The sequence below is a fragment of the Angustibacter sp. Root456 genome, assembly GCF_001426435.1.
Lineage (GTDB): Bacteria > Actinomycetota > Actinomycetes > Actinomycetales > Angustibacteraceae > Angustibacter.
In genome coordinates this window covers 64,378-176,928 of the sequence record NZ_LMER01000016.1, presented here as the reverse complement: position 1 = coordinate 176,928, position 112,551 = coordinate 64,378, and the positions used below count along the sequence as shown (strand labels likewise).

Below are 112,551 nucleotides of genomic sequence, written 5' to 3'. Positions count from 1 at the left end.
CGCGGGCCGGGGATCGCTGCAGCGCGCCCGCGAGCGGGGCGGGCGCGCTGCAGCGACATCTCCTGCGGCGGGTGGAGTGCCCGGCGGGGCGTCCAGTCAGGCGACGCTGCACCGACGCCGCCTGGAGGAACGGATCGAGGCCGGGCTCGCTCGCGGGCTCGTCGTCGTCAGCGCCCCCGCGGGCTCGGGTAAGACCCAGCTGCTGACCTCGTGGGCGCAGACCCACGGCAGTCCGGTCGTCTGGGTGACTCTCGGGCCGGACGACCGCGATCCCATGCACCTGTGGGCTCGCGTGCTGACCGCGTTGCAGCGGCGCGGTCAGGCACCTTTCGACAGCGTGCTGGCGCGCCTGCAGCCCACGCCGGTGCTGGACGAGCGCTTCGTCACGCGGCTGCTGGACGCCTGGGACGACCTGCCGAGCCCCGTGGTGCTCCTGCTCGAGGACGTCCAGGTGCTCGACGGCTCCGACGGCGCCCGCAGCCTCTCGGACGCCGTCCGGCGCGGCCCCGGCCCCCTGCGCCTGGTCGTGTCGTCGCGCACCGAGCCCGACCTGCAGATGCTCCGGCTCCGGCTCGCCGATGCCGTCACCGAGATCGACGTCGCCGACCTCGCCTTCACCCTCGACGAGGCGGCCGAGCTGTTCGAGCGCTCGGGAGTGCCCCTCGACGACGGCCAGCTGCTGCAGGTGCTCGAGCGCACCGAGGGGTGGGCTGCGGGTCTGCGGCTCGCCGCCCTGCTGCTGCACGGCCAGCCGGATCTCGACGCGGCCCTGGCGCGGCTCACCGGCGACCACCGCCCGATCGCGGACTACTTCGCGCGCGAGGTGCTCGACCAGCTGGCGCCCGACGTCCTCGACTTCATGGTGCGCACCAGCGTGACGTCGCCGCTCGACGCCGATCTGGCGGCCGCGTTGAGCGGGCGCGACGACGCCGCCGCGGTGCTGGAGCACCTGCACCGCGAGCGCCTGTTCGTGGTGCCCCTGGACGAGCAGCGGCAGTGGTACCGCTACCACCACCTGCTGGTGGACGTGCTGCGGCAGCGGCTGGCGGCGCTGCCGCCCGGCCAAGAGCGTGAGCTGCACCGCTGCGCCGCCGCCTGGTGGCGCGAGCAGGGCGACGACCTGCAGGCGGCTCGCCAGCTCGCCACGGCCGGCGACTGGCACGAGCTGGCTGTGCTGACCTGCACGAGCGCGGGGGCGCTGGCGTTCGACGTCAGCCGCACGGCCTTGGCGGGTACCGTCGGCGGCCTTCCTCCCGAGCTGCGCACCCGCGACCCCTGGGCCGCCGCGGCAGCCGCGTTCGGCTCGTACAGCGTCTACGACGCCGCAGGCGTGCGGGACCACCTGGCCGAGGCCCGCGAGGTGCTGTCGGCGGTCTCGCACGACGAGCGCGTCGTGCTCGAGGCGCTGCTGCTGGTCCTCGACACCGTAGCGGCCTGGCTCGAGGACGACCTGGAGCGTCAGCTGTCGACGGCGCCCGTCGCGCTCGCCCGGCTCGCGGTGCTCGGCTCGGCAGCGGTGCCTGCCCTCGTCACCTACCGCACCGCCGCGCGGTCAGTGCTCGGCATGGGGCAGCTGTGGAGCGGCCAGCTCGCGCAGGCCGAGGCGACGCTCGGCGCGGTGGCCACGGCCCTGGCTGCCGACCCCGAGCCCAACGCCCTGCGCAGCGTCCACATCCACGGCGCGCTCGGCGTCATCGCCGCGATCCAGGGCCGGCTGCGCCAGGGCGAGGAGCACGGACGGGAGGCTCTGCGGATCGCCGAGGAGTCGGGCTGGCTCTACCTGCCCCAGGCCGCGCGCGGCCACCTGGCGCTGGCGATGGTGCAGCTCTCACGCAGCGAGTGCACCCCGTGCCGGGAGACCCTCGATCGGGCCCACGCCTGCCTGCACGCCCTGCCCAACCGGTTCATCGCGACGGCGCTGGCCATCACCGACGCGCGGTTGCGCGTCTCGGAGGGGGACCTGGCCGGAGCCGAGACGACGATGGCCCGGCTGCGGGCCACGTTGGCGACCTGGCAGCCGTCGGCGTACCTGCTGCACGCGTGCGACGCCGTCGAGTCCGAGATCGCGGTGGCCCGCGGTGACGCCGGCCTCGTCGTGGCCCGCCTCGCCTCGCGCGGCCGGCCGCCGAGCGTCTACGAGGTCACGGTGCTGGCGCGCGCCGAGCTGCTCATCGGCGAGCCGGTGCGGGCGCTCGAGCTCCTCGCCCCGCTGCACGCCGACCCTCCGGCCGAGCTGGCTCGGGCCGTCGACCTGTGGCTGCTGACTGCTGTCGCGCGGGAGGCCTTGGGCGACGCCGCTGACGCGCGGGCGGCGGTGCGCGAGGCGGTCGAGCTGGCCGCCGACGAGGGGCTGACGCGCCCGTTCCTGCTGCAGCGCTCGCACGCGTTGCCACTGCTGCAGGCCGACCAGGACGCCCCTCGACGCCACCCGGACTTCGTGCGGCACCTGCTCGAGCTGATGCAGCAGACAGCCGCTTCCCGGTCGGACCTGCCGCCCCTCACCGAGCGCGAGCTGAGCACCCTGCGCCTGCTGCCGACCATGATGACGAACGCCGAGATCGCCGACGAGCAGTACGTGTCGGTCAACACGGTGAAGTCGCACCTGAAGTCGTTGTACCGCAAGCTCGGCGTGGCCGGACGGCGCGAAGCCGTCGTCATCGCCCGCGAGCTGGGGCTGGTGCAGCGCTGACGCTCGTCCGTCACCACCGGCTGAGGTCGGCGTCGAGCAGGTCGGTGACGTAGGCCGCGCGCTCGAACGCCGAGGCATCAGCGGTCATGGGCACCGAGAGCAGACCGCGACAGTCGTCGACCGTCGCAAGACCCTTGCGCCGCAGCCACTGCGAGAGATCCTCGAGGAGCACCGCTGCGTAGCTGGGCCCGTGACGCAGCAAGGCTGACGTCGTCATGACCACGTCAGCTCCCGCCAGGAGGTGCCGGGCGACGTCATCGCCGGTCTCGACTCCGCTCGTCGCCGCGAGCGACGCCCGCACCCGGCCGCGCAGCAAGGCGACCCACGTGCGCACCAGCCGGCCGTCGGCCGGCGACGACAGGCCGACACCGGACGTCACGCGCAGCGTCTCGGGGTCGATGTCCGGCTGCAGCCAGCGGTTGAACAGCACCAGGCCGTCGGCGCCCGCCGCGTCCAGCCTGGTCGCCATCTCCCCCATCGAGCTGAAGTGCGGCGCGATCTTGACGGCGACCGGCACGCTGACCACCGCGCGCACCCGCGCCAGGGCGTCGAGGTGGCGTTGCTCGACGTCGCGGCCCGAGACAGTCGGCTCACCCGGCAGGTAGTACACGTTCAGCTCGATCGCCGCGGCTCCGGCGTCCTGCATGGCGCGGGCGTAGCCCTCCCAACCCCCCGGCGTGGCGCCGTTGAGGCTCGCCATCACCGGGACGTCGACCGCTGCCACCGCCCGCTCGAGGAGGCTGAGGTAGCGGCGCGGTCCGGTCTCGTCGTCCGTGGTGGACGGGAAGTACGAGAGTGCCTCGGCGAAGCTGTCGGCTCCCGCGTCAGCCAGCACACCGTCCTGCGCGGCCCGACGGCGCACCTGCTCCTCGAACAACGAGTGCAGCACCACCGCGCCGACACCTGCGCCCGCGAGCCGACGCACACCGTCGACCGTGCGCGAGAGCGGTGAGGGTGAGGCGACGAGCGGGTTTCGAAGCTCCAGCCCGAGGTAGGTCGTGGTGAGGTCCATCAGGTACGCCTCCTGCCGTCGGCCGCGAAGTGCTGCGGCCCCTGGGTCGCCAGCTGCTCGTAGGCGTCCCACCGCCGGTCGACGGACTCCTGCGCCAGCTCGAGCAGACGGTCACCCTCAGGCGGGTCGGCGTCGCCGACCGCCCGGTACCGCAGCTCGCGCTCGGCGTAGTCGCGGAACGCCAGTCGCGGCCGCGGGGAGTCGAGCAGGAACGGGTTGCGCCCGACCGACCGCGCCACCGGGTCGTAGCGCACGAGCGGCCAGTACCCGCTCGCGACCGCTCGGTACTGCTGGTCGAGGCCCGTGCGCATCTCGATCCCGTGGGCGATGCAGTGGCTGTAGGCGATCACGAGCGACGGACCGTCGTACGCCTCCGCCTCGCGCAGCGCCGTGAGCGTCTGCTGGGGATCGGCACCCATCGCGACGCGGGCGACGTAGACGTTGCCGTAGGCGATCGCCTGCATCGCGAGATCCTTCTTCGGCACCGTCTTGCCGGCCGTCGCGAACTTGGCCGCGGCACCGAGCGGCGTCGCCTTCGACATCTGCCCGCCGGTGTTGGAGTACACCTCGGTGTCGAGCACCAGCACGTTGACGTCGCGCCCGCTCGCCAGCACGTGGTCGAGGCCGCCGGACCCGATGTCGTAGGCCCAGCCGTCACCCCCGACGATCCACACACTGCGCCGCACCAGGTGATCGAGCACGCTGCGCAGGTCGTCGACCTCCGGCCCCTCGAGCTCGCCGAGCCGTCGCTCGAGCTCGGCCACCCGCAGGCGCTGGGCACGGAACTCGGACTCGCGCACCTGAGGTGCGTTCAGCAGCTCGTCGACGAGGCGGTCGTCGATGCGGCCGCGCAAGCGCGCCACGAGCCCTCGCGCCAGCCGCGTGTGCTGGTCGACGGCGAGCCGGAAGCCCAGCCCGAACTCGGCGTTGTCCTCGAACAGCGAGTTCGACCACGCCGGCCCGCGCCCGTCGGCGTCGACGGTCCACGGCGTCGTCGGCAGGTTGCCACCGTAGATCGACGAGCAACCGGTGGCGTTGGCGATCATCAGCCGGTCGCCGAACAGCTGCGAGAGCACCTTGAGGTACGGCGTCTCACCGCACCCAGCGCAAGCGCCGGAGAACTCGAACAGCGGCTCGAGGAACTGGGTGCCGCGCACGGTGCCGAAGTCGACGCGCGAGCGGTCAGCGGCGGGCAGCGTCTCGAAGAACGCGATGTTCTCGCGCTCTCGGGCGACGACCGGCTCCCGCGGCGCCAGGTTGATGGCCTTGACCACGGGGTGGTCGGGAGTCACGACCGGGCACGCCTCGACGCACAAGCCGCATCCGGTGCAGTCCTCGACGTACACCTGCAACGTGTAGCGGGTGTCGGGCAGGCCGACCGCCGACAGCGGCGCGGAAGCGAAGCCGTCCGGTGCGTCGTCCAGCTGCGCGCCGGGGTAGATCCGCGAGCGGATCACGCTGTGCGGGCAGACGAACGAGCAGTTGCCGCACTGGATGCAGCTGTCGGCGTCCCACACCGCCACGAGGTCGGAGACGTTGCGCTTCTCGTAGGCAGCAGTGCCGCTCGGGTAGGTGCCGTCGACGGGGAGCCGGCTGACCGGCAGGTCATCACCTCGCCCGGCCATCATCTCGGCCGTCACGGTGCGGACGAACTCCGGAGCGTCGTCCGGCACCACCGGTGGCAGCTCACGACCCGAGGCGACACCAGTGGGCACCTCGACCCGATGCAGTCTCTGCAGCGCGAGATCGACGGCGGAGTCGTTGCGCCGCACCACGTCGGCGCCCCTCTTGCCGTAGGTCTTGCTGATCGACGCCTTGACCTGCGCGACGGCTTCCTCCTGCGGCAGCACACCGGTGATGGCGAAGAAGCAGGTCTGGAGCACGACGTTGACGCGACCGGCCATCCCCACCTCGCGGGCGATGCCGGCGGCGTCCAGGGCGTAGACCTCGATGCCCTTGTCGATCACCTGCTGCTGCACCGGACGCGGCAGCGCGTCCCACACCGCGTCGGGGGCGCGCGAGGTGTTCAGCAGCAGACGTGCTCCGTGGGCAGCACGGCCCAGCACGTCGACCTGCTCGAGCTGGCGCATCTGGTGGCAGCCCACGAACCCAGCACGGGTCACGAGGTACGGCGCCCGGATCGGTCGAGTGCCGAACCGCAGGTGCGACACCGTCTGCGACCCCGACTTCTTGGAGTCGTAGACGAAGTACCCCTGCGCGAACAGGCCGGGCCGCGAACCCAGGATCTTGATGGTGTTCTTGTTCGCCCCGACCGTGCCGTCCGAGCCCAGGCCGAAGAACACGGCGCTCACCGTGTCAGGAGGCTCGATGTCGAAATCACCGCCGTACTCGAGGCTCGTCCCCGACACGTCGTCGTCGATGCCGATGGTGAACCGCTTGCGCGGCCGGGGCCGCTCCAGCTCGGCGAGGACGGCCACCACCATCGCGGGCGTGAACTCCTTGGACGACAGGCCGTACCGCCCTCCGATGACCGTCGGAGTCGCGGCGATGTCACCATCGGCCACGGCGTCCGACAGCGCGCTGACGACGTCCAGGAACAGGGGTTCACCCACCGAGCCCGGCTCCTTGGTGCGGTCGAGCACGGCCACCCGGCGCACGGACGGCGGCAGCGCGCTCACCAGCGCCGCGGCCGGGAACGGTCGGTAGAGCCGCACGTGCAGCATGCCGACCCGCTCCCCCGCCTCGGCCAGCACCCGCACCGTCTCGGCCACCGTCTGCGCCGCCGAGCCCATCACGACCACCACACGCTCGGCGTCCGGGTGCCCGTGGTACTCCACCAGGTGCATGGGCCGGCCGGTGCGCTCGGCCAGCTCGCCCAGCACCTGCTCGACCACCTCAGGAACCCTGGCGTAGAACGGGTTCACGGTCTCGCGAGCCTGGAAGTACACGTCCGGGTTCTGTGCCGTGCCGCGGATGAACGGCCGCTCCGGCGACAGCGCGCGTTCACGGTGCGCCCGCACGAGCTCCTCGGGGACGAGCGCCCGCAGATCGTCGTCCGTGAGCAGGTCGATCGTGTTGAGCTCGTGCGAGGTGCGAAAGCCGTCGAAGAAGTGCACGAACGGCACCCGGGTGCGCAGTGTCGCGGCGTGAGCCACCAGCGCGAGGTCGTGCGCCTCCTGCACCGACGCCGCCGACAGCAGGGCGAACCCCGTCTGCCGCACCGCCATGACGTCCGAGTGATCCCCGAAGATCGACAGACCCTGCGCCGCGATCGACCGCGCCGCAACGTGGATGACGGCGCAGGTCAGCTCGCCGGCGATCTTGTACATGTTGGGCACCATCAGCAGCAGGCCCTGCGACGCCGTGAACGTCGTGGCCAGCGCGCCGCTCTGCAACGCACCGTGCAGGGCTCCCGCCGCACCCCCCTCGCTCTGCATCTCGACGACGCCGGGCACGGAGCCGAAGACGTTCGGCCGCCCGCGGCTCGACCACTCGTCCGCGAGCTCAGCCATCGCGGACGACGGCGTGATCGGGTAGATGCAGCACAGCTCGCTCAGCCGGTAGGCCACCGACACGGCAGCCTCGTTGCCGTCGATCGTCGCGCGCGTCACGTCGGCTCCGCCCGCATGTCGATCGCGTGCACCGGGCACTGCTCGTAGCAGGTCGCACAGCCGGTGCAGCGGTCGTAGTCGAAGCGGTAGCGGTGGCCGGCGCCCAGCTTGATGACGGCGTCCTCCGGGCAGGCGCCCAAGCAGCCGTCGCACTCGAAGCAGTTGCCGCACGACAGGCAGCGGCCCGCTTCGAACGTCGCACTCGGCCCATCGAGGCCCCCGACGACCTCGGCGAAGTCGCTGACGCGCTGCTGCGGCGCCACCTCGGGCTGGGCACGTCGGGCGGCGTCGCCGAAGTACCACAGGTGCAGGTCGTCGAAGCCCACCTCAGGGTGCTTCACCGGCTCCTCGGACGACGTCGACCGCAACCAGGCGTCGATCTGCTGGGCCGCCTTCTTGCCGTGGCCCACCCCCACCGTGACCGTGCGCTCACTGGGCACCATGTCACCCCCGGCGAACACGCCCGGAAAGCCCGTCATCATGGTCGCCGACACGCGCACCGAGCCGTCGCGCTCGAACTCGACGCCGGGCAGGGCCGCCATGAACGCCGACTCGGTCTCCTGGCCCAGCGCCAGGATCACGGTGTCAGCCGACAGCGTCTCGAACCGACCCGTGGGCTGCGGGAAGCCCGTGTCGTCGAGCTCCATGACCTCTACCTGCAGCTGCGGACCCTCGAAGGCCGTGATGGTGCGCAACCAGTTCAGGCGCACACCCTCCTGCTCCGCGTCCGCCGCCTCGTCCTCGTGGGCCGGCATCTGCGCGCGGGTGCGCCGGTAGACGACGACGGCATCCTGGGCGCCCAGGCGCCGAGCCACCCGGGCGGCGTCCATCGCGGTGTTGCCGCCGCCGTAGACCGCGACGCGCCGGCCGATCACCGGCCGCTCCCCCTCCGAGACGCTGCGCAGGAAGGAGACGGCGTCGATGATGTGCCCCGCGTCACCCGCGGGGATGTCGACCCGCTTGGCCAGGTGGGCCCCGACCGCGACGAAGACGGCGTCGAAACCACCGGCCGCGCGCTCGGCGGCGAGATCCTCGACCCGGTGCTCCGTGGTGAAGCGCACGCCCAGGCCCGCGATCCGCGCGATCTCGGCGTCCAGCACGTCTCGCGGGAGGCGGTAGGCCGGGATGCCGTAGCGCATCATGCCTCCGGGGGCGGCACCGACGTCGCGGACCTCGACGTCATGCCCCCTGCGCGCCAGGTGGTAGGCGGCGGACAGGCCGCTCGGGCCGGCCCCGACGACGAGGACGCGACGGCCCGAGCGGTCGGGTGGCGGGTCGAACGCCCAGCCGCGCTCGAGTGCGAGGTCCCCCAGAAAGCGCTCGACGGAGTGGATCGACACCGAGCTGTCGAGCCGCGCTCGGTTGCAGACGTTCTCGCACGGGTGGTAGCAGGCGCGGCCGTGCACCGCCGGCAACGGGTTGTCAGCCACGAGCGCTCGCCACGCCTGCTCGTGACGCCCTGCACTGACGTGCGCCAGCCAGGACTGGATGTTCTCCCCGGCGGGGCACCCGGCGTTGCACGGTGGCAGCAGGTCGACGTACACCGGACGCCGGTCGCGCACCGGGCCGGCCCGGCCCCGGCCGTGCACGAGGTCGGGCAGCGGTGTGAGGTCGGCCGGCGCCGCGCCCGAGCCACCGCCCTCCGGTGCCCCCGTCAACGGCTGACCCGCAGTCGCGCCAGGCGTTCGTCGTACTCCGCCTGGTCGATCTCGCCGCGCGCGAACCGCTCGCGCAGGAGCGCCTCCGCCGGGTCGGTCGTCGGCGAGCCGTGGGCGGTCGGCGGCACGGGCGGGGCCGCCGGGGGCGTCGTCCGTGGGCGGGTGCTGAGCACGACGAGCGCCACCACCGCGACGACGACGAGCATCAGCAGCACCCACCACAGCGGCCACCACGACGCACCGCCCATGTGCCGGCCGTCCATCATGTCGTCCATGTGGTCCCACCAGCGGTCCTCGCCCATGGCTACCTTCCTCGGTCTCTGGTTCTCGTCTCGTCGGTCTCGTCAGCTGCCCGTCAGGGTGCCGGTCGCCAGCCGGGCGGCGATGCCCTCGGCCCACGCGTCGATCTGGTGCCAGTCGCGGAAGTCCCCGAACTGGCCGCCGAGCAGGCGGTAGAGCCAGCGCTGCGCCGGTGGCGTCTCGTGCGCCCGCAGCACGCCGGCGAACGCGTGGTAGTCGAGCGGGTGCAGGGCCAGGCGCAGCTGCGGCACGTCCTGCGGCGGCGAGCTCGCGATGAGCCGGGCGAACGCACGCCGGTGGTGGCCGGCCGACGGCTGCAGACCGACGCTGAACAGCCACAGCGGGCGACTCGTGAGCGCACGCTCGTTGCGCCGGGCGTACGCGACCGCCTCCGGCAGCAGCGCGGCACCTTGCACGGCGCTGCCCAGCACCACGGCGTCGAAGGACTCCGGGCGCGGGTCGTGATCGACGCCGCGCACCGTGCACTCCATTCCGTGCTCGCGCAGGCGAGCCGCGAGGTGCTCGGCGATCTCCGCCGTCGAGCCCCGCTGGCTGGCGTAGGCGACCAGCACGTGCATCGACACCTCGCGCCTCCCTCGTACACCAGCGCCGTGCTGCTGACGCTAGGTCGGCCCTCCCGCCCAGGTCAGGGGCGAAGGTCCCTCGGCGAGTCCCGCCGCGCGTCGCCCGGCGATCGGGTCAAGGCCGGGGCAAGATGTGCCGATACGGGGGTGATGGTCCGGCTCGCCCGGACCCCACGGCACAGGGGAGCAGCCATGCAGGACAGCCACGACACCGTCGACCAGCCGGACGACGTCACCAACGGCACGACGAGCACGACCGACGCCGAGGCCGCCGAGCAGACCAAGGAGCTGCTCGAGGAGCACGTGCCCCTCTCGCTGATCATGGACCTCACCGCGCCCGACGGGCCGCACAGCAAGGAGATCCTCGACGCCGAGGGAGCGCCCGAGCAGGCGTGGTGGGAGCAGCCCTGACGGCCGATTTCGTGTGCGCCCGCTGGGGCTGATAACCTCATCCAGCGTTCGCGCCATTAGCTCAATTGGCAGAGCAGCTGACTCTTAATCAGCGGGTTCGGGGTTCGAGTCCCTGATGGCGCACCACCCTCAGCGTGAGAACCAGCGGCTTCGTCCCTCGGGACGGAGCCGCTGAGTCGTTCTGGCGTCAGGTCGCCGGCTCGCGCCCCTCCGACTCCACCAGCGCGGCGGCCAGGTCGCGCAGCTTGCGGTTGTGGTTCTGCGACGCCTTCGACAGCAGGGCGAACGCCTCGTCCGCCGTGCAGTGGTGCCGGGCGACCAGGACGCCGAGGGCCATGTCGATCACCTTGCGCGAGTCCAGGGCCGCCCGCATCTGCTCCGCTCCCGCGGTCGCGCCCGCGTGCGCGTCGGCGTTCATCACCGCGGTGCCGATGTAGCTGGTGATGTGGTCAGCGGCCCGCATGTCGTCGTCCGTGAAGGCGCCCGCCGAGCTCGCGTAGTTGTTGAGCGCGCCGATGGTGCGGCCCTGGAAGGGCAACGGCACCGACAGCGAGCTGAGCACCCCCCGCTCGACGGCGCGGGGCGCGTACGTCGGCCACCGGTCGTCGGCGCGCAGGTCGGGGACGTGCATGGTGAGGCCCGTGCGTCCGGCGTCCATGCACGGGCCGTGGCCGCCCTCGTACTGCAGCTCGTCGGCGTCCAGGGCGAGCTGGTCGGTGTGGGCCGCCGTCCAGGCGCGGTCGCCGCGCACGAGCGTGATCGACGACGCCTCCGCCCCCGCGAGCGCCCGGTTGGCGATCGAGGCGATCTCACGGAGCACGTCGTCGAGCGCTCGGTCGACGAGCACCACCGCGGCCAGGTCCTTGAAGGTGTCCGTCGTCATGACGTCGAGTAAGTCACGACCCCCCGCGAGCCGCCACCGCTCAGCCTCGGGCGCCCGTGGACCGACCACCGTGCGAAGTCAGTGGCGGCCGTCGCCGACCGACGGCGGTGTCGCCTCGGGCGACGCGTGACGACCCGGTCCGGGGGCCGACGTCGGCTGGCCGGTGCTCGCGGGCTCGGCCGTGCTCTGGCCGGTGCTCTGGCCGGTGCTCTGGCCGGTGCTCTGGCCGGTGCTCTGGCCGGGCCCGCGCCCCGGCGGGGTCGGCTGCTGCTCCGGCCGACCGTGCCCGGCCGCAGGCCCCTGCGGGGTCGCTGCGGCGTGCCCCTGCTTCGAGGCTCGTGTCGGCCGGGAGGTCGACGCATCGGCCGGCCCCGACCTCGGGCGGCCCGTCGGCGCGGGCGTCGGCGCGGACGTCGGTGCGGACGTCGGTGCGGACGTCGGTGCGGACGTCGCACCGGACGTCGGCTCCCCCGTCGGCACGCTGCCCGTCCCGACGCGCTCGCTCGCCCCGCCGCCCGCGTGGTCTGAGACGGTCACGGCAGCCGGCCGCTGAACAGGCGGGGCCGGTGGCACGGGGGTTGCCGCCGACGGCAGCGCGCCCGTGGCGACGACCGCAGCCGTCACGCCCGCCGCGTTGGCGGCGGTCGTCGCGGTGGTCGAGGCGGCCTGGGCGAACCGCACTCCCCCGTCGCCGATCCACCGCAGGAACGGGACGTTGAGGCAGAAGGCGAGCGGGCCCACCGACCACAGCAGCCGCGGCAGGGCGATCGACAGGAAGGCGCGCACCACCGCGGGGTCGAAGTGCGAGCCCGCGCAGCGCGTGAGCTCGGCCCGCGCCGCGACGGCGGTGACGGCCGCCCGGTACGACCGCGCGGCCGTCATGGTCTCGAACGCGTCGACCACGGCCACCGCACGCCCCGCGAGCGAGATCTGCGAACCGGCGAGCCCCTGCGGGTAGCCACCGCCGTCGTAGCGCTCGTGGTGCTCGACGATGCCGGCGAACCACGGCCCCAGCCAGACGGCCAGCGGCCGGGCCAGCCGCGCACCGGCCTGCGGGTGCATCCGCACCAGCGACCACTCGCTCGCGTCGAGGCGTCCGGGCTTGTTGAGGACGGTCGCGCTGATCTCGAGCTTGCCGATGTCGTGGATCAGGGCCGCCCACCGCAACCGGCCGGCGTCCGCCTCGGACAGCCCGAGCTCGCGGGCGAGCAGGTCGCAGAACAGCCGCACCCGTTCACTGTGACCGCGCGTGTGCCGGTCGTGCTGGCCGAGGGCGGTCACGAGCGCGAGCATCGTGACCGCGGCCTCCTGCTCGTCGGGCGCGTCGCTCAGCAGCTGGCGGCGGATCTCGTCGGCGCTCGTCGAGCGGCGGGCCACCTTCAGCCGGCTCGGCGCGTGGTCGGGGAAGATCATCGTCATCTGCAGCATCACCGCGAGCGGGGCCAGCCGCATGGTCAACCGCGACACGACCAGGCTCACCACGACGGCAGCCAGCACGGCCAGCCCGCTGGCTGCCACGACCGGCAGGCGGCCGGCGAGCACCGGCGCGAGGGTCCACGTCGCGGCCGTCCCGGCGATCAGCGGGACGCCGTACTGCCCCACGCGGACCCCGAGGGCCAGCGCCGGCCGCGGCGCCCACGCCGGATCAGCGTGCGACGGGGCGATCATCGGGTGGGTTCCCTCTTCACAGGTGGGCTGGCGGGTGCGGCACCCACATCATCGGGCGTCCGGGGTGATCGATGCAGCACGGCACGCGACACTCACCCGAGCGGGGGAACCCCGTGGCCCGCACGGTGCACCAGCCTGAGGGGCAGTCCACCGTGCGGCCGCAGCGTCACCAGGGCGTCGACGCGCGGCCGCGCCGCCGCTTCGGCCGGCTCGACCCGGACGCCGGCCAGCACCGTCGCGAGCGCGAGCACCGACTCGACGAGCGCGAAGTCGCGCCCGATGCACAGCCGCGGGCCGGCGCCGAACGGCAGGTAGTCGCCCCGGGGGGCGCTGTCTCGGGGGGTGGCGAAGCGGTCGGGGTCGAAACGCAGAGGATCCGGCCACGCCTGCGGACGTCGGTGCAGCAGCCACGGACTGAGGATCACCAGGGTGCCGGCCGGCACCGCGACACCCGCGACGACGTCGGCCTCCCGCGCCCGGCGGGTGACGACCCACGCCGGGGGGAACAGGCGCAGCGACTCGTCGACCACCTGCCGGGTGCGCACCAGCCGCGGGACGTCCGACCAGGCGAGCGCCCGGCCCCCCGCGACCGCGTCGACCTCGGCCTGCACCTGCGCCTGGACGTCGGGGTGCTCGGCCAGCAGCTGCAGCGTCCAGGCCATCGCCGACGCCACCGTCTCGTGGCCGGCGATCACCAGCGTGACCAGCTCGTCGCGCACCTGCCGGTCGGTGAGCCCGCCGTGCTCGTCGGCCGAGCGCAGCAGCAGGCCCAGCAGGTCGTCGTCCTGGCCGAGACCGCGCGCGCGCCGCACCCGGACGACCCGGGCGCAGGTCTCGTCGAGCGTCGCGACGGCGCGGGCCAGCCGGCGCCGCGAGGGCAGCGGGAGCCACGCGGGCCGCGGCGTGCGCGCCCGCTGCACCACCACCTCGAGCGCGTCGTGCACGGCCGCCACGACCCGCTCGCCGTCGGCCGCCAGGTCGGCGTCGAACAGCGTGCGGCCCACCACCTCGAGCGTGGCGCGCATGCAGGCGGCGTCGACGTCGACGACGCTGCCGTCCGGCTGGCCCGCCCACCCGGCCAGCACGCGCGCCCCGGCGGCCACGGACTGCTCGGCGACGGCGTCCAGGCTCGCGTGGTGGAAGGCCGGCTGCACGATGCGCCGGCGCTGGCGCCACTCCTCGCCGTCGGCGGTGAGCAGGCCGGCACCGGTCACGGCCGACAGCGCGCCGTACTGGATCGTCGCCTTGCTGTAGTTCCGGGCGTTCTCGACCAGCACCCGGCGGGCCCCCGCGGGGTCGTTGACGAGCAGGACGGCGCTGCGCGGCATCGGGAACGCCACGAGGTCGCCGTAGCGCCCCACCAGCCGCTCGAGGTAATCGAGCGGATCCCGACGGATCGCCGGGACGGCGCGCACCATGTCGAGCGGCAGCGGCCCGTCGACCGCGAGGGGGGTGTACCGCGCGTTCGCTCTCGGGCCGGTGCTGCGGCCGGGTGCGCTCAGAGGTACAGCCCGGTCTGGCCGTCGTCGACGCGTGGGGCGGCGACGGCGTGGATGTCGCGCTCGCGCAGCAGCTGGTACTGCGAGCCGTGCAGCTCGACCTCCGCGCTCTCCTCGGGGTCGAAGAGCACCCGGTCGCCGGTCTGCACCTGGCGCACGTGCTGCCCGATGGCCACGACCTCGGCCCACCCGAGCCGCTTGCCGACGGCCGCCGTCGCAGGGATCAGGATGCCGCCCCCGCTGCGCCGCTCACCCGACTCCGGGTCGACCGCCACGAGCACGCGGTCGTGCAGCATGCGGATCGGCAGGCGGCTCTCGGGATCGGTCGGGCTCACGTGCCGAGGCTACCGGCACCCCCGAAGGTCAGTGCCGACGTCCCCGGTGCGCGACCCGCCGCCGGTTGGCGACGATCAGCCCGACCAGGGCGACGGCGGCGGCCGCCACAGCGGCGATGCGCTCGACCCGCAGGGCGCCGTCCGGCGTGTGCGTCGCGGCGTAGAGCTTGCCCTTCGCCTCCGCCACCGAGCGCTTGCCGATCTCCTTGGGGTGCAGGCGCACCGCCAGCTCGTCGACGGTGCCGGCCAGGCGGGCGCGCGTCGCCTCGATCTCGGACTCGATCGCTGCGGGGTCGGTCTGGCTCACGGTGGCTCCTGCTCTGCCTCGCGGACGGGCGGTGGGCACCTGCGAACTTACCCGCCCGACGCTCTCACTGCGCGCCGTCAGCGCTCGCCGACCAACGCTGCTCGATGCGGCCGTACCGCCACACGGCGAGGGCCACGAGCCAGGTCACCACGAACAGCGCGACGATCGCGTAGCCGACGTGGTTGAGGTCGAGGCTGCCGATGGCGGCGAGCGGGCCGGTGGTGATGTCGAGCTTCTCGGTGAGGATTGACAAAAGCTCGACGACGCCGATGATCAGGGCCACCGCCACCGAGAGCCCGGTGATCGTGATGTTGTAGTAGACCTTGCGCACCGGGCGCGAGAAGGCCCAGCCGTAGGCGAAGTTCATGAAGCAGCCGTCGATGGTGTCGAGCAGGCTCATGCCGGCGGCGAAGAGCACCGGCAGCGTGAGGATCGCGTACCAAGGCAGGCTGAACGCCGCCGCGCCACCGGCGAGCACGAGCAGGCTCACCTCGGTGGCGGTGTCGAAGCCGAGGCCGAACAGCAGGCCCACGGGGTACATGTGCCAGCCCTTGCGCACCGCCTTGGTGACGCCGCGCAGGATGCGGTTGATCAGGCCGCGGTTGTTCAGGTGGTGCTCGAGCTCGGCCTCGTCGTAGTCGCCCGTGCGCATCTGGCGGAAGACCCGCACGATGCCGCGCAGCACCACGAGGTTGACGACGCCGATGAGCAGCAGGAAGACGCCGGAGACCGCCGTGCCGATGAGGCCGGTGGTCTGCTGCAGCGTCGAGCCGTCGTCCTCGACCTGGCCCGCGAGCGCGCGGACGCCGAGCGAGAGCAGCAGCACGAGGCCGAACACGACGGAGGAGTGGCCGAGGGAGAACCAGAAGCCCACCGACAGCGGGCGCTTGCCGTCCTCCATGAGCTTGCGCGTCGTGTTGTCGATCGCCGCGATGTGGTCGGCGTCGAACGCGTGGCGCATGCCGAGCACGTACGCCGTCACGCCGAGCCCCAGGCCGAACGCCTGGCCACCCGCTGACAGGTGCTGCGGCGCGACGATGCCGCCCAGCGTCCCCCAGCCCACGACGTGCAGCAGGACGACGAAGCCGCCCATCGCGATGAGGCTGCGCCACTCCGGCCGGGTCAGCTTGAGGTGACCGCGCACCGAGCCGTCGGCAGCGGTCTCGGCGGTCTGGGTGGTGCTGGTACCCGTCGAAGACATCGGGACCCTTCCGTGTCGATCGCTCGGAGGTCTGGCCGCGGTCGCGACCTCGTCAATCTAATGCGATCCGTTCGCAGTAATCCAACGACTACCGTGGTTGGCGCGATTCCCCGACCCGACAAGAGGTGCCCCGTGCCCCAGCTCACGCCCGGCCAGCCCGCGCCCGACTTCACGCTCACCGACCACACCGGTCGCGACGTGGCCCTGCACGACCTGCGCGGTCGCAAGGTCATCGTCTTCTTCTACCCCGCGGCCATGACGCCGGGCTGCACGAAGGAGGCCTGCGACTTCCGCGACAGCCTGGCGCCCCTGCAGCAGGCCGGGTACGAGGTGCTGGGCGTCAGCCCCGACTCCCCCGACAAGCTCGCCAGGTTCGTCGAGCAGGAGGCGCTCACCTACCCGTTGCTGTCCGACCCCGACAAGTCCGTGCTGACCGAGTGGGGCGCCTACGGCGAGAAGAAGCTCTACGGCAAGACCGTGACCGGCGTCATCCGCTCGACCGTCGTCGTCGGCGAGGACGGCACCATCGAGCTCGCCCGCTACAACGTCAAGGCCACCGGCCACGTCGCTTCCCTGCGCAAGGCGCTCGAGGTCTGAGCCCTGAAGCGGCCGGTCTCGTAGGCTGGCCCGCACGCGGGAGTGGTGTAACTGGCAGCCACGCAGGATTTAGGTTCCTGTGCCTTCGGGCGTGAGGGTTCGAGTCCCTTCTCCCGCACTCGCTGGCGCGGTCACGTCGGTGGCCCTGCCTCGGCGCCGTGGGCGGGTCGCGCGGTCACGGCACCCAGCCCGCGTTCCTCAACGTGGTGCGCACCAGCGTGCGCTCGCTGAGCCCGGGGGCGTACCGCCGCACCGCACGCACCTCCCACGCCAGGATCGCGGCGGCGGTGACCAGGCCGATGAGCGGCCCGNCCCCCGCCGTGGCCGCTGTCGCCAGGACGGCGAACCACGTCGCCGCCAGTCCGCTGCCCGCCAGCGCCACCACGGCCACCACGCATCCCAAGAGGAAGGGCACGATCGCGAGCAGCACGGTGACCCGCGAGTGCGGCTGCGGGAGAGCACGTCGCAGGCCGGACGACGAGACCCACGTGCGGAGTCCGGCCGCGACGTAGGCGGTCGTGAGGTAGGTGACCGTCACCGCAGCGGTGATCCAGACGGAGGTTCCGAACAACGTTCCGAGGGTCCAGACCACGACCACCGCCGCACCGCGCGCCGCCGGAGACTAGCGCGGGGCCGACGAGGCTCACACCGTCGCCGAATCGGCTGGTGGTGACGCCCGTGGATGCAGCGGTTCTGGGGTGATCACCCCAGAACCGCTGCATCCACGGCTGTCGCGTCAGGGCGTCGGGCTGGCCGTGCNCGGGCTGGCCGTGCGGGGCCTCGAAACCCACGAACCGCCTCCGTCGTCCGGCTCGTGCGAGCCGGACGACGGAGGCGGTGTGGTGACGGGCCCTGGGAGGAGTCGACCCGTCAGGCCTGGTGCAGCACTGGGTGGGTCACTTCGCGGGCGGCATCAGCACCGAGTCGATGAGGTACACGGTGGCGTTGGCGGTCTTGACGCCGCCGCAGATCACGTTGGCGTCGTTGACCATCAGGTTGTCGCCCGAGCCGGTCACCTTGAGCTCGGCGCCGTTGACGGTCTTGTGGGTGCCGACGACCTCGCTCGGCGACAGCTGCCCGGCCACCACGTGGTAGGTCAGGATCGAGGAGAGCGTCTTGCCGCCCTTCTCCTTGGCGAGGGTGTCGATCGTGCCGGCGGGGAGCTTCTTGAACGCGTCGTCGACGGGCGCGAACACCGTGAACTCGCCGTTGTTGAGCGTGTTGACGAGGTCGACCGAGGGGTTGACCTTGCCCGACACGGCCTTCGTGAGCGTCGTGAGGAGCGGGTTGTTGGAGGCTGCGGTGGCCACCGGGTCCTGGGCCATGCCCTCGACCGAACCGGCGCCGCTCGGGACGGCCTTGGCGTAGTCGGCGCAGCCCGGGCCGACGAGGTTCGCCGGCATCGCGTCGGTGGTGGGGGTGTCGGCCATGCTCGAGGAGCTCGACGAGCTCGTGGTCGAGCTGGACGAGCCGGCGGCCGCGTCGTCCGTGCTGCTGCCGCAGGCGCTGGCGGCGAGGGCGACACCGGCGAAGGCGACGACGAGGGCGAGACGAGGCTTCATGTCAGCGATCTCCTTGAGGTGGTGAGCCGAGCCGAAGGGCCCGGTCTGTGCGGTCACGGGGTCTTCGGGGCGGATCGGTTCGTGGATTGGTCAACTTCCGAAGTTTTTTCCGGCCACCGCCGACGGACTACGAGACGGTGACGTTCTTGGAGTCCAGGCCCGTGCTGCCGTCGGGGCGCACACCCGTGCGCTGGGCGATCTGCGGGGTGCCGTCGGAGTCGATGAGCCGGCACTCGATGGTGTGGTTGCCGGGCGTGGCGTCCCACTCGTAGACCCACTGCACCCACGTGGTGTCGGTGGGGACGTCGGCCAGGCGCGCCTGATGCCACGGCCCCTGGTCGACGCGCACCTGCACCTCGCGCACGCCGGTTCCCTGCGCCCACGCGACGCCGGCCACGGGCTGGCGTCCTGCCTTCAGCTGCGCGAACGAGCGCGGCACGTCGATGCGCGACGACGCCTTGATCGGCGCCTTGGCGGCGTAACCGCGCGACGTCCAGTAGGCCTCGTCGTCGGCGAAGCGGGTGACCTTCAGATCCGTGACCCACTTGGTCGCGGAGACGTACCCGTAGAGGCCGGGCACCACGAGCCGCGCCGGGAAGCCGTGCTCGGGCGGCAGCGGCACGCCGTTCATCGCCACAGCCACCAGCGCCTCGCGGTCACCGGTCAGGTGATGGAGCGGTGTCGAGATGGTCATGCCGTCGACCGACGTCGAGAGCACCATGTCGGCCCAGCCGTCGACGCCGAGGCCCTTGAGCAGATCGGCGACCGGGTAGCCGAGCCACACGGCGTTGCCGGCGAGCTTCCCGCCAACCTCGTTCGACACGCAGGTCAGCGTGATCGCTCTCTCTACCAACGGTTTGGAGAGCAGGTCGTCGTAGCTCAACGTCAGCTCGCGGTCGACCAGCCCGTGCACGCGCAGCGACCACTCCCCCGTCGTCACCTGCGGCACGCTCAGCGCCGTGTCGACCCGGTAGAAGCTCTGCGGATCGGTGCGCCACGGTGTGATGCCGTCGACCGGCAGCTGCACACCCGACGGGATCGTCACTCGCTCAACGGGTTCGGGAAGGCGCACGGCCGCACGCGAGGCGGCGGCGCTCTTCGACGACCCGCCGACCGCGCGGCTAGCGACGCCCGAGACCACCGCGACGGCGCCGGCCGCACCAGCTCCCTGCAGGAACGCGCGCCGCGAGACGGCACCGTCCGTGGGGAGCGCGCGCAGCATCAGCGCGCGCAGCGTCGCGATGCCGGCAGCCGTGCCCAGCACCGTAGGCAGCACGTCGAGCGCGGACGCCGACGGCCGGGTGACGACCGCGACGGCGGCCACAGCGCCGAGCACCAGCACGAGGGCCGCGCCAACCGTCCACCGCCGCCGCGCGAGGACGCCGGCCACGACCGCCAGCACCGCGAGCACCACGCCGATGCTGGCGAGCAGCACCTGCTTGTCGTGGCTGCCGAACGTGCTGATCGCGAAGTCCTTGAGCCACGCCGGTGTCCGGTCGACGAACGCGTCGCCGACGGCGAGCACCGGGCTGCCGTGCCCGGAGCCGATCCCCACGGCGTCCAGGACGGCGGCCAGCAGCTCGGCCACGCCGATCGTGACGGCCCCCGCCAGCAAGCCGGCGAAGGCAGCGGTCGGGACGGGAGGTCGCGTGGGGGTGGCCATGCGGCTGGTTCGCAGCCGGTCGGCGTCCGGATGGGTCTCGGTGTGGTCGCGTCTCCGGACGGGTCAGCGCACCGTGACCTGCACGGTGTGCCAGCCGGTGGCGCCGTCGGGCGCCGGCGGCGCCTGCTCCGCCGTCTGCGTCACCCCGGTGCTGTCGGTCGCGCGCACCTGCAGCGTGTGGTCGCCGCCAGTGGCATCCCACGCGAAGGTCCACTGCCTCCACGTGTCGACCGTGCCCCCGCCCGCGAGCTGCGCCGGGCGCCACGGGCCGCCGTCCACCCGCACCTCGACGCGCTCGATGCCGCGGTGCTGGGCCCACGCCACGCCCGCGACGGTGACGCGGCCGGCCTTCACCGTGCGCCCGGCGCGCGGCACGTCGATGCGCGACTGCGTCTTGATCGGGCCGCGCGCCGACCACCCGCGCGGCGTCCAGTAGCCCTCGGCCTGGTCGAACCGCGTGACCTCGAGGTCGACGACCCACTTGGTGGCCGACACGTAGCCGTACAGGCCCGGCACGACCATTCGCACTGGGAAGCCGTGCTCCACCGGCAGCGGCTGGCCGCCCATCGCGATCGCCAGCAGTGCGTCCCGGCCGGGATCGGTGAGGGCGTCCAGCGGCGTGCCCGCCGTCCAGCCGTCGGCGCTGGTCGAGAGCACCATGTCGGCGCCCGGCAGCGGGCGTGCCCGGGCGAGCAGCTCGCGGATGGGGTGGCCGAGCCACACCTGGTTGCCCACGAGGTCACCGCCGACGTCGTTCGACACGCACGTGAGGGTGACCATCCGCTCGACCATCGGCAGCGCCAGCAGGTCGTCGAACGACAGGTCGAGCGGCTCGGCCACCAAGCCGTGCACGCGCAGGTGCCAGTCGCCGGGCGACACCTGCGGCACCGACAGCGCCGTGTCGACGCGGTAGAAGACGTCGGGTGGCGTCACGAGCGCCGAGATGCCGGGCACGTCGAGGCTCGCGAGCTCGCTGGGCGTCGGCCCGGGGCCCGTCGGGGCGGGCAGCCGCAGCGCCGCGCGGCCGGCCTGCACGGCCCGCGAGGCGCGGGCGACGACGAGAGAGCCGGCTCCCGCGAGCACCGCCACCGCGCCCGATCCCGCCAGCCCCGTGAGAAACGCCCGCCGCGCCGGGCCCTCAGCAGCGCGCACGTCGGCGGCCGCCGACGTCCACCCCGTCTCGCGGTCGAGCAGGCGCGAGAGGGCGAACAGGCCGCACACCGCGCCCACGAGCGTCGGCAGCACGCCCGACAGTGACGCGTTCGGGCGGCTCAGCACCGCGAGCGCCGCGACGGCTGCCAGAGCGACGACCACGAGGAGCCCGGCGACGCGGTGGCGGGCCGCGAGCAGGCCGGCCGCGGCGGCCATCGCGGTGACGACGAGGGCGATGCCGGTCAGCAGAGCCGTCTTGTCGTGGGTGCCGAACGTCGAGATCGCCAGGTCCTTGAGCCAGGGCGGCGTGCGGTCGATGAACGCCTCCCCGAGCGCCACGACCGGCGACGGGGTGCCGCTCACCCCGAGGCGCACGGCGACGGCAGCCAGCAGCTCGGCCACGCCCACCGTCAGCGCCCCGGCCGCCACTCCGGCCAGCGCACTCCACCGCCACCGCATCATGGCCTCAGGATCACACGCAGGGCGGTGGCCCGTCGTCGCTGACCCGTTCCGGGCGACGACCCGGGGTCAGTCCTTCGCGAGCAGGTCGACGACGTGCGGGGCGATGGCCCGCAACGCCTTCCCGCGGTGGCTGATCGCGTGCTTCTCGGCGTTCGTGTACTCCGCCAGCGTGCGCGTCTCGTCGACCCGCAGGATCGGGTCGTAGCCGAAGCCGTTCTGGCCGCGCGGGGAGCGCTCGAGCGTGCCTCGCACCTCGCCGTGCTCGACCAGCTCGGTGCCGTCCGGGGTCACGAGCGCTGCGGCGCAGACGAACCCGGCGCCCCGGTGCTCGTCGAGGACGTCGCTCAGCTGGGCCAGCAGGAGCTCGACGTTGGCGCGGTCCTTGGCTTGCCGGTCGAGATCGGTTCGGCCGCTCCAGCGGGCCGAGAAGATGCCGGGCGAGCCGCCGAGGATGTCGACGGCCAGGCCGGAGTCGTCCGCCAGGGCGGGCAGGCCCGTCACGGTGCAGACCGAGTGCGCCTTCAGCAGCGCGTTGGCCGCGAACGTCGCGCCGTTCTCGACGACGTCCTCGATGCCCTCGAACGCGTCGACACCGACGACGGCGCGGTCGAGGTCGATCGACAGCCCCCGTTCGGCGACCACGTCGGCGAGGATCTCGCGCAGCTCGACGACCTTGTGCGGGTTGTGGGTGGCCAGGACCAGGCGCGCGCCGTCGGGGGCGCTCACTTGCTCTCCTCCAGGGCGGCGCGCTGCAGGCGGGTCAGCTCGGCGCAGCCGGCCGCGCCGAGGTCGAGCAGCGAGTCGAGCAGCGCGCGGTCGAACGCCTTCCCCTCGGCGGTGCCCTGCACCTCGACGTAGCGGCCGTCGCCGGTCATCACGATGTTCATGTCAGTGCCCGCGCTGACGTCCTCGTCGTAGCAGAGGTCGAGCACCGGGCGGTCGCGCACGATGCCGACGCTCACCGCCGCCACCGAGCCCGTGAGCGGCTGCGCCGTCGCCGCCACGAGGCCGCGGGCCCGAGCGTGCTCGACGGCGTCGGCGAGGGCCACGTAGGCGCCCGTGATGGCGGCGGTGCGCGTGCCGCCGTCCGCCTGCAGCACATCGCAGTCGAGCACGATCGTGTTCTCGCCCAACGCCTTCGTGTCGATCACGGCGCGCAGGCTGCGCCCGATGAGGCGGCTGATCTCGTGCGTGCGGCCGCCGATGCGGCCCTTGACCGACTCGCGGTCGCCGCGGGTGTTCGTGGCCCGTGGCAGCATCGCGTACTCGGCCGTCACCCAGCCCTGGCCGCTCCCCTTGCGCCAGCGCGGGACGCCGGCCGTGAACGACGCCGCGCACAGCACGCGGGTGCGGCCGAACTCCACGAGCACGCTGCCCTCGGCGTGGTCGAGCCACCCGCGGGTCAGCTTCACCGGTCGCAGCTCGTCGACGCCGCGCCCGTCCGGGCGCGCGTCAGTGGTCAAGGGTTCGGTGGACATGCCACCAGGCTAGAGGTCGTACGTCGCACCCGGCTCGGCGACGTCGAGCGGGCCGTCCCAGACCTCGCGGGCCTGCTCGACCACCTGCGCTGCGTCGTTCCACGGGGGCAGGTGAGTGAGCACCAGTCGCTGCACACCCCCGGCGTCGAGCGCGGCCTGCGCGGCCCGGCGTCCGGACAGGTGGATGCCCTTCGACTCGTCGCGTCCGTCGATGAACGCCGCGTCGGCCAGCATCAGCGAGGCGTTGCAGCACAACGACTCCAGCGCCTCGCAGGCGTCGGTGTCACCGGTGTAGGCGAGCACCGCGCCGCCGGCCTCGACTCGCACGCCGTACGCCTCGACCGGGTGGTTGACGCGCATCGGCGTCACGGTGAACGGGCCGATCTCCACCGGCTGGGCGTCAGCCCACTCGGCGAACTCGTACTCGCGGTTCATCCCCGGCTCGGGCGACAGGTCGTAGGCCCGAGCGAGTCGCGCGGCTGTGCCCGTCGGCCCCCACACCGGCACGCGGGGACGCGGCTGCGGGCCGACCGGCGAGTGCTTGAGCATCACGTACAGGCCGCACAGGTCGAGGCAGTGGTCGGCGTGCAGGTGCGACAGCAGCACCGCGTCCAGCGTCATGGGATCGAGGTGGCGCTGCAGCGCGCCGAGGGCCCCGCTGCCGAGGTCGAGAGCGATGCGCCAGGTGCGCGGCGCGCCGTCCGCGCCCACGCCGTCGGCCTCGACGAGGTAGCACGACGCCGGTGACTGCGGGCCGGGCACCGAGCCCGAGCAGCCCACCACGGTGAGCCTCATCGCGCCGCCACGAGCAGCTGGGCGCGCGAGATCTCGGGGCCGAGGAACCGGCGTCCGAGCTCGGCGAACGTCTCGGGGTCGCCGGTGGTGACGAACCGGTGCTGCGGCGCGGGCAGGTGGGCGGCCCGCAGCAGGTCGTGCTGCACCAGCTGGCGGTAGACGTCCTTCGCGGTCTCCTCCGCGCTGCTCACCAAGGTGACGAGGTCACCGACGACGTAGGAGATGACGCCGGTGAGCAGCGGATAGTGCGTGCAGCCGAGGATCAGGGTGTCGACGCCCGCGGCCACCACGGGGTCGAGGTACTCGTGCGCCGCCTCCAGCAGCTCGGGGCCGGAGGTGACGCCGGCCTCGACGAACTGCACGAACCGCGGGCAGGCCTGCGTCGTCACCTGCAGGTGCGGCGCGGCGGCGAAGGCGTCCTCGTAGGCGCCGGAGGTCTTGGTGGCCTGCGTGCAGATCACCCCGACGTGCCCGACCCGGCTGGCGGCCGCGGCGCGGCGCACGGCCGGCCGGATCACCTCCACCACCGGGACGTCGTACCGCTCGCGCGCGTCGCTGAGCACGGCCGCGCTGGCCGAGTTGCACGCGATCACCAGCAGCTTCACGCCCTGGTCGACGAGGTCGTCGAGGCACTCGAGGGCGAACTCGCGCACCTGGGCGATGGGGCGCGGCCCGTACGGCTGGCGCGCGGTGTCGCCCAGGTAGAGCACCGGCTCGTGCGGCAGCTGGTCGAGCACCGCGCGCGCCACGGTCAGCCCGCCGTAGCCGCTGTCGAAGATGCCGATGGGTGCGTCTGCCACGCGTCCGAGCCTACGGTCGCCGCGGCGTCCCGCTGCTCATCGGGGGCGTGACCCTCACCACGCGCCGCCCCGCCCGCCCCCGCCGCAGCACCGTGGTGGCTGAGCATCACCGATGATGCGCTCGCACCACGATGGTGGCCCTGTGGACGACGCAGCACCGGCGGGCGACTGACCCGGCAGAGTTCTCGGGTGTCTCGCGACCTCCCTGACCCCGCCCGAGCGCTGCTCGCCGGCCAGTCGGGCGTGCTCAGTCGTCAACAGCTCCTCCACGCAGGCTGCTCGCGGGGGTGGGTGGCCCAACGACTACGACGGCGGGAGTGGCGGGCGCTGCACCCGGGCGTGTACCTCTGCCACAACGGCCCGGACGACTTCGCCGCCCGCCTCAGGGCAGCGCTGCTGCACGGAGGCGACCACGCGCTGGCCGACCGCCGCACCGCCGGCTTCCTGCAGGGACTCGTGGACGACGAACCCCGCCACCTCGAGATCGTCGTCCCCGCCACGCACCACGTCACCGCTCCGCCGGGCGTCAGCCTGCGCCGCAGCCGGCTGCACGACCTGCTGAAGCACCCGGCCGCGGCGGTTCCCCAGGTGCGGCTCGAGCACACCGTCCTGGAACTCGCATCGGCCGAGCGGACACCGGACGACGTGATCGGCTGGCTCACCCGTGCGTGCGGGCGCCGCTTGACGACGCCGGCGCGGCTGCGAGAGGCCCTCGAGCAGCGCTCGCGCGTGAGGCACCGCAGGCTCATGCAGGACGTGCTGACCGACGTCGCAGCAGGTGTCGTCTCTCCGTTGGAGCGCAGGTACCTGCGCGACGTCGAGCGGCGGCACGGATTGCCCGCGGCCACGCGCCAACGGCGGCGCGTCGTCGATGGCGCATGCCGGTACAGCGACGTCGAGTACGAGCGGTACCGCGTCCGCGTCGAGCTCGACGGCCTGGCCTACCACCCCGCCCACGAGGCGGAGCGCGACGGCCGCCGAGACAACGCCGCACTGCTCGTCGGTGACGTCACGCTGCGCTACGGCTGGGGCCCCGTGGCGGGGGCGGCGTGCCACGTCGCCGTCGACGTGGCCTCACTCCTGCGTGACCGTGGCTGGCTCGGAGCACCCCGTGCGTGCTCACCTACCTGCCCCATCCCGTCAACGTGGTGGTCGCGCATCACGGGCGATGCTCAGCGACCACGATGAGGCGGCGGGTCAGGAGCCGTCGGGCAGGGGCTCCAGGAGCGCCTCGACGAGCGTCTCCTGCAGCCAGGTGAGGAAGTCGTAGACGGCGAGCAGGAAGCCCAGGCCCCCGGGCTCGTCGGAGTCCTGCTCGTCGGCCAGCGCCTCGAGCCGTTCGTGGTCCTCGTCGACCTCCAGGCCCATCCGCGAGGCGAGCACGAGCCGGACGTCGGTCAGCGCCACCACCCACGCGCGCGCCTCGTCGTCATCGAGCAGCAGCGCGCCGTCGCGGCCCAGTGTGCGGCGGGCCACCTCCAGCCCGGCGCGCTTGCGCTCACGCAGGCCGCTCTCGGTGTAGCGGCGGAACTCCGCGGCGGCCTCGGGGTCGTCGCGGTGGGCGTCCGGCAGCAGCCGGGCGAGTGCGGGGTCGGACGGCGGCTCGACCGCCGTGCCGATGCCGACGAGCTGGGCCAGCGGGTCGTCGTCGCCCGGGCCCGCGTCGTCGTCCAGCAGCTCGTGCACCTCGACGAGCAGATGCGCGAGCAGCCCGCGCTCGTTGTCGTCGAGCCGCGCCCGAATGCCACGCCGCGTGCGGCGGAAGCCCTTGGCCACCAGTCTCCCTCAGTCGTCCTTCTGCATCGTGGCCCACAGACCGTAGCCCTGCAGCGCCTCGACGTGGCGCTCCTGCTCCTCACGGTCACCGGTGGCGACGACGGCCCGGCCCTTCTGGTGGACGTCGAGCATGAGCTTCTCGGCCTTGGCCCGCGAGTACCCGAAGTACGACTGGAACACGTACGTCACGTACGACATGAGGTTGACCGGGTCGTTCCAGACGAGGGTGATCCACGGGCGCGCGACGTCGGCGTCTTCCGCCGACCGCGGCTCGTCCAGCTCGACCGGCGACGTCACCACGGCCCCCACTGTAGGTGGCCGGGCGCGCACGCAGCACCTCGACGACACCCGCTCTAGGCTCAGGAGCGTGACGACGCCCGCCTGCCCACCGGCGCAGCCGCCGAGCACCGCGCTGCTCACCGACCACTACGAGCTGACCATGCTGCAGGCCGCCCTGCGCAGCGACACGGCCGGACGCCGGTGCGTGTTCGAGGTGTTCGCCCGCCGGCTGCCCGAGGGTCGGCGGTACGGCGTGGTGGCGGGCACCGGCCGGCTGCTCGACGCCATCGAGGCGTTCTGCTTCGGCCCGGCCGAGCTCGAGCAGCTCGCGGGCGTGGTGGACGACGCGACCCTCGACGTGCTGCGCGGCTGGCGGTTCACCGGCTCGATCTGGGGCTACGCCGAGGGCGAGTGCTTCTTCCCCGGCTCGCCGCTGCTGCGCGTCGAGAGTTCGTTCGCCGAGGCCGTGGTGCTCGAGACCCTGCTGCTGAGCATCCTCAACCACGACTGCGCGGTGGCGGCGGCGGCCAGCCGGATGACGGCGGCCGCCGGCGACCGCCCGTGCATCGAGATGGGATCGCGCCGCACCCACGAGCGGGCGGCCGTCGCGGCGGCCCGCGCCGCCTACGTCGCGGGGTTCGCCACCACGAGCAACCTCGAGGCGGGCCGCAGCTACGGCGTCCCCACGGCCGGCACGGCGGCCCACGCCTTCACCCTGCTGCACGACGACGAGCGCGCCGCGTTCGCGGCGCAGGTCGACAGCCTGGGCGCCGGCACGACACTGCTCGTCGACACCTACGACGTCGCGGCCGCCGTCCGCACAGCGGTCGAGGTGGCGGGCACCGACCTGGGTGCCGTGCGCCTGGACTCCGGCGACCTGGTGGTGCAGGCCTTCCAGGTGCGCCGTCAGCTCGACGAGCTCGGCGCCACGAAGACGCGGATCATCGTCACCAGCGATCTCGACGAGCACGCCATCGCGGCGCTGGCCGCAGCGCCCGTCGACGGCTACGGCGTCGGCACGTCGCTGGTCACCGGCTCGGGCGCACCGACGGCGGGCCTGGTCTACAAGCTCGTCGCGCGTGAGGGCGCCGACGGCGAGCTCATCGGCGTCGCGAAGCACAGCAAGGACAAGGTGAGCGTCGCCGGCCGCAAGTGGGCGCTGCGCCGTCGCGGGCCGGACGGCATCGACCAGGCCGAGGTGGTCGGCATCGGCCACCAGCCCTCGGACGACGGCGACGACCGGCCGCTGCTCGTCGAGCTCGTGTGCGACGGCGAGGTCGTCGGCCGCGAGCCGCTGGCCGCGGCCCGTGAGCGCCACTTCGCTTCTCGCGCAGCGCTTCCAGCGTCCGCCCTGCAGCTGTCGAAGGGCGAGCCCGCCATCCCGACCGTCTACGAGCAGGAGCACCCATGACCGCCGAGGCACTCGTCGTCGTCGACGTGCAGAACGACTTCTGCGAAGGCGGCTCGCTGGCCGTGGCGGGTGGCAGCGACGTCGCCGCCGCCATCGCCGACCTGATGCGTTCGGGCGGCTACCGGCACGTCGTCGCCACCCAGGACTGGCACGTCGACCCGGGCGAGCACTTCAGTGACCAACCCGACTTCGTCGACACCTGGCCGAGGCACTGCACGGCCGACACCCACGGTGCCGACCTGCACGCCGCCGTGCCCCACGAGCTGCTGGACGCCGTGTTCCGCAAGGGCGCCCACGCTGCGGCCTACTCCGGCTTCGAGGGCACCACCGTCCAGACCACCGCCGACGAGCCCGACGGACGTCGCACCGGCCTGGCCGAGTGGCTGCGCGAGCGCGGGATCGAGTCGGTCGACGTCGTGGGCATCGCCACCGACCACTGCGTCCGGGCCACGGCGCTCGACGCGGTGACCGCCGGGTTCACCACCCGCGTGCTGCTCGACCGCACGGCGGGCGTGGCCGAGCAGACCACCGGCCGCGCGCTCGACGAGCTGCGCGCGGCCGGTGTGCTGCTCGAGGGCGAGCCCGTCGTCAGGACGTGATCTGCAGCGGGGTGGACCCGTAGTACAGCGCCCAGTCGACCGTCGAGAAGGTCGACGAGTCGATGGTGCCCTTGGCCGACGCCCAGTCGATGAGCAGCTGGCGGATCTCGAGCTGGCGGTTGTAGACGACGGGCGCGGTCGTGACGTTCGGGAAGTTGCCGCCCCCGGACTGCCGGTAGTTGTTGATCGCGATGACGAACGTCTGCGCCGGGTCGATCGCCGAGCCGCCGTACGCCAGGTCGACGATTCGCGAGCCCACCGCCTGGCCGAGGTCGATCTTGTACGTCAGCCGCGCGTCGATGCCGCCCATGATGTCGTAGTTGTAGTCGGGCGTGCCGTTCGGCGCGTTCGGCGTCACGGCGCCCGTGACGTCGGCCGCCGCCACCGGGCCGGCGCTGGTCTGCGGCTTGAAGTACCGCGCCGAGTACTCGAGGTACTCCTTGACCTGCGCACCGGTGAGGGTGATGCCGAGCAGCGTGTTGTCGTAGATGTACATGCCAGCGACGTCGCGGATCGTCACGTCACCGGCCGGGATGGACGCCGCCGGGTTGAACGGCGCCGCGATCGACAGCACCGGCAGCCCCTCCTGCGGCGTGCCCGCGAGCGCGGCCTTGACGGTCTCACCCTGCACCTGGTTGATGAAGTCCATCGCCGCGGTGTCCTCGTAGCGCGAGGTGGCCGCCGACATCGCGGTGGCGTTCTGCGCCACCACGGAGTTCACGTACGTGCGCACCGTCTCGTGGTCCTTCTGGATCAGCGACACGATCGCCGGGTCGGCGTTGACCTCGTTGCTCTTGAGCACCTGCGAGTGGCGGCCCACGACGCGCCAGCGGTTGCCGTGCCGCTTGAGGTCGATCTCGATGACACTGAGCCGCATGCCCCACTTGATGGGCTCGGTGAGCACCACCTGCTGTCCGGTCCTGTCGTTCGTGACGAACCGCTCGACGATCTCCTGGTGGGCGTGGCCGACGAGGATCGCGTCGATGCCGGGCACCTGCTGGGCCACGAGCGTCGAGGCGTTCTCCGGGTAGGGCAGCGCGTCGCCGTAGGACGAGGAGGTGTCGGCTCCCGAGTGCGCCGCGACGACGAGGACGTCGACACCCATCTTGCGGATCTTCGGCACCCAGTACGACGCCTGTTCGACGAGGCCGGGGAACTTCAGCTTGCCCTCGACGTTCGCCTTGTCCCAGATGGCGATGCCGGGGTTGGTGAGACCCAGGATGCCGACCTTGACGTACTCGTCGTCGCCCACGCGGACGCGCTTGATGGCGAACGGCGGGAACGCCGGGTGACCGGTGGTGGCGTCGACCGCGTTCGCGCCGAGCAGCGGGAACTTCAGCTGGTCCTGGAAGGCGCGCAGGAGCGGGATGCCGTAGTTGAACTCGTGGTTGCCCAGGGCGGCGGCGTCGTAGCCGATGCGGTTCATCGCCGCGGCCATCGGGTGCACGTGGCCCTGCGTGATGGGGTCGATCTTCGCGTAGTAGTACGCGAGCGGGGTGCCCTGGATGGTGTCGCCCGCGTCGAGCAGCAGCGGGTGGTGGTCGGCGGTCGCCCGCACGGCCTGCACGAGCGTCGAGATCTTGGCCAGGCCGATGTCCTCGTGCTTGCCGTCGTCGTACTCGGCGTCCTTGAAGTAGTCCCAGTTCAGGGCGCTGCCGTGCAGGTCGGTGGTGCCCATGATGGTGACGCGCACCGTCTCGGGCTTGCCGTGGCCGCTGCGGCGCTCGGCCGCCGACGCGGGGGCTGCCGCGTAGCCGGCAGCGGCGAGCACGCTGGCCGCCGCACCACCGCTGAGGACGGTCCGACGGCGAAGAGCTGAGGGGCCGGTGGGCCCCTCGGAAGGTCCGGCCGGCGAGGGTAGCGACGGCGGGACGGGGGGCTGAGACGACACGAGGCCTCCACACGTGTGAGCAGAACGGGTTCCCGAGCGGCTCGCACGCTACGCCCCGTGGGTGACAACGAACCAGGCAATACCTGACCAAACATGGGCCGCGAGATGTCGAGCATCGGGCCCGCCCGGGCGGCTCCGGAGATCATCTCGAGATGCGGGGTGCTCCTCAGTCCACTAGACCTGTGGTGCCGCGTCGGGGAGTCCTCCGCGGCGTAAACCACCATGGGAGGTCCTCACATGTCGCTCTGGCTGATCCTCATCATCCTCGGCGTGATCCTGGCCATCATCGGGTTCGCCGGCGTGGGTCAGGCGCTGATCTGGATCGGTGTGATCATCCTGGTCGTCGGCCTGATCCTCAGCTTCACGGGTCGCCGCGGCAGGGTCTAACGACCGCCCTCGGGGGCCGCACGGCCTCCGGACCAGCTCCAGGCGTAGGCGCCGTCGTCACTGGCGACGGCGCCTTCGCCCATCTCCAGGGGCTTGAAGGTGTCGACCATCACCGCGAGCTCGTCGAAGTAGTCCTTGCCCAGCGCGGCCTCGACGGCGCCCGGCTGCGGGCCGTGGCTGTGGCCACCGGGGTGCAGCGACACCGAGCCCTTGCCGATGCCGCTGCCCTTGCGGGCCTCGTAGTCGCCGTCGACGTAGAACATGACCTCGTCGCTGTCGACGTTGGAGTGGTAGTACGGCACCGGCACGGCGAGCGGGTGGTAGTCGACCTTGCGCGGCACGAAGGCGCAGATGACGAAGTTCCAGCCCTCGAACACCTGGTGCACGGGCGGTGGCTGGTGCACGCGGCCGGTGATCGGCTCGAAGTCGGACACGTTGAAGGTGTAGGGGTACAGGCAGCCGTCCCAGCCGACCACGTCGAACGGGTGCTGGGTCTGGACGACGACGCTGCCGACGATGCCGGACGGTCCGTTGCCGCGGTGCTTGGTGTAGACCTCGACGTCCGGCCCCTCGACGAGCAGCGGTTCGGTGGGGCCGTGCAGGTCGCGCTCGCAGTAGGGGCTGTGCTCGAGCAGCTGGCCGTACTTCGACAGGTAGCGCTTGGGGGGCCCGATGTGGCTGCTGGCCTCGATGCAGTAGGCGCGCAGCGGACCGGCGTCCGGCTGAGGCACCCAGCGGTGCACCGTGGCGCGCGGGATCACCACGAAATCACCCTGCCGCGCCTCGAGCGCGCCGAACACCGTCTCGACCGTCGCCGCCCCAGACTCGACGTAGACGCACTCGTCACCGATCGCGTTGCGGTAGTAGGGGGACGGGGTGTCGCTCACTGCGTACGAGATGCGGACGTCGCCGTTGCCGAGCACGAGCCTGCGGTGTCGCACGACGTCGAGGCCCTGGCCGGGCGCCTCGCCAGGGAAGAGGTCATGGAGCTTGAAGTGGAACGGCCGCAGCGGGTGGTTGGGCGTCGTTGACAGGTCGGGCAGATCCCAGACCCGGGCGTCACTCATGGCCGACGGGATGTGGCGGTGGTAGAGCAGCGAGGAGTCGGACGAGAAGCCCTCCTCACCCATGAGCTCCTCGCTGTAGAGGCCACCGTCGGGCCGCCGGAACTGGGTGTGCCGCTTGGGCGGGATCTCACCGACGCTGCGGTAGTAGGCCACGGGTCCTCCAGTGCTCGCGCTTCACCCGACGCAGTGCGTCCGATTATCGGACGCAGCTGTCCTGTCAACGACGCTACGGTGCGCTACCGTGCCAGGCATGTCAACCACCGCCCTGCTGCACGCGTTGATCGACGACGCGGCCGTCTTCCCGCCGGGCAACGCGCCGGTGCGCGAGGCGGTCGAGGCCCACCGCGGCTACCGCCGCTCGCCCTTCGCCGACGCCGTCGGGCCGCTGCTCGTGCGGGCGGGGGAGTCCTCGACGCTCGCGCCCCTGCTGGAGCCGGCTGAGTGCCTGCGCGTCGCGCTCGTGGTGCGCCCCGGCGCGGAGGACCCGGGCATCCTGCCCACCATGGTCGGTCAGCTGCAGCGCGACGACCGGGCCGAGGTCGTGAGCCTCGAGCTGCCGGTGTCGGACCCGCTCACGCTCAAGCCCGCCACCGAGCTCGGCCTGCCGGTGTGGCTCGAGGTGTCACGCCACGAGGTCGACCGCGACCTCGACGCGGTGGCCGCGATCGGCACCCACGCCAAGTTCCGCACCGGCGGCCTGGAGCCCGACGACCACCCGAGCGAGGCCGAGCTCGCGCACTTCATCGCCGCCGCGAAGCAGCGGTCCCTGCGGTTCAAGCTCACGGCCGGCCTGCACCACGCCGTGCGCACCACCGACCCCGACCACGGCTTCGAGCAGCACGGCGTCGCCAACGTCCTGCTGGCCGCGAGTCTCGACGACGAGGCCGCCATGGCCGAGGTGCTCGCCGAGCGCGACGGTCGGGCCCTGGCCGAGCGGCTGCAGGCGCTCGACACCGAGGCCGTCTCGCGGCTGCGTGCGTCGTTCGCGTCATTCGGGTGCTGCGGCGTCACCGACCCCATCACCGAGCTGGCCCGGCTGGGCCTGACGACCGCACCGACGACCGCACCGGAGCAGCAATGACCGCGATCGACCTGCCCGCCGACTCCCCCTACGGCCTCGACCACCTGCCCTACGGCGTCTTCTCCACCGCCGAGGAGGCACCGCGCGTGGGTGTCAGGGTCGGCGACCACGTGCTCGACGCCGCGCCCGTGGCCGCGGCCGACGGGCTCGCGATCTCCGGCGCCCTCGCCCAGCCCACACTGAACGCCTTCCTGGCCGCCGGCCGCGCCCAGTGGGACGCCACACGCGAGTGGCTGGTCGACCTGCTCACCCAGGACGCCAACGCCGAGCTCGTCGCGCCGCACCTGCTGCCGCTCGACGCCGTCACGCTGCACCTGCCGTTCGAGGTCGCCGACTACGTCGACTTCTACGCCAGTGAGCACCACGCCACCAACGTGGGGCGCATCTTCCGGCCTGACGGCGAGGCCCTCACGCCGAACTGGAAGCACCTGCCGATCGGCTACCACGGCCGCGCCGGCACGGTGGTGGTGAGCGGCACAGACGTCGTCCGGCCCACCGGTCAGCGCAAGACCCCCGCCGATACCCACCCGGCGTTCGGCCCGAGCATCCGGCTCGACATCGAGGCCGAGGTCGGCTTCGTCGTCGGCACGCCGTCCGCGTTGGCGTCGCGGGTCGACGTCGACGACTTCGACGAGCACGTGTTCGGCGTGGTGCTGCTCAACGACTGGAGCGCGCGCGACATCCAGGCCTGGGAGTACGTGCCGCTCGGCCCGTTCCTCGGCAAGTCGTTCGCCACGAGCGTGTCGGCGTGGGTCACGCCGATGGCCGCGCTGTCCGCCGCCCGCATCCCGCTGCCCGAGCAGCACCCAGAACCTCTGGACTACCTGCGCGGCAACGACTCCAGCGCCCTCTTCGGCTTCGACCTCGCCATCGAGATCGAGCTCAACGGCCAGGTGGTCGCGCGGCCGCCGTACCGCACGCTCTACTGGTCACCGGCTCAGATGCTCGCGCACCTGACCGTCAACGGCGCCAGCCTGCGCACCGGCGACCTGTTCGCCAGCGGCACCGTGTCAGGCACCGAGCGCGACGAGCGCGGCTCGCTGCTCGAGCTCACCTGGAACGGCAGCGAGCCGATCGAGCTGGCCGACGGCACGACTCGCGGGTTCCTCGAGGACGGCGACACCGTCGTCCTGCGCGCGACGGCGCCCGCCACCGGTGGGGGCCGTCTGGCGCTCGGCGAGGTGCGCGGCACCATCCAACCCGCCCGCTGACCGGCCGCGCCGCCCCTGCGACCTACCTCGCCGCTCGACCGGGCTGCGAGCGGCGCACGACCACCGTGCCGGCGAGCTTGTCGTGCAACGCCTGGCGCCTCGGGTCGCGCACGGGCCACACGATGTCGACGAACAGGTACGCCGTGCCCACGTAGGGCAGGGACGACGCGGCCTCGAAGCCGAGCCAGCGCCGCAGCACGACGTCGACCGTGAGCTTCTGGTCGGCGACCAGCCGTCGCACGCGCAGCCCGAGCGCGAGCTTGCCGGGGGTCGCGGCCTTCCAGAGCAGGAACGCCATCTCGTAGGCCAAGGTGACACCGAGGCTGACGAGCGAGATCACCGCGAGCGCCTGCAGCATCTCGGCGTCGTAGACGAAGGCCGGCGCTGGGTCGCCCGCCTCAGCCGCGCGCATGGCCGCGCTGAACTGGTCGACGAACGACGCCGTCGCCACCCGCGCCTGCGGGAAGGCCACCAGCCACGAGAGCGCCGAGGTGATCACCAGGTCGATCAGCCGGGCCCCGGCTCGGGCCCACCAGCTCGCGAGCGCGGCGCCGTCGTCCGTGGTGGCGACGGGTCGCGCGCCGACGGTGGCCGCCGGGGTGGCGGGCCGGGTCCAGTCCTCGATCGGCTCCGCGCGCTCGTAGGTGTCGTCGGTCCACGCCGAGCCATCCCACCAGCGCATCTGCTGCGCCACGTGGGGATCGGGGTACCAGCCGGGCCGAGGTGAGGTCACCCGCGCCATTGTTCCAGCACTCGGCCCCCGGACCCTGAGGGGTCCGGGGGCCGGCTGCTCGGCTGGATCTCAGAGGTTGCCGCGGCGCTCCTGCTCGCGCTCGATCGCCTCGAAGAGGGCCTTGAAGTTGCCCTTGCCGAAGCCGAGCGAGCCGTGCCGCTCGATGAGCTCGAAGAACACCGTCGGGCGGTCGCCCACGGGCTTGGTGAAGATCTGCAGCAGGTAGCCGTCCTCGTCGCGGTCGACGAGGATGCCCCGCTTCTGCAGCTCCTCGATGGGCGCGCGGACCTCGCCGATGCGAGCGCGCAGCTCGGGGTCCTCGTAGTAGGAGTCCGGGGTGTCGAGGAACTCCACGCCCTCGGTGCGCATGGCGTCGACCGTGGCGATGATGTCGTTCGTCGCCAGTGCCAGGTGCTGGGCGCCCGGGCCGCGGTAGAACTCGAGGTACTCGTCGATCTGGCTCTTCTTCTTCGCGATCGCCGGCTCGTTGAGCGGGAACTTCACGCGGTGGTTGCCGTTGGCGACGACCTTGCTCATGAGCGCCGAGTAGTCGGTGGCGATGTCGTCACCGATGAACTCGGCCATGTTCACGAAGCCCATGACCTTGTTGTAGAAGGTGACCCAGTCGTTCATCTTGCCGAGCTCGACGTTGCCGACGACGTGGTCGAGGGCCTGGAACATGCGCTTCGGGGAGCCGGGACGCTTGACGTAGCTGCCCTTCCGCTCGACGTAGCCGGGCAGGTAGACGCCGTGGTAGTCCTTGCGCTGCACCAGGCTGTGGCGCGTGTCGCCGTACGCCGCGATCGCCGCCAGGCGCACGGTGCCGTGCTCGTCGTTGACGTCGTGCGGCTCCTCGACGATCGTGGCGCCCATGGCCCGCGCGTGCTCGATGCACTTGTCGACGTTCGGCACCTCGAGCGCGATGTCGACCACGCCGTCGCCGTGCGCGCGGTGGTGGTCGTGCAGCGGGCTGTCAGGGGCGACACCACCCTTGAGCACGAACTTGATCGAGCCGCTCTTCAGCACGTAGGCGTGGTGGTCGCGGTTGCCGGTCTCGGGGCCGCTGTAGGCGATGAGCTCCATGCCGTAGGCCGACTGGTAGTAGTGCGCCGCCTGCGTGGCGTTGCCGACGACGAACACCACGGCGTCCCAGCCGGTGACGGGGAACGGGTCCTTGGTCTCGTCGTACTCGACCAGGCCGACGAGCTGCTTCAGCTGGTCGAGGTCGAGCTCGGCCGCGCGCTCGTCGGGCGTCAGGGTGATCGGGTCGGGCGTCTGCGTGGACATGGCGCTCCTCGGTGAGACTGCGGGGTGTGCCACCGAGGGTGGCCTGGGCGGGCAGCGTGGGCAACAGGGCGCCGATCGGCTGGGCAGATTGCGCACACTGACCAGGTGCTATGCCGCCATACTGGGCACTATGACCACTCCAGAGCCGCAGCCCGCGGTCGACGACCTCGACGTCCGGCTCATCGCGCTGCTCACCGAGTCGCCCCGCATCCCCGTGCTCGAAGCAGCCCGGCGGCTCGCCGTCGCGCGCGGCACGGTGCAAGCGCGCCTCGACCGCCTGGTCGACCGCGGCGTGATCCGCTCGTTCGCGCCCGCCCTCGACCCGGCGGCCCTGGGCTACCGGGTCACCGCGTTCGCCAACCTCGAGATCCGCCAGGGCCGCCGCGACCGCGTCACCGCTCACCTGGCGGCGATCCCGGAGATCCTCGAGGTGCACACCATCACCGGCCAGGGCGACCTCATGTGCCGGCTCGTCGCCCGTGACAACGACGACCTGCAGCGGGTGATCGACGACCTCGTCGCCGACGAGGACATCGTGCGCACCTCGACCGTCGTGGCCCTGGCCACCGTGGTCGAGCACCGAGTCCTCCCCCTCGTGCGCGCCGGCTCGCGCTAGGACGCCAGGCGGGCCGTGAGCGCGGTAGCTGCGCGGCGGACGGCGGCCCCGACCTCGCCCGGGTCCAGCGGGGTCAGCGAGACGACGCCCACCGATCCCTCGAGCGTGCCGACCCGCCACCCCACCGAGACACCGTGCGCGCCCTCCTGCAGCTCGCCGTCGCTGAACGCGAGGTCGCCGCTCCCCTCGCGGATCGCGAGGACCGCCCGGCCCGCGGCGCCGCGCTCCAGCGGGTGGCGGCTGCCGACCCGGTAGGCCACGTGGAACTGCGTCCACTGCGGCTCGACCACCACCACCGCCAGACCCTCGTCGCCGTCGGCCAGCGTGAGGTGCGCGGTGGCGCCCACCTGGTCGGCGAGCGAGCGCAGCAGCGGCGTGGCCACCTCGCGCAGCATCGGCTGCACGCGTGTCGCGAGCGCCAGCACGCCCAACCCCAGCCGCACGCGGCCGTCGTCCGTGCGGGTGACGAAGTGCCGCTCCTCCAGCGTGGCGAGCAGCCGGTAGACGACGGGCCGCGCCACCCCGAGGGCCGCCGCCAGCTCGGTGACGGTGCGGCCACCGTCGTGCTCGGCCAGGAGCAGCAGCAGCTGCAGCCCGCGGTCGAGCGTCTGCGACGTCTCGGGACGGCCGGTGGTCATCGCGGCGAGGGCTTCAGGCGAGGCTCAGCGCGGCGAGGGCGGCGTTGACCACGCTTCCCGGCGTGAGGTCGTGCAGCTCGTAGAGCTGGCCGACGTCGCCGGACTGGCCGAACTCGTCGACGCCGAGCGGCACGCACGGCACGCCGAGGGCGGAGCCGAGCCAGGCCATCGTGTGGCTGGCGGCGTCGTGCACCGTGACCAGCGGCGTGCGCTCGGTGCCGAACGCCGTCCGCAGCGCGCCGGGCAGGCTCGGTGCGGTGGCGGTGCGCACGCCCTGGCGCAGCGTGCGCTGCCAGGCGGAGTAGAGGCGGCCCAGGCTCGTGACGTCGACGACGTGCGCCGCGATGCCCTCGTCGGCCAGCTCGGCCGAGGCCTGCAGCACCTCGGGCAGCACCGCGCCGGACGCGACGAGCTGCACCACCGGCGCACCCTGCTCGGCGAGCTCGGGGTGCTCGACGTGGGCGTCGAGCAGCCGGTAGGCACCGGCGAGCACCTGGCGGCGCAGCACCGCGTCGCCGAGTCGCCGGCGGGCCGCCTCGAAGGGACCCTGCTCGATGGGTCGGGTCGACAGCCGCAGGTAGTAGGCGCCGTCCTCGACCGGCGCCGCGCTCGTGGTGGGCGCCGCGCCCGCGGCCATGCGGCCCACCGCGTGGCACATCAGCCAGTCGAGGGCGGTGGCGTACGCCGGCTCGATGAACGTCACGCCGGGCAGCTCGACACCGATCGACGCCGTGATGGTCGACTGGTGCGCGCCACCCTCCGGGGCCAGGGTGATGCCGCTCGGGGTGCCGGCGACCAGGAAGCGCGCGCCGGAGTAGGTGCCGTAGATGAAGGCGTCGAGGCCGCGGCAGACGAAGGGGTCGTACACCGTGCCGACGGGCAGCAGCGGCTGGTCGGACAGGTCCCACGACAGGCCCAGCTGCCCGAGCAGCAGGAACAGGTTCATCTCCGAGATGCCCAGCTCGATGTGCTGGCCCGTCGGCCCCTGCGCCCACTTCAGCAGCGGGTCCTCGTTCCACGACCGCACCTGCTCGGGGGCGAAGACGCCGGTGCGGTTGATGAAGCCGGCGAGGTTGGTGCTGGTGGCGACGTCGGGCGCCGTGGTCACGAGGTACGGCGCCACCGCGGTGTCGCGCGACAGGTCGACGAGCACGCGCCCGAAGACCTCCTGCGTCGACACCGCCTTGGTGGCGCGCACGCCGGTGGCGTCGGGCACGGCGACGTCGAGGCTCGCCGAGCGCGGCGGACGGCGCAGCTGCTGGGCCCGGCGTCCAGCCCACTGCCCCTCCGGGCTGGCGGGGTCGAGCTGGTCCCACTCGGTGCCGGCGTCCAGGCCCATCTCGGCCCGCAGCGCATCGACCTGCTCACCGGTCAGCAGCGCCGAGTGGTTGCGCGGGTTGCCGGCGATCGGCAGGCCCCACCCCTTGACGGTGTAGGCGAACACCACGCTGGGCCGGGTCGTCTCGGCGTCGCAGGCGGTGAAGGCCTCGAGCAGGGCGCCGAGGTCGTGGCCACCCAGGTCGGTCACCAGCACGCCCAGGTCGTCGTCGGGCACGTCCGCCACGAGCGGCGCCACGTCGTCGGGAGCGCCGTCGAGAAAGCGCTCGCGCAGCGCGGGCCCGTTGAGGCCGAACAGCGACTGGTACTGCTCGTTGGGCATGGCGTCGATCCACCGCCGCAGCGCCCCACCGCCCGGGCGGTCGAAGAACTGCTGCAGCCGCCGGCCGTACTTGACCTCCAGCACGTGCCAGCCGGCGGCCTCGAACGCCGAGCGCCACTGGTCGATGCGGATGCCGGGCACGACGCGGTCGAGTGACTGGCGGTTGAAGTCCACGACCCACATGACGTTGCCCAGGCCCGCCGTCGCCGAGTCGGCCACGGCCTCCCAGATGTTGCCCTCGTCGAGCTCGGCGTCACCCAGCAGCGCGACGAACCGCGAGCGCGGTCGCTCGCCGAAGTGCGCGTCGACGTAGCGGCGCACGGCCGCGGCGAACAGCGGCGCCGCTGCGCCGAGCCCCACCGAGCCGGTCGAGAAGTCGACCTCGTCGGGGTCCTTGGTGCGGCTCGGGTACGACTGCAGGCCGCCGCGGTCGCGCAGGCGGGTGAGGTACGAGCCGTCGAGGTTGCCGAGCAGGTACTGGATCGCGTGGAACACCGGGCTCGCGTGCGGCTTGACGCTCACCCGGTCGGCGGCGTCGAGGTGCGAGAAGTACAGCGCGGTCATCGCGCTCACCATCGAGGCACTCGATGCCTGGTGACCGCCGACCTTGACGCCGTCGGTGTGCGGCCGCTCACGGTTCGCGCTGTCGACGATGCGCGTGCTGAGCCACAGCACGCGCCGCTGGACCTCCTCGAGGACGGCGAGATCGACGTCCGGGCGGGCGCGGTCGGTGATCGGTCGGGGCTCGACGGTCTGGGTCACGGCGCGAGCCTAACGCCCGCTGTTCGCAGCCATTGCGGACGGCGATGGCAACGACCGGCGGCGCATTGTCGGGTTTGTCACTTGTCACCTAGCGTCCCGGCCCTCGGCGTCGCGACACACGCGCTCGCCGCTCACGAAGGGGCAACGATGAGGTTGAGGACGACGACCAGGCTCATGGCCTGGAGAGGGCTGACCGCCGCCGCGGTGGCCACCGCTGTGGCCGCCACCGTCGCGCTGCCGGCGCAGGCGCGGCCGGCCACGCAGCCACGCCCGGACGCGCTCGCGACGGCAACGCGCGTGGCCGAGACGGTCACCGGGGACGGCGTGCGGGCGTTGACCGCACCCGAGACCACGGCCGGGCTGGCCGTGCGACCAGCCACGGCACAGGGCCGCCCCGTGCCGACGCTCGTGCACCGCTCGTCGCGCCACGTGTCGGTGATCGCCGTGCTCGACGCGGCGCACGGCGGCGCCGCGGCCACGATCGACTTCGCGAACGCGCTGCCGAAGGGGCACCAGCTCGAGCCCGCGGACGACGGGAGCCTGATCGTCGTCGACGGCCGCACCGTGGTCGGCACCGTGGCGGCGCCGTGGGCACGCGACGCGCGCGGGCGCAGCCTGCCGACGCACTACCGCCTGCAGGCCGACGGCACGCTGCGCCAGGTCGTCGACACGCGGGGCGCCACCTTCCCCGTGGTGGCTGACCCCAAGTACAGCATCGGCTTCTACCGGGTGCCGGTCTGGTACGTCGAGTACTACTGGTCGGAGATGTGGCGCAACAAGCTCATCATGGACCGCTACGGTGCACCGGTGTCCGCGGTGGTCGGCGCCCTGTGCGGCAAGATCCCCAACGCTGTCGCCAAGGCCGTGTGCGGTTACCTGATGAAGCGGCGGTACTCCACGATGAAGAGCCAGCTCGACTACGGCATCGCGCACAAGCGGTGCGTGAAGGTGCGTGGCGCGTACGGCATCGCCGACTTCTTCGTGTTCTCCGTGTGGACCAAGAAGTGCATCAAGTGACCTGGCGTCGCTGGGCCGGGCAGCAGCTGGCCGGGCTCGTCGCCGTCGTCGTCGGCCTGGTGGTCGCCACGCTCGTGCTGGACGATGACTGGGGCCTGTCGGCCTGGCTGGTGTTCCTGGGTGCCTGGCTCGCGGTCACGGCCGTCCAGGCCGCCCTGCGCGCGCGTCGTGCAGGCGGCTCGGACGAGCGCTGAGCGGCCACCGCACGCGACGAGGGCCCCGCCGGTCACCGGCGGGGCCCTCGCTCGTGCAGGAGAGGGTCAGAACGACGTCGGGTCGGTGCTCGCCTTGCGGTCGCTGCCGCCGGCCTGCGCCGAGGCCAGCTGCTGCTCGTAGGCGACCTTGACCTGGTCCATGTCCAGCTCGCGCACCTGGCGCAGCAGGTCCTCCAGGGCGGGCTGGGGCAGCGCGCCCGGCTGGCCGAACACGGGGATGCCGTCGCGGTAGATCACCAGCATGGGGATCGACGTCACGCCGTAGCGGGCGGCGAGCTCGGGCTCAGCCTCGGTGTCGACCTTCACGAACCGCGCGTCCGGGTTCTCCTCGCTCACGCGCTCGAAGACGGGACCGAACTGGCGGCACGGGCCGCACCACTCCGCCCAGAAGTCGATGAGGACGATGCCGTCCTGGACGGTCTCGTCGTGGGTCTCAGGGGTCAGTGCCGTCGTAGCCATACGGAGGTCAACGACGACCGGCCGCGACGTGTTCCACTGGTGGGGTGCTGGTCCGCGCCGGGCGGCGTCAGGTGGTGCTCCTGTGGCTGGTGGGAGCGCTGGGACTCGCGCTGCTCAGCGCGTGCTCGGCGGCCCCCCACCGGACGGCGGCGCCGGGCCCGAGACCCGCGGCGTCCGGTGCCGTCGTGCACGACGTGCTCGGCCTCGGTGACTCGGTCACCGCAGGCAGCGCGTGCGGGTGCGTCGACTTCGTCCGGCTGCTGGCCCATGACCTCAGCACGGCGAGCGGACAGCCGGTGAGCTCCACCAACCGCGGACGACCCGGCCAGACCAGCGCTCAGCTGCTCGACCTGGTGCGGCACGACCCCGGCGTGCGGGCCGACGTGCGCCGCGCCGACGCCGACGTGATCACCGTGGGCGCCAACGACCTCGCACCGGCCCTGCAGGCGTGGGACGCCGGCACCTGCGACGACGCCTGCGCACAGCGCGACGTCGCGGCGGTGACGTCGCGGGTCGCGGACGTCGTGCGCGAGGTGCGGGCGCTGCGAGTCGGTCACCCCACCCGCGTGATCGTCACCGACTACTGGAACGTGTTCGAGGACGGCGACGTCGGCCGCGACGACCGCGGCACCGCCTACCTGGCCTGGAGCGACCGGCTGACCCGCGCGTTCAACGCGGCCTTGTGCCCCGAGGTGACCGCGGCCGCAGCCACGTGCCTCGACCTCTACGCACCCTTCAAGGGCGCCGAAGGCCGCAGCGACCCGACAGGCCTGCTGGCCGACGACGGCGACCATCCCAACGCCGCGGGGCACGCGCTCATCGCCCGGCTCGTGCTGGCGGCCCTGACGTCGTCACCGCGGTGACCGAGCCCCCGAGCCGCGCCGAGAGCCAGTCGATCGCCGGACCCATCTCGCGGCCCCACGACCCGAAGTTGTGGCCGCCGGACGCCAGCACCATCGTCGTCACCTGCAACGGCCTGTGCACCAGCGCCAGGAAGCGTCGGGTGTCGGCGTAGCCGTTCGGCCCCCGTTCGTCCCGCGAGATCGCGATGAACAGCGACGTCGGCGGCGGCGGCTGGTGCCGCAGCCGCCACTCGAGGTCGTTGAGGTGGCGCAAGGTGCTCGACCCGCCCCACAGGTCACCCGTCGTGCGGTCGTGCAGCGCCGTGAAGTAGCCCGACAGCGCGACGCCCGCCCGGAACCGGTCGAAGTGGTCCATCGTGATCTTGGTGGCGCAGTAGCCGCCGGTGGAGTCGCCCATGACACCCCAGGCGGTCGGGCGCACGCGCAGGCCGGCGTCGATCGCGGCGGGCAGGTCCTGAGCGAGGAAGGTCTCGACCTGCGGTCCGGCCGGCACGTTGGTGCACTCGGTGTCGCGCGGGTAGACCACGGCAGGGCGCAGCATCACCAGCACCACCGGTGCCGCGCGGTGGGCGCCAACCTCGGCCAGCACCGCGCCGGGGTAGTCCATGTGACGTACGAGCCCGAGGGCGCTGCCGGGGTAGCCGCCGAGCACCTCGACGGCGGGGAAGGCCCGGGCGCGGCCCGGGGCGAAGTACTGCGGTGGCAACCAGACGTAGGCGGGCGAGGCGAGCTGTGACGCCGCGCCGAAGATCCGCACCGCGAGGGTCCGCCCGACGCGAGCCCACTGGGCCGGCGTCCGCGCGCCGACGTCGGCCACGATCCGGATCCCGGACGTCGACACGACCGCAGGGCCGCCGGCGGCCGCCGTGCGCGACGGCCCGCCGCTCGTGCGGACCGGCGCCGACGACGCACCCGCGGCGAACAGCTCCGACCACGACCCGTAGAAGTAGCCGTAGTCGTTGAGTGCGGCGCCGGCGACCAGCACCGCGCTCAGCTGGGTGACCACCAGGAGCGCGGTGCGCGCCGACCACCGCACGACCCGGCGCCGCCCCAGGCGGTTCCACACCAGCGCGGTGGCCACGGGCAGACCCACGGCGAGCAGCGTGAGCAGCACGAGCAGCGGACGTCCGAGCAGCGACATGGTGGCTCCCCTCGACGGGACCTCACCACGATCGTGCGCCGCGCAACCTGTCAAGAACCTGGGTGCCCGCCGGGCCACGGCTGGGAGTCAGCGCTTGCCGACGAACCAGCGCCGCAGCGTCTCGATACGTTCGCGCACCTGCTCCGCGCCTGCCTGGGGCACCGCCGGGCCACCGCAGGTGCGCCGCAGCTCGGCGTGCACGGTGGCGTGCGGCTGCCCCGTGCGCTTGGCCCAGGCGCCGACGAGCGTGTGCAGCTCCTTGCGCAGCGCCGCGACCTCGCGGTGGGTCGCCCGCTCGGGCTCCGGCTCGCCGCGCCGCGCGCGGCCCTTCTGCTGCGCGGCCTGCCGCTGCCGCAGCAGCACGGCCACCTGGTCGGGCTCGAGCAGCCCGGGCAGGCCGAGGTAGTCCTGCTCCTCCTCGCTGCCGACGAGCGCCGCGGTGCCGAACTCGCCGCCGTCGAAGAGCACGCGGTCGAACTCCGCCTGGGCCTCCAGCGCCTCGAACGGCAGCAGGTCCTGCTCGCCGGACGCCTTCTCGGGCCGGTTCGCCTCGGCGACGAGCGCGTCCTCGGGCGACCACAGACCGTCGTCGTCGGCGGCACGGGGGCGGTCGAGGGCGTGGTCGCGCTCGAGCTCCAGCTCACCGGCGTGCTGCATCAGCGTCGGCACGCTCGGCAGGAACACCGACGCCGTCTCACCACGCCGCCGGGCCCGCACGAAGCGGCCGACCGCCTGGGCGAAGAACAGCGGCGTCGCCGTCGAGGTGGCGTAGACGCCGACGGCCAGGCGCGGGACGTCCACGCCCTCCGACACCATGCGCACGGCCACCATCCAGCGCTGCTCACCGGTGCTGAACTGCTCGATCCGCTCGGAGGCACCGGTGTCGTCGGACAGGACGACGACCGGCGGCTCGCCGGTGATGCCCCGCAGCAGCGAGGCGTAGGCGCGGGCCTGGGTCTGGTCGGTGGCGATCACCAGCCCGCCGGCGTCCGGCACGCCGCGACGCACCTCTGACAGGCGGGTGTCGGCGGCGCGCAGCACCGACCCCATCCACTCGCCCTTGGGGTCCAGCGCGGTGCGCCACGCGTGGGCGGTCATGTCGTTCGTCAGCGGCTCACCGAGTCGGGCGCTCACCTCGTCACCGGCGCGCGTGCGCCAGCGCATCTGGCCGGAGTACGCGAGGAAGATCACCGGACGCACCACGCCGTCGCGCAGCGCGTCGCCGTAGTTGTAGGAGTAGTCCGCCTTCGAGCGGCGCACGCCGTCGGCGTCCTCGGCGTAGGTGACGAACGGGATCGCGGCCGTGTCGGAGCGGAACGGCGTGCCCGTGAGGCTCAGCCGGCGGGTGGCGGGCTCGAACGCCTCGCGGACGGCGTCGCCCCATGACAGCGCGTCGCCGCCGTGGTGCACCTCGTCGAGGATCACGAGCGTGCGTGCGGCCTCGGTGCGCGCACGGTGCAGCAGCGGGCGGCTCGCGACCTGCGCGTAGGTGAGCGCCACGCCGTCGAAGTCGCGCCCGTGGGTGCCGTGGGCGTTGCGGAACTCCGGGTCGATCCGGATGCCCACCCGGTGCGCGGCGTCGGCCCACTGGCGCTTGAGGTGCTCGGTGGGAGCCACCACGGCGACGCGGGTGATCTCGCCGCGGTCGAGCAGCTCGGTGGCCACCCGCAGCGCGAAGGTCGTCTTGCCCGCGCCGGGGGTGGCGACGGCCAGGAAGTCGCGGGGTCGCTCGGCGAGGTACTGCTCGAGGGCAGCCGCCTGCCAGGCGCGCAGCTTGGCGGCGGTACCCCACGGAGCCCGCCCGGGAAACGCGGGAGGCAGGTGGGAGGCGGCTGAGGTACTCATCGGTTCAGCGAGGGTAACCGTTGGGGCGGAACAACATGCCGGGCCCCCGCGATGCTTCGCGGGGGCCCGGCAGCGTGCTATGGCGTGTCGCCGACGTGCTCACTCAGGAGCGGTACGCCGTCCACTGCGCCTGCATGCGCGACACCTGCCCCGAGGTGAACGTGTTCATGCAGGAGTCGTACGTGTAGTCCATGAAGTTGTGGATCGGGTCGGTGCCCGGCGCGGAGCACGTGTCGCGACCGGTGGGGCACTGGTAGGCCGGCGACGCCTCGGCGGGCGTGTCGCTCACGTAGTCGCCGTTGCCCGAGCAGCCGCCCTGGAACGTGTGGTACAGCCCGACCCAGTGACCGACCTCGTGGGTCGCTGTGTCGCCCTGGTTGTAGTTCGTGGCCGTGCCGCCCGGCACCGACTCGTCGAGCATGACCACGCCGTCCATCGACGGCTGGCTGCGGTACGACGAGGGGAAGGTCGCCCAGCCGAGCAGGCCGCCGCCGAGGTTCGCGGTGTAGAGGTTGAGCGCGTTCGCCCCGCCCTGGCGCAGCGCCGTCTTCATCGCCTTCTCGGCCGAGCTGCCCTGGCTGACGTTGTACCAGGACGAGTTGACCGTGGTGTCGACGGAGACGAGCGAGAACGACAGGCCCGTGCCGGCGTACGCGTTGTTGAGCACGGAGATCTGCTGGCTGATCTGGCTGCTGGTGATGTAGCCGTTCGTGCCGTCGGTGATGCGGTGGAAGTACACCGGCACCGTGGTGGCTGAGAACGTGCCGCCCGGCTTCTTGCCGCCACGCAGTGCGGCGGAGCTGTCGACGCCCTTGGCCGCGAGGGTCTTGGCGAGGTCACGCTCCATCGCCGCCGCCTGGCGGACGCTCAGCTCGTTGCCGTCGGCGCGCCCGTGCGTGCCGCGCGCTCCGACCGCATCGGTGTGCGTCTCACAGGCCGACGCCTTCAGGGGCACGGGCGCGGCGCTCGCCGACGCCGCGGTGAGCGGTACGGCGGCCAGGCCGGCAGCCATGGCGATGGCGACCAGGGGACGGGACATGGGCCTCATGGGACTCCCTGCGACTCGGTGCCACCAGTCGGGTGCGGCGGCGGTGGGCCGAAACTACTGCCGCGCAGGTAGATCGCGGTCCGTCAACGAGTCAAGTTCTGGCAAAGGATCGGACGGGTCACTCGTCGCCGTCCCCGCCGTCCGGGCGGGGCAGTCCCTCGTAGATCGCCTTGCAGGCCGGGCAGACCGGGAAGCGCTGGGGGTCGCGACCGGGCACCCAGACCTTGCCGCACAGTGCCCTGACCGGCTCGCCCGACAGCGCGCTCTCGAGGATCTTCTCCTTGCGCACGTAGTGCGCGAAGCGCTCGTGGTCGCCCGGCTCGATCTGCTCCTGCTCGACGAGCTCGCGCTCGAGCACGGCGGTGCGCTGCGGGGACGCCGCGGGCTCGGACGGCGCCGCGGGGCTGCCGGGGTCGGCGTACGGGTCGTCGTGGCTCATGGGCGCCAGTCTAGGTCTCAGCAGCGAGCGTGCGATGCCCCGAGGTTGCCTGTCGAACCGGGCGGCGCCCGTTCGTGGTGCAGTAGCGGGTGGGCAACCGGCCCACCGCCGAGCCGGGAGAGCAGGGAGAGACCGTGAGCGAGTTCCTCATCGCGTTCAACGACGAGTGGGTGCCCGACGACACCGAGGAGCAGATGACCGAGAGGTTCACCGCGGTCAAGGCGCTGCGGTCAGAGATGAAGGATGCCGGGGTCCTGATCTACACCGGTGGTGTGGACGACTCCCCCGGGTTCAGCGTCGACCCGTCGAGTGGCACGCCGCTGTTCACCGATGGCCCCTTCGTCGAGACCAAGGAGCATCTTGGCGGCCTCGCCGTCATCGATGTCGCCGACGAGGAGGAAGCGCGGTACTGGGCGGCCAAGATCGCCGTGGCGTGCGGTTGGCCGCAGGAGGTGCGACGGCTGCGCGGGGAGACGGGGCGTCCGCAGAGCTAGCGCCCGCCTCGGGGCCCGATCTGGGTCGGGGTGCGCGCTCGGGGTGCGCTTCAGTTCAGGTCGGGGTCGTCGGGGAACGTCGCCACGAACGCGAGCTCGCCGACCTGGCGCCGCAGCACCGTGCGCCACAGCAGCTCGGGCTCGTCGACGAAGGGGTCGCGGGGCTCGGCGTCGACGACGTACCAGGAGCCCTCCTCGATCTCACGCTCGAGCTGGCCGGCCGACCAGCCGGCGTACCCGGCGAAGACCCGCACGCCCGACAGCACCGAGACGATGTCGACGGGGTCGGTGTCGAGGTCGACCAGACCGAGCGAGCCGTTGATGCGCCGCACACCGGTGGGTTCGGGACCGTCACCGGGCACTCCGACCAGGCCGAGGGCGGAGTCGAGCGACACCGGGCCGCCCTGGAACAACCGACCCGGGGCCGTCACCCAGGGCTGCCACGGCGGCAGCACGGCCTCGACGTCGACCTCGAGCGGGCGGTTGAGCACGACACCGAGGCCGCCGTCGGCGCCGTGGTCGAGCAGCAGCACGACCGCACGATGGAACGTCGGGTCGCGCAGCGACGGCGTCGCCACCAGCAGCTGACCCGTCAGGTTCATGGCGTCTTCATGGCGTCGTCACGGCGTCATCGCCTCGGGAAGGTTCTCGCGCTCGGCGGCCGCCACCACGTCGGGCGCCACCTCGTGCAGCACGTGGTGGGGGCTGTCGGGCGACTCGGGGATCGCCGGCGCGACGCCCGGGGTCGCGACCCGGAGCACCGCCGCGGCGACGACGCGCGTGACGTCCGGGTGAAAGACGCTCGGCACGATGTAGGTCGCGTTGAGCTCCTCGTCGGTGACCACCCCGGCCAGCGCCTGCGCGGCAGCCAGCAGGACGTCGTCCGTGATGGTGCGCGAGTGAGCGTCGAGCAGGCCGCGGAAGACGCCGGGGAACGCGAGCACGTTGTTGATCTGGTTGGCGAAGTCGCTGCGTCCGGTGGCGACGACGGCGGCGTGGGGGGCGGCGTCGACGGGGTCGACCTCGGGGTCGGGGTTGGCCATCGCGAAGACGACGGCGTCGTCGGCCATCGTGGCGATGTCGTCGCCAGTGAGGATGCCGGGCGCGGAGACGCCGATGAAGACGTCGGCGTCGCGCAGGGCGTCGCGCAGGGTGCCGGTGACGCCACGAGGGTTGGTGCGCTCGGCGACCTGAGCGAGCGCGGAGTTCGGCGCGGAGGCGACGTCGGCGCGCTCGCGCGTGACCACGCCCTCGATGTCGCACACCACGACGTCGCGGGCGCCGGCGTGCAGCAGCAGGTTGAGGATCGCCGTCCCCGCCGCCCCGGCGCCCGACATGACGATGCGGACGTCGGGCAGCGACTTGCGGACCACGCGCAGCGCGTTGGTGAGCGCGGCCAGGGTGACGATCGCGGTGCCGTGCTGGTCGTCGTGGAACACCGGGATGTCGAGCTCCTCGCGCAGGCGGCGCTCGATCTCGAAGCAGCGGGGGGCGCTGATGTCCTCGAGGTTGATGCCCGCGAAGCCGGGCGCGATGGCCTTGACGGCCGCCACGATGGCGTCGGTGTCCTGCGTGTCGAGGCAGATGGGGAACGCGTCGATGCCCGCGAAGCGCTTGAACAGCGCGGCCTTGCCTTCCATCACCGGCAGGGCGGCGAGCGGGCCGATGTTGCCCAGTCCGAGCACCGCCGAGCCGTCCGTGACCACCGCGACGGTGTTGCGCTTGATGGTGAGGCGGCGGGCGTCGGCCGGGTCCTTCGCGATGGCGAGGCAGACGCGCGCGACGCCGGGCGTGTACACCAGCGAGAGGTCGTCGCGGTTGCGGATCGGCACCTTCGACTCGATGCGCAGCTTGCCGCCGAGGTGGGCGAGGAACGTGCGGTCGCTGACCTTGCCGATCTCGACGCCGGGCACCTCGCGCATCGTCTCTACGAGGGCCGTCGCGTGGTCGGCGTCGCGCGCCGCGCAGGTGACGTCGACCCGCACGCGGGCGGCCCCGGACGCCGTCACGTCCAGGGCGGTGACGATCCCGCCGCCGCGTTCGATCACCGTGGTGAGCTCGCTGACGGCGGTGGGCCGCGCGGGCAGCTCCAGCCGGACGGTGATCGAGTAGGACACGCTCGGTGCGGACGCCATGGTTGCCTCTCCCTCGGGAACGACACCATTCAAGCGCAGCCTCGGCTCAGCCGTTCCCCCGGCGGGCGCGCTTGTCCTGGTACATCGCGACGTCGGCCTGCCGCGCGGCGTCCTCGATCGAGCCACCGGGCTCGCACCGGGCGGCGCCCACGGACGTGCGCAGGGGCAGGCCGCTCGCGGTGGTGGTGCTCTCGAGCGAGAGCCGTAGACGGTCCGCGATGTCGACGGCGTCGACCTCGTCGCCGCGGATCAGCAGCGCGAACTCGTCGCCACCGATGCGGGCGATGACGTCGGGCTCGCCACGCACGCAACGGCGCAACGCCTCGGCGCACTCGATGATGAGCCGGTCGCCCGCCTCGTGGCCGTGGGTGTCGTTGACGTGCTTCAGCTCGTCGAGGTCGACCGTGACCACCGTGACCGCTCCCCCGGCCGCGACGTGCTCACGGGCTCGGGCGACGGCTTCGTCCCAGCCGCGGCGGTTGGCCGCCCCGGTCAGGGGGTCGAGCAAGGCGTGCTCGCGGGACGACTTCAGCTCTCGCACCAGGTCGTCGCGCTGGCCGGCGCGCTCCACGAGCCGGGCGCCCGCCTCGCTCAGCTGCAGGGCGAGGCTCTGGCAGAGGCTGGTGAAGCCGCGCGCCGCCTGGGTGGCGTGCACGAGCAGCAGGCAGCCGTGCGCACCGTCGACCGCCATGGGCACCGCGAGGTACGACGCGACGTCCGGGTCGGCGCCGACCGGCATCGGCAGCGGCTGCTGGGTGGCGTCCTGCACGACGAGCCACTCGGGTCGGCCGGTGGCGGTGGGCAGGGTGGCGGCGAGCTGTCGGGCGGTGACGACGGCCCGTTGCGCGCCGCCCGGAGGGCACCACGAGGGGGTGGCGACGGCGTGGCGGCCGTCGTCGAGCCAGACGGCGGCGAGATCGCAGCTGAGGGCGTCGGCAGCGGTGGCGACGAGGTGGTCGAGCAGGGAGGCGACGCTGGGCGGGGCACCGAGGGTCAGGCGGCGCAGCGCGGTGAGCACCTCGACCTCGTCAGCGAGGTGCTTGGCCGGCGAGACGGTCGTGATCGCGTCGGCGGCCTTCGCGCAGGCGTCGACGAGGTGGTCGTCGGCGAGACGCAGCAGGTCGGGCTCGGCGTGCGCGGAGCCGAGGACGACGGCGTGGTCGCCGTCCACGCGCACGACGGCCGACGTACAGGCCCAGTACGGCCCGATCACGTGGTGGGGGCGCTGGCTGTGCCGGCGGACGGGCCGTCCGGTCTGCAGGGCCCGTTCGAGGCGCGCGTCCCCGAGATCGGCGAGCTCGAACGACCCGGCCCAGGCGGCGCCGCGCCCCTCCCCTCCGAGATGGGTCCAGCGGCGGCCGACGCGACGGAACACGAGGACGTCGAGGGCAGCGGGCAGCGCCCCCTGCGACACCTCGCTCATGCGCGTCCCCTCGAGTCGACCCTGGCACCTGCCTGCGCCACCAGGGATCTTCAGCGCAGGCGGGCTTCGGTGTCAGGAGTTTGGCCCAAGTGCGCCCGTTCGGCGCTCTGGGCGACCCATTCGGGTGTGTACCGGCACGATCTGGTGGTCCACAGGTGCTGAGAGTTGTCGGTTTGTCCACAGATGCGTTGCGGCGCAACCCGACTGTCGGTGGCGTCGGGCAGAGTTGTCGCATGACGGACACAGTGGGCACTTCGGGCGGCGCGGGCGACGCGCGCGCTGCGGTGTCCGCGCTGGCCGAGGGGCTCGAGCGGCTGGCCGGGGCCGCCCTGTGGCCGCTCGGCGACGGCGAGCTGGCCGAGGTGGCGGGCCTGCTCGACCAGGTGCGCCGGCTTGCCGACGGGCAGACGGTGCGCCTGCTCGGCGAGGTCGACTCGCGCGGGCTGCCGGGCCAGGACGGCACCGGGTCGCCTGGGGCATGGCTGCGCAAGGTGAGCCCGACGCTGCGCCCGGCCGAGGCTGCAGGCCTGGGCAAGCAGGCCCAGACCCTCTACCGCTCCGCGCTCTCACCCGAGCTGGCACCGACCCGCGGGGCGCCGGAGGCCGGCGCCCTGCGGGTGTGCCAGGCCCGCGTGGTCACCGACACGATCGAGAAGCTCTCCCCACCCCACGTCCCGGCCGACGGCCCGGAAGCCATCGACGCCGACCAGGTCACGACCGCCCAGGTGATGCTCCTGGACGACGCCACGCGCCTTCCTGCCGCCGACCTGGCCAAGTGCGCCACCGCGATCCGCCACCACCTCGACCCGAGCGCCGACGACCGCCTCGCCCGCGACGAGAAGGCCCAGCACCGCCAGCGCTGCCTCATCCTGTCGACCGAGGCCTCAGGCATGACGTTCCTGCAGGGCCTGCTCACGAAGGAGGCCGGCGCGGCGCTGCGTACCGCCATCGACGCGTGGTCCGCCCCTCAACCCGCCGACGACGGCACCCCCGACCCGCGCACCGCCGGCCAGCGTCGTCACGACGCCCTGCAGCGGCTCGCCGAGACCACCCTGGCCCGAGACGAAGTACCCACGAGCCACGGCAGCCACGTCAAGGTCATCGTCCGCGTCACCGGCGAGACCCTCGCCGCCGCCATCGCCCCCAGTGGGCCGGACCAGATCAAGCCGACCGGGCTGCCCCCGGCCGAGCTCGACGACGGCACCCCCATCTCCCGGCAGCTGCTGGCCCGCCTGTCCTGCGGAGCCGCCCTCGTGCCGGTGCTGCTCGACGACCTCGGCAACCCCCTGGAGGTCGGCCGCACCCTGCGCGACTACACCGCACGCCAACGCACTGCCTTGATCGAACGCGACCGGCACTGCACCTGGCCCGGCTGCACGGCGCCCGTCTCCTGGTGCGACGCCCACCATGTCGACTACTGGGAGCACGGCGGGCGCACCGACCTGACTCGCGGCGCCCTGCTCTGTGGCCGCCACCACCGCTACGTCCACGCCACCGGGGCCACCGCCCGCCTCGTCGACGGCCAGATCATCTGGACCGAGCCCGGAAGCCCACCGGAGTCCCCGCCACCAGACCCCCAACGCTGGCAGCGCCAGTACCTGCAACGGCTCACCCGCCAGTGGCTCGTGCCGCGCCGAGAGTGAGGACAGTCCGACGTGCCTTTTGGCACGGCTCGCTAGTCTGACCTCTTGTGACGACGGTGAAGGCGGCGGCCATTTACGCGCGCATCAGCAGCGACGCCGAGGGTGCGGGTCTGGGTGTGGGTCGCCAGGTCGCGGACTGTGAGGCCCTGGCCGAGCGGCTTGGCTGGTCGGTGGCCGAGGTCTACTCCGACAACGACATCTCGGCGTACTCGGGTAAGCGGCGTCCGGCATATGAGCGGATGCTGGAGGACCTGCGCGACGGTCACCGGGACGCGGTGATCGTCTATCACGTGGACCGGCTCACGCGGCGTCCGATCGAGCTGGAGCAGTTCGTCGCGGCGATGGACGCGGCGAAGGTGCGGCACGTGCGGTTTGTGGTGGGAGACAGCGACATCATGACCGGCGACGGCCTGATGGCGGTGCGGATGATGGGCGCGGTGGCCGCGCACGAGTCCGCCACGAAGTCGCGGCGCATCCTGCGCAAGCACGCCGAGCTGGCCGAGCAGGGACGCCCGAACGGCGGCCCGTTGCGCCCGTTCGGGTTCGAGAAGGACCGGGTGACCGTCCGCCAGGACGAGGCCGCCGTCATCCGCACGCTGGTCGAGCGGTTCCTGGCCGGGGAGTCGCTGCGCTCACTGTGCGTCTGGTTGGACGCGGAGGGAATCACGACCGTCGCAGGTGGCCCGTGGCGGACGCCGACGCTGCGAAACCTCCTGCGCTCTGGGCGGATCGCGGGGCTGCGCGAGCACCGTGGCGAGGTCGTCGGCAAGGCGGTGTGGCCGCAGATCATCACCCCGCAGACGCGCCAGCGGACCCTCACGCGGATGGAGAGCCAGACGGCGTCAGGTCGTCGTGCACCACGGCGCTACCTGCTGTCGGGCCTACTGCGGTGTGGGAAGTGCGGCACTCGGCTGTTCTCGGCAGCCCGGCAGGCCTCCCGCCGGTACGTGTGCAGCTCCGGCCCGGACCACGGCGGCTGCGGGCGGCTGACCGTGGTCGCGGAGCCGGTCGAGCAGTTGATCGCCGACGCGGTGCTCATGCGCCTGTCCAACCCGGCGCTCATGCAGCAGCTTGCAGGCGGCACCAGCGACGAGGAATCAGCGGCCCTGGCCGAGCAGCTCAGCGACGAGCGGGGCCGAGCCGACGAACTGGCCGCCGCCTACGCGACCAAGGCGATCACCATGGCCGAGTGGCTGACCGCGCGCGATCCGATCCAGGCGCGCATCACCGACCTCGAGCGCAGGTTGGCCCGCGTCACCAACACCGCCGCCCTCGACGGCCTGACCGGCCCCTTAGAGGTCGTTCAGCAGCGGTGGGCAGATCTGAACCTCGACCGGCAAGCCGCAGTGGTGCGGACGCTGCTGGACCACGCAGTCATCCAGCCCGTCGGGCCTGGCCAGCGAACGCTGGACCCGAACCGGGTGCAGGCTCACTGGCGGGTATAGCCACAGGCAGCGGGTTCACGCCGCCGGTCGGGGGTCGGCGCACCCGGCGCGCTGCGCTTGCCGCCGGGGTCCCCCGCCGTCCCCCCACCCAGCAGGGCGCTCACACGCCGCAGCGCCACCACGTCCTCAACCACCACAGGGACGCCCTGCGCGGTGCACGAGGCCTCCAGCCAGGCACGCACCACGTCAGCGTCCAGCCGTTGCGGCTGTCGCGGTGGCGGTCGTCGGTTCGAGGACACGAGGTCACACCCACTGCGCCCAGATGGCCGGCGCACCCCGCCATTCCTCGGCATCGGCTGAGTTCCACCGAAGCGCCGGCGCAGCCCCCATCACCTCACACGCCCGAGCCAGCACACCGTCAGCCGTGGTCGCCGTCAACCGGGTGACCGTGGGAGCGAATCCCTCCCCGACGTCGAAGCGGTGCAAGCCCTTGGGACGCTTCACGCCAGCCGCGTCATCAGCGAACGACTTCGCGACGTACTTCGACAGGTAGCCCGCCGCCTTACGGGCCTCACCCAGCGCACCGGACCCGACCGGCAGGTCACCGAGCAGCTTGATGCCCACGTACCCGCGGCCCCACGCCGACACGATGCGGTGCCGGGGGATGAACTTGCCGACCGCAAAGTGGACGTGGAAGTGCACCCCATCCTTGTGCAGCTCTGGCACCCACACGTAGGGAAACGGCTGGCCACCGAGCTCGGAACGCAGCTCACGAAAGAACATGCCAACGTGCTGGCGAACCTCCCGAGGATCGGTGCTTCGCGGTGGCCCGTACGTCAACGTGCCAAGGCGGTTTAGGCGGTTCGCCGCGCAATACCTGCGCAGCCGACCCTTCGCCCGACGCCCCGCCTCGACACGCGCACGCTCGGGGTCAGCCGTGGGACCGCCACGGATCACCGGCTTTCGCGGCAGCGAAGACACGAAGCAGCCGCCAGCCTCAGCGGCCCCGGGATACAGCGACAGCGACCAACCGGCGAACGCTGGACGGGCCAACCGCTCGACCGCGTCCCCCCGCTCAACAACCATGACGACTCCAACCCCGACACCAATGGACAGCGGTGCACGGAGTCGTCGCCGTGACGGCGACGGGAAGTCATGGACGGCCCACAGACCTCGCACACCTGGTCGCATCGCAAGAAGCGAAGTCCGACGGCGGCGACCTGGAGGGCCGTCAGACGCTGAGTATCAGCGGCGCGCGATATCGGTGTGTGAAGGTGGCGACCGAGCTAGAGCCGAGAGGTTCTGGCCGCCGATGAGTTGGCTGTAGGTGCGCGTCAATCAAGTGGCAGCAGTAAACGACACGTCTGTCATTCCCGTCAAGACGCGTCGTGCAGCTCGTGGCCCCTCGCCCACATGCCCCGCCCGCACGCGCGCAACCCGGTCGCCGTGGACGGCCGAGCCAACCACACGCTCGGCCGACCACCGCGACCAGCGCACGAGCGCTCGGGGACCCCATGTGGACGACGGGACCCAGCGCCGCCTGTCAGCGTTCGGGGCCGCCAGGGAGCCGTACGAGTTGTGTTGCTACTTCAAGTCAAGTCGCGGGGCCGCTGCCCTCAGCGTCCCAGAGCCCCACGGCCCACCGCAGGCCCGCACCTGACCCTGGGGTCACGAGACCCAAGCCGTGGAACTCCAGCAGAGCCACGGCAAGCGCACGCACACGTTCCACGTGCTCGACGTCGACCTCTCGCGCAGTTCCGTGAACGAGTCGATTGCGGATGGAATAGATGCGGCCGATCGGCACGGACACGGTATCCCGGGCCACCTTCAACAACTCAGCGACCCGATTTTTGATCGGCGCGATATTCGAATTCTCCTCCAACTCCAGCGCCTCAATGCAAAGCCAGTACCCGATGTACTGCTGAACCCGTTCAGGCTCAGCCTCAGCGCGCCAATACCACTGCGACGCAATCTTGATTCGGTTGCGAATCTTGTCTGGCCGATGCAGGTGGCCGTCGACGACCTCAGACAACCTCTCGACGAACTTGTTTCCATCGATCTGCTCCAAGCGCGCCTGACTCTCCATGCCAACGGAGCGCCCACCCAAGAGCCGGTTCCAGTGCCAGTCCTCGAAGACCTCACCGACCTCTTCCGTGATCACAGGGCCAAGCACGCGTTCCCCGTAGATCCGGTCGATCATCATGGTCAGGGTCGCGACACCAGCTCGGCCGCCCGCGATCATGTCTTCGTACTGGTCCCCGGCCTCCTGGGGCAAGGCGTACAGGATCTCAATATGGTTGACACTCGGGGTGTCTTCTTGGTGAGCAGTCATATTGATTTGCACGTTCGGCTGCCACTTATAGGAGACTTTATTGTTTGCGAGAACTTCTAACTCACCCGATTCCGGCAACAGAAAGGTGCCGGGCGTGCGGCCATTGAGGGCGCCCTGAAATCTGGGCTCTCCCCATGTGATTGGTCCCGTTCCAAATTTCAGTTGCAGATTGCTGAACGTCATGGAGACTTGCGGAAACACAAAGGTGCGGATGGTCTTGTGAACAACACGGTACCCGGGAGTCCCCGTCCCAGCTGGGTGCGCCTCGTCGGCCATCTGCCAGCCAGAGAACCGCAAGGAATGCGGCAGGTAGGTGTTGTGCTCCCACCCCTCAATGAACTTGTCCAAGCCCTCCACGGCATCGCGGCGGACTGGTTTCACCTCACCAGTCTCCGCATTACGAATGCTTACCCGTGGATCGAATTCGTCCGCCGTCTCTGCGGCAGGTCCGTTCCCCTCAGCCATCGCTCGAGCATGACAGACACCTTCCTGAGAGGGCGGGTTTAGAACTCGCGCCCTTTGCCAGGCTGCTCTGCCCACCTGGTCTGCCCACAGGGACCAACGCCTCTGCCCGCCGGCGTTGAGGCGCGCCACTGTGGGGATGCCGAGAGGAGCAGGCCATGTCGACCTCAGGCATCAACTCACCCAGGCCGAGCCCGCCGCCACCGGCGCCCACCTACTCGCCCGAGGCAGACCGGGCGTATCGGCGGGCGTGGTGGTCGCTGGCGCTGTACCCGGTCTCGTTCGTCGCCGCCTTCGTCATCGGGGAGGGGTTGGCCTCCGTGCTCGGTGGAGACAGCGGTTCTCTCGTGTGGTGGGAGGCGCTGCTCGCGGCCGCGCCCGCCATCCTGGTGTTCGTGCTGCCCGGCGTCCTGGCGGTGCACTTCGGGCGCCGCGCGGTGCGCCTGGGCCGAGCCGACGGCCGCACCCCGGCGATCATCGGCGCCGTGATCGGCCTGGGGTTCGTCGCGCTCAACCTGGCGTCCGGCGTCCTCATGCTGCTCTTCGGCTGACGAGCGCTCAGACCTGCGCGGCCTCTTCGCGCGCGTCGAGGTAGCGCTCGACGCGCCGGTCCGGGACCAGCCACATGATGGCGACGAGCGAGAACACGAGGACCCCCAGCCACGGCGCCACGAAGGCGAGCCCGATGCCGGTGAGGTACAGGAACGGCGACGCCTTGCCCTTGCCGTCGCGACCCAACGCCTCGCGCAACCCCGCACCTCCACGCACCCGGAAGATGGCCAGCTGCAACGAGTAGTAGGCGATGGCCGCCAGCAGCAGGTTGACGCCGTAGACCACCACCGGCGTCCGGGCGAACGACGACTCGTCGACCCACGCGGTGGTGAAGGGGAACAGCGACAGCCAGAACAGCAGGTGCAGGTTGCCCCACAGCACGCCACCGTTGACCCGCTCGACCACCTGGAACATGTGGTGGTGGTTGCTCCAGTAGATCCCGACGTACACGAAGCTCAGCAGGTACGTCAGGAACCCCGTCGCCGAGCCAGCCAGAGCGTGCAACGTCGGCTCCTCAGGAACCCTCAGCTCCAGCACCATGATCGTGATGATGATGGCGAGGACGCCGTCGCTGAACGCTTCCAGCCGGCTCGTGCGCATGGGGCGCCTACACGCCCCAGTCGGGACGCATCGGCAGGTGCGGGTCGCCACCCTCCTCGGTGCGCGTGCCGAGCACCTGGTGCAGCTCGATCTGCCGCCGCTCGAACGCCAGCCGCGAGCCCGCCATGTACAGGCCCCACACCTTCGCGGTGCGCAGGTCGGTCTCAGCGACGCACTCGTCCCAGTTCTCGACGAGGTTGCGGCACCAGCCGGCCAGCGTGCGCGCGTAGTGGCGGCGCAGGTTCTCCTCGTGCTGCAGCTCGAACCCGGCGTTCTGCATCGCCACGATGATGGTGCCGGCGCCCGCCAGCTCGCCGTCCGGGAACACGTACCGGTCGATGAAGCCGCGGCGCTTGATGCCGGGGTGCAGGTTGTCGGCGCGGGTGATGCAGTGGTTGAGCAGCCGGCCGCCCGGCACGAGCTTGGAGTACAGGAACTCGAAGTACGACGGGTAGTTCTTGATCCCGATGTGCTCGGTGAGGCCGATCGAGCTCACGGCGTCGAAGCCGGACTCGGTGACCTCGCGGTAGTCCTGGTAGCGCACCGTCGCGCGGTCGCTCATGCCGTCGGCCTCGATGGCCTGCTGCGCCCATGCGGCCTGCTGCGCTGAGAGCGTGACGCCGATCGCGGTGACGCCGTACTCGCGCACCGCGTGGCGCACCATGCCGCCCCAGCCGCAGCCGACGTCGAGCAGGCGCATGCCCGGCTTGAGGCCGAGCTTGCGGCACACCAGGTCGAACTTGTTGGCCTGCGCCTCCTCGAGCGTCGCGTCGTCACTGGGGTAGCAGGCGCAGGTGTAGGCCATCGACGGGCCGAGCACCATCTCGTAGAAGCGGTTGCTCACGTCGTAGTGATGGTGGATCGCCTCGGCATCGCGACGGCGCGAGTGCCGCAACCCGTGCAGCGCACGGTGCACGCCGCTCGGCACCTCGTTCGGCGGGGGCGCCGGCAGGGTCAGCGCCGCGCGACCGAACGCGCGCAACGCGCGCACGGCCTCGGCTGCCGGTGGGCGGCGGGGCTCCAGCAGGGTGTCGAGGATCGCGAGCAGGTCGTACGGGTCACCAGGGTGGAAGCCGTCGACCTCCAGGTCGTCCATGAGGTAGGCCCTTGCGAACCCCAAGGACGACGGCGCGCCGGCGACGTACGCCAGGCCCCGCGGGTTCTTGAGCCGCACCTGGTAGCGCGCGTCCGCAGGCCCGGACGACGACCCGTCGTAGGCCTCGAAGTGCACCTGGTCGCTCGCTCCCACGAGCAGGTCGTACGCCTCGGCGATCGTCATGTCCCCTCGACGGCCCTGGTCCTGCTTCCACTGGCCGAGCACGCTCATCGCCCTCTCACCGCCTTGTCGTAAAGATCGAGCAACCGCGAGTCCGGGTCGTACCGGCGCTTCGCCTGCTCGTACTGGTCTCGTCCGTACAGCTTCCAGAACTCCTCCGGCCCGTAGTAGGCGTCGGAGTACAACGACTTGTGTCCGTCGAGCTCGGCGACCTTGGCCTCGATCCGCCGGTTGACGTCACCTTCGACGTCCCCCTCGGCGATCGGCACGGTCGACCAGAAGCCCACGTTGACGTACAGCTCGTCCGGGGCGAGCGGGTACAACGGCCACTGCCCGTTCGCGGTCGGTGCCGGACGGCGCAACCGCAGCGGGCACAACCAGATCGGCTCGATCGGCACCGTGTCGACGAACCACCGCAAGAACTCGGCGAGCCGCTCCACCGGGATCTCGACGTCCTGCACGACCCGCTCGCGCGCGGGCAGACCGCGGCGCGCGTCGATCCGCGCCTTGACGTGGTAGCGGTTCTCCAGCCCGATCACCCGCTGGTAGTTGTCGCTGCGCAACAGGCGCTTCGGCACCCACCGGCGGATCTTCGGGTTCTGCACGCCCAGCGCGCGCGAGCACCAGAACCAGTCGGTGTCCCAGCGCCACAGGTAGTCGCGCACCGTCAGCCAGTCCTCGTGCCGACTGCGCACCGAGCGGTAGTAGACGCCCATCCCCGTGTAGTCAGAGGTGTACGGCGCCTCGTCGGCCCACGTGCCGAGGGTCAGGAACGCCTCGAGCCGCGCGGGGCCGTCGTCGTCGCGGGGCGGGAAGACGCTGGCGTCGATGAAGTCGACGGGCTCACCGTCCCAGGTGGTGCGCTCGCCGTCGCCCGCCCCGACGAGCTTGTCGATCGCGGCGCTCAGCTCGTCGAGGTCCTCGAAGCGGACGTGCCGCAGGTGCACGTACGGGTGCACGGCCACGAGCTCGATCGTGGCCGCGGCGGCGTAGCCGAGGGTGCCGTAGGAGTTCGGGAACGTCGTGAAGAGCTCGGCGTCCGGGCCGTCCGGCGTCGCGCGCACGATGTCACCCGCCCCCGTGAGGACGTCGATCGACAGCGCCGACTCGTGCGGGAGGCCCGCGCGCCAGGACGACGACTCGATACCAAGGCCCGTGAGCGCCCCGCCGATGGTGATGGTCTTCAGCTGCGGCACCACCAGCGGCATCAGCCCGTGGGCCAGCGTCGCGTCGACCAGGTGCTCGTACGTCGTCATGCCCCCGACGTAGGCGGTGCGCGCCACGGGGTCGACGGAGAACACCTCGTCGAGACCCGACACGTCGAGCCCCGCTCGCGCACCACGTTCGCGTGGCCGGAACAGGTTGCTCGTCGTCTTCGCCAACCGCACCGGCTGCCCCGAGGGCAAGGCGCGGTACTGCGCGCGAAGGCGCTCGACGGCAGCGGGCAGGTGCATCTCAGGGTGCGGCTCGGAGTCGGTCATCGTCTCGGATCGTAGCCCCGCGCAAACCGCGTCCGCAGGTCCTATCTCACCAGGACGTGCGGTAGACCTGAGTGGTGTCCGTCATCTCGGTCGAGCGCCGCCACGGCGCCGAGGCGTTCGACCTGCGAGCCGTCGTGGACGACGACGCGGCCGCCCACGGGACGGCCCTCCTGCTGCACGGCTTCCCGCAGAACGCTTCGCTGTGGGACGGCGTCCTGCCCGGTGTCCGCGAGCTCGGCCTGCGCTGCGTCACCGTCGACCAGCGCGGCTACTCCCCGCTCCCCCAGCCCACCGCGATCGACGCGTACCGCCTCGACCAGCTGGTGGCTGACGCGGTCGCGGTGCTCGACGCGACGACCGCGGGTGAGGCGGTGCTCGTCGTCGGGCACGACTGGGGCGCAGCGGTGGCCTGGGCTTTGGCCGCCTACCACCCACAGCGCGTGCGCGGCCTCGTCGCGGCGTCGGTGCCGCACCCAGGCGCGTTCGGCGCTGCGCTGCGGTCGGACGCCGAGCAGAAGGAGCGTTCGGCGTACATGCGGTTGCTGAGCGACGTCGAGCGCGCCGAACGCGTCCTGCTCGACGACGACGGCCGCCGGCTGAGGGCGTTCTTCTCCGGCTCGACGCTGAGCAAGGACGTGGTCGACGGCTACGTCGCTCCGATGCTCGAGCCAGGTCGGCTGCGCGGCCCCCTCGCCTGGTACGCCGCGATGGACGCCCAGTTCGCCGCCGTCCCGCCGGTGCGCGTGCCGACCGTCTACCTCTCGGCCGACCACGACCTCGCCGTCGGACGGCGAGCCGTCGAGGAGTGTGCGGAGTGGGTCGACGCGCCGTACGAGCACGTGGCCTTGCCTGGTTCGCACTGGATCCCGGACGAGCGGCCCGACGCCGTCGTCGAGGCTGTGCGCGGTCTGCTTTGACCGGTGCATCGCGCTGTGCTCTGATCCGCGAGTGCACACGGTGGTGGTGGTCGGCGCCTTGGTCCGGGACGGTCAGGTGCTGCTCGTGCACCGTCGCCCGGACAAGCACGCCTACCCCGACCTCTGGGACCTGCCGGGTGGCGCCATGGAGGCGGGTGAGTCAGAGCTCGACGCGCTCAGCCGAGAGCTGCACGAGGAGCTCGGGGTGCAGGTGGCGACGGCCTCGGCGACGCACCTCACCCGGCTGAGCGTCGGCCCCGCCGCTGACCCAGCGGTGCTCAGCGCCTGGCTCGTGCGCGAGTGGCAGGGCACCCCCGCGAACACCGCCCCCGAGGAGCACGACGGCCTGAAGTGGTGCGATCTCGCGCACCTGCCACCTCCTCCGCACGTCCTCGCGCGCACCGCTTTGCTGGCGGCGCTGCGCATCGGGCGCGACTGACGTCGACCCCCGACCCGACGGCGCTCAGCCGCCGCAGGGCGAGGAGCCGGCCGCTGACGGCGCAACCCACTCCGGCAGCGGCCGGACGTCGCACACCGGCTGCCAGCGCCCGTCGACGAGCGCGTACTCGGCGCCGGTTCCCCGCCGCACCAGGGCCGCGACCCCCGCGACGAGGCGGTCGACGTCCTCAGCCCGCGAGCCGACGCCAACGCTCGCCCGTACGGCCGCATCCAGCCCGAGCCGGGCGAGCAGCGGGTGGGCGCAGAAGCGCCCGTCGCGCACGCCGATGCCGTGCTCGGCCGACAGGTACGCCGCGACCAGGCCGGGGTCGTGGCCGTCGACCGTGAAGGTGACGACCCCGATCGACGAGGGCGCGTCGTCGAACACCCGGTGCAGCCCGACGCCGGGCACCGCGCTCAGCCCGTCGACGAGCCGACCGCGCAGCGCCGCCTCGTGCACCTCGAGCGCCCCCTCGGGCAGCGCCCGCAGCTCGCGGCACGCGCGGGCCAGCGCCACCGCGCCGAGGACGTTCGGGGTCCCGCCCTCGTGCCGGGCCGGAACGGGCGCCCAGCGGGTCGAGTCGACCGTCACCTCGCGCACGGCTCCCCCGCCTGCGAGGTACGGCTGCGCCAGGTCGAGCCAGTCGCGTCGTCCGACGAGCACCCCGCAGCCGTACGGCGCGTACAGCTTGTGGCCGCTGAAGGCGACGTAGTCGACGCCGGTCGCTTCGAGGTCGATCGCGCGATGCGGCGCCAGCTGGGCGGCGTCCACGACCACGCGAGCCCCGCGGCGATGAGCGAGGCGCACGATGCGCTCGACCGGCAGCTCCTCACCAGTGACGTTCGACGCGCCGGTGATGGCGAGCAGCGCCGCCGGCTGCGCCGCCAAGGCGTCGTCGAGTGCGGCCAGCGTGGCGTCGACGGTCCGCTCGACGGCGACGCAGCGGTGCGGCAACCGCTGCCACGGCAGCAGGTTCGCGTGGTGCTCGAGGTCGAGGAACACCACGTCACCCCAGGCCGGCACGCAGCCCGCCAGCAGGTTGAGCGCGTCCGTGGTGTTGCGCGTGAACACGACGACGTCGCCCGGTCGGGCACCCACGAACTCCCCCACGGCAGCGCGAGCGTCCTCGAGCAGCGCCGTCGACACCTGCGAGGCGTACCCGGCCCCCCGGTGGACGCTGGCGTAGTAGGGCAGCACCTGCTCCACGTGCTCGGCCACGGCCGCCAGGGCCGGAGCGCTGGCGGCGTAGTCGAGGTTCGCGTAGCGCCTCCACGAGCCGTCGAGCAGCGGCACCGGCAGGTCACCGCCGACGACGGTGAGCAGGGGCTGGTCGCAGGACGCCGAAACCGTTGCGGCCCGGGGGTCTTCGATGACGATGGGACTGGACATCAGGTACTCCAGAGGGTCTGGGACCCCTGCCGTCGCCGGAGCCCGCGCTTGCGCCGACACCTCGCCGACGCCAGGTCGTCACCCGGGGCACCCCACCGCGGTGGAGGGTTGCCGGCCAGCGAGCCGGGGCTTCGCGCTGGCGCTCATGACCTCTGCCGACCGTATCGGCAGGCCGCGCCGACGCCCAAGCGTCGAGACCCCGCGTCTCGCAGTGCGAGATCTGCTCACGTCAGACCCATCGCCTCGTGCACGCGCGCCAGCGTCGCAGCGGCCAGGGGACGCGCCCGCTCCAGGCCGGCAGCGAGCACGGCGTCGACGACGTCCGGCTGGCGTTCGAGCTCACGCCGCCGGGCCCTGATCGGCCGCAGGTGCTCGTTCACCGCCTCGGCCACCACGGCTTTCAACCGCGCCGCGCCGCTGCCGACCTCGGACGCGACGTCCTGCGGCGTGCGGCCGGAGCACAGCGCGGCCATCAGCACCAGGCTCGACACCTCGGGACGGCGCTGCGGCTCGTAGGTGATCTCCCGCTCGGAGTCGGTGACCGCCGACCGCACGAGGCGCGCCGTGTCGTCCTCACTGGCGCCCAGCGCGATCGCGTTGCCCCGGCTCTTGGACATCTTCTGCCCGTCCGTGCCGAGCAGCCGCGGCGCCTCGGTGAGCAGCGCCTGCGGTGGCGTCAGGACGCTCGCGCCGCGGCCGTAGCGCTCGTTGACCCGACGGGCCGCGACCCGCGTCTGCTCCAGGTGCGGCAGCTGGTCGTCGCCCACCGGCACGAGCGTGCCGCCCACCGCGAGGATGTCGGCGGCCTGGTGCACCGGGTAGGTGAGCATCAGCGCGCTGAGGGGCCCGGCGTGCCCGGCCTCGGCCTTCACCGTGGGGTTGCGCTGCAGCTCGGCCAGGGTCGCCGTCGACAGCAGCGGCAGCATCAGCTGACCGATCTCGGGCACGGCGCTGTGCCGGAAGACGCTGGTGCGCAAGGGGTCCAGGCCAACCGCGAGGTAGTCGAGCACCAGCTCGCGGACGTTCGCCGCCACCTCGCTGGTGTCGCTGCGGTCGGTGACGACCTGGTAGTCGGCGATGACGACGAACGTCTGCACTCCGGCGTCCTGCAGGCGCACGCGCTCGCGCAGCGTGCCGAGGTAGTGACCGAGGTGCAGCGGGCCGGTGGGCCGGTCGCCGGTGAGCACGCGGTAGCGGTCGGGCGCCTCGAGGACGTCCGCGCGGTCCGCGAGCAGCGAGGTGGTGGAAGGCGTCGTGAGGGTCGAGGCAGCGAAGGTGGTCATGTCGGGCTCCAGTCGTCGAGTGGGACGACCGCCGCCGCAGCGAGCGAGATGAGCGCGAGATGCCGAGCTGACCTGGCCGCCGGACGGCGGCCATGAGGGAATGCGTCAGCGGCCGCCGATTACGGCAGCCACCACTGGCGCGTCAGGGTGCAGCTCACGCGTCGATGGTAGCGGCAAAGGCGAGGTCCGTGGCCGTCCCGATCACGCGGTACCCCAACCGCTCGTACACCGCGTTGGACGTCGGGTTGGCCGCGTCGGTGTAGAGCATGCACGTGCGCCCGGGCTCGGCCAGCTGCTCGCGAGTGACGGCGGCGACGCACGCCGCTGCGTACCCCCGGCCGCGCTCCTGCGGTGGCGTGTAGACCAGCTGCACGCGCGCGACCCCGGCCTCCGGCAGGGTCACCGCGGCCATCGACACGGGACGACCGTCGACCTCCCAGACGTGCAGCAGACCGGCCGCGACGCGCGCAGTGACGTGGTCGATACGGGCGCCCCCGGGCGTCGCCTCGTCGGTGAACGCCTCCCCCCAGCCCCGCAGCAACGGGACGTCGGCAGGCCCAGCGAGGCGGTGTCGCCCAGGCGGGGCGGGTGGCTCGACGAGCTCGTCGACCTGCAGCAGCCGCTGGCGCATGACGACCTCGGCGGACGGCCCGCCGCGCCGCACCCACTCGTCGGCGAAGACCTGGCCGCTGGGGTCCGGTCCACCCACCGAGCGCAGGTCGGGACGAGCCACCCACGCGGCGCGGGCCAGCGCGCGCACGACAGCGTCGTCGTCCGCGGTGAGGTAGGCGCCATGGGGCGGCGTCTGCATGAGCGCGCCCACCACCTCACCGTCCGGCTGCTCGACCCACCACCACAGCTCGCTCTGCGGCGGCTCCGCCCGCTCACCGGCCAGGGCCCGCGCGAGGCGGGTGAGGATGACGCTGTGCCGCGCCGGCCGTTCAGCCAGGAAGCCCCGCACCCGCTCGGCGAAGCGGCGCGGGTCGTGGCCGGTGACGACGTCCACGGCTCAGCCGACGACCTGGAAGTCGCCCTGCTCCAGCCGCCGCACCAGCTCACCGACGCTGCGCGCCTGCACCACCGTGTCGTCCCAGCCGGTGCTGGAGTCCTCGACGAGGTGCACCGGCGGGTCGGGCTCGCGCAGGTCGATCACGAGATGGCGGTGCTGGCCGTCCGCACCGATCACCAGCGCGCCGGGGTGGAACACCATCTCCTGCATCCACGCCTGGGTGACCTGGATCGCCACGTGCGGTGGGTGCAGGTCGACGTAGGTGCCGGTGGCCATCCACCCGCGGCGCAGCCACGTCGGCGCCGTCACCATGGCCCGCCAGGTGTCGGGCACCAGCTCGCCGAAGGCGTCGCGCACCGCGTCGACCTCCACGTGCGGCACACCGCGCTGGTACTGCGCCTCCTCGCAGATGTCACCGACGATCGCCTTGGTGAGCCGCCGGCCCTTGGGGATGCTCAGGCGCCCGTCGTGGGCGGCGACACCCGACCACGAGGTGACCTCGGCCGGGACGTCGAAGACGACCAGCGACCCCTCGCCGCGCGCCGGCACGACCTCCTCGCGCAGGACGCGCACCGCGTCGGTGCGCAGGGTGAAGGCGTCGACCGTGACGTCGTCCGCACCGCGCTGCGGCCACGTGCTCCAGCCGGTGGCCGCGAGGGCCTCGAGCTCGGCCGCGCCGACGACGCACCACAGCGACATCGTGGCGGCGGGCTTGCGGCGCAAGAACACGGGCATGACTGTGCCACCGGTTTCTGGGAACGGCCACCGCCCCTAGGGTGGGTTCGCCCGCATCGCCGACGAAGGATCCGATGAGCAGCCACACCGCACCCTCCACGAGCGCGGCCGACCCTGCGCCGTCCGAGCCGCCCGCCGCCGCACCACCGAAGGTGCGTCAGACGTGGGTCGACCAGACCCGGTGGGTGGCGATCGCGCTCGTGCTCGCGGGGCACTTCGTCGGGCTCGTGCGCGGGCGCAGCGGTGTCGCCGTGGCGATCTCGGACTACCTGTACGTCTTCCACATCCCTGCGCTCGTGCTCTTGGCCGGCTGGGGTGCGCGCCGCCTGCAGGCCAGGGGTCAGGGGCTGACCCGCATCGTGTGGCAGCTGCTCGTGCCGTACGTGCTGTTCCAGCTCATCGCGTTCGCGGTCAATCACGTGTTCGAGGGGTCGCACCCGTCGTGGTCGTTCACCAGCCAGACCTTCGGACTGTGGTTCCTCGTCGCGCTGGCGGGCTGGCGGCTGCTGATGCCGTGGTTCCAGGGCCTGCGTGCGCCCGTCGCCGCTGCGCTGGCGGTCGCTTTGCTGGCGGGTCTGAGCTCGAAGATCGGCGGCCTGCTGTCGCTGTCGCGCATCGCGTTCTTCCTGCCGCTCTTCGTCGCAGGCCCGTGGCTCGTCGACCGCGTGGCGCTCTGGCGGCAGCGTCGTGGGGCGCGCATCTGCGGCCTGCTCGTGCTGCTCGCCGGCGCGGTGTGGGTCGGCGTGCAGGAGGTCGGGTTCGACCGCACGATCTTCTTCGGTCGTGACTCCTACGCGGCGCTGCACCAGGGCGCGCTGCACGGCATGGTCTACCGCACCGGCGCGCTGCTGATCTCGGCGGTGCTCGCCGTCGGCCTGATGCTCGCGGTGCCGGGCAAGCCCGGCGCACCGACGGCGGTCGGGCGCTGGTTCGCCGAGGCCGGTCGCCACACGATGTTCCCCTACCTGATCCACCTGCCCCTGCTGACGGTGCTGCGCTGGACCGAGTGGCCGCGCGAGGGGGCACCGACCGTGGCGGCAAGCGTCGCCGTTCTCGCGGCACTGGTGATGGCCGTGGTCCTCGTGACGCCACCAGTGCGCTTCCTGGCGGGGCCGTTCGTCGAACCCCGCTCGTGGACCGAGCGCTGGCTGCTCCGTCGAAAGGCCTCCTCGTGATCGACACCACGAGCTACCTGCACTTCGTCGACGACGCCCTCGACGGCCTCGCCGAGATCCTGCGCGAGCTCGGCGACGCGCACGCCGGACGCCGGCTCGACACCCCGGGCGCCAACTCGCCGTACGCGGTGGTCACGCACTGCCTCGCCGTGATGGAGTTCTGGGGCGGCCACGTGGTGCACGGCCGGCCCAGCAACCGCGACCGCCCGGCCGAGTTCCGGGCCAGCGGTGAGGTGGCGGGCCTGCTCGACCGCCTGGAGCAGGCGCGGCGGCAGCTGCACGAGGACTTCGCGGCCGCCCGGCTCGACCAGCCGCCGGCCGCCCCGCCGGCCGACCCGGAGCGGGACGACGCCTTCCGCGCGCGGACGCAGGGCGCGGTGTTCCTGCACGTCTACGAGGAGCTGGCCCAGCATCGCGGCCAGCTCGAGGTGACCCGTGACGTGCTGCTCGCCCACAGCGAACCCCGCTAGACCCTCAGGTGTAAGCGAGTAATCATGCTTACATGACTGCAGAAGCAGCGGCAGAGGTCCGCGCCTGGTTCACCGGGCGCCTGCCACAGGACTGGACCGTCGACGGCGCCGCCGAGGTCGTCGTCGACCGCGAGGAGATCACCGTCGTCGTCCCGCTCGAGGCGCCGAGCCTCAACGACGACGCCACCGAGGCCGAGCGCGCGCAGGCCCTGGCCGGCCGCGTGCAGGGCTGGCGCGAGCAGACCCGCGACCAGCGCGTGGGCGTCGCCCGCGAGGCCGAGCACCGCTTCGACCGCAAGGTCGCCTGGGCCGTGCGCACCGGCGACGAGCTGCACCGCTTCACCCACCTCGCCGTGCCGGTGATGACGCGGCTGCGCCAGCCCGAGCGCCAGGTGCTCGACACGCTGGTGGAGGCCGGCGTCGCCCGCTCACGAGCGCACGCGCTCGCGTGGTGCGTGCGGTTGGTCGGCGAGAACGCCGACGAGTGGCTGAGCGAGCTGCGCGACGCCATGGAGCAGGTGCGCGAGGTGCGACGGCGCGGCCCGGCGGCCTGAGCCGACCGCCCGGCTAGCGCACCTGCACGCCCGCACCGCCTGACGTCGGCACGAGCTCGAGCCAGGTGGTGCCCGGGGCGACGGTGAGCGGGGCGCCGCTCGACGTCGTCAGGGTGAGCGGGGCGTAGGGGCTGGCCTTGCTCCACCGCCCCGCCACCTGCCGGCCACCGGAAAGCACGAGCGCGCTGCCCGTGCCCGTGAGCACCGTCTCGGGCACGGGGTTGCCGACCGGGTCGCGGTAGCCCGCGTCCCGCGTGCGCACCCGCAGCACCACGACGTTCTGCGCAGCAAGGCGCGCACCGGACACCACCTTCGACGGCGTGCCGCCCTCGCTGCGCAACCACCGCCGCGAGCCCGCGTCGTAGGCCCACCGCGGATGGGCCGCCCGCGAGAAGGTGAGCAGCAGCCTCGACGCCGGCCGGCTGCCGGCGCCGGACGTCGAGGCGGTGGCCGCGTCGGCGGCCCACGGCAGGTACGGCGGCGGAGGCGCGCGGTGGGCGCGGTCGGCTGCGGCCCAGAGCCGGTCGGCGCGCGCGTAGAGGTTGTGCGGGGCCGGGCGACTCTTGCTGCGGAAGTACGCCGACCGCGACGGCAGCACGAGCTGCACCGGCGCCTTGCGCAGCCGCCGCAGCACCACCGCGGCGCCGCCGGACGACGCCAGCAGCCCGCGCGTCGGCCCGGCGATGGCGGCATCGACGTCGCGGAGCGACCGCACCGGCCCGACCGTGCCGACGGATGCGGCACGACGGGACTGGAACATCGCGGCGAAGCGGGTGATGCCGCCCTCGACGAGCTCCTCGACCACCAGGTCGGCCCGGTCGAGGCCCACTTGCGGACGCGCGGCACTGCTGTTCTCGATCTTGACGACGAGCGCCGGCTGCGCGGCGACCTTCGCCACATGGAGGCCGGTCAACGGCGCGACGCCGGGTGCGGCCGACATGGGCGAGGCGGTGGTGGAGGGGCTCGCCGTCGGGCTCGCCGTCGTGCGGCGCGCTGCGGTCGGTGCGCCACTGCAGGCGCTGACAGCGAGGCCGACGACCACCGCCCCGGCGAGGACGCTGGCGGCGAAGCGGGTGCGGGCTGCTCTCACCCCACGAGGCTACGTCGCGCTCAGCGCCCCGCCACCACGGCCGTGAGCTCCTCGCACAACAGGTCCACCTCGCCAGGCGTCACCACCAGGGGCGGCGCGAGCCGGATCGTCGAGCCGTGCGTCTCCTTCGCCAGCACCCCGCGCGCCAGCAGGGCCTCGCACGCCTCGCGCCCGCTCATGAGCGACGGCTCGATGTCGACGCCGGCCCAGAGCCCGCGGGTGCGCACCGCGCTCACGCCCCGACCGACGAGGGCGTCGAGTCGCTCGTGCAGCTGCTCGCCGAGCTCCTTCGCCCGCTGCTGGTACTCGCCCGTCTGCAGCAGGCGCACGACCGCGTGCCCGACCGCAGCCGCCAGCGGGTTACCGCCGAACGTCGAGCCGTGGTTGCCGGGGCGGATCACCTCCATCACCTCGCGGCGGCTCACGACCGCCGACACCGGCACGATGCCGCCGCCGAGCGCCTTGCCGAGCACGTAGACGTCGGGCACGACGCCCTCGAGCTGGGAGGCGAACGTGGTGCCGGTGCGACCGAGCCCGGACTGGATCTCGTCGGCGATGAAGAGCACGTCGCGCTCGGTGCACAGCTCGCGCACGCCCGCGAGGTAGCCGGGCGGGGGCACGATCACGCCCGCCTCCCCCTGTACCGGCTCGACGAGAACGGCGGCGGTGCGGTCGTCGACGGCGGCCCGCATGGCGTCGAGGTCGCCGTACGGCACGACGACGAAGCCCGGCGTGAACGGCCCGAAGCCTTCTCTCGCCACGGGATCGGTCGAGAAGCTGACGATGGTGATGGTGCGGCCGTGGAAGTTGTCGGATGCCACCACGATCGTCGCCTGGTCGGCCGGCACCTTCTTGACCTCGTACGCCCACTTGCGGGCGAGCTTCAGCGCCGTCTCGACCGCCTCGGCACCGGTGTTCATCGGCAGCACGACGTCCATACCCGCGAGCGCCGCGAGGTCGCGGCAGAACGGCCCCAGCTGGTCGTTGTGGAAGGCGCGGCTGGTGAGCGTCGCGCGGTCGAGCTGCTCGTGCGCCACGCGCACCAGCTCGGGGTGGCGGTGGCCGAAGTTCAACGCCGAGTAGCCGGCCAGGCAGTCGAGGTACCGGCGCCCCTCGACGTCGGTGACCCAGGCGCCCTCGGCGGACGCCACCACGACCGGCAACGGGTGGTAGTTGTGCGCGGCGTAGCGGTTGACGAGGTCGATGTGCTCGTGCGTGCTCACTCGTCCAGTGAACCGCTGAACTTGCTCTACGGCAACGGTTTTGGGGACCTTCGCCCCGTGACTGCCCACCCGTGGCCCCGCGACCGTGGAGGCATGGCGACCACGGCACCTCCCCAGGCATCGCCGCCCCGACGCGGCTCCGGGCTCACGGCACCCATCGTGGCCGCCGTGGTCATCGTGGGGCTCATCGTGGTGGTCGCGGGCCTGTTCGTCGCCTCGACGGTCGGCGGCCGGGGCAGCCAGCACGTCTCCCACACCTACACCGGCGTACGCAGCATCGACGTCCAGGTGAGCGCCGAGGCCGTCGAGCTGACGGCGAGCGCCGACGACACCACGCGGCTCGACCGCACGGCGACGTGGTCGATGCGCGCTCCTCAACTCACTCAGCGCCTGGACGGCGACCGGCTGGTCGTGCGGTCGTCGTGCCCGTTCGGCTTCGGGCTCGGCTGCAGTGGTCGGGTGCGTCTGGAGGTGCCGTCCGGCGTCGACGTCCGGGTGCACAGCTCGGCCGGTGCCGTGCGGGCGGACGGGCTCTCGGGTGCGCTCGACCTGTCGACGAGCGCGGGTTCGGTGCGCGCGACGAACCTGTCGTCGTCCGAGGTGCGCGCGTCGTCGTCCGCCGGGTCGGTGACGGTCGAGCTGGCGAGCGAGCCGACGCGCGTGACGGCGTCGTCGTCCGCGGGGTCGGTGACGGTGCTGCTGCCGCAGGGTTCGGCGACCTACCGGGTGTCGGCGAAGACCAGCGCGGGCTCGGAGAACGTCGACGTGCGCACCGACCCGGCCTCCGACCGGGTCATCGACGTCCACTCCAGCGCGGGCTCGGTGCGGGTCGGCTACCTGCCCTGAAGAGGTCCGAGCGGTTGACCCGGCGGGTCACTGAGCGGATCAGTGCGGGCATGGGTGCGGCGAAGACGCTGTGATCGCGACCACCCGGCCGCACCCACGGCTGCACTCATCTCCACGAGGCGCACGCCGTGACGCGTTCAGCTCTCGACGACGTCGCCGCCGGTGACCTGCACGTCGATCCGCGACAGCGGGCGCGGCGCCGGGCCGCCGGTGTTCTTGCCCGTCGCGAGGTCGTACGTCGACCCGTGGCACGGGCACTGCAGGATGCCCTTGGCCGGCGCCACGGTGCAGCCCATGTGAGTGCAGATGGCCGAGAACGCGACGACCTCGCCGGCCTTCGGCTGCGACACGATCACCGACCGGCCCTGGGCGTCCTTGGCCGACACCGCACCGCCCACCGGCACGTCGCTCAGCTTCACGAGCGGCCCGCCCCCCGCGGCGCTCGACGGCTGTCCCGCGCTCGTCGGCGCGCTCGCCGCGGGCGTCGACGGGCTGCCGCATGCGGTGAGGGCGGCGAGGCCGGCGGCTGTACCGGCTCCGGCCAGCATCACCGTGCGGCGGGACGGCGTGGGGCTGGGCTGCTCCATGGCGGTGCTCCTTCGCTTCGAGCGGTCGTTGCCCTCGGGTACGCAGGTAGCCGGCGTCCGGTTCACCTCACCTCGATCTGAACCGGGACGCCCTGCGGCTCGTGAAGCAGGCAGGACCCTTCGACGCGGGAGGACGCGATGACTCAGCAGCAGGCGATCCGGTGGCTGACGGCGGTGGCGGTGCTCGTATCGGGGGCGGTGCACCTGAAGCTGTGGTTCGACGGGTTCCGCGACATCGCGGTGATCGGACCGTCGTTCCTGCTCAACGCGGGCGGGGCGGTGGCGATCGCCGTCCTGCTCGTGGCGTGGCGACACTGGCTCCCCGCGCTGCTGGCGGTCGGCTTCGGGCTGGCGACGCTGGGGGCCTTCGTCATCTCGGCGACGGTGGGGCTGTTCGGCGTCCACGAGGTGTGGACCGGCACCGCGCAGGTGGTCAGCGCAGCTTCGGAGGTGGTCGCGGTGCTGGGTGGCGTGGCCGTCCTCGCGCGGCTCAGGCCGCGCACCCTCAGCTCTGCAGTCGTAGCACCGTCGCGCCGCCGGTCAGCCTGACCTCGACCGCGGCGATGTCCGCCGCCCGCGCGCTGGTGGCTCCGCTGAGCTCCATCTGCTGGCCGGGCAGTGCGCGCCACGTGGCCACCTGCTCGGTGCGGCCGTCCTGCGTGCGGACGACCAGCGCGTACTCGGCAGCCTCGCCGTAGCGGGTGTCGTCCGGGTCGTATCGGCAGGTCAGCACCAGTCGGGTGCCCCAGGCCACGGGCTGGACCGCGAGGCGCGCGCTCATCGGCGCCGGCTGCACCGCGGTCATCGGGCGCGGCGTCGACGTCGGGCTCGTCGAGGTCGTCGGCGCAGCGGTGGGACGCCGGTCGGTCGGCTGCCCGAGCTGGGACGCCGCCACCCCGGCGCCACCGACGACGAGCGCCGCCGCGGCGGCCAGCATCGCGGTGACGACGGTGCGCCGCCTGCGGTGGTGGCGCACGCCGCGCACCAGCGACGGCAGCAGCGTGTCGGGGGCCGGCTCGTCGGCGAGCGGTGCGTCGTCCAGGACGTCGGCGTCGACCCGGGCGAGCAGGCCGGGCAGCCCGGCGAGGTCCTGCACCGCCGCGGCGCACGCCGGGCAGTCGCGCAGGTGCTGCTCGAACTCCTGGCGCTCGGCCGGCGCGAGCGCACCCAGCACGTACGCGCCGTCCAGGTGGGCGTAGCGGCAGCTCATGACGTCACTCCCATCTCCTCGAGGGCGAGCCGCAGGGCGCGCAGGGCGTAGTGCGTGCGCGACTTCACCGTGCCTTCCGGCACTCCGAGCCGTCGCGCCGCCTCGGCCACCGACCGCCCGCGGAAGTAGCACTCGCGCAGCACCGCCCGGTGCTCGGCCGTGAGGTGGGTGAGGGCCTCGGCGACGGTCCACGACAGCAGCAGCTGGTCGCTCTCGTCGTCCGACGCCGACTCGGGCAGCTCGGCCACCGCCACCTCGGGCCGCGCCCGCTGCGAGCGCCACTCGTCGATCACGATGCGGCGGGCCACGGTGAACAGCCACGGCCGCAGTGACATCCGCGTGTCGTCGAGGTCGGGCAGCCGCCGCCAGGCGCGCAGCATCGTTTCCTGCACGACGTCCTCGGCGCGGGCGCGGTCGCCGGCGGTGAGGCGCAGGCAGTAGCGCCAGAGCGCGGCGGCGTGCTCGTCGTGCAGCTGCCGCATGAGCGTGACGTCGTCGGGCACCGGACCTCCTCACCCTCTGCACGCAGCAGGCGCCGCTGCGGTTCAGTGTGCGCCGAGATCAGATGGGCCACGCAGCACGTAGAGGCCGAGAGCCGCCATCAGGAGAGCGGACAGCACCGGTAGCCCCACTGTGTCGAGCGCCGAACGCACGGGTTGGCCGTAGACGAGGTCGACGTACGTCACCGCCAGTCCCACCACGACGGTCGGGAGCCACGCGAAGGCTCCCACGACGACGACCGCCATGACCGCGACGACCAGCAGCCCGACGAACACGCTCCACGGTAACCGCTCCCGCGCCGACATCGCCGCGGGGCCGCACGCCACAACCGCCAGGCTGCAGGCGAGGGCGCCCGCCAGGAGTCGGTCCGTTCGCCGGCGCTCGAGCGAGGCCTCCAGGCCGCCGAAGCGGTCCTGGATCGGCGTCACGACGACGATCACCGCGACCAGCAGCACCACGACCGGCAGCGGAAGCGACCGCTGGACGAGAGGAAGCTGCAACGTGGTGTCGGCGGCGACGCCCCCGGCGATGGCGGTCGCCGCCGCCACGACCAGCGCGCCCACGAAGCCACGCGACCGCAACCACCCGAGCGCCACTGCCCTCATGTGACCCGACACGTCTCGAGGTCGCGGTAGGCCGCGACGACACCCGGCGGTGCCGGATCGCTTCCGCCGCGCTCCAGAGCCTGCCGGATCCACGCACTCACCTGCGCCTGGCGATCGAGGAGCGGGGTGGTGTCGGGTCCGGCGTCGAGGAGCTGCGGGCAGATCTGCGGCAGGGCGAGCACGCGGGCCAGAGTCGTCGTGCGCCGCTTGCGGGTCAGACCCGCCGGGTAGGCGTGGACGACGCTGGCTGCGGGCGTCACGGCAGCCTGCTCCCCCGGCACGCCGAGCACGAACTCGTGCGGCAGGGGGAGCCCCGAGTGGGCCAGCTGCCCGGTGGCGCCCGCCAGGCCGCCGGCCAGCTCGCTCAGGAAGGGCTGGGTGTTGCCCGGGCCGCACACCTCGACGGCACCAGCGCGCGCGCACGCCCGAGGCTGGGTGGAGGGACGGAACTCCAGTGCGGAGGACGGCCCGTGCCCCAGCAGAACCCCACCGAGGACCATGCACCCCAGGGTCACCTGCGCGACCCAGGCTCGGCTCGTCACCGCGCCGCGCAACGCGACCACGCAGCAGCACACCAGCACCGCGAGGTTGAGGGCGACGGCCCAGGCGGCCGCCGCGGGATCGCGCTCGAGCCCCACCGCCGAGTCGACGAGGGCCATCGGGCTGAAGAGCGACATCAAGCCGTACGGCCCGGCAAGCGCCTCGACCCCGAACACCAGGACGGCGGCGAGCGGCGGGGCGGCGAGTCCCTTGACCAGGGTGGCGACGAGCAACCCGACGGCCGCAGCGGCGCCCAGCGCGGACACCACCTCCACCGGCAACCAGGGATCGGCCTGCCAGATCGCGTCGTCGAGCACCAGCCGGACGCCCGCCGCCGCCCAGACGAGACACACCGCGGCGAACGTCCAGCCGACGTGCACGGCCACCAGCGCGAGCGTCGCCCGACGCCAGCGCGCGGTGGACGGCCCGAGCACGGTCACGAGCGGCCCCCAGCGGCGGGCGACGTCGAAGGCCACCGCGGCGGCGAGCACCGGTGAGACGAGCGGCACGAGCAGCACCGCCGCGCGCAGCGCCCACAGGGACTCGAACTGCCAGCCGTCCCTCGACCACGCGCCGAGCGTCAGCAGCACGACCACCACCGGTGCGACGACGATCGCGAGCGAGCGGCGGATCCACACCCGCAGGACGATCACCGGGCTCGCGCCTCCGCGTCGCCGATCAGCGCCAGGAACGCCGCCTCGGGGCGGCGCTCCGGTGGTGCACCGGCCGGCGCTCGCGCGCTCAGCTCGTCGACGTCGCCGTCGAAACGAACTCCACCCTCGTGCAGCACGAGCACCCGCGAGGCCGTGTCGACGACGTCCTCCATCACATGGCTGCTGAACACGACGGTGCCGTGCAGCGCCTTGACGATGTCGACCATGCGTCGCCGCTGCTGCGGGTCGAGGCCGGTGCTCGGCTCGTCGAGCAGCAGCACGTCAGGCTCCGCGACGATCGCCTGGGCCAGCGCGACCCGCCGCTTCATCCCGCCCGAGAGCTCCTTGATCGCACTGCCCCGACGGTTCGCGAGGTCGACCGCCTCCAGCGCGCGATCTGCTCGCCGGGCCGCCTCCCGGGACGCCAAGCCACGCATCCAGCCGATGACGGCGACCGCCTCCCAGGCGGTGAGGTTCGGCGGCACGGTCAGGGCCTGCGGCATCAGGGCGACGCGGCCGATGACCTCTCGGCGCCGACGACCGTTCAGGTCGGTGCCGCCGATGAGCACCGAGCCGGCCGTCGGTCGCAGCGAACCGGCGAGGATCGACAGCAGGGTCGACTTGCCGGCCCCGTTGACGCCGACCAGAGCCGTCACCCCGGGCTGCAGCTGCACGCTGACGTCGGTGAGGGCCTGGCGGTCGGACCCGTAGCGGTGGCTGACGCCGCGCAGCTCAGCGGGGCTCGTTCCCGGCTCTCGCACCAACCTCACCCGCATCAGGTCGTCATCGGGCGATGCGCCCGAGACGCGGAACTATGGATGCCACGAACCGGCCTGTCAAAGACTGTTGCGGCTGCAAGGGGCGTACGACCCAGGAGGCACGGTGGCCGACGACCTGAGGCAGGGTGACCACGTCCGGTAGAGCTGCGACGTCGGACAGGTGCGTCAGTGCTCTCGACGGCGGCCGGGCAGCGCGAGCAGCAGCCCCACTCCGACGACGAGGTGCATCGACACCAGCGCCAACCCCGCGGACAGCGACACGGCTGCGGCCGGCCCGGTCAGCGACACGAGCAGGACGCCGGCCCCGAGCAGGCGCCAGACCCGCACGGCCCGCTGGGTCCGGCGCTCGAGCAGCGTGAGGGTGAGCCAGCCGAGCAGGCCGACCACCAGGCTGGTCAGCGTCACGGCGAGCGAGTCGACCTGCTGGACGCGACCGCCCTGCCGCACGGCGAGGTCGATGTGCAGCAGCGAGTGGAGGACTCCCCACATCGCCGTGGCGCAGGCCATCACGGCCAGCACGGTGAACCACCGGCGGCGGTGACGCCGGCCGGCGAGGCCGCTGCCGTGGCAGGGGCAGTCGATGGGGGCGGAGGTCTGCGAGGTGGTGTTCGTCATGCGGTGAGCATCGGCCGAGGGTGCCGTCGCGCAGATCGGCCCGGCGGCCAGACCCGGTGCGCCTGAAGGTGTGCCCACCCCCGACTTTGGTCGGTGCCACCGTCGCGGCGCGGCCCGTAACCTGCCGGGCATGCCGTCCCGCGCCGTCGTCGAACGCCTCGTCGCACTGGTCGCGCTCGGGGCGCTCACCGCGCTGCAGCTCACCGCCCTGCTGCTCTCGCAGCCCACGCGGGGCACGGCCATCGTTGACGTCGCGACCGCCGTCGCCGCAGTGGCCGCTGTGGTGGTGCTGCACCGCCTGCCAGTGCCCCTGGCCGTCGTGACGTCGGCGCTCGCGGCCCTGTCACCGGCGGGCACGCCCGCCGCGTCGTACGGGCTGTACCGCGTCTCGTCCGAGCGCCGGTTCCGGGTCGCGGCCGCCGTCGGCGCGCTGGACGTGACCGCGCACCTCGTGCGCTGGGGGTGGCGACCGATGCCCGGGCTGTCGTTCGGCTGGTGGGTCGTGCTCGTCGTCGTCGGCAGCGCCACGCTGGCCGGTTGGGGCAGCTACACCCGCGCCCGCCGCATGCTGTTGGAGTCGTTGCGCGACAAGGCCCGTCGCGCCGAGGAGCAGCAAGCGGCCCGCGTCGCCGAGGCCCGGCGCAGCGAACGCACCCTCATCGCACGCGAGATGCACGACGTGCTGGCCCACCGCCTCTCGCTGCTCGCCACGTACGCGGGCGCGCTGGAGTACCGGCCGGACGCCGCACCCGAGCGGCTCGCCGCGGCCGCGGGCGTCGTCCGCGCCGGCGTGCACCAGGCCCTCGACGAGCTGCGCGACGTGATCACCGTGCTGCGCGACGACGACGACCCGGGCGGCACGGCTTCCCTTGCGCCGCAACCGTCGCTGCTCGACCTGCCGCGTCTCGTGGACGAGACCCGCTCCGCCGGCACCGACGTCACCCTGACCGTCGCGGTCGACCCCGCCGACGTCCCCGACACGCTGGGGCGCACCGCCTACCGGGTCGTCCAGGAGGGCCTGACCAACGCCCGCCGTCACGCGCCCGGAGCGCCCGTCGACGTCCGGGTGTCGGGCGCTCGCGGCGGTGAGCTGGCGGTGCAGGTGCGCAACGCGCTGAGTCCCGCACCCGAGCCGGCACACGGCTCGGGCACCGGTCTCGTGGGTCTCGCCGAACGCGTCGCGCTGCTCGGCGGCCGTACCGAGCACGGTGCCGTCGACGGCGCGTTCGTCGTCACGGCCTGGCTACCGTGGCCCGCATGACCGGGGCCGAGCCGCTGGACGCCGCGAAGGACGTCGCGAAGGACGCGGTGAAGGACGTCGTGAAGGTCGTCGTGGTGGACGACGACGCGCTCGTCCGCGGCGCGCTCACCCTCATGCTCGACGGCGCCGACGGCCTGCGCGTGGTGGGCGAGGCGTCGGACGGCGACCAGGTGCCTGAGGTGGTCGACCGGCACGCACCGCACGTGGTGCTGATGGACCTGCGGATGCCGCGGATCGACGGCGTCACCGCGACGCGGCGGCTGCGCTCGCGCCCGCGACCGCCGCAGGTCATCGTGCTCACCACCTTCGACGCCGACAGCGACGTCCTCGCCGCCCTGCACGCCGGCGCGAGCGGCTTCCTGCTCAAGGACACCCCGCCGCCGCAGATCGCCGACGCGGTGCGGCGGGTGGCGTCCGGCGAGCCGTACCTGTCGCCGTCCATCACGCGCCGGCTGATGGAGGCGACCGTGGCCGGCACCGACGTGCGCCAGCGCGCGCAGCATGCGCTGCGCGCGCTGACCGACCGCGAGCGGCAGGTGGCCGTGGCGGTCGCTCGGGGGAGGTCGAACGCGCAGATCGCCGCCGAGCTCCTGATGAGCGTCGCCACGGTGAAGGCGCACGTCTCGAGTGTGCTGGCCAAGCTCGGCCTCACCAACCGCACCGCGCTGGCGCTGATGGTTCACGAGGCCGATCTCGTGGGCTAGACGGTGGCGGTGGCGGCGGTCGTCGCGGTCACCGGCTCGGCGACGGCTGTCGCGCGTCGAGCCGCGAAGCCCGCGAGGCCGAACACGACGAGCGCGTTGAGGCCGTGCAGGAACCCAACGACAGGTGCACCGAACGACACGAACGCCAGCACCACCTGCACCACGACGGCCAGCAGGACGAACGCCGCCCAGCGCACCCCGCCGGCCACCTTGGCGAAGAAGGACACGACGAGCAACACGATCGCCAGCAACGGGATCACCATCTGCCCGTCGATGGCGTGGATCGCGAAGCCGACACCCTCGGGTCCGGTGGAGTTCTCGACGTAGTTCTTGTCGATGACGGTGCCGTTCTCGATCTCGTGCGAGATGGCGAACATCGCGTAGGCGATCGACGCGGCCTGGACGACGACGGCGAACGAGATCAGACCGGCGATGACTCGATATGCAGACCTCATGACTCTCCCCCTGATCGGGACGGGGCGTGTGACGTGGGTCACGCCCGAGCGGAACAGCGGGAGGCTACGCCCGACGCGTGCCTGTGCGCAGCGTTTTGCCGAAACCACGAGAACGGCGGTTCAGCGCTGTTCGAGCACTGCCTTCTGAAGAGCCTGGGAGAGGAGGCCGGTCAACGGCTCCGCAGACCACGGCTCCCCACAGACCACGATTCCCCGCAGACAACGGCCGAGGGGCCCGACCGTAGTGGCCGGGCCCCTCGTCGAGCGCTGATGTCGCCATGGTGGTGGAGGTGGCGGGAATCGAACCCGCGTCCGCTGGCGCAGAACCAGGACTTCTCCGGGTGCAGCCTGCTACGGGATTTCTCGGCCCCAGCGATCACGCAGGCAAGTCGCTGCCGGGCTCAGCCGCGTAAGTGTCCCTCCGCCGCCCGCGGCGTGCGGCGGAAGCAGTGGCTCTCTAGCTGACGCCAGGAACCGTGGCGAGAGCGACCACGGGCTGACGGACTTCTACGCTCGCTCAGGCGGCGAGGGCGAAGTCGGTGCTGTGAGAATCGGCACCTGTTGGTTTGCACGGATCGTTTACGAGATAACCGTGCGTCCTCGACCCGCTTCTCCTGGGAGTACGACCAACGTCGAAACCGATCACCCCCATGGGCGGGACATCAGCGCTGTTGAGTTGTGCACTCAGTCTAACGCGGGCGTCCACCTGAATATGCCGTGTGATCATCAGCACGAGCCGGTGCGGGAAGGCCTGAGCGGTCGCCGTCCTTGCCGCCGATGGACCCATCCGGACGACGAAGGGAACTTCATGCCCACCACCAGCCGCGCCTGGCACCTCGTGAGCCGCCCCCACGGCGAGCTCACGAACGACGACGTCAGTCTCGTCAGCACCGACCTGCCCGACCCCGGGGCCGGTGAGGTGCTGGTGCGCAACACGTGGCTGAGCGTCGACCCGTACATGCGCGGCCGGATGAACGACGCGAAGTCCTACGTCGCGCCGTTCGTGCTCGACGAGCCGATGGACGGCGGCGCAGTGGGGGTCGTCGAGCAGGTCGGGGACGGCGTCACGACCGTCGCGGTCGGCGACACGGTGATGCACGGACTGGGCTGGCGCGAGTCCGCCGTCCTGCCGGCCGAGCGGGTGCAGAAGGTCGACACCGACCTCGCGCCCGCCCAGAGCTACCTGGGCGTCATGGGCATGCCCGGCCTGACGGCGTACGCGGGGCTGCTCGAGGTCGCCGCCATGCAGCCGGGCGAGATCGTCTTCGTCTCGGCCGCGGCCGGCGCCGTCGGCTCGCTCGTCGGCCAGATCGCCCGGCTCAAGGGTGCCTCGCAGGTGATCGGCAGCGCGGGCGGCGCGGAGAAGACGCGGTGGCTCGTCGACGAGCTCGGCTTCTCGAACGCGCTGGACTACAAGGCAGCGCCGATCCGCCAGCTCCTGCGCGAGGCCGCACCCGACGGCATCGACGTGTACTTCGACAACGTCGGCGGCGACCACCTCGAGGCGGCCATCGGCTCGCTGCGCCTGCACGGCCGCGCCGCGCTCTGCGGTGCGATCTCGGCCTACAACGCCACTGAGCCGCCGCCGGGCCCGCGAAACCTCGCTCGCCTCGTGCAGAACCGCCTGACCCTGCGCGGGTTCCTGGTCGGCGACCACGCCCACCTGCGCCCGCAGTTCCTCGCCGACATGTCGGCCTGGCTGCGCGACGGTGACGTCGTGTGGCGCGAGACCGTCGCCGACGGCATCGAGAGCACCCCGGACGCCTTCCGGTCGCTGCTCACCGGCGGCAACACCGGCAAGATGCTGGTCCGCCTCGGCTGACGCGCCCGGTCCACCGACAGGAGAGAAGTGGGGCACTTTCCGTCCGGGAAGTGCCCCACTTCTCTGCTCTCGACTTGAGCGCTCGCCGTCAGGGGACGCTGATCGCCACCTTGCCCCGGACGTGCCCGCCCTCGACCAGGCGCTGCGCGTCCGCCGCCTCGGCGAGCGGGAAGGTGCGCGCCAGCTCGACCCGCAGCTGACCGGCGTCCACCAGACGCGCGACCTCGGCGAGGTCGTCGGGGTCAGGGCGCACGAACGCGTAGCGGCCACCGAAGCCCAGCACGGTGGCGGCGTCGACGATCGAGACGATGCGGTCGTTGCTCTTGGCGAGCTCGGGGCTGTTGGCCAGGGCGTCGCCGCCGACGTAGTCGACCACCGCGTCGACGCCGTCCGGCGCGAGCTCCTGGACGGCGGCCACGAGCTTGTCGCCGTACTCCACCGGCTCGGCGCCGAGCGAGCGCAGGTACTCGTGGTTGGCGGCGCTCGCCGTACCGATGACGCGCGCGCCCAGCGACTTCGCGATCTGCACGGCGAACGAGCCCACTCCCCCGGCGGCGGCGTGCACGAGCACCGTGTCGCCCTCGCCGACCTCGGCGAGGCGCAGCGACTGCAGCGCGGTCAGCCCGGCGAGCGGCAGAGCGCCCGCCTCCTCGAACGTGGCGGACGCCGGCTTGCGGGCCAGGTGGCGCACGTGGGCGGAGACGAGCTCGGCGTAGGTGCCGTGCTCGATGGAGTCCTTGCGCACGTACCCGATCACCTCGTCGCCCTCAGCGAACTCGCGGACGGCGGGCCCGACCTTCTCGACGACGCCCGCGACGTCCCAGCCGAGGATCATCGGCAGGTGCGACGGGAACGCGCCCTGCAGGTAGCCCTCACGGATCTTGTAGTCGACCGGGTTGACGCTCGACGCCTTGACGCGCACGAGCACGTAGTCCGGCCCCACGATCGGGTCGGGCTGGTCGGTCAGCTCCATGACGTCGGCGCCGCCGTACGAGCTGATGGTGATGGCCTTCATGGGGTCCTCTCGAAGGGGTGGGTAAGAACGTCGGCGGGGTCAGTCGGCGAGGCGCGCCGGGAAGCCGCCGGTGGCGACCGGCCCCCAGCGCGTCGGCGTGATGCGCAGCAGCGACTTGCCTTGCTTGCGCATCGCCTCGCGGTACTCGTCCCAGTCGGGGTGCTCGCCGGAGATGGCGCGGTAGTAGTCGACCAGCGGCTCGAGGGCCTCGGGGAGGTCGAGCACCTCGCACTCGCCGTCGAGCTGCACCCAGGCGCCGCCGAAGTCGTCCGACAGCACGAGCACGCTCACCTGCGGGTCGCGGCGCGCGTTGGTGACCTTGGCCCGCTCGGGGTAGGTCGAGACGACGAGCCGGCCCTCGGCGTCCACACCGCCGGTGACCGGCGAGGCCTGCGGGCTCCCGTCGGCTCGGCGCGTGATGAGCACGAAGTGGTGGCGCGGGCGCACGAAGTCGAGGAGCTCCTCGCGGCTGACGGCGGTGTTCGTGGCGATGGTTCGGGCCATACCTGCGAGTGTGCCTCCGGCGCTACCGACGCGCATGGCGGGGCGCGATGATCCACAACGCGAGACGGCGATCCCGCCCCTCGGACGGATCGGTAGGCTCGTCGCGATCCCGAGCCGGAGGTATGCCCCCATGTTCCGCAAGGTCCTGGTCGCCAACCGCGGCGAGATCGCCGTCCGCGCCTTCCGTGCCGCCACCGAGCTGGGCGCGCACACCGTCGCTGTCTTCGCCCACGAGGACCGCCACGGTGAGCACCGCTCGAAGGCCGACGAGGCCTACCGCATCGGTGAGCCCGGCCACCCGGTGCGCGCCTACCTGACCGTCGACGAGATCGTCCGCGTCGCTCGCGAGTCCGGCGCCGACGCCGTCTACCCCGGCTACGGCTTCCTGTCGGAGAACCCCGGTCTGGCCCAGGCCTGCGCCGACGCCGGGCTCACCTTCGTCGGCCCGCCCGCCTCGGTGCTGCAGCTCACCGGCAACAAGGCGCGCGCCATCGAGGCGGCGCGCGCCGCCGGTCTGCCGGTGCTGGCGAGCGCCCCGCCGAGCACCGACGTCGACGAGCTCGTCGCGGCCGCCGACGGCATCGGCTTCCCCGTCTTCGTCAAGGCGGTCGCGGGCGGTGGCGGCCGTGGCATGCGGCGGGTCGAGACGCCGGACGCGCTGCGCGAGTCGATCGAGGCCGCGATGCGCGAGGCCGAGAGCGCGTTCGGCGACCCCACGGTGTTCCTCGAGCAGGCCGTCGTGAAGCCGCGGCACATCGAGGTGCAGATCCTGGCGGACGGCGACGGCAACGTCATCCACCTGTTCGAGCGCGACTGCTCGGTGCAGCGCCGCCACCAGAAGGTCGTCGAGATCGCCCCGGCGCCGAACCTCGATCCCGCTCTGCGGCAACGGATGTGCGATCACGCGGTGGCGTTCGCGCGCCAGATCGGCTACGTCAACGCGGGCACCGTCGAGTTCCTGCTCGCCCCCGACGGGCGCTACGTGTTCATCGAGATGAACCCGCGCATCCAGGTCGAGCACACCGTGACCGAGGAGGTCACCGACGTCGATCTGGTGCAGGCGCAGCTGCGCATCGCCAGCGGCGCGACGCTCGCCGACCTCGGGCTCTCGCAGGACACCGTGCACGTCAAGGGCGCCGCCCTGCAGTGCCGCATCACCACCGAGGACCCCTCCAACGGCTTCCGCCCCGACACCGGGATCATCACGACGTACCGCTCGGCGGGCGGGGCCGGCGTCCGGCTCGACGGCGGGACGACGTTCGTGGGGGCCGAGATCAGCGCGCACTTCGACTCGATGCTCGTGAAGCTCACCTGCCGCGGGCGTGACTTCCCCACCGCCGTGCGGCGGGCGCGCCGGGCGCTGGCGGAGTTCCGGATCCGCGGTGTCTCCTCCAACATCCCGTTCCTGCAGAGCCTGATCGACGAGCCGGACTTCGTCGCTGGCCGGCTCTCGACGTCCTTCATCGACGAGCGGCCGCAGCTGCTCCGGCCGCGCGTGCCCGCCGACCGCGGCACCAAGCTGCTCAGCTACCTGGCGCACATGACGGTCAACCAGCCGCACGGCCCGGGCGAGCACCACGTCGACCCCGGCAGCAAGCTGGCGAGCCTCGACCTGGACGCCCCGCCGCCGGCCGGCTCACGCGACCTGCTGGCCCGGGTCGGCCCGGAGGCCTTCGCCCGAGCCCTGCGCGAGCAGACCGCTGTGGCCGTCACCGACACGACGTTCCGCGACGCCCACCAGTCGCTGCTCGCGACGCGCGTGCGCACCCGCGACCTGGTGGCCGCCGCCGGTCCGGTCGCTCGGCTGACCCCGCAGCTGTGGAGCGTCGAGGCCTGGGGCGGGGCGACATACGACGTCGCCCTGCGCTTCCTCGCCGAGGACCCGTGGGAGCGGCTCGCCGCGCTGCGCGAGGCCATGCCCAACCTCTGCCTGCAGATGCTGCTGCGCGGTCGCAACACCGTGGGCTACACGCCGTACCCGCTGGAGGTCACCGAGGCCTTCGTCGAGGAGGCCGCGCGCACGGGCATCGACGTCTTCCGCGTGTTCGACGCCCTGAACGACGTCGAGCAGATGCGCCCGGCGATCGAGGCGGTGCGCGCCACCGGCACCGCGGTCGCCGAGGTCGCGCTCTGCTACACCAGCGACCTCAGCGACCCCAGCGAGCGGCTCTACACGCTCGACTACTACCTGCGGCTGGCCGAGCGCATCGTCGAGGCGGGCGCGCACGTGCTCGCCATCAAGGACATGGCCGGCCTGCTGCGCGCACCCGCCGCGCGCACCCTGGGCACGGCGCTGCGCGAGCGGTTCGACCTGCCCGTGCACCTGCACACCCACGACACCACCGGTGGCCAGCTCGCCACGCTGCTGGCCGCCATCGACGCCGGGGTCGACGCGGTCGACGTCGCGAGCGCCGCGATGGCCGGGACGACCAGCCAGGTGCCGATGTCGGCGCTCGTGGCGGCCACCGACCACACCGAGCGCGAGACCGGCCTCGACCTGCGGGCGGTCTGCGACCTGGAGCCGTACTGGGAGTCGGTGCGCCGGCTCTACGCGCCGTTCGAGTCGGGCCTGCCGTCGCCCACCGGCCGCGTGTACGACCACGAGATCCCGGGCGGCCAGCTGTCGAACCTGCGCCAGCAGGCGATCGCGCTCGGCCTCGGCGAGAAGTTCGAGGCGATCGAGGACACCTACGCCGCGGCCAACCGCATGCTCGGCAACATCGTCAAGGTGACGCCGAGCAGCAAGGTCGTCGGCGACCTCGCGCTGGCCCTCGTGGGGCACGGCGTCGACCCGGCCGACTTCGAGGCCGACCCTGGCGCGTACGACATCCCCGACTCCGTGATCGGCTTTCTGCAGGGTGAGCTCGGCGACCCGCCGGGTGGGTGGCCGGAGCCGTTCCGCAGCAAGGCGCTCGCCGGCCGCAGCACCTCCCGCTCGCGCGTCGCCGAGCTGACCGACGACGACCGCTCGGGCCTGACGACCGACCGGCGGTCCACCCTCAACCGGCTGCTCTTCCCCGGGCCCACCAAGGACTTCACCACCTCGCGCGACACCTACAGCGACCTGTCGGTGCTGCCGACTGCCCAGTTCCTGCACGGCCTGCGGCCGGGCGAGGAGGTCGAGGTCGAGATCGAGCCCGGCAAGCGGCTGCTGTTCGGCGTGCAGTCGGTGAGCGAGGCCGATGAGCGGGGCATGCGCACGGTGATGTGCACGCTCAACGGCCAGCTGCGGCCGATCCTCACCCGCGACGAGCACGCGGACGTCGACGTCCGGGCCACCGAGAAGGCCGACCCGGCGCAGGCCGGCCAGGTGGCGGCGCCGTTCGCCGGCGTGGTGTCGCTGGCGGTCGAGCCCGGCGCCCAGGTGGCGGCGGGTGACACCGTCGCGACGATCGAGGCGATGAAGATGGAGGCGGCGATCACCGCACCGGTCGCGGGCACGGTGCAGCGCCTGGCCATCGGCGGCCAGCAGCAGGTGGAGGGCGGCGACCTGCTGCTCGTGATCGGCTGACGCGATGGTGCCCCTGGTGGCGGTCGGCGCGCTGTTCGTCATCGGCGGCGCGCTGATCCGGCCGCGGCCGCGGCCGGACGAGCGGCGCGCGACCGGTACCGTCGTCGAGTCGGGGTCGGGGTACGCGCTGGGCGACCCGGCCTGGGTGTGCACCATCGAGTTCCACGACTCCGCCGGCGCCGTCCGGCGGTTCCAGCCGCCGCTCACCAGCGCTCGCCGTCGAGCCGTCGGCACGCCCGTGGCGGTGGCCTACTCGCCCTCCGACCCCGCCGGCACCGCGCGCAAGACCGACGGGCTCGACGGGTCGCTGCACTGGGTGGTCATGGGGGTCGGCGCGGCCCTCGTCGTCGCCGGACTCCTCCTCTAGCTCGCGCCGCAGCGAGAACGCGGTAGTGGCCCACCGCGAGCCGTCGCGATGGGCCACTACTGCGATGTCGACTACTGCGATGTCGACCAGGGCGTCTGGGGCTACCAGGAGCCGCCGCCCCCGCCGCCCCCACCGCCGCCGCTGAAGCCGCCACCGCCGCCGAAGCCGCTCGAGCCGGACGACGACGGCGTCGACACGAGCGAGCTGTTCGACGTCGTCTCGAACGAGTCCATGCTGCTGCCCAGCGCCAGGTAGCTCCACGTCGGCGTGTGCCCGACGTACCAGGTGGGCTGGGTGACGGCGGCGCCGGAGCGGGCGAGCTCGTCGAAGATCCGCGCCCAGCGGTCAGCCACGCCGAAGATGATGGCGTACGGCAGGTACCGGCTGAAGACGTCCTGCCCTTCCTCGAACCTGATCTGGTCGGCCTCGGCGGTCTCGAGGTAGCGCTGGAAGCCCCGCGCCTGCATGAGCACGGCCGACCCCGCGGCGGTGCGGGCCGGCATCCGACCCGACAGCACCAGCACCACCAGGCCGCTGAGGAACAGCGCGCCCGCGATCGGCAGCAGGTTGACCACCGCGAGTCCGCCGAGCCACACCATCGCGAACCCGACGACCATCAAGGCGATGCCGATGCCCCGGTAGAGGCCTCGCACCGACTGCGGGTTGCCGCGGAACCACCCGCGCCCCGTGACCTCGCGGTAGAGCTCGTTCTGGGTCGCCTTGAGGTCCTTGGCGAAGGTGTTGCGCAGCTCGCCCTTCAGCTCGACCTCGTTGCGGCCCTTGAACAGCGCCTGCATCAGCTCGAGCTCGTACGGCAGCAGCTCCTCCTGCGGAGCCGGCAGGACGACGACGAGTCGCCAGTCCTTGACCTTGGTGCCCTTGTCGTTGGTGATCTCCTCGATGCGCAGGAACCCGCGCACCGCCAGGTCGATGATCGTGGCGGTGACGTCGACCGGGTTCGCCACCTCGTCGATCAGCGTGCCGATCTCACCCGGACGCATGCCCTTGGGCGGGGTGAACTGCACGGCCACGTCCTTGGGGTGGCTGGTCACCACCGCCTCCTGGGTGGCCTGGCCCGACACCGGCAGCAGGCCCGGCGTCAGGCCGGTGTAGATCGAGTCACGGCCGCGACGGCGCACGAGCCAGGCCATGCCGCCGCCCACGCCCGCGAGGATCAGCGCGCCGAGTCCCAGCGAGAACGGCGAGATGCGGAACAGCTGCTGCAGGCCCTGCACGGGCGCGTCCTCGATGATCGGGCTGACGTCGCTCACCGTGTTCAGCGGGTAGGCCAGCAGGATCGACATGCCCTGCCCGACGGCCAGCCCCTGCGCACTGAAGGTGGACGTCGCCCCCGCCGTCCCCTGGCAGCGGTCGGTGGAACCCCGCTCGCCGCGGAAGCAGCGCACCTGCGTGGCCGGCTTCGGCGCCGTCACCTCCACCTGCGCCGACTGGATCGGCACGTCCCACTCGTCACCCGTGATGTTCCAGTAGAGCTCGTCGTGCGGCGGCGTCACCGTGCCGTCGGTGTCGGTCTGCTCTGTGGTGAAGCGGTTGAACGCGCCCTTCACCGTGTAGGAGATGACGTACGTCTGGGTGCCGCTGACCTTCTGGTCGGCGTTACCGATGCGGATGTGCGTGATCGAGCCCGTGTCGGTGACCTCGACGTCGGTCGGCGCACCGGTGGGGCTCGACACCTCGACGTCCGACACCGGGTAGGCGCGCACCTTGTCGCTGCCGCTGCGGTTGGGGTCGTAGGTGAAGCGGGTGCGCAGGTCGCGGTAGATGCCGTGGTGGTCGTTGCCCGAGAAGACGTACTCGATCGTCTCCCTGATCCGCATCTGCCCCGACGCGTCGACGTCCACGCTCGCGCGATACGAGCGCACGACCTCCGCCGTGGCGGCGGCCGGCACCTTGGCCGCGGCAGCGCTGGCCGCCGCCCCGCTCAGGACGGCGGCAGCCACCACCACGAGAAGAGCACGCGCCGCGACGCGCACCCGATGACGGCTGGTCACATGGCCTCCTTGCGCGACATGGCGCGCTGCGCCTCGCGGTTGTCCTGGCGCTCTCGCAGTGCCTGGCGCTTGTCGTACAGCTTCTTGCCCCGCGCGACGGCGATCTCGACCTTCGCGCGCCCGTCGACGAAGTACAACGAGAGCGGCACGATGGTCAGGCCGGTCGACGACGTGTCCTGGCTGATCCGGATGATCTCGTGGCGGTGCAGCAGCAGCTTGCGCCGGCGGCGCGGCGCGTGGTTGGTCCAGGTACCCGAGACGTACTCGGGGATGTGCACGCCCTCGAGCCACATCTCGCCGTCGTCACTGATCGTGGCGAAACCGTCGACCAGCGAGGCGCGTCCGGCACGCAGCGCCTTCACCTCGGTGCCGGTGAGCACCAGGCCCGCCTCGTACACGTCCTCGATGTGGTAGTCGTGACGGGCCTTGCGGTTGCTCGCTACCAGCTTGCGGCCACCCGCCTTGTCGGCCTTGGCGCCCGCCTTGCCGCCCTGCTTCGCCACGTCCTCACCTCAGGAGCCTTGGTGCGCTTGCTGCCCGCGCCGGGTCGGCGCAGGTCCGCGCACACGCTACCTGTCGGACGTCGCCGAGCCCCACTGCGTTCCGCGGTGCCCTCAGCGAGTGATCCGCCTCGTCACGGGTTGAGCCAGCGCCGCGGGTTGACCGGCGTGCCGTTCTCGTACGTCTCGAAGTGCAGGTGGCACCCGGTGGAACTGCCGGTGGTGCCCGAGTAGCCGATGAGCTCGCCGCGGCTCACCGAACCGCCCGACACCACGATGCGGGACAGGTGGTTGTAGGTGGTGGCCAGGCTGACGCCGCGCTCGATGCCGTGGCCGACGACGATGCGGTTGCCGTACCCGCCGCCCCAGCCGGCGCTGATGACCCGGCCTGAGGCCGCCGCGTGCACCGGGGTGCCGCAGGCGACCGCGAAGTCCATGCCGGCGTGCAGGCGCCAGTAGTGCAGGATCGGGTGGAACCGCATGCCGAACTCCGACGACACCCAGGCGCCGTTGACCGGACGCGAGAGGAACGAGCCCGAACTGCTGCTGCTGCTCGACCCGGACGACGGCGGCGAGCTGGTGCTGCGGTGCTGGCGCGAGGCGCGGGCGCGGGCGGCGGCACGGGCCGCAGCCCGTGCGGCAGCGAGCTTCTCGGCCCGGGCGATGGCGGCCAGCTGGGCCTGCAGCTTGCGCTGCTCGGCCTGCAGCGCGTCGAGACGCTGCTTCTCCGCGGCCTTGCGGGCCGAGATGGTGCGCACCTCGGCTGCCTGCTGACGGATCAGGCTCTCGACGCGCGCCTTCGCGGCCGCGGCGGCCTGCTCCAGCTGCTGCGCCTTGACGACGTTGGCGGCCGCCTGCGCCTTGAGCAGCGCGATCTGCTGGCGGACGGCGGTGAGCCGGGCCTGCTTGGCGGCCGTCTGGGCGCGGTCGACCTGCAGCTGCGCCAGCGCCTGACCCTGCAGCTGCATGGCGGTGTCGACGAACGCCACGCGCTGGGCGAAGTCGTCGGCGCTCTGCGCCTGCAGGGCCACCGACAGCTCTCCCACCCCGCCGGTCTGGTAGGCCTGGCGGGCGATCGTGCCGAGGGTCGCCGTGGTGTCGCGCGTGGAGGCCGCAGTGGCCGCGAGGTCGTCGGTGGCCTTGCCCTCCTGGGCCTGGGCCACCTTGAGCTGTTGGGCGAGCTGCCGGTCGCGCTCGCGGGCGGCGTCCAGGCGGTGCTGCGCGGTGGCGAGCTCGGCCTGGGCGCCGGGCAGCTTGGCCTGCACTCCCCGCAGGCGCAGGTACGCCGACGACAGCTCCGCCGAGGTGTCCTCGAGGTCGGACTCCAGCCGGGTGATCGAGGAGTCGACCTGCTTCTTGCGGTGCTTGGGGTCGGTGCCGGCCTGCGCCGCCGGTGAGAGGAGCGAGCTCGTCAGCACGACAGCGAGCGAGGCCACGGCGACGCGGGCGATGCGGGGGAAGCGCATGCAGCTCCTCGGTTCCGTACCCGTACGCGCACGCAGGGTGACAACTCAGACGTCACATTGGTATCACAGGTCCCACGTGACATCGGGGAGGCGAACGCCCGGCTTGAGCCTTTTCCGGCTACACCCGCAGGTAGCGGCGCATGGTGAAGAACGACGCCAGGACGGCGATCACCAGGCCGACGCCGCCCACCAGCGGCGTGATCGTGGCGACGTCCGCGCCCGTGACGAACGGGATGAACTGCAGCTTCTGGGCCAACCAGCCCTGCACCGCGAAGTGCACGAACGAGTACAGGATGCCGACCGCCAGGCCGGCTCCCAGCACCGTCGCCAGCACGGCCTCGAGCAGGAACGGAAGCTGGATCAGCAGGTTCGACGCCCCGACCAGGCGCATGATGCCGATCTCGCGCCGTCGGTTGAACGCCGACAGGCGCACCGTCGTCGCCACCAGCAGCACCGCCGACAAGGTCATCGCGATCGCGAAGCCCCACGCGGCGAGCGACATCCGGTTGAGCGCGGTGAAGAGCGTGCCGAGCAGCTTGCGCTGGTCGATCACCTTCTCGACGCCGGGCGCGCCCTCGAAGGCACTGGCTACGACGTCGTACTTCTTGGGGTTCGTCAGCTTGACGCGGTAGCTCTCCTGCATCTGGTCGGGCTTGACGCTGTCGCGGATCGCGGAGTCCTTGAACTGCTCCACGAAGTGGTCGTAGGCCTCCTGCTTGGACTCGAAGTACACCGTCTTCACCAGCGGCTTGAGCGACTCCAGCTGCTGGGAGATGGCGTCCTTCTGCGCCTGGGTGACCTCACCGGCGGCGCACGAAGGCTCGGCCGAACGTGCCGGGCACAGCGCGATCCAGACCTCGACCTTGCCGTACCAGAAGTCCTTCATCGCCCCGACCTGCATGCTCGACAGCAGCCCGAAACCGAAGAACACCAACGAGACCATCGTGACCAGCACCACCGACACCGTCATCGACAGGTTGCGGCGCAGGCCGATGGCCATCTCGCTCAGGACGAACTGCAGGCGCATGACTTCCTTCTGGTTTGGACCTTCTCGTCAGGGTGCGGGCCGGTTAGCGCTGGGACCCGTAGACGCCGCGCGCCTGGTCGCGCACCAGGCGGCCGTCCTCGAGCTCGACGACGCGCTTGCGCATCTGGTCGACGATCTCGTCGTCGTGCGTCGCCATGACGATCGTGGTGCCGGTGCGGTTGATCCGGTCGAGCAGGCGCATGATGCCGATGCTCGTGGTGGGGTCGAGGTTGCCCGTCGGCTCGTCGGCGAGCAGGATCGACGGCCGGTTGACGAAGGCACGCGCGATCGCGACGCGCTGCTGCTCACCACCGGAGAGCTCGTGCGGCAGGCGGTTCTCCTTGCCGTCGAGGCCCACGAGCTCGAGGGTCTCGGGCACCACCTGGGCGATCACGTGCCGCGGCTTGCCGATCACCTGCAGCGCGAAGGCGACGTTCTGGAACACCGTCTTGGCGGGCAGCAGGCGGAAGTCCTGGAACACCGCGCCGATCTGGCGGCGCAGCTGCGGCACCTTCCAGTTCGACAGCGTCGCGAGGTCGCGGCCGGCCACCTGCACCGTGCCGGTGGTCGCCTTCTCCTCCTTGAGCACCAGGCGCAGCATCGTGGACTTGCCCGAGCCGGAGGCGCCGACGATGAAGACGAACTCGCCGCGCTCCACCTCGACGCTCACCTTGTCGAGCGCCGGGCGCTGACCGGAGGCGTAGGTCTTCGTCACGTTGTCGAGCCGGATCACCGGCTCACTGTACGTCGCAGACCTGGGTACGGCGGGTAACCACGCCGACGCCTCCGCCGCCCAACCCGCTTTCCGCCACCCAAGCCGGTTTGCGCCGCCCCGCCGCGGCCTGAGCGGCGCAGGCGCGGACGACGGGTGGTCGGCTCAGGCGTCGTCGCGCTCGGCCGTGCGCTTCCAGCGGATGCCGGCCTCGAGGAAGCCGTCGATGTCGCCGTCGAACACCGCGGAGGTGTTGCCGACCTCGTAGTCGGTGCGCAGGTCCTTGACCATCTGGTACGGGTGGAGCACGTACGAGCGCATCTGGTTGCCCCAGCTCGACCCGCCGTCGCCCTTGAGCGCGTCCATGGCGGCGCGCTCCTCGGCCTTGCGCACCTGCAGCAGCCGCGACTGCAGCACCTTGAGGGCGGCGGCGCGGTTCTGGATCTGCGACTTCTCGTTCTGCATCGAGACGACGATGCCGGTGGGGATGTGCGTCATCCGCACGGCGGAGTCGGTGGTGTTGACGGACTGCCCACCGGGGCCGGACGAGCGAAACACGTCGACCTTGATCTCCGACTCGGGGATGTCGATGTGGTCGGTGGACTCGGTGACGGGCAGCACCTCGACGCCGGCGAAGCTGGTCTGGCGCCGGCCCTGGTTGTCGAACGGGCTGATCCGCACCAGGCGGTGGGTGCCCTGCTCGACCTGCAGCGTGCCGTAGGCGTAGGGCACGTGGACGGCGAAGGTGGCCGACTTCAGGCCGGCTTCCTCCGCGTAGGAGGTGTCCATGACCTCTGTGGGGTAGCCGTGGCGCTCGGCCCAGCGCAGGTACATGCGCATGAGCATCTCGGCGAAGTCGGCGGCGTCGACCCCGCCCGCCTCGGCGCGGATCGTCACGAGGGCCTCGCGCTGGTCGAGCTCACCGTTGAGCAGCGTGCGCACCTCGAGCTCGCCCACGGTCTTCTTCAGCGCCTCCAGCTCGGCCTCGGCCTCGGCGAGGGTGGCGGCGTCGTCCTCCTCCTGGGCCATCTGCACGAGCACCTCGAGGTCATCGACGCGCTGGGCGACGGACTCGACGCGCTCGAGCTCGGCGTTCAGGTGGCTGAGCCGGCTGGTGACCTTCTGCGCGGCCTCGGGGTCGTCCCACAGGTCGGGCGCGGCGGACTGCTGCTCGAGGTCCTTGATGTCGGCGCGCAGGCGGTCGACGTCCGTCACCTGCTGGATCGACCCGATGGTCGTGTGCAGGTCCTTGAGCTCAGCGGGGAAGTCGGTGGCAGCCACGAGACCTCAGGTTACGGCAGTCCGGGGGCCGGAGGCTCCGCGCCGTCGCGGTGGCCCGCCGGTGACACCGCCGTTCCACGACGCGACGACGACAGTAGTGATCGCGAGCCACGCCCGAAGACCACCCGGCCCGTTCCTGCTGCCCGATCTAGGCGAACGGCGCCCACACTCGCGAACGCGTCACATCACCGCAGACCGCGCGGCTAGAATTTCTGCGAATAGGGGGCCATCAACGATGCAGCGCGCTTTCCTCTGCCACAGCTCGGTCGACGCTGCGCTCGCGCAACAGATCGTCAACGAGCTCGAAGCCGCCGGCTTTCCCTGCTGGGTCGCCCCACGCGACGTGGTGTCCGGCATCAACTACCCCCGCCAGCTCGTTCACGCCATCCAAGAGTGCTCCGACTTCGTCGTCCTGGTGACGCCTGCCTCGGCGCAGTCAGACCACGTCCTGCGCGAACTGGAGCAGGCGGCGCGGCACCGCAAGTCCGTCCTGCCCATCGTCGTCGACGGCGCGACCTCCGAAGACCTCGACTACTACCTGGGCGCCCTCCACCGCATCATGGGGAGCGAGCAGTCGATCGTCGCCGACGTCGTGCGGCACTTCCGGCAGGCAGGCGACGAAGCACCGGTACCCGTACCCGCCGCGCCGCCGGAGAGCCAGACAGCCGCCGCGAGCAGCGACACCCTCAAGGTGGGCGTCATCCCGTGGCCGCCGTTCTCCTGCCACGGCGTCGACGGTAAGCCCTCCAGCGGCCTCTTCGTCGAGCTTCTCGACCAGTTCGCAGTCGAGACCGGGATCGCTGTGCGCTATACCGATGTCACCAACGACGCAGCTGCTCAGGGCCTGCGGTCAGGGGAGCTGGACGCGGTCGCCTGCCTGTACCGCACGCCTCGACGAGAACACGAGTTCGACTTCGCCGCCTGCCTCTTCGCGTCGACGATCGGTGCGATCGTCAGAGCAGACGACACCCGCATCAAATCTCACGGCGACCTGATGAGGTCGGACGTGCGGATCGCTGTGTGCCGGGGCGAGATCGGCGCCGAGCTGGCCGTCGACGTGTTCGGCGCCGCCCGAGGGTCCGCGCGCCTCGTCGAGCTCGACACCACCGACGTGGGCAACGTCGGCCGGATGGTGCAGGCCGGCGTCGCCGACGCCGCGATCACCGACAACATCACCTGTCGGATCGTCGCGCAGTCCATCGGACCGTCAGTTCGGCACGAGTTCAGCACCTTCCCGCTCTACGTCGGGCACATCGGCCTGCTGATGATGAAGGGCCGAGAGACGTTGCGGGACCACTTGACCGAGCGCCTGCAGGCCCTACGATCCGGAACCACGCTCGAAGAGGCGCAGCGGCAGCTCGAACAGGACTACGCAGGCATGCTGCAGGTGCTATGACGCCTCGCCGATTGCTGCTCTCGGGCCGACTGGGGCAGCCTGTGGCCGTCGCTCTGGCGGACCTTCTCCCTCAGGTCTCGGTCCGGGTCCGCGAACACCCTGACTCCGATGACGTCGGGTGGGCGCAGGCCTACACCGGGTTCATGTGGCCGCAGGTACCCGGTCCGGTCGCGTTCGAATGGGTACATGCCATGGGCGCGGGCGTCGACGACTTCGTCGATCACTCCAGCCAGATCGGGCTGCTCACCCGCACCATCGGAGGGATGCCCGAGAGGATGGGCACGTTCGTCCTCGCTCTGCTTCTCGACCACGCGCACCATCTCACCGCCTACGCCGAAGCCCAGCGACGACGGCAGTGGCGTCCTCTGGGGCCGGCCCCGCTGCCGAGCCGTGCGGTGGTGCTCGGGACCGGCCAGATTGCGTCCGGCATCGCCAGAGCCCTTGGCCTACACGGAGTTCACGTGACCGGAGTGAACCGGTCGGGAAGACTCGCAAGCGACTTCGACACCGTCTACCCGTGGCGCGACATCGACGCGGCCCTCGACGGGTGTCAGGTCCTGATATCGGCCTTGCCCGCCTCGCCGGCGACCAAGGGCATCATCAGCGACACCGTGCTCGGATCGCTTCGCGAAACCCAGTTCATCAACGTTGGCCGGGGAAGCACCGTGGACCTCAGCGCCCTGCAGTCGGCGCTGACCCGAGGCTCGGTCGTCCAGGCCGACCTGGACGTGTTCGAGGTCGAACCACTGGAGGCAGCATCCTGGCTGTGGGCGCACCCCCAGGTGCGCATCACGCCACACGTGGGCGCCCTGAGCACTGTGGACGACGTCGTCGAAGCCATCGCCACGACGTTCGCGGAGCTGGCGCGCGGCGTCCGCCCACCACTGCACGTCGACCTGGAAGGAGAGGGTTAGTGCCACACGCAGCACGTCCACGCCGGACGGAACCCGTTGCCGCCGACGCGATCACGACGATCACGACGATCACGGTGGAACACCTCGACGACGTGATGGACCTTTTCGCCCAAGCGTGGTGGACCCGCGAACGACCTCGTGCCCGAGTCGCCGCCATGTTGGACTCCTCGCCCGCCAACGCAGGCCTGCTCGTCGAGGGAGAGCTCGTTGCCTTCGCCCGCGCCATCTCCGACTTCGAGTTCAAGGCCGTCATCGTCGACGTGATCGTCGACGCGTCCTTGCGCCGTGCGGGCCTCGGCCGACGCGTCGTCTCCACTCTCCTCAACCACCCCGCCCTCGGGCGGGTGGACGACTTCGAGCTCTACTGCGACCCGGAGCTGGTGGGGTACTACGCGCAGCTCGGCTTTGCACAGCCAGCGGGCACGCAGTTCATGCGCCTCAGCCGCACCTAGCCCAGATACCTCTGGAGGGCGGCCGCGAACCGCGGCGCGGCCCGAGGATCGAGACCGGTGAAGTAGCTGGGCTCGAAGAGCTCTGCCTCGAGGATGCACGGGCGACCGTCCTGACCGCGCGCGACATCGATCCGCGCGTAGAGCGGCGTCGCGTGCCGGGGCGCTACCCCCAGGCCGGTCGCTACATCCGCGATCAACCGCAGACAATGCGCACCCAGCTCGATCTCATCAGCGTCCGGCTCGTCACGATCGACGATCTCGGTGTACTGGCCACCGAGATATCCGCCCCCGCGGGCCAGGATGGGCGCCTTACGCCCGCAATGGGAGAACTCACCTCCGAAGAACACGAGCCCCCGCTCTCCCTCCCGCTCGACCGCATCGAGCGCGGGCATCAGCATGGGCGTCTTCCCCAGCTCCAGGATGCGAGCTACCAGCTGGAGCGCGGCGAGGTCACTCGCCTCGAACAGACCGGTGTGACGTGACCCCGCCGAGACCGTCGGCTTGACCACGACCCGGGCACGACCGAGGTCGCCGAGTGCCTCCTTCGCCCTGTCGAGGGAGTCGACCGTAACGAACGGCGTCGCGTTGACACCACCCGCAAGGAGTGCGCGCAGGTACCGCTTGTCGTAGTTCCAGCGGACGATGGCCGGAGGGTTGAGGACGACGGCCTGGTCCTCCACGTGGTCGAGCCAGCGTGCGAACTCCTCGGATCGCATGGAGTAGTCCCAGGGAGACTTGAGAACCAGGGCGCGGACGTTGCCCCAGTCCACCCGCGCCGTCCAGGGCACCACGATCGTCCGTAGCCCAGCGGCCTCCAGCGCACCCACGACCTCGGTGATCTCGTGGTCGGGATGGACTCCTTGCGAGTCCGGCGAGGCAACGATCAGCCCGACGTCCGCCCCGCTGTCCCATCCGGCCGGCGAGCCCGCACTGCTCATGTCACCTCCCGAGTTCACGGCTGACGGCTCGGCTGAGCTCTCGGCGAGTCTTCCGCAGTGGACCGACCCCCGCGCGAGCCCCGCCGCCAGAGGGCGGTGCACACGACAGCCACGACGAGGAGCAGACACGTTCCGACGAGCGCCAGCTGCACCCACGCCGGCGCACGGGCGAGCACCGACACAGCGACACGATCCTGTCGGAACGTCCCATCGGCGCCCTTGCCGGATGCCACGATCTCGTGCCTGCCCAGCTCGAGCCTCGGAGGTAGGTGGAGCGTGCCGCGAATGTCTCCGTCCTCGTCAGCGATGAGCGTTCCGAGGACGGCAGGCGTGGAGTGGATCGAGACGATGACGGGCCCACCCGGCTCGTAGCCGGTGCCCTGGATGATGACTGGTCCGCCGTCGAGGAGCGAGCCGTCGACCGTGTGTTGTGCGGAGACGTCGACCGACGGGGTGCCGAACGGGAGGAGAGACCAGGGCGTGTCCGTCACCTTCGTGGCGGTGGGGCCGTGGGAGCTGGTGTCGGGCGGGACGGGGGTCACGACGGCTGACCAACCCACGATCGCGCCGGTCTCGGCCGCGTAGCCGGAGATGTTGGGGTGGACGGACTCGGGCCTGGCATCGATCGGCGGCCACTTGGCCGCGGGGATCGGGAGGACGTCGTTCACGTAGGCGTTGCGGCCATCGCAGAGGGTGTGGTTCGGAAGCATCGCGTCCGCGGTCTCTTGCACGAAGTACACCTCGTACCCAGCACTCCGGGCGTCTGCGACTGCAGCTCGCAGCGCCGCGTTGAGGTGCGCGACCAGGTTGTTGGCCACCCGCACTTCGCCGGCACCGATCGTGTGCTTGACTCCCGCGATCCGCCCACACGCACCGAACTTCGTCGCATGAGTCACCTGCGGGTACGCCAGGACGACGACCGGCGCGTAGGCCCCGTTCCGCTGCTTGCGTCGCCGTTCGATGTTGATGGTCTTCCACACATCCTCGTAGACCGGCCCGAGCCAGGTGCGAAGGGAGTCAGCGGAGTCGTTCCAGGACTCGATCTGCGCCGCGTCCGCGTCGCAGCTGTTCACCACGCACTCCCTGACGATGTCCGCGAAGCCGATGTCGTTTCCCCCAAGCGTCATCACCACCGCTCCGGGGGCGCGATCGAGGTCGTCGAGCTGGGTGAGCTGTGGCGGGGTGGATCGCCCGTCCTCGTAGTACAAGTCCCAGCTGACCGCACCCGAGCAGGCCAGGTTCACGACGTCTCCTGGGTCGAGCTCGGCGATGAGATACGACTTGTTGCTTCGGTGGCATGCGGCCGAGACGCCGCGCGGTGCGGCGACGTAGTCGAAGGTCCCCTCCCCGGCCGAGTACGAGTCCCCGAGGATCACGATGGGGTGCCCAGCGTCGAGAGGTCTGCGAAAGACGTCGCCGAGGTCGTCCTTCATCGTGACCTGACCGCTGTCGGCGCCACGGCGACCGACCACTCCGTTGGCGGACACCTCGTCGGCGTTCCTGGCCCAGGCGCGCAGGGCGAACTTGGTCGTTGTCGCGTCGTTCTGGCCGATGGCTGCGCCGGGCGAGCGGACAGGCGAACCCACGCTCCATGTTCGGACGACCGACGTTCCGGGCAGGAGGTTGCCGATCCGCAGCAGCGTGTTCCCGATGGCCGGGGCGTTGCGGTCGAGCGTCAGGAGAAGCTGGACGTCGTTCGCCGTCACCGCGGAGTCGTTGGAGACCGTGACCGTGAGCCGACCGAGTGCGAGGTCGAGCTGACCGGCTTGGCCCGCAGCTTGAATCCGCAGCCGTGCGCGGGTGAGGCGCTTGAGGGTCTGGTTCAGCTCCTTGCTGTTGTCGACGTCGACGTAGGTGCCCCCGGTGGCCGACGCCACGCAGTTGAGCTCGCTGCGTCCCTGCGCGGACACCCGGAACCCGACGGTGTGGATCGTGACGTCGAAGCCCTTGGTGACGAGGTCCTTCGCCACCGTGCAGGGACTGTCGCCGCAGTTGCTCTCTCCGTCGGAGATCAGCACCAGCGTCGCCTTGCTGGTGCCTTGCGACGTCAGGGCGTCGGCTGCGCTCTGCAGGGCTGGACCGGTCGGGGTGCCACCGTCGGCGGTCAGGGCGTCGGCCCGGGCGATCGTCCCGGCCAGGTCGCGGATGGTTCCCGGCGTGATGGCGAAGGAGCCCGACCCGCAGTCGTCGGCTCCCCCGGGATACGTCCACAACCCAAAGGGCTGCGACGACGGGAGGCCTCGGATCACCTCGTCGACGGCCTTCTTCGCACCTGTCAGCTTGATGAGTCCCGTGCCGTCGTCATCATTCATCGAGCCCGACAGGTCGAGGACGACCACGACGGGCGGCACCACGTCTGAGGCCGTCGTCGCAGTGGGTGTCGCGCTCGCCGTCTGGTGGCCCGCCGCGGCCCCTCCTGCGACGGCGAGCGCAGCCAGAGCAGCGGCGGCCAGGATCCCCCTGACCCTCACTGAAGCTTCGCCAGCCGCGCGATGCCCTGGTCGGACCCGTAGACCACGGCGTCGCCGAACTCCACGGTGACGTCCTCGGCGGAGGCCGGGCCGACGCGGATCGTGAGCTGGATCGCACCGGTGCAACGCACGTCGATCTTCGTCGATGCGCCGAATGCTGCTGTCCCCTTGGCGACGACCTTGCCGTCGACGATGACCGCGTAGGGCGCGGACGCACCCGGCGCTTCGTCGTCCGCGATGCCGACCGTCGCGACCAAGCGATCAACCGTCTTCGACAGCACCCACGTGGTGCTGGCGGCAGCAGTCGTGTCGGTCGAGCACCCCAACGCCGTGGCGTAGTCGTGGCCGTTGACCGCCACGTTCTGCGCGGAGTCGCATCCCCCGGCGACGGTGTTGACCTGCGACAGGGGAAGGGTCGACCCGCTCGTCGCGACCGTGATCGACGCCGTCGGACCCAGGCGCTTCCCGATCGCCGGCGTCGTCGACAGGACGCGGCCGGCGGTGACGTCCTTCGAGTAGGCGTAGGCGACGCTCACGCCGACGCCGAATCCCGAGAGGGTCTCGACGGCCTCGTCCTGGCTCTTGCCGGCCAGGTCGGGCATCGTGACCGGCACGGCGATTCCGAGATCGACCTTCGAGACATCGTCTTCACCGAAGGCTGGAGTCTGCTCGACCACGACACCGGGGGTGGCGGCTGATGGCGCGTCGTGGGTGGAGATCGCGTTCACCGGGATCGCCGCGTCGACGAGGACCTGCTGAGCGACTGCCGCCCGAAGGCCCCGAACGTCGGGCATCTGAGCGGGCGAGACGTCCTGCGAAGGAGGTGGTGACTTGGGGTCGGGCGCGTCGTGGTGCGAGGCAACGAGCGTTCGATTCGCCAGCCACCAGCCAGCCGCGCCAGACCCGAGCACCATGGCGCCAGCCATCGAAAGCGCTGCCACGACGAGCCAACGACGACCATGCGGGCGCGGCGTAGGTGTCGGGTGGTCAGCGCGCGCCGGGGTCTCGACCGCAGCGTTCTCCTCCGGCATCCGCTTCCTCTGCTCTCGTGTCGATCTCATGGCCGCCGTGACCTCGCCCGCCCTCGAGCGCAACGACGCGCAGTCCGCGCCGGCCAAGGTGCCGAGATCGACTGAGCTCCTTGCCCCGGAGGATCGTGCCACGCGAGAAGCACGGCTGACCGTGATTTCAGCGGACATCTCGAGGGCCGTCTTACACGAGGGGCGGCGTCATCACCTTCACCGACGCAACGGGGACCGCGCCGTCGCGGTGGCCGTCACCGTGACGCCTGTGTTCCACGACGCGACGACGAAGGCGGCGACCGGGAGTCGCGCCCGACCGGCCAGCGCCACGGTGGCGCTCTGACCGTCCGCCGAGCCGGTGCCGGGCAGCACGCGCACGGCCTCGAGGCGGGACGTCGGCTCGTAGGTGGCGAGGTAGCGCCCGACCTGGCGGCGCACCGAGTCGTCGGTGACCGGCACGGCGGGCGACCTGCGCGCCCCGTCGATGCCGTCTCGGTACGCGGTGTCGGCGAGCGCGTCGGCGGCGTCGAGAGCAGCGGCCTCGGCGACGTCGGTGAGCTGGGTGCGCGCCAGGTGCACGGCTGCGACGTCCGCCACCACCGCGACCAGGACGAAGGCGATGAGCGCGAACCCGAGCGCGAGGATGGTGATCTGCCCGTCGTCGTCGGGGCGAGTGGGTGACCTCATCGAGCGACGAACCGGTCGACGGTGACCACGTGGTGCGCGCTGAGCTGTAGATGCAGCGGGATCGCCCGGTCGAGCCCCCGGGGCACGGCCGGAAGCCGGACGTCGAGCACGGCGAGCACCTCGACGCGAGACTCGGGGAGGTGGCAGTCTGCCTGGCGGCATCCCAGCTCGACCGCGTGCTCTGCCGAGCCGAAGCCCAGATCGGTGAAGGCCAGCTCGGCGGCCGCTCGTCCACGCGAGCGCCCGTCGCGGTCGTCGACCCCGGTGACGAACGCGCGTCCGGCCTCTCGCGCCGCCCGGTGCACCGCGAAGGCACCGGCCTCCAACCGACCCAGCGCCACCACCAGGTACACGACGGGCACGAGCAGCAGCACGACCAGCAGGCAGAACTCCACGAGGGCGCTGCCCGCGTCGGCGCCCCAGCGGGGCGTCGTCACCGCGGCTCTGCGACGGCGTGTGCGGTCACGACCAGGCCATGCGTCGGCCCGGCCAGCCCGACGACCGGTGCCGGCGCCGAGACGGTCAGGGTCACGACCTCGACGTCTCCGACCGTCGTCCGCTCCGCGCCGGTCACCCGAACCCGCGAGGCGTAGCCCGCCCCGAGCTCGGCAGCCAGCAGCTGGCGCAGGCGCATCGGGCTGTCGGACGCCGAGTGCCCGGCCAGCGCGCCGGCCCGGGCGGCCTCCGCGGTGCAGTCGATGAGCGTCGACCGCACGTGCAGCAGCAGCCCGAGCTGCACGACGCTCATGAACACCAGCGTGAGCAGCCCACCCACCAGGGCGAAGTCGACCGCCGCGGAGCCGTCGTCCCCCGCCCTGCGCTTCACGGACCACTGACACCGTTCACCGCGTTGCGGAACAGGTCGTTGAGCGCGTCCCCGGCCACGGCCCAGAGCCCGGCCACCAGCCCTGCGGTCATCATCGTGACGAGCACCCAGCCAGGGACGTCGCCTCGGTCGGCCGCGCCGCCCGCGAGCACCCGCTGCAGCAGGGTCATCCAGGCGCGCCGGAGTCGGTGCGTCAGCTGCCTTGTCATCCTCTGTGCGTCTCCTCGTGTCGTGTTGTGCCGTGCCGTGTTGTGTCGTGTCGAGTCGTGTCGTCATGTCGTCGGGTGTCCTCACGGTCACCAGCCCATGCGCAGGAACGCGAAACCGGGATAGACGGCGAACAGCACGGTCACGGGTAACACCCCGAAGACCACCGGAACCATCATCGCGATCTCCTTGCGGCCGGCGGCTTCCGTCAGCTCGCGGTGTCCGGCCTCGCGGACGTCCTGGGCCTGCCCTCGCAGCACCTCCGCCAGCGGCGTGCCGCGCTCGACCGCTACGACGACGCCGTCCACGAACCGCACCAGCGGTGCGAGGTCAGTGCGGGTGCTCAGTCCCTGCAGGGCCTGCACGAACGACGCCCCTGCGCGGGCATCGGCGAGGGTGCGACGCAGCTCCGCCGCCAGCTCGCCGTGCGACAGGTGGGCCACGCGCTCCAAGGCCGCGACCGGTCCCTCCCCGGCACCGACGGCGAGAGCGAGCATCTCGGCGACGGTGGGGAACTCCGCCATCATCAGTCGTTCGCGTCGACGTGCCTGTTGCGTGAGGGCCCAGTCGCGAGCCGCGAACCCACCGCCTACAGCCGCGAGCACGAGCACTGACAACGCGACCGGGGCTGCCTGGCGTCCCCACCACAGCGCGCCAGCGACGACGCCACCCGCGAGCCCACCGAGCGCGCCCCAGACGACCTGCTCGGCGCGAAAGGACTCGACGTCCACCCCTCGGCCCGCCCGGTCGAGGCGGCGCTGCACCGACGACGCACCGCCGAGCAGCAGCTGCAGGCGCGCGGCGACACGTCTCGCGCCTCGCGCGACAAGGCGCTGCAGCACCGGAACAGCGCTCCCGACGCCGTGCGGGACCAGCAAGCGACTCTCTGGGAGCACGTCGGCCACGTACGGCGCGAGCCGGGCCTCGAGCGACGGCCGGCGCAGGAGGGGCAGGTAGCGGACGACCACGGCCAGGCCCAGCCCGAGCAGACCACCCACGAGGGAACCCGTGATCAGCAAGCCCGTCGGCGTCACCGCAGGACCCTCCGCTCAGCGGGCAAGCGCGCGATGCGCCGCATCAGGGCGTAGCTGGTGGCGCTCACCGCGGCCCCGACGCCCAGTACGACCACGCCGGCCGGGCGTGAGTACGCCGCCAACGACTCGGGCCTCGTGGCGAGCACCAACAGGACGACCCACGGCGCCGTGACGGCCAGGCGGGCCGCGTTGACGGTCCAGCTCTGTCTCGCTTCGAGCTCGCCACGCAGCCGGGCGTCAGAGCGCAAGAAGTCCGCCAGCGTGCGCAGCAGGCGCCCCAGGTCGGTGCCACCGACCTGTCGGGCGAGGCGCAGTGACTCGACCACGCGGTCGGCGACCGGGTCCGCGAGCCGGACCTTCAGCTCGTCGAGCGCGAGATCGAAGCGCCCCGTCGCGCGGTAGTCCACCTCGAAGGCCGCGAAGCCGGCGCGCAGGTCGGCGGGACCGCGCACGGCCAGCGCTGCGAGCGCCTCCGGCAGCGACAGCCCGGCGCGCACCGCCGAGGCCAGGTGGTCGACGGCGTCCGGCCAGGCGTGTCGGAGGTCGGTCTGGCGCCGCTGCGCTCGCGCGCGCAGGGCCATCAGCGGTGAGCCACCGGCGAGCAGGGCGAGGCAGGCCGCCACGGGCAGCGTGCGAGTGATGGCTGCAGCCAGAACGAGCACCAGGCCGGCGCACAGGACGCATGCCGCCAGGACGGCCCGCGGCGCGAGCTCTGGCAGCCCGGCCTGGTGCACGAGCTCACGCAACCGTGAAGGTCGTCGCCTCGATGAGCGCGCGGGGACTGACCAGCACGACCACCACAGGCAGAACAGACCGCAGCCCAGCACGAGCCCGAGTCCGAGTGCCGTCACCACCCACCGCCGCTCACGAGGCCACCAGCTCGCCGTCGGCAGCGAGCAGGGCCGCCACGTCGATGCCCGCTCGCTCGAACCGCTCGACGTGCGGTGGGAACCCGTTGGCGCGCTCCAGCCGTCCGCCCCGGGTGCTGAACAGGTCGGTGGTCTCGATGACGTCCCCCTCGACCCGTCCCGGTACGGCGACGACCTCGCGTACCCGACGCCGACCGGACGGCTCCAAGGCCACGTGCACGACGAGGTCGATGCTGGCGGCCACCGTGGGCACGACGAAGCGGGCGCTGACGTTCTCACCGGCCAGCAGAGGCAAGGTGCACATCTTCGTCAGCGCCTCCCGCGCGCTGTTCGCGTGGACCGTTCCCATGCCGGGCAGCCCGCTGTTGAGCGCCAGCAGCAGATCGAGGCTCTCGCCTTGTCGCACCTCACCCACGACCAGCCGCGAGGGGCGCATGCGCAACGCCTCCTTGACCAAGCGCCGCAAGGGGATCTCGCCTGTGCCTTCGAGACTGGGCTGACGGCACTGCATGGCCACGACGTCACGGGCGTCGATCTGCAGCTCGAACACCTCCTCACAGGTCACGATGCGCTCGCGTGGACCCGCGGCCGCTGCGAGGCAGTTCAGGAGGGTGGTCTTTCCTGCCTGGGTGCCGCCGGAGACCAGGACGTTCAGACCGGCGGCGACGCTGGCGGTCAGGAACCGGGCGGCCTGCGGAGTCAGCGTGCCGAGCCCGACGAGGTCGTCCAGGTGCTTGGCGCGCACGACGAACTTGCGGATGTTGACCGCCCAGTGCTCTCGCGTGACGTCAGGGATCACGACGTGAAGCCGCGATCCGTCGGGGAGCATCGCGTCCACGAACGGCGACGACAGGTCAATGCGTCGGCCCGACCACTTGAGCATGCGCTCGATCAGGTCGCAGACCTCAGCAGCGCCGAGGATCGTCGTCGTCAGCTCCGCGACCCCGGCCCGGGCCACGAACACCTTCCCCGGCTCGTTGATCCAGATCTCCTCGACCGCTGGGTCGTCCAGGAACGGTTGCAGGGCACCGAAGCCGGCGACCGCGTCGATGACCCGACGGCGGGCGGACGTGACGTCACCGAGGGGTGGCAGCTGACTGCGAAGCGACCGCTCCTCGTAGTCCGCCAGCGCCTCGTCGACCATCCGGGTCACCGCTGCACGGTCGGTGTCCGGGTCGACGTTCGACCGGCGGATCAGCTCGCGCACGTCCGCCTCGACCCGGCGCAGCGCCTCCATGATGTGCCCCCGTCCTGGCCGCCCCCGAGGCAGCCGGGGCCACTGTAGAAGATCCGGACATATCACCGAAAGCGCCCGGGCCTCGTGCTGTGGAAAACTGCACTGTCACAGCCCACCTGTGGATGACGGCAGACCACACCGCGCCGCGATGGCCAGACTCGGGGTGTGATCTCCTTGCGCTGCACCGTGGTCCGCGCGGACCGCCCGTGCGATCCCTGCGACGTCGAGGTCGAGGCACCGGATGGCTCGACGGCGGCCGACCTGGTCCGCGCCCTGGTCGGCGCCGGCATCACGGACGCGCCCACGTCGCTGTCAACGGGGGGCGCGGCCATCGCTGCGACCACCCCCCTCGGCCGCCGGCCGCTCGTCCACGGCGCACTCCTCGTGGCCGCCCGAACGTGGCCCACCGACCTGCACACGCCACGCAGCACGCTCGCCCTGCACGTGGTGTCCGGGCCGGACGCCGGCACCGTCCTGCCGCTGTCAGCCGGCTCGACGACGGTGGGTCGCGGCGCCTCGGCCAGCCTCGACGTCGCCGACCCGCTGCTGTCGCGCCGCCACTACGAGCTGCGTCTCGGCAGCGGCGGCCTCACCCTCCACGACCTCGGCTCGAGCAACGGCACGCTGGTCGAGGGTTCACCGCTGCCGGCCGGCGGTGTCGAATGCCCACCGGGCACGCGCATCCTCGCCGGAGGCACGACGTTCGCCGTCCGCACTCCGTCGAGCCGTCCGGCCGCTCAGCGCGACACCGGCGACGGCTTCGTCGCCGTCACCCGAGGTCCACGCACCGCCGCTGCACCGGTGGGCGTCCGGTTCCGTCGCCGTCCACCACCCCAGCCGGCAGAGCACGCCCCCTGGCCGTGGATCGCCATGCTGGCACCCCTGCTGCTCTGCGCCCCGCTCGCGTGGTTCACGCGCCAACCGACCTACCTGGCTCTGGGGCTGATGAGCCCGCTCACGATGGGCGTGAGCCAGCTCGTCGAACGGCGGGGTCGTCGCCGTCGCGACCACGAGCAGCACGCCGCGTGGCAGGCCGGTGACCGCCGCACCTGTGCGCTGGTCGACCAGGCGGTCGCAGCCGACCTGGCGCTTCGGCGGGCTGCGTTCCCCGACCCGGCGTTGCTGCTCGAGACCGCCCGACTACCCGGGCACCGGCTCTGGGAGCGCGGACCCGACGACTCCGACCTGCTCCAGGTCGCTCTGGGGTGCGGCGACGTGCCCTCCGAGGTCGAGGTGCAGACCGAGGACGGCGCGACGCGTCCGGTGCTCGCCAACGCGCCCGTGGTGCTCGACCTGGCGGAGGCCGGGCACCTGGGTGTCAGCGGTTCTCCCGATGCGGTCGGCGGGGTTCTGCGCCTGCTCGTGGCTCAGCTCGCCGTGCAGTGCTCACCGCGGGCCGTGCGCGTCGTGGCCTTGGACGACGACGGCCGCTGGACGCGATGGCTCCCGCACCACCGTCACGACACGCCTGCCGGGCTGGCCCACGAGGTGCGTCGTCGCCTGGAGCTGGTGAGCGGGCCCGCAGGGCCGCCACTGTCACCGCGCCTGGTGGTCGTCGCTCACGACGTGGCGGCGTGGGCGAGCGACCCGTCGTTCGCCGTCCTGCTCGACGACGGCCCGCGAGCCGGCGTCCACGTCGTCGCCGGCGCTGCTCTCGCGGAGCAGCTGCCGAGCCGGTGCGACGCGGTGCTCACGATTGCCGACCGCCAGCCGTCGACGCTGACCCGCCGCGACGGACGGAGCGCCGAGCTGGTGGTCGACGCCGTCGCCGAGGTCTGGGCGCTGGAGGTGGCGCGAGCCCTCGCGCCGTTGAGGGACGCCACGCCAGAGCCGGGGCGCCTGCCCGACCGTGTGCTGCTCGCAGACGTCTGCGGCTTCGACCCGTCGTCCGCTGACGACGTGGCATCCGCGTGGCGGCGCTCGCCTCGCACCACGAGGGCAGTGATCGGCGCCGGAGAGGACGGCCCCGTGCACGTGGACCTGCTGCGCGACGGCCCGCACGCTCTGGTCGCCGGGACGACCGGCGCGGGCAAGTCAGAGCTGCTGCAGACCCTCGTGTGCTCGTTGGCGCTGGGTAACCGCCCGGACGAGCTGGCCTTCGTCCTCGTCGACTACAAGGGTGGAGCGGCGTTCCGTGAGCTGTCGGACCTCCCCCACGTGGCCGGCCTGGTCACGGACCTCGACGCGCACCTGGCGGACCGCGCTCTGGCGTCGTTGCAGGCCGAGCTCACCCGCCGCGAGCGGCTGTTCGCGAGCGTGGGAGCGAGCGACTTCACCGGGTACCTCGCACTGCGCGACACCGGGCGCGCTCCTGAACCGCTCGCGCGGTTGGTTCTCGTGGTCGACGAGTTCCGCCTGCTCGCCGACGAGCTGCCGGGGTTCCTCGACGGGCTCGTGCGGCTGGCCAGCATCGGGCGGTCGCTCGGCGTGCACCTGGTGCTGGCCACGCAGCGACCGGCCGGTGTCGTCACGGCCGACATCAAGGCCAACGTCAACCTGCGAATCTGCCTGCGCGTGCGCGACCGGGCCGAGTCCGACGACGTCGTCGACGTCCCGGACGCCGCGTTGCTTCCGGTCGACGTGCCCGGCCGAGCCGTGCTCCGCACGGGATCCGACGCACTCGTGCCCGTCCAGGTCGCCCTGGTCGCCGAACCCACCGACGGGGCCTCGCCGCAGACCGTGTCGGTGCGGCCGCTGGCACTCGGCACGCCGAGCAGGACGGGCCCGACCACGACCGGTGCCGGACGCGGCCGGGTGAGCAACTCAGGCGCCGGACCATGGCCGCTGGTGCGTGCTCTGCAGCAGGCTGCGGCCGCGTGCCGCGCCGTGCCCCCACCCAGCCCGTGGCTCCCCCCGCTGCCCGACCTCGTGCTGCCGGCCGACCTGGTCGCTGGCACGCCAGCGGCCACCTCGGTGCCGTACGCGATCGCCGACCGACCCGATCTCGGCGAGCGTCATCAGCTGGTCTGGGACGCCACCACCTCGTCCCACCTGGCGGTGTGCGGCATGGCCCGCACCGGCAAGTCGACCGCCTGCATCGCCCTGGCCCTCGCAGCCTGCGAGCAACTCAGCGCCGATGACCTGCACGTGCACGTCATCGAAGGGTCGCCGCGGGTCGGCCCCGCGCTCGCCGACCTGCCGCACCTGGGCACGACGACGGTGAGCAGCCAGCCGGCGGCCGTCGCACGACTGGTGCAGCGACTGCTGCGCGAGCCCCCACGCAGCCCGCACACCCTGCTCCTCGTCGACGGCTGGGAAGCCGTGGCCGAGTCCCTCGACGCTCGCGATCACGGCCGCACGACTGACGAGCTGCTCGGGTTGCTGCGCGACGGCGAGCGGTGGGGTCTTCGCGCCGTCGTCACCGGGGGACGCGCCGTCCTGTCCGCGCGGGTGTCCGCTCTGCTGCCGGAGCGGCTGATGCTGCGCACCGCCGACCCCACCGACCTGCTCCTGGCCGGCGCCGCCTCGCCCTCTCCTCTCACCCACCAGCCACCGGGACGAGCCGTGCACCTTCCGGCCGGCCACGAGGTGCAGGTCGTGTGGTCCGGTGATGACGCCGAGGTTCGCCGTCGGGTCCAGGCGGTTCGTGAGCAGCACGCCGGCCGGACGTCCGCCACCCAGCCGTTGCGGTTACGGGCGTTGCCTCACCACGCTGAGCTCACGGCCGACGGCGAAGGCCACCCGACCGGCCTGGGAGTGCGCGTGGGGGTCGGAGGCGACGAGGTCGAGGCGATGCAGCTGGACGTATCGTGCGCACCCGTCGTCACCGTGGCCGGCCCGGCAGGCAGCGGGCGGTCGTCGACGCTCGCGTCCTGGGCAGCGCAGCTGCACGAACGGGCAGTCGGCGTGCTGGCCGTGGCCGACTCCACCTCACCGCTCGCCCATGGCCCCTGGCCGGTGCGTGACCCGCTGAGGTTGGCCGACTCCGAGCCGGCACCCGGCGTCGCGTGCCTGCTCGTCGACGACGTCGACCGGCTGCCCGATGCCGTCGTTGGTCGGCTGCTTGCGTGGACGTCGTGGGCGTCACCGGGCCGGGCGCTCGTCGTCGCCTCGACCACCGACGCCCTGACGAGCTCGTTCACCGGCCTGGCGGCCGCGGTCCGACGGCACCGCACGGGCGTCCTGCTGCAGCCGGAGCGGCCGCTCGACGGGGACGTCTTCGGCGTCGCAGCCGAGCGTCCCGACGTCCGGACGCCGGGCCGCGGGCTGCTCGTCGTCCGCGGCCGGGCGACGCCGGTGCAGGTCGCCCTGCCGCAGGCCGCTGCGCCCAGAACAGAGAAGTGGGGCACCGCGAGCTGACGCGGTGCCCCACTTCTCTGCTGTCGTCACGTGGTGCGGTGCGCCGCCCGCGCAGCCTGAGCCGCGGCGACCACACCGAACGCCAGCACCGCCGCGAACGCGTTGAGCCAGCCGAAGCCCAGCCACCCGACGATGAGCCCGGCCACCGCTCCCCCGGCCGCCGCGGTGAAACCCACGATCATGTCGGTGGTGCCCTGCACCTGCGGGCGGTACTCGGCCGGCGTCGCAGCGGTCAGCAGCGTGGACGCCGACACCGCGCCGAGCGACCAGCCGACCCCGAGCAAGAACAGCCCCACGCCCAGCGTCCACGACGCCCCAGGATGCGACGAGCCCGCGAGCGCCAGCGACGCCAGCAACGTGACGCCACCTGCGGCGAGCACCGGGATGCTGCCGACCCGGTCGACCAGCCAGCCCACGAGCGGGGAGAACGCGTACATGCCGAGGATGTGCACGCTGATGACCAGGCCGATGATCTCGAGCGAGGCGTGGCCGTGGTCCATGTGGATGGGCGTCATCACCATCACCGACACCATCGTGGCCTGCGAGAGCGCCATGCCCGCCGTCGCGGCGAGGATGCGCGGGCTCGACCGGATCACCGGCCACGCGCGCACCGCCGCCGCCTCGGCCGCCGGGGCGAGCCCCGTGACGTCAGGGACGTCGTCCACCGCAGGGTGCAGCTCGGCCGCCTCCGCCTCGCGGTGCGAGCGCGCGAGCAGCAGCGGGTCGGGCCGCAGTCGCAGCGTCATGACGCCGGCCGCGAGCAGCATGCCGACCGCGGAGAAGATGAACGGCCCGGTCATCGCGGGCACGCCCACCCAGCGCGCCACCGCGCCTCCGGGCCCGGCCAGGTTGGGCCCGAACACCGAGCCGATCGTCGTCGCCCACACCACGAGGCTGAGGTGCCGCCCGCGGTGGTCTGGGTGCGAGAGATCCGTTGCGGCGTAACGGGACTGGTTGTTCGCCGCCGTCGCCGAGCCGAGCAGCGCCGAGCCCACGAGCAGCAGCGGGAAGAACCGGATCGTGCCCGCGATGATGGCGATCACCGCGCCCGCCGTGCCGAGCAGGTACCCGAGCGTGAGGCCCGGACGCCGCCCGTGCCGACTCATCACCCGCGCGAGGAGCGCGGCCACCACCGCCGCGCCCACCACCGCCGACGTCTGCGCCAGGCCCGCGAGCTTCTCCGACCCCGACACGTCCTTGGCCAGCAGCGCGTTCACCGACACCGCGGCGCTCACACCGACCCCACCGAGCGCCTGGGTCGACACCAGCGTGCCGAGGGTGCGGTGCTGAGCCCGCCGGGCGACGTCCTCGAAGGACGCCGTCGCCGCGGGATCGCCGGTCAGCCGGGCTTCGTCGGGCACGCGTGTCATCTCGGCGTGAAGGCTACCGCCGCAGCGCTAGCCTCCGAGGCATGCCAGACACCGCCCAGCGGCTGCGCGACGCCACCCCCGACGACGTCCCGGCGATCCTGCGCCTGATCCAGGAGCTCGCCGACTACGAGCGCGCACCCGACGCCGTCGAGGCCACCGAAGCCCACCTGCACACCGCGCTCTTCCCGCCCGACCCGGCGACCGCCCGCAGCCACGCGATCGTCGCCGAGGTGACCGACTCCGGCGGCAACACCCAGATCGTGGGCATGGCCGTCTGGTACGTCACCTTCTCGACCTGGCTCGGCCGCCACGGCGTCTGGCTCGAGGACCTGTTCGTCCAGCCCGCGCACCGCGGCAGCGGCCTCGGCACCGCCCTGCTCGCCCGGCTCGCGCAGATCTGCGTCGAGCGCGACTACGGGCGCTTGGAGTGGTGGGTGCTCAACTGGAACGAGCCGTCGATCGGCTTCTACCGCTCGCTCGGTGCCGCGCCCCAGGACGAGTGGACCGTGTTCCGACTGGATGGTGACGCCCTCACCGCGCTCGCGGCGCGATCGTGAAGGAGCAGCGCGTGGACGTACCCGCGCAGAGGCGCGAGGATGGAGCGGTGCCACCAGCCATCACGACGCCCGCCGACGAGGTGACGCCCCCGCGCACCGACGTCGTCGAGCTCTCGGTGCCTGCGCTCGCGCAGTACGTCGCGGTGGTGCGGGCGGCCACCGCCGGGCTGGCGGCCCGG

General features: G+C 72.3%; 107 protein-coding genes, 2 tRNA genes, 1 other RNA gene and 1 riboswitch (2 of these 111 cut by a window edge). Of the genes, 37 read left to right on the top strand and 73 right to left on the bottom strand.

What is annotated here, in order from left to right; translation table 11 throughout:
* Nucleotides 1–2,689, top strand: the 3' portion of a protein-coding gene (locus tag ASD06_RS10760; protein ID WP_157371653.1) for a LuxR C-terminal-related transcriptional regulator. Its footprint begins 23 nt before the window's first position; 2,689 of the gene's 2,712 nt are visible here — the last part of the coding sequence; its start codon lies off the left edge, out of view; it ends in the stop codon at nt 2,687–2,689.
* Nucleotides 2,690–2,699: 10 nt separating this feature from the next.
* On the opposite strand, the gene ASD06_RS10755 is transcribed toward ASD06_RS10760, so the two are convergent.
* Genes ASD06_RS10755 through ASD06_RS10735 form a run of 5 tightly spaced genes read right to left on the bottom strand, consistent with a single transcriptional unit; the run spans nt 2,700 to nt 9,809 of the window.
* Complete coding sequence (locus tag ASD06_RS10755; RefSeq protein WP_056676965.1) at nt 2,700–3,701, bottom strand: dihydroorotate dehydrogenase-like protein; 1,002 nt, start codon at nt 3,699–3,701, stop codon at nt 2,700–2,702.
* Nucleotides 3,701–7,273 (bottom strand): pyruvate:ferredoxin (flavodoxin) oxidoreductase, encoded by a 3,573-nt coding sequence (nifJ, locus tag ASD06_RS10750; protein WP_056676962.1) that lies wholly within the window; start codon nt 7,271–7,273, stop codon nt 3,701–3,703. The genes ASD06_RS10755 and nifJ overlap by 1 nt, the downstream gene beginning before the upstream one ends.
* Nucleotides 7,270–8,931 carry an NAD(P)-binding protein gene (locus tag ASD06_RS10745; protein WP_056676959.1) on the bottom strand — a complete coding sequence of 554 codons (1,662 nt, stop codon included), beginning with the start codon at nt 8,929–8,931 and terminating at the stop codon, nt 7,270–7,272. Before ASD06_RS10745 ends, nifJ begins: the two co-directional genes overlap by 4 nt.
* Nucleotides 8,928–9,233 (bottom strand): SHOCT domain-containing protein, encoded by a 306-nt coding sequence (locus tag ASD06_RS10740; RefSeq protein WP_056676957.1) that lies wholly within the window; start codon nt 9,231–9,233, stop codon nt 8,928–8,930. The genes ASD06_RS10745 and ASD06_RS10740 overlap by 4 nt, the downstream gene beginning before the upstream one ends.
* A gap of 42 nt (nt 9,234–9,275) precedes the next feature.
* Nucleotides 9,276–9,809 carry a flavodoxin domain-containing protein gene (locus ASD06_RS10735; protein WP_235502311.1) on the bottom strand — a complete coding sequence of 178 codons (534 nt, stop codon included), beginning with the start codon at nt 9,807–9,809 and terminating at the stop codon, nt 9,276–9,278.
* 198 nt (nt 9,810–10,007) lie between these two features.
* On the opposite strand from ASD06_RS10735, the gene ASD06_RS10730 reads away from it, so the two are divergent.
* The gene (locus ASD06_RS10730; protein ID WP_056676951.1) at nt 10,008–10,226 is read left to right on the top strand and encodes a hypothetical protein; all 219 of its coding nucleotides are present in this window, start codon (nt 10,008–10,010) and stop codon (nt 10,224–10,226) included.
* 50 nt (nt 10,227–10,276) lie between these two features.
* Nucleotides 10,277–10,352 (top strand) — tRNA-Lys (locus ASD06_RS10725).
* Between the two features lie 61 nt (nt 10,353–10,413).
* Here the strand turns inward: ASD06_RS10725 and ASD06_RS10720 are convergent.
* The 6 genes from ASD06_RS10720 to ASD06_RS10695 form a co-directional block, all read right to left on the bottom strand.
* Nucleotides 10,414–11,109 carry a GAF and ANTAR domain-containing protein gene (locus ASD06_RS10720; RefSeq protein ID WP_056676948.1) on the bottom strand — a complete coding sequence of 232 codons (696 nt, stop codon included), beginning with the start codon at nt 11,107–11,109 and terminating at the stop codon, nt 10,414–10,416.
* 78 nt (nt 11,110–11,187) lie between these two features.
* Nucleotides 11,188–12,777, bottom strand: coding sequence for an HD-GYP domain-containing protein (locus ASD06_RS10715; protein ID WP_056676945.1), 1,590 nt, complete (start codon nt 12,775–12,777; stop codon nt 11,188–11,190).
* A 92-nt stretch (nt 12,778–12,869) separates the two neighbouring features.
* Nucleotides 12,870–14,207 (bottom strand): cytochrome P450, encoded by a 1,338-nt coding sequence (locus ASD06_RS10710; RefSeq protein WP_255354495.1) that lies wholly within the window; start codon nt 14,205–14,207, stop codon nt 12,870–12,872.
* Between the two features lie 68 nt (nt 14,208–14,275).
* Nucleotides 14,276–14,611: a co-chaperone GroES gene (locus ASD06_RS10705; RefSeq protein WP_235502306.1), complete on the bottom strand. Its 336-nt coding sequence runs from the start codon at nt 14,609–14,611 to the stop codon at nt 14,276–14,278.
* Nucleotides 14,612–14,639: 28 nt separating this feature from the next.
* Nucleotides 14,640–14,918, bottom strand: coding sequence for a DUF3618 domain-containing protein (locus ASD06_RS10700; protein ID WP_056676939.1), 279 nt, complete (start codon nt 14,916–14,918; stop codon nt 14,640–14,642).
* 64 nt (nt 14,919–14,982) lie between these two features.
* On the bottom strand, nt 14,983–16,011 hold the full coding sequence (locus ASD06_RS10695; RefSeq protein WP_369853724.1) for a HoxN/HupN/NixA family nickel/cobalt transporter: 1,029 nt from the start codon (nt 16,009–16,011) through the stop codon (nt 14,983–14,985).
* Nucleotides 16,012–16,251: 240 nt separating this feature from the next.
* Here ASD06_RS10695 and bcp point away from each other — a divergent pair, with 240 nt between their 5' ends.
* Complete coding sequence (bcp, locus tag ASD06_RS10690) at nt 16,252–16,716, top strand: thioredoxin-dependent thiol peroxidase (protein WP_056676930.1); 465 nt, start codon at nt 16,252–16,254, stop codon at nt 16,714–16,716.
* A gap of 36 nt (nt 16,717–16,752) precedes the next feature.
* Nucleotides 16,753–16,834, top strand: a tRNA-Leu gene (locus ASD06_RS10685).
* Between the two features lie 778 nt (nt 16,835–17,612).
* Here the strand turns inward: ASD06_RS10685 and ASD06_RS10675 are convergent.
* From ASD06_RS10675 to murI, 7 genes are all read right to left on the bottom strand, one after another.
* A complete protein-coding gene (locus tag ASD06_RS10675) occupies nt 17,613–18,278 on the bottom strand; it encodes a fasciclin domain-containing protein (protein WP_056677165.1) in 666 nt (221 codons plus the stop codon).
* 127 nt (nt 18,279–18,405) lie between these two features.
* Nucleotides 18,406–19,941: a molybdopterin-dependent oxidoreductase gene (locus tag ASD06_RS10670; RefSeq protein ID WP_056676924.1), complete on the bottom strand. Its 1,536-nt coding sequence runs from the start codon at nt 19,939–19,941 to the stop codon at nt 18,406–18,408.
* A 63-nt stretch (nt 19,942–20,004) separates the two neighbouring features.
* A complete protein-coding gene (locus tag ASD06_RS10665) occupies nt 20,005–21,555 on the bottom strand; it encodes a molybdopterin-dependent oxidoreductase (protein WP_200942046.1) in 1,551 nt (516 codons plus the stop codon).
* Nucleotides 21,556–21,621: 66 nt separating this feature from the next.
* On the bottom strand, nt 21,622–22,281 hold the full coding sequence (gene rdgB, locus ASD06_RS10660) for an RdgB/HAM1 family non-canonical purine NTP pyrophosphatase (RefSeq protein WP_056676921.1): 660 nt from the start codon (nt 22,279–22,281) through the stop codon (nt 21,622–21,624).
* Nucleotides 22,278–23,033 carry a ribonuclease PH gene (rph, locus tag ASD06_RS10655; RefSeq protein WP_056676918.1) on the bottom strand — a complete coding sequence of 252 codons (756 nt, stop codon included), beginning with the start codon at nt 23,031–23,033 and terminating at the stop codon, nt 22,278–22,280. The genes rdgB and rph overlap by 4 nt, the downstream gene beginning before the upstream one ends.
* 9 nt (nt 23,034–23,042) lie before the next feature.
* Nucleotides 23,043–23,828, bottom strand: coding sequence for an MBL fold metallo-hydrolase (locus tag ASD06_RS10650; protein ID WP_056676916.1), 786 nt, complete (start codon nt 23,826–23,828; stop codon nt 23,043–23,045).
* Nucleotides 23,825–24,628 (bottom strand): glutamate racemase, encoded by an 804-nt coding sequence (gene murI, locus ASD06_RS10645; RefSeq protein WP_056676912.1) that lies wholly within the window; start codon nt 24,626–24,628, stop codon nt 23,825–23,827. The genes ASD06_RS10650 and murI overlap by 4 nt, the downstream gene beginning before the upstream one ends.
* A gap of 189 nt (nt 24,629–24,817) precedes the next feature.
* Here murI and ASD06_RS10640 point away from each other — a divergent pair, with 189 nt between their 5' ends.
* Nucleotides 24,818–25,816 (top strand): hypothetical protein, encoded by a 999-nt coding sequence (locus tag ASD06_RS10640; protein WP_157371651.1) that lies wholly within the window; start codon nt 24,818–24,820, stop codon nt 25,814–25,816.
* A 9-nt stretch (nt 25,817–25,825) separates the two neighbouring features.
* On the opposite strand, the gene ASD06_RS10635 is transcribed toward ASD06_RS10640, so the two are convergent.
* Both ASD06_RS10635 and clpS read right to left on the bottom strand, forming a co-directional pair.
* Complete coding sequence (locus tag ASD06_RS10635; protein ID WP_056676908.1) at nt 25,826–26,404, bottom strand: DUF2017 domain-containing protein; 579 nt, start codon at nt 26,402–26,404, stop codon at nt 25,826–25,828.
* A gap of 9 nt (nt 26,405–26,413) precedes the next feature.
* Nucleotides 26,414–26,704: an ATP-dependent Clp protease adapter ClpS gene (gene clpS, locus ASD06_RS10630; protein ID WP_235502305.1), complete on the bottom strand. Its 291-nt coding sequence runs from the start codon at nt 26,702–26,704 to the stop codon at nt 26,414–26,416.
* A 139-nt stretch (nt 26,705–26,843) separates the two neighbouring features.
* On the opposite strand from clpS, the gene ASD06_RS10625 reads away from it, so the two are divergent.
* Together ASD06_RS10625 and ASD06_RS10620 are read left to right on the top strand one after the other, a co-directional pair.
* Complete coding sequence (locus ASD06_RS10625; protein ID WP_056677161.1) at nt 26,844–28,094, top strand: nicotinate phosphoribosyltransferase; 1,251 nt, start codon at nt 26,844–26,846, stop codon at nt 28,092–28,094.
* Nucleotides 28,091–28,693, top strand: coding sequence for a nicotinamidase (locus tag ASD06_RS10620; RefSeq protein WP_056676904.1), 603 nt, complete (start codon nt 28,091–28,093; stop codon nt 28,691–28,693). Before ASD06_RS10625 ends, ASD06_RS10620 begins: the two co-directional genes overlap by 4 nt.
* Here the strand turns inward: ASD06_RS10620 and ASD06_RS10615 are convergent.
* Nucleotides 28,683–30,371 carry a 5'-nucleotidase C-terminal domain-containing protein gene (locus ASD06_RS10615; RefSeq protein WP_157371661.1) on the bottom strand — a complete coding sequence of 563 codons (1,689 nt, stop codon included), beginning with the start codon at nt 30,369–30,371 and terminating at the stop codon, nt 28,683–28,685. The genes ASD06_RS10620 and ASD06_RS10615 overlap by 11 nt on opposite strands.
* Before the next feature lie 450 nt (nt 30,372–30,821).
* On the opposite strand from ASD06_RS10615, the gene ASD06_RS19150 reads away from it, so the two are divergent.
* Nucleotides 30,822–30,971, top strand: coding sequence for a cytochrome c biogenesis protein ResB (locus ASD06_RS19150; RefSeq protein ID WP_162248071.1), 150 nt, complete (start codon nt 30,822–30,824; stop codon nt 30,969–30,971).
* Here the strand turns inward: ASD06_RS19150 and ASD06_RS10610 are convergent.
* The gene (locus ASD06_RS10610) at nt 30,968–32,191 is read right to left on the bottom strand and encodes a homogentisate 1,2-dioxygenase (protein ID WP_056676898.1); all 1,224 of its coding nucleotides are present in this window, start codon (nt 32,189–32,191) and stop codon (nt 30,968–30,970) included. The two genes, ASD06_RS19150 and ASD06_RS10610, sit on opposite strands and share 4 nt — an antisense overlap.
* Nucleotides 32,192–32,288: 97 nt before the next feature.
* Between ASD06_RS10610 and ASD06_RS10605 the strand changes: the two genes are divergently transcribed.
* Entirely contained in the window at nt 32,289–33,119 is an 831-nt protein-coding gene (locus ASD06_RS10605; RefSeq protein WP_056676895.1) for a hypothetical protein, read from the top strand.
* Nucleotides 33,116–34,330, top strand: coding sequence for a fumarylacetoacetase (gene fahA, locus ASD06_RS10600; protein WP_056676893.1), 1,215 nt, complete (start codon nt 33,116–33,118; stop codon nt 34,328–34,330). Before ASD06_RS10605 ends, fahA begins: the two co-directional genes overlap by 4 nt.
* A 22-nt stretch (nt 34,331–34,352) precedes the next feature.
* On the opposite strand, the gene ASD06_RS10595 is transcribed toward fahA, so the two are convergent.
* Both ASD06_RS10595 and hppD read right to left on the bottom strand, forming a co-directional pair.
* Nucleotides 34,353–35,063: an RDD family protein gene (locus ASD06_RS10595; RefSeq protein WP_162248070.1), complete on the bottom strand. Its 711-nt coding sequence runs from the start codon at nt 35,061–35,063 to the stop codon at nt 34,353–34,355.
* Nucleotides 35,064–35,132: 69 nt separating this feature from the next.
* Nucleotides 35,133–36,350 carry a 4-hydroxyphenylpyruvate dioxygenase gene (hppD, locus tag ASD06_RS10590; protein ID WP_056676886.1) on the bottom strand — a complete coding sequence of 406 codons (1,218 nt, stop codon included), beginning with the start codon at nt 36,348–36,350 and terminating at the stop codon, nt 35,133–35,135.
* Between the two features lie 130 nt (nt 36,351–36,480).
* Here hppD and ASD06_RS10585 point away from each other — a divergent pair, with 130 nt between their 5' ends.
* Nucleotides 36,481–36,966 carry an Lrp/AsnC family transcriptional regulator gene (locus tag ASD06_RS10585; protein ID WP_056676883.1) on the top strand — a complete coding sequence of 162 codons (486 nt, stop codon included), beginning with the start codon at nt 36,481–36,483 and terminating at the stop codon, nt 36,964–36,966.
* Here ASD06_RS10585 and ASD06_RS10580 read toward each other — a convergent pair.
* Together ASD06_RS10580 and ASD06_RS10575 are read right to left on the bottom strand one after the other, a co-directional pair.
* Nucleotides 36,963–37,604, bottom strand: a complete 642-nt coding sequence (locus ASD06_RS10580; protein ID WP_056676881.1) for an IclR family transcriptional regulator — start codon at nt 37,602–37,604, stop codon at nt 36,963–36,965. The two genes, ASD06_RS10585 and ASD06_RS10580, sit on opposite strands and share 4 nt — an antisense overlap.
* Nucleotides 37,605–37,617: 13 nt before the next feature.
* Entirely contained in the window at nt 37,618–39,999 is a 2,382-nt protein-coding gene (locus tag ASD06_RS10575) for a pyruvate dehydrogenase (RefSeq protein WP_056677158.1), read from the bottom strand.
* Between the two features lie 174 nt (nt 40,000–40,173).
* Here ASD06_RS10575 and ASD06_RS10570 point away from each other — a divergent pair, with 174 nt between their 5' ends.
* Nucleotides 40,174–41,043: a hypothetical protein gene (locus tag ASD06_RS10570; protein ID WP_157371650.1), complete on the top strand. Its 870-nt coding sequence runs from the start codon at nt 40,174–40,176 to the stop codon at nt 41,041–41,043.
* Nucleotides 41,040–41,237 carry a hypothetical protein gene (locus ASD06_RS10565; RefSeq protein WP_056676875.1) on the top strand — a complete coding sequence of 66 codons (198 nt, stop codon included), beginning with the start codon at nt 41,040–41,042 and terminating at the stop codon, nt 41,235–41,237. The genes ASD06_RS10570 and ASD06_RS10565 overlap by 4 nt, the downstream gene beginning before the upstream one ends.
* Nucleotides 41,238–41,303: 66 nt before the next feature.
* Here ASD06_RS10565 and ASD06_RS10560 read toward each other — a convergent pair whose 3' ends face one another.
* Nucleotides 41,304–41,717, bottom strand: a complete 414-nt coding sequence (locus ASD06_RS10560) for a co-chaperone YbbN (protein ID WP_056676872.1) — start codon at nt 41,715–41,717, stop codon at nt 41,304–41,306.
* Between the two features lie 44 nt (nt 41,718–41,761).
* On the opposite strand from ASD06_RS10560, the gene ASD06_RS10555 reads away from it, so the two are divergent.
* Nucleotides 41,762–42,580: an SGNH/GDSL hydrolase family protein gene (locus tag ASD06_RS10555; protein ID WP_056676869.1), complete on the top strand. Its 819-nt coding sequence runs from the start codon at nt 41,762–41,764 to the stop codon at nt 42,578–42,580.
* Here ASD06_RS10555 and ASD06_RS10550 read toward each other — a convergent pair.
* The 4 genes from ASD06_RS10550 to ASD06_RS10535 all read right to left on the bottom strand — a co-directional run bounded on the left by ASD06_RS10550 (nt 42,534) and on the right by ASD06_RS10535 (nt 47,053).
* Nucleotides 42,534–43,721 carry an esterase family protein gene (locus ASD06_RS10550; RefSeq protein ID WP_056676866.1) on the bottom strand — a complete coding sequence of 396 codons (1,188 nt, stop codon included), beginning with the start codon at nt 43,719–43,721 and terminating at the stop codon, nt 42,534–42,536. The two genes, ASD06_RS10555 and ASD06_RS10550, sit on opposite strands and share 47 nt — an antisense overlap.
* Nucleotides 43,722–43,808: 87 nt before the next feature.
* On the bottom strand, nt 43,809–45,566 hold the full coding sequence (locus tag ASD06_RS10545) for a DEAD/DEAH box helicase (RefSeq protein WP_056676864.1): 1,758 nt from the start codon (nt 45,564–45,566) through the stop codon (nt 43,809–43,811).
* 103 nt (nt 45,567–45,669) lie between these two features.
* Nucleotides 45,670–46,605: a zinc metalloprotease gene (locus tag ASD06_RS10540; protein WP_200942044.1), complete on the bottom strand. Its 936-nt coding sequence runs from the start codon at nt 46,603–46,605 to the stop codon at nt 45,670–45,672.
* A 127-nt stretch (nt 46,606–46,732) separates the two neighbouring features.
* On the bottom strand, nt 46,733–47,053 hold the full coding sequence (locus tag ASD06_RS10535; protein WP_056676862.1) for a DUF3039 domain-containing protein: 321 nt from the start codon (nt 47,051–47,053) through the stop codon (nt 46,733–46,735).
* A 134-nt stretch (nt 47,054–47,187) separates the two neighbouring features.
* Between ASD06_RS10535 and ASD06_RS10530 the strand changes: the two genes are divergently transcribed.
* Complete coding sequence (locus ASD06_RS10530; RefSeq protein WP_056677154.1) at nt 47,188–47,547, top strand: YciI family protein; 360 nt, start codon at nt 47,188–47,190, stop codon at nt 47,545–47,547.
* A 50-nt stretch (nt 47,548–47,597) separates the two neighbouring features.
* Here ASD06_RS10530 and ASD06_RS10525 read toward each other — a convergent pair whose 3' ends face one another.
* From ASD06_RS10525 to ASD06_RS19665, 3 genes are read right to left on the bottom strand one after another with little or no spacing between them, the layout of a single operon-like run.
* Nucleotides 47,598–48,149 carry a YqgE/AlgH family protein gene (locus ASD06_RS10525; protein WP_056676859.1) on the bottom strand — a complete coding sequence of 184 codons (552 nt, stop codon included), beginning with the start codon at nt 48,147–48,149 and terminating at the stop codon, nt 47,598–47,600.
* An 18-nt stretch (nt 48,150–48,167) separates the two neighbouring features.
* Nucleotides 48,168–49,682 (bottom strand): NAD-dependent malic enzyme, encoded by a 1,515-nt coding sequence (locus ASD06_RS10520; protein WP_082537929.1) that lies wholly within the window; start codon nt 49,680–49,682, stop codon nt 48,168–48,170.
* A 46-nt stretch (nt 49,683–49,728) separates the two neighbouring features.
* Entirely contained in the window at nt 49,729–51,105 is a 1,377-nt protein-coding gene (locus ASD06_RS19665) for a diguanylate cyclase (protein ID WP_056676856.1), read from the bottom strand.
* Nucleotides 51,106–51,338: 233 nt separating this feature from the next.
* Here ASD06_RS19665 and ASD06_RS10510 point away from each other — a divergent pair, with 233 nt between their 5' ends.
* Both ASD06_RS10510 and ASD06_RS10505 read left to right on the top strand, forming a co-directional pair.
* Nucleotides 51,339–52,748: an HNH endonuclease signature motif containing protein gene (locus ASD06_RS10510; protein ID WP_082537928.1), complete on the top strand. Its 1,410-nt coding sequence runs from the start codon at nt 51,339–51,341 to the stop codon at nt 52,746–52,748.
* A gap of 56 nt (nt 52,749–52,804) precedes the next feature.
* Complete coding sequence (locus ASD06_RS10505; RefSeq protein ID WP_082537947.1) at nt 52,805–54,193, top strand: recombinase family protein; 1,389 nt, start codon at nt 52,805–52,807, stop codon at nt 54,191–54,193.
* Between the two features lie 243 nt (nt 54,194–54,436).
* Here the strand turns inward: ASD06_RS10505 and ASD06_RS19380 are convergent, their stop codons facing one another.
* Together ASD06_RS19380 and ASD06_RS10495 are read right to left on the bottom strand one after the other, a co-directional pair.
* Nucleotides 54,437–54,916 (bottom strand): hypothetical protein, encoded by a 480-nt coding sequence (locus ASD06_RS19380; RefSeq protein WP_056676850.1) that lies wholly within the window; start codon nt 54,914–54,916, stop codon nt 54,437–54,439.
* Nucleotides 54,917–55,727: 811 nt separating this feature from the next.
* Nucleotides 55,728–56,930, bottom strand: coding sequence for a HEPN domain-containing protein (locus tag ASD06_RS10495; protein ID WP_157371649.1), 1,203 nt, complete (start codon nt 56,928–56,930; stop codon nt 55,728–55,730).
* A gap of 155 nt (nt 56,931–57,085) precedes the next feature.
* Here ASD06_RS10495 and ASD06_RS10490 point away from each other — a divergent pair, with 155 nt between their 5' ends.
* A complete protein-coding gene (locus ASD06_RS10490) occupies nt 57,086–57,478 on the top strand; it encodes a hypothetical protein (protein ID WP_056676843.1) in 393 nt (130 codons plus the stop codon).
* 7 nt (nt 57,479–57,485) lie between these two features.
* On the opposite strand, the gene ASD06_RS10485 is transcribed toward ASD06_RS10490, so the two are convergent.
* From ASD06_RS10485 to ASD06_RS10475, 3 genes are read right to left on the bottom strand one after another with little or no spacing between them, the layout of a single operon-like run.
* Nucleotides 57,486–58,079 carry a TMEM175 family protein gene (locus ASD06_RS10485; protein ID WP_056676839.1) on the bottom strand — a complete coding sequence of 198 codons (594 nt, stop codon included), beginning with the start codon at nt 58,077–58,079 and terminating at the stop codon, nt 57,486–57,488.
* A 7-nt stretch (nt 58,080–58,086) separates the two neighbouring features.
* Nucleotides 58,087–59,406 carry a class I SAM-dependent methyltransferase gene (locus tag ASD06_RS10480; protein ID WP_056676836.1) on the bottom strand — a complete coding sequence of 440 codons (1,320 nt, stop codon included), beginning with the start codon at nt 59,404–59,406 and terminating at the stop codon, nt 58,087–58,089.
* Entirely contained in the window at nt 59,403–60,836 is a 1,434-nt protein-coding gene (locus ASD06_RS10475; protein ID WP_157371648.1) for an FAD-binding oxidoreductase, read from the bottom strand. Before ASD06_RS10475 ends, ASD06_RS10480 begins: the two co-directional genes overlap by 4 nt.
* Nucleotides 60,837–60,910: 74 nt before the next feature.
* Between ASD06_RS10475 and ASD06_RS10470 the strand changes: the two genes are divergently transcribed.
* Nucleotides 60,911–61,753, top strand: a complete 843-nt coding sequence (locus ASD06_RS10470; protein ID WP_200942040.1) for an alpha/beta hydrolase — start codon at nt 60,911–60,913, stop codon at nt 61,751–61,753.
* A 31-nt stretch (nt 61,754–61,784) separates the two neighbouring features.
* Nucleotides 61,785–62,192 (top strand): NUDIX domain-containing protein, encoded by a 408-nt coding sequence (locus tag ASD06_RS10465; protein ID WP_056676827.1) that lies wholly within the window; start codon nt 61,785–61,787, stop codon nt 62,190–62,192.
* A 24-nt stretch (nt 62,193–62,216) separates the two neighbouring features.
* Here ASD06_RS10465 and ASD06_RS10460 read toward each other — a convergent pair whose 3' ends face one another.
* The 4 genes from ASD06_RS10460 to ASD06_RS10445 all read right to left on the bottom strand — a co-directional run bounded on the left by ASD06_RS10460 (nt 62,217) and on the right by ASD06_RS10445 (nt 66,602).
* Nucleotides 62,217–63,581 (bottom strand): aminotransferase class V-fold PLP-dependent enzyme, encoded by a 1,365-nt coding sequence (locus ASD06_RS10460; RefSeq protein WP_056676826.1) that lies wholly within the window; start codon nt 63,579–63,581, stop codon nt 62,217–62,219.
* Nucleotides 63,582–63,620: 39 nt separating this feature from the next.
* Nucleotides 63,621–63,732, bottom strand: a riboswitch (SAM riboswitch).
* A 73-nt stretch (nt 63,733–63,805) separates the two neighbouring features.
* The gene (gene trpS / locus ASD06_RS10455) at nt 63,806–64,864 is read right to left on the bottom strand and encodes a tryptophan--tRNA ligase (RefSeq protein ID WP_056676823.1); all 1,059 of its coding nucleotides are present in this window, start codon (nt 64,862–64,864) and stop codon (nt 63,806–63,808) included.
* A gap of 154 nt (nt 64,865–65,018) precedes the next feature.
* Nucleotides 65,019–65,870 carry a GNAT family N-acetyltransferase gene (locus tag ASD06_RS10450; RefSeq protein ID WP_056676820.1) on the bottom strand — a complete coding sequence of 284 codons (852 nt, stop codon included), beginning with the start codon at nt 65,868–65,870 and terminating at the stop codon, nt 65,019–65,021.
* A gap of 3 nt (nt 65,871–65,873) precedes the next feature.
* Entirely contained in the window at nt 65,874–66,602 is a 729-nt protein-coding gene (locus tag ASD06_RS10445) for a hypothetical protein (RefSeq protein ID WP_157371647.1), read from the bottom strand.
* Between the two features lie 80 nt (nt 66,603–66,682).
* On the opposite strand from ASD06_RS10445, the gene ASD06_RS10440 reads away from it, so the two are divergent.
* The 3 genes from ASD06_RS10440 to ASD06_RS10430 are packed head-to-tail and all read left to right on the top strand — an operon-like array spanning nt 66,683 to nt 68,807.
* Nucleotides 66,683–67,783: an acyltransferase family protein gene (locus tag ASD06_RS10440; RefSeq protein WP_056676814.1), complete on the top strand. Its 1,101-nt coding sequence runs from the start codon at nt 66,683–66,685 to the stop codon at nt 67,781–67,783.
* Nucleotides 67,780–68,253: a DUF664 domain-containing protein gene (locus ASD06_RS10435; protein ID WP_056676812.1), complete on the top strand. Its 474-nt coding sequence runs from the start codon at nt 67,780–67,782 to the stop codon at nt 68,251–68,253. Before ASD06_RS10440 ends, ASD06_RS10435 begins: the two co-directional genes overlap by 4 nt.
* A 32-nt stretch (nt 68,254–68,285) precedes the next feature.
* Nucleotides 68,286–68,807 carry a hypothetical protein gene (locus ASD06_RS10430; protein ID WP_056676809.1) on the top strand — a complete coding sequence of 174 codons (522 nt, stop codon included), beginning with the start codon at nt 68,286–68,288 and terminating at the stop codon, nt 68,805–68,807.
* A 13-nt stretch (nt 68,808–68,820) separates the two neighbouring features.
* On the opposite strand, the gene ASD06_RS10425 is transcribed toward ASD06_RS10430, so the two are convergent.
* The gene (locus tag ASD06_RS10425; RefSeq protein WP_157371646.1) at nt 68,821–69,897 is read right to left on the bottom strand and encodes a DUF3048 domain-containing protein; all 1,077 of its coding nucleotides are present in this window, start codon (nt 69,895–69,897) and stop codon (nt 68,821–68,823) included.
* 20 nt (nt 69,898–69,917) lie between these two features.
* The gene (gene rocD / locus ASD06_RS10415; RefSeq protein WP_056676801.1) at nt 69,918–71,120 is read right to left on the bottom strand and encodes an ornithine--oxo-acid transaminase; all 1,203 of its coding nucleotides are present in this window, start codon (nt 71,118–71,120) and stop codon (nt 69,918–69,920) included.
* 93 nt (nt 71,121–71,213) lie between these two features.
* Here rocD and ASD06_RS10410 point away from each other — a divergent pair, with 93 nt between their 5' ends.
* Nucleotides 71,214–71,966, top strand: a complete 753-nt coding sequence (locus tag ASD06_RS10410) for a DUF4097 family beta strand repeat-containing protein (RefSeq protein ID WP_082537926.1) — start codon at nt 71,214–71,216, stop codon at nt 71,964–71,966.
* A 137-nt stretch (nt 71,967–72,103) separates the two neighbouring features.
* Here the strand turns inward: ASD06_RS10410 and ASD06_RS10405 are convergent, their stop codons facing one another.
* The gene (locus ASD06_RS10405) at nt 72,104–72,553 is read right to left on the bottom strand and encodes a Rieske (2Fe-2S) protein (protein WP_056676795.1); all 450 of its coding nucleotides are present in this window, start codon (nt 72,551–72,553) and stop codon (nt 72,104–72,106) included.
* Between the two features lie 138 nt (nt 72,554–72,691).
* Here ASD06_RS10405 and ASD06_RS10400 point away from each other — a divergent pair, with 138 nt between their 5' ends.
* Nucleotides 72,692–73,102, top strand: a complete 411-nt coding sequence (locus ASD06_RS10400; protein ID WP_056676792.1) for a hypothetical protein — start codon at nt 72,692–72,694, stop codon at nt 73,100–73,102.
* Here the strand turns inward: ASD06_RS10400 and ASD06_RS10395 are convergent.
* From ASD06_RS10395 to ASD06_RS10370, 6 genes are all read right to left on the bottom strand, one after another.
* Nucleotides 73,059–73,763, bottom strand: coding sequence for an anti-sigma factor (locus ASD06_RS10395; RefSeq protein ID WP_056676790.1), 705 nt, complete (start codon nt 73,761–73,763; stop codon nt 73,059–73,061). The two genes, ASD06_RS10400 and ASD06_RS10395, sit on opposite strands and share 44 nt — an antisense overlap.
* Nucleotides 73,760–74,245: a sigma-70 family RNA polymerase sigma factor gene (locus ASD06_RS10390; protein WP_056677148.1), complete on the bottom strand. Its 486-nt coding sequence runs from the start codon at nt 74,243–74,245 to the stop codon at nt 73,760–73,762. Before ASD06_RS10390 ends, ASD06_RS10395 begins: the two co-directional genes overlap by 4 nt.
* A 63-nt stretch (nt 74,246–74,308) precedes the next feature.
* On the bottom strand, nt 74,309–74,869 hold the full coding sequence (locus ASD06_RS10385) for a hypothetical protein (protein WP_157371645.1): 561 nt from the start codon (nt 74,867–74,869) through the stop codon (nt 74,309–74,311).
* Nucleotides 74,866–76,062 carry a hypothetical protein gene (locus tag ASD06_RS10380; RefSeq protein ID WP_056676785.1) on the bottom strand — a complete coding sequence of 399 codons (1,197 nt, stop codon included), beginning with the start codon at nt 76,060–76,062 and terminating at the stop codon, nt 74,866–74,868. The genes ASD06_RS10385 and ASD06_RS10380 overlap by 4 nt, the downstream gene beginning before the upstream one ends.
* Nucleotides 76,059–76,832, bottom strand: a complete 774-nt coding sequence (locus ASD06_RS10375) for an ABC transporter ATP-binding protein (protein ID WP_162248069.1) — start codon at nt 76,830–76,832, stop codon at nt 76,059–76,061. Before ASD06_RS10375 ends, ASD06_RS10380 begins: the two co-directional genes overlap by 4 nt.
* A 174-nt stretch (nt 76,833–77,006) precedes the next feature.
* Nucleotides 77,007–77,456, bottom strand: coding sequence for a DUF6069 family protein (locus ASD06_RS10370; RefSeq protein WP_056676778.1), 450 nt, complete (start codon nt 77,454–77,456; stop codon nt 77,007–77,009).
* Nucleotides 77,457–77,586: 130 nt separating this feature from the next.
* Between ASD06_RS10370 and ASD06_RS10365 the strand changes: the two genes are divergently transcribed.
* Complete coding sequence (locus ASD06_RS10365; RefSeq protein WP_056676776.1) at nt 77,587–78,717, top strand: sensor histidine kinase; 1,131 nt, start codon at nt 77,587–77,589, stop codon at nt 78,715–78,717.
* Nucleotides 78,714–79,421 (top strand): response regulator transcription factor, encoded by a 708-nt coding sequence (locus ASD06_RS10360; RefSeq protein WP_082537946.1) that lies wholly within the window; start codon nt 78,714–78,716, stop codon nt 79,419–79,421. The genes ASD06_RS10365 and ASD06_RS10360 overlap by 4 nt, the downstream gene beginning before the upstream one ends.
* Here ASD06_RS10360 and ASD06_RS10355 read toward each other — a convergent pair.
* Complete coding sequence (locus ASD06_RS10355) at nt 79,418–79,876, bottom strand: hypothetical protein (RefSeq protein WP_056676774.1); 459 nt, start codon at nt 79,874–79,876, stop codon at nt 79,418–79,420. The genes ASD06_RS10360 and ASD06_RS10355 overlap by 4 nt on opposite strands.
* A 282-nt stretch (nt 79,877–80,158) precedes the next feature.
* Nucleotides 80,159–80,526, bottom strand: a transfer-messenger RNA (tmRNA) gene (gene ssrA, locus ASD06_RS18540).
* A gap of 158 nt (nt 80,527–80,684) precedes the next feature.
* Here ssrA and ASD06_RS10350 point away from each other — a divergent pair.
* Nucleotides 80,685–81,698, top strand: coding sequence for an NADP-dependent oxidoreductase (locus ASD06_RS10350; protein WP_056676771.1), 1,014 nt, complete (start codon nt 80,685–80,687; stop codon nt 81,696–81,698).
* Between the two features lie 88 nt (nt 81,699–81,786).
* On the opposite strand, the gene ASD06_RS10345 is transcribed toward ASD06_RS10350, so the two are convergent.
* Together ASD06_RS10345 and ASD06_RS10340 are read right to left on the bottom strand one after the other, a co-directional pair.
* A complete protein-coding gene (locus ASD06_RS10345; RefSeq protein ID WP_056676769.1) occupies nt 81,787–82,713 on the bottom strand; it encodes an NADP-dependent oxidoreductase in 927 nt (308 codons plus the stop codon).
* Nucleotides 82,714–82,752: 39 nt separating this feature from the next.
* Complete coding sequence (locus tag ASD06_RS10340; RefSeq protein WP_056676765.1) at nt 82,753–83,217, bottom strand: PPOX class F420-dependent oxidoreductase; 465 nt, start codon at nt 83,215–83,217, stop codon at nt 82,753–82,755.
* Nucleotides 83,218–83,347: 130 nt separating this feature from the next.
* On the opposite strand from ASD06_RS10340, the gene ASD06_RS10335 reads away from it, so the two are divergent.
* Nucleotides 83,348–86,728 carry a pyruvate carboxylase gene (locus tag ASD06_RS10335; RefSeq protein WP_056676762.1) on the top strand — a complete coding sequence of 1,127 codons (3,381 nt, stop codon included), beginning with the start codon at nt 83,348–83,350 and terminating at the stop codon, nt 86,726–86,728.
* Between the two features lie 4 nt (nt 86,729–86,732).
* Complete coding sequence (locus tag ASD06_RS10330; RefSeq protein ID WP_056676759.1) at nt 86,733–87,095, top strand: DUF3592 domain-containing protein; 363 nt, start codon at nt 86,733–86,735, stop codon at nt 87,093–87,095.
* A gap of 101 nt (nt 87,096–87,196) precedes the next feature.
* On the opposite strand, the gene ASD06_RS10325 is transcribed toward ASD06_RS10330, so the two are convergent.
* From ASD06_RS10325 to prfB, 6 genes are all read right to left on the bottom strand, one after another.
* The gene (locus ASD06_RS10325; RefSeq protein ID WP_157371644.1) at nt 87,197–89,107 is read right to left on the bottom strand and encodes a DUF2207 domain-containing protein; all 1,911 of its coding nucleotides are present in this window, start codon (nt 89,105–89,107) and stop codon (nt 87,197–87,199) included.
* Entirely contained in the window at nt 89,104–89,610 is a 507-nt protein-coding gene (gene smpB, locus ASD06_RS10320) for an SsrA-binding protein SmpB (RefSeq protein ID WP_056676754.1), read from the bottom strand. Before smpB ends, ASD06_RS10325 begins: the two co-directional genes overlap by 4 nt.
* A gap of 131 nt (nt 89,611–89,741) precedes the next feature.
* Entirely contained in the window at nt 89,742–91,073 is a 1,332-nt protein-coding gene (locus tag ASD06_RS10315; protein WP_056676752.1) for a M23 family metallopeptidase, read from the bottom strand.
* 118 nt (nt 91,074–91,191) lie between these two features.
* Entirely contained in the window at nt 91,192–92,100 is a 909-nt protein-coding gene (gene ftsX / locus ASD06_RS10310; RefSeq protein WP_056676749.1) for a permease-like cell division protein FtsX, read from the bottom strand.
* 43 nt (nt 92,101–92,143) lie between these two features.
* Nucleotides 92,144–92,833, bottom strand: coding sequence for a cell division ATP-binding protein FtsE (ftsE, locus tag ASD06_RS10305; RefSeq protein WP_056676746.1), 690 nt, complete (start codon nt 92,831–92,833; stop codon nt 92,144–92,146).
* A gap of 144 nt (nt 92,834–92,977) precedes the next feature.
* Nucleotides 92,978–94,093: a peptide chain release factor 2 gene (gene prfB / locus ASD06_RS10300; RefSeq protein ID WP_056676744.1), complete on the bottom strand. Its 1,116-nt coding sequence runs from the start codon at nt 94,091–94,093 to the stop codon at nt 92,978–92,980.
* A gap of 235 nt (nt 94,094–94,328) precedes the next feature.
* Between prfB and ASD06_RS18885 the strand changes: the two genes are divergently transcribed.
* The 3 genes from ASD06_RS18885 (at nt 94,329) to ASD06_RS10285 (ending at nt 96,855) form a co-directional block, all read left to right on the top strand.
* A complete protein-coding gene (locus ASD06_RS18885; protein WP_056676742.1) occupies nt 94,329–95,489 on the top strand; it encodes a transporter substrate-binding domain-containing protein in 1,161 nt (386 codons plus the stop codon).
* A gap of 143 nt (nt 95,490–95,632) precedes the next feature.
* Entirely contained in the window at nt 95,633–96,403 is a 771-nt protein-coding gene (locus tag ASD06_RS10290) for an NAD(P)-dependent oxidoreductase (protein ID WP_162248068.1), read from the top strand.
* A gap of 95 nt (nt 96,404–96,498) precedes the next feature.
* Entirely contained in the window at nt 96,499–96,855 is a 357-nt protein-coding gene (locus ASD06_RS10285; RefSeq protein WP_255354494.1) for a GNAT family N-acetyltransferase, read from the top strand.
* Here ASD06_RS10285 and ASD06_RS10280 read toward each other — a convergent pair.
* From ASD06_RS10280 to ASD06_RS10240, 10 genes are all read right to left on the bottom strand, one after another.
* The gene (locus tag ASD06_RS10280; RefSeq protein ID WP_056676733.1) at nt 96,852–97,793 is read right to left on the bottom strand and encodes a RimK family alpha-L-glutamate ligase; all 942 of its coding nucleotides are present in this window, start codon (nt 97,791–97,793) and stop codon (nt 96,852–96,854) included. The two genes, ASD06_RS10285 and ASD06_RS10280, sit on opposite strands and share 4 nt — an antisense overlap.
* A 14-nt stretch (nt 97,794–97,807) precedes the next feature.
* Nucleotides 97,808–100,264: a VWA domain-containing protein gene (locus tag ASD06_RS10275; protein WP_157371642.1), complete on the bottom strand. Its 2,457-nt coding sequence runs from the start codon at nt 100,262–100,264 to the stop codon at nt 97,808–97,810.
* The gene (locus ASD06_RS10270; RefSeq protein WP_056676726.1) at nt 100,261–101,058 is read right to left on the bottom strand and encodes a PASTA domain-containing protein; all 798 of its coding nucleotides are present in this window, start codon (nt 101,056–101,058) and stop codon (nt 100,261–100,263) included. The genes ASD06_RS10275 and ASD06_RS10270 overlap by 4 nt, the downstream gene beginning before the upstream one ends.
* 444 nt (nt 101,059–101,502) lie before the next feature.
* Nucleotides 101,503–101,973, bottom strand: a complete 471-nt coding sequence (locus ASD06_RS10265) for a pilus assembly protein TadG-related protein (RefSeq protein WP_056676724.1) — start codon at nt 101,971–101,973, stop codon at nt 101,503–101,505.
* On the bottom strand, nt 101,970–102,410 hold the full coding sequence (locus tag ASD06_RS10260) for a hypothetical protein (protein WP_056676720.1): 441 nt from the start codon (nt 102,408–102,410) through the stop codon (nt 101,970–101,972). Before ASD06_RS10260 ends, ASD06_RS10265 begins: the two co-directional genes overlap by 4 nt.
* Entirely contained in the window at nt 102,407–102,799 is a 393-nt protein-coding gene (locus ASD06_RS19375) for a TadE family protein (protein WP_056676718.1), read from the bottom strand. The genes ASD06_RS10260 and ASD06_RS19375 overlap by 4 nt, the downstream gene beginning before the upstream one ends.
* Nucleotides 102,796–103,008, bottom strand: a complete 213-nt coding sequence (locus ASD06_RS19370; protein ID WP_200942077.1) for a hypothetical protein — start codon at nt 103,006–103,008, stop codon at nt 102,796–102,798. The genes ASD06_RS19375 and ASD06_RS19370 overlap by 4 nt, the downstream gene beginning before the upstream one ends.
* A gap of 87 nt (nt 103,009–103,095) precedes the next feature.
* The gene (locus ASD06_RS10250) at nt 103,096–104,040 is read right to left on the bottom strand and encodes a type II secretion system F family protein (protein WP_056676716.1); all 945 of its coding nucleotides are present in this window, start codon (nt 104,038–104,040) and stop codon (nt 103,096–103,098) included.
* Nucleotides 104,037–104,774 carry a type II secretion system F family protein gene (locus tag ASD06_RS10245; RefSeq protein ID WP_235502302.1) on the bottom strand — a complete coding sequence of 246 codons (738 nt, stop codon included), beginning with the start codon at nt 104,772–104,774 and terminating at the stop codon, nt 104,037–104,039. Before ASD06_RS10245 ends, ASD06_RS10250 begins: the two co-directional genes overlap by 4 nt.
* Before the next feature lie 130 nt (nt 104,775–104,904).
* On the bottom strand, nt 104,905–106,146 hold the full coding sequence (locus ASD06_RS10240; protein ID WP_056676713.1) for a CpaF family protein: 1,242 nt from the start codon (nt 106,144–106,146) through the stop codon (nt 104,905–104,907).
* Between the two features lie 165 nt (nt 106,147–106,311).
* Here ASD06_RS10240 and ASD06_RS10235 point away from each other — a divergent pair, with 165 nt between their 5' ends.
* Nucleotides 106,312–110,445 (top strand): FtsK/SpoIIIE domain-containing protein, encoded by a 4,134-nt coding sequence (locus tag ASD06_RS10235; RefSeq protein WP_056676710.1) that lies wholly within the window; start codon nt 106,312–106,314, stop codon nt 110,443–110,445.
* 26 nt (nt 110,446–110,471) lie between these two features.
* On the opposite strand, the gene ASD06_RS10230 is transcribed toward ASD06_RS10235, so the two are convergent.
* Entirely contained in the window at nt 110,472–111,806 is a 1,335-nt protein-coding gene (locus ASD06_RS10230; protein WP_200942037.1) for an MFS transporter, read from the bottom strand.
* Between the two features lie 50 nt (nt 111,807–111,856).
* Here ASD06_RS10230 and ASD06_RS10225 point away from each other — a divergent pair, with 50 nt between their 5' ends.
* Together ASD06_RS10225 and ASD06_RS10220 are read left to right on the top strand one after the other, a co-directional pair.
* Nucleotides 111,857–112,372 (top strand): GNAT family N-acetyltransferase, encoded by a 516-nt coding sequence (locus ASD06_RS10225; protein ID WP_056676707.1) that lies wholly within the window; start codon nt 111,857–111,859, stop codon nt 112,370–112,372.
* Between the two features lie 47 nt (nt 112,373–112,419).
* A protein-coding gene (locus ASD06_RS10220) for an ATP-binding protein (protein ID WP_235502301.1) crosses the window boundary here: on the top strand, nt 112,420–112,551 show its 5' portion. The gene runs 312 nt beyond the window's last position; only the first 132 of its 444 coding nucleotides appear in the window; it begins with the start codon at nt 112,420–112,422; the stop codon falls past the right edge of the window.

Bases quoted from the DNA above. Each gene is read 5' to 3' on its own strand.
- ASD06_RS10755 (WP_056676965.1), bottom strand. From the start codon at position 3,701: ATGGACCTCACCACGACCTACCTCGGGCTGGAGCTTCGAAACCCGCTC.
- ASD06_RS10740 (WP_056676957.1), bottom strand. From the start codon at position 9,233: ATGGGCGAGGACCGCTGGTGGGACCACATGGACGACATGATGGACGGC.
- ASD06_RS10735 (WP_235502311.1), bottom strand. From the start codon at position 9,809: ATGCACGTGCTGGTCGCCTACGCCAGCCAGCGGGGCTCGACGGCGGAG.
- ASD06_RS10730 (WP_056676951.1), top strand. From the start codon at position 10,008: ATGCAGGACAGCCACGACACCGTCGACCAGCCGGACGACGTCACCAAC.
- ASD06_RS10720 (WP_056676948.1), bottom strand. From the start codon at position 11,109: ATGACGACGGACACCTTCAAGGACCTGGCCGCGGTGGTGCTCGTCGAC.
- ASD06_RS10715 (WP_056676945.1), bottom strand. From the start codon at position 12,777: ATGATCGCCCCGTCGCACGCTGATCCGGCGTGGGCGCCGCGGCCGGCG.
- ASD06_RS10695 (WP_369853724.1), bottom strand. From the start codon at position 16,011: ATGGGCGGCTTCGTCGTCCTGCTGCACGTCGTGGGCTGGGGGACGCTG.
- ASD06_RS10675 (WP_056677165.1), bottom strand. From the start codon at position 18,278: ATGAAGCCTCGTCTCGCCCTCGTCGTCGCCTTCGCCGGTGTCGCCCTC.
- ASD06_RS10670 (WP_056676924.1), bottom strand. From the start codon at position 19,941: ATGGCCACCCCCACGCGACCTCCCGTCCCGACCGCTGCCTTCGCCGGC.
- ASD06_RS10665 (WP_200942046.1), bottom strand. From the start codon at position 21,555: ATGATGCGGTGGCGGTGGAGTGCGCTGGCCGGAGTGGCGGCCGGGGCG.
- rph (WP_056676918.1), bottom strand. From the start codon at position 23,033: ATGTCCACCGAACCCTTGACCACTGACGCGCGCCCGGACGGGCGCGGC.
- ASD06_RS10650 (WP_056676916.1), bottom strand. From the start codon at position 23,828: ATGAGGCTCACCGTGGTGGGCTGCTCGGGCTCGGTGCCCGGCCCGCAG.
- ASD06_RS10625 (WP_056677161.1), top strand. From the start codon at position 26,844: ATGCTGCAGGCCGCCCTGCGCAGCGACACGGCCGGACGCCGGTGCGTG.
- ASD06_RS10620 (WP_056676904.1), top strand. From the start codon at position 28,091: ATGACCGCCGAGGCACTCGTCGTCGTCGACGTGCAGAACGACTTCTGC.
- ASD06_RS10615 (WP_157371661.1), bottom strand. From the start codon at position 30,371: ATGGGCACCACCGACCTGCACGGCAGCGCCCTGAACTGGGACTACTTC.
- ASD06_RS19150 (WP_162248071.1), top strand. From the start codon at position 30,822: ATGTCGCTCTGGCTGATCCTCATCATCCTCGGCGTGATCCTGGCCATC.
- ASD06_RS10605 (WP_056676895.1), top strand. From the start codon at position 32,289: ATGTCAACCACCGCCCTGCTGCACGCGTTGATCGACGACGCGGCCGTC.
- fahA (WP_056676893.1), top strand. From the start codon at position 33,116: ATGACCGCGATCGACCTGCCCGCCGACTCCCCCTACGGCCTCGACCAC.
- hppD (WP_056676886.1), bottom strand. From the start codon at position 36,350: ATGTCCACGCAGACGCCCGACCCGATCACCCTGACGCCCGACGAGCGC.
- ASD06_RS10585 (WP_056676883.1), top strand. From the start codon at position 36,481: ATGACCACTCCAGAGCCGCAGCCCGCGGTCGACGACCTCGACGTCCGG.
- ASD06_RS10580 (WP_056676881.1), bottom strand. From the start codon at position 37,604: ATGACCACCGGCCGTCCCGAGACGTCGCAGACGCTCGACCGCGGGCTG.
- ASD06_RS10570 (WP_157371650.1), top strand. From the start codon at position 40,174: ATGAGGTTGAGGACGACGACCAGGCTCATGGCCTGGAGAGGGCTGACC.
- ASD06_RS10560 (WP_056676872.1), bottom strand. From the start codon at position 41,717: ATGGCTACGACGGCACTGACCCCTGAGACCCACGACGAGACCGTCCAG.
- ASD06_RS10550 (WP_056676866.1), bottom strand. From the start codon at position 43,721: ATGTCGCTGCTCGGACGTCCGCTGCTCGTGCTGCTCACGCTGCTCGCC.
- ASD06_RS10545 (WP_056676864.1), bottom strand. From the start codon at position 45,566: ATGAGTACCTCAGCCGCCTCCCACCTGCCTCCCGCGTTTCCCGGGCGG.
- ASD06_RS10540 (WP_200942044.1), bottom strand. From the start codon at position 46,605: ATGTCCCGTCCCCTGGTCGCCATCGCCATGGCTGCCGGCCTGGCCGCC.
- ASD06_RS10535 (WP_056676862.1), bottom strand. From the start codon at position 47,053: ATGAGCCACGACGACCCGTACGCCGACCCCGGCAGCCCCGCGGCGCCG.
- ASD06_RS10525 (WP_056676859.1), bottom strand. From the start codon at position 48,149: ATGAACCTGACGGGTCAGCTGCTGGTGGCGACGCCGTCGCTGCGCGAC.
- ASD06_RS10520 (WP_082537929.1), bottom strand. From the start codon at position 49,682: ATGGCGTCCGCACCGAGCGTGTCCTACTCGATCACCGTCCGGCTGGAG.
- ASD06_RS19665 (WP_056676856.1), bottom strand. From the start codon at position 51,105: ATGAGCGAGGTGTCGCAGGGGGCGCTGCCCGCTGCCCTCGACGTCCTC.
- ASD06_RS10510 (WP_082537928.1), top strand. From the start codon at position 51,339: ATGACGGACACAGTGGGCACTTCGGGCGGCGCGGGCGACGCGCGCGCT.
- ASD06_RS19380 (WP_056676850.1), bottom strand. From the start codon at position 54,916: ATGTTCTTTCGTGAGCTGCGTTCCGAGCTCGGTGGCCAGCCGTTTCCC.
- ASD06_RS10495 (WP_157371649.1), bottom strand. From the start codon at position 56,930: ATGGCTGAGGGGAACGGACCTGCCGCAGAGACGGCGGACGAATTCGAT.
- ASD06_RS10490 (WP_056676843.1), top strand. From the start codon at position 57,086: ATGTCGACCTCAGGCATCAACTCACCCAGGCCGAGCCCGCCGCCACCG.
- ASD06_RS10485 (WP_056676839.1), bottom strand. From the start codon at position 58,079: ATGCGCACGAGCCGGCTGGAAGCGTTCAGCGACGGCGTCCTCGCCATC.
- ASD06_RS10480 (WP_056676836.1), bottom strand. From the start codon at position 59,406: ATGAGCGTGCTCGGCCAGTGGAAGCAGGACCAGGGCCGTCGAGGGGAC.
- ASD06_RS10475 (WP_157371648.1), bottom strand. From the start codon at position 60,836: ATGACCGACTCCGAGCCGCACCCTGAGATGCACCTGCCCGCTGCCGTC.
- ASD06_RS10460 (WP_056676826.1), bottom strand. From the start codon at position 63,581: ATGTCCAGTCCCATCGTCATCGAAGACCCCCGGGCCGCAACGGTTTCG.
- trpS (WP_056676823.1), bottom strand. From the start codon at position 64,864: ATGACCACCTTCGCTGCCTCGACCCTCACGACGCCTTCCACCACCTCG.
- ASD06_RS10440 (WP_056676814.1), top strand. From the start codon at position 66,683: ATGAGCAGCCACACCGCACCCTCCACGAGCGCGGCCGACCCTGCGCCG.
- ASD06_RS10430 (WP_056676809.1), top strand. From the start codon at position 68,286: ATGACTGCAGAAGCAGCGGCAGAGGTCCGCGCCTGGTTCACCGGGCGC.
- ASD06_RS10410 (WP_082537926.1), top strand. From the start codon at position 71,214: ATGGCGACCACGGCACCTCCCCAGGCATCGCCGCCCCGACGCGGCTCC.
- ASD06_RS10405 (WP_056676795.1), bottom strand. From the start codon at position 72,553: ATGGAGCAGCCCAGCCCCACGCCGTCCCGCCGCACGGTGATGCTGGCC.
- ASD06_RS10400 (WP_056676792.1), top strand. From the start codon at position 72,692: ATGACTCAGCAGCAGGCGATCCGGTGGCTGACGGCGGTGGCGGTGCTC.
- ASD06_RS10395 (WP_056676790.1), bottom strand. From the start codon at position 73,763: ATGAGCTGCCGCTACGCCCACCTGGACGGCGCGTACGTGCTGGGTGCG.
- ASD06_RS10390 (WP_056677148.1), bottom strand. From the start codon at position 74,245: ATGCGGCAGCTGCACGACGAGCACGCCGCCGCGCTCTGGCGCTACTGC.
- ASD06_RS10385 (WP_157371645.1), bottom strand. From the start codon at position 74,869: ATGAGGGCAGTGGCGCTCGGGTGGTTGCGGTCGCGTGGCTTCGTGGGC.
- ASD06_RS10370 (WP_056676778.1), bottom strand. From the start codon at position 77,456: ATGACGAACACCACCTCGCAGACCTCCGCCCCCATCGACTGCCCCTGC.
- ASD06_RS10365 (WP_056676776.1), top strand. From the start codon at position 77,587: ATGCCGTCCCGCGCCGTCGTCGAACGCCTCGTCGCACTGGTCGCGCTC.
- ASD06_RS10360 (WP_082537946.1), top strand. From the start codon at position 78,714: ATGACCGGGGCCGAGCCGCTGGACGCCGCGAAGGACGTCGCGAAGGAC.
- ASD06_RS10355 (WP_056676774.1), bottom strand. From the start codon at position 79,876: ATGAGGTCTGCATATCGAGTCATCGCCGGTCTGATCTCGTTCGCCGTC.
- ASD06_RS10350 (WP_056676771.1), top strand. From the start codon at position 80,685: ATGCCCACCACCAGCCGCGCCTGGCACCTCGTGAGCCGCCCCCACGGC.
- ASD06_RS10345 (WP_056676769.1), bottom strand. From the start codon at position 82,713: ATGAAGGCCATCACCATCAGCTCGTACGGCGGCGCCGACGTCATGGAG.
- ASD06_RS10340 (WP_056676765.1), bottom strand. From the start codon at position 83,217: ATGGCCCGAACCATCGCCACGAACACCGCCGTCAGCCGCGAGGAGCTC.
- ASD06_RS10335 (WP_056676762.1), top strand. From the start codon at position 83,348: ATGTTCCGCAAGGTCCTGGTCGCCAACCGCGGCGAGATCGCCGTCCGC.
- ASD06_RS10330 (WP_056676759.1), top strand. From the start codon at position 86,733: ATGGTGCCCCTGGTGGCGGTCGGCGCGCTGTTCGTCATCGGCGGCGCG.
- ASD06_RS10315 (WP_056676752.1), bottom strand. From the start codon at position 91,073: ATGCGCTTCCCCCGCATCGCCCGCGTCGCCGTGGCCTCGCTCGCTGTC.
- ftsX (WP_056676749.1), bottom strand. From the start codon at position 92,100: ATGCGCCTGCAGTTCGTCCTGAGCGAGATGGCCATCGGCCTGCGCCGC.
- ASD06_RS18885 (WP_056676742.1), top strand. From the start codon at position 94,329: ATGCAGCGCGCTTTCCTCTGCCACAGCTCGGTCGACGCTGCGCTCGCG.
- ASD06_RS10290 (WP_162248068.1), top strand. From the start codon at position 95,633: ATGTGGCCGCAGGTACCCGGTCCGGTCGCGTTCGAATGGGTACATGCC.
- ASD06_RS10285 (WP_255354494.1), top strand. From the start codon at position 96,499: ATGGACCTTTTCGCCCAAGCGTGGTGGACCCGCGAACGACCTCGTGCC.
- ASD06_RS10280 (WP_056676733.1), bottom strand. From the start codon at position 97,793: ATGAGCAGTGCGGGCTCGCCGGCCGGATGGGACAGCGGGGCGGACGTC.
- ASD06_RS10270 (WP_056676726.1), bottom strand. From the start codon at position 101,058: ATGCCCGACGTTCGGGGCCTTCGGGCGGCAGTCGCTCAGCAGGTCCTC.
- ASD06_RS10265 (WP_056676724.1), bottom strand. From the start codon at position 101,973: ATGAGGTCACCCACTCGCCCCGACGACGACGGGCAGATCACCATCCTC.
- ASD06_RS19370 (WP_200942077.1), bottom strand. From the start codon at position 103,008: ATGACAAGGCAGCTGACGCACCGACTCCGGCGCGCCTGGATGACCCTG.
- ASD06_RS10240 (WP_056676713.1), bottom strand. From the start codon at position 106,146: ATGGAGGCGCTGCGCCGGGTCGAGGCGGACGTGCGCGAGCTGATCCGC.
- ASD06_RS10225 (WP_056676707.1), top strand. From the start codon at position 111,857: ATGCCAGACACCGCCCAGCGGCTGCGCGACGCCACCCCCGACGACGTC.